Below are 112118 nucleotides of genomic sequence, written 5' to 3' on the forward strand. Positions count from 1 at the left end.
GATCCAGTCCATTTCGCGCCGACCCTGTTCGAGCTGGGTACGGCTGCGCTTGATCCGCGCTTCCCAGATGAGTTCGGCGTAGAACGACAGCTTACGCACCTTGAAGGTCTCGGCATCGACCTGCCCGATAAGGTCGAAATCGACGAAGCTGTCGTTGAGCGGCGTGACCAGCGTATCGGCTTCCGTCGCCGAGTGCCGCGCAAGGGGATCGTCGCGACCCGGGGTATCGAACACCACGAAGTCGCACCCCTCGCCGATGGTCGCGGTCAACGCTTCGAGCTCCTCGGTCGATCCGCCTTCGAATACCTCGAACTGCGCGGTCGGCAAATCGATGCCGCGACGGGCAGCTGTCTCCGCGCGGTTCTCGAGGTAACGGAACAGCGTACGTTGACGATGATCGAGGTCGATCGCCGCCACCTTTGCACCGCGATAGGCGAGCGCGACCGCGACGTGCACCGCGGTGGTCGACTTGCCGGTTCCGCCCTTCTCGTTGGCGAAGACGATACGGTGAGGTCTGGTCACGCGTGCAATCCCGTTTGGCCCCGTCTAGGGCGTTGGTCCTGGGCCGAGAATAGCGGAGGGATCGCACGCCGTGCAAACCGCCACCACACTGGAAGTGTTGAGAAGCGCCGTGGACCTGCTGCGGGGCAAGGGCAAGCGCCTGGCGCTGGTCCCGACCATGGGCGCGCTGCACGAGGGGCATCTGACGCTCGTGCGAGAGGCGCGAAAGCACGCCGATGCGGTCGCGGTCTCGATCTTCGTGAACCCCAAGCAGTTCGGTCCGAACGAGGATCTGGATGCCTATCCGCGTCGGATGGCGGCCGATGCCGCACTGCTCGAGGGTGAGGGGGTCGAGTTGCTCTGGGCGCCCGATGTCGGCGCGATGTACCCGGCGGGCTTTGCGACCAATGTGTCGGTCGGCGGAGTCAGCGACGGACTGTGCGGGGCGGCGCGGCCGGGACATTTCGACGGGGTCGCGACGGTGGTGTGCAAGCTCTTCAACCAGGTCCGGCCCGACGTCGCGCTGTTCGGGGAAAAGGACTGGCAGCAGCTCGCCGTGATCCGGCGAATGGCCCGCGATCTCGATCTCGTGTTGCCGCACGTCGCTGCGATCATAGGCGTGCCGACCGTTCGCGAAGCCGATGGACTCGCCCTGTCCAGCCGAAACCAGTATCTTTCGCCCGAAGCGCGCGCGCAGGCGGCGGCCCTGCCAAAGGCGATGCGCCAAGGCATCGAGGCTCTGCTGTCCGGGAGCGCCGTGGCGCCGACGCTGGCCGCGATCGAGGCGCATCTGCTGCAGGCCGGGTTCGAGAGTATCGACTACGTGACCCTGGCCGATGCCGAGAGCCTGATGCCGATCGAGGCAACCGAGCCGCGGCCTGCGCGCCTTCTCGTGGCGGCACGGATCGGCGGCACGCGGCTGATCGACAACATGGCGGTCGAGCCAGCCGAGTAGCAGGGGTGGTCGGGAAATTCGGGGAGCTCGAGTCCCGCGGCGGCTTGGAGCGGGTAAGGGGAATCGAACCCCTCTAGCTAGCTTGGAAGGCTAGTGCATTACCACTATGCTATACCCGCTCGTTCCGGAGGCGCGCTTGCCATGCCCGGGGCGTCGGCGTCAATGCCCCGGAAAGCTCATCAGCGCATCGACTGAAAGTCCGGTCGCTCTCAGACGGTCCGCGCCGCCCAGATCGGGCAGGTCGATCACGAACAGCGCATCCTCGACGATGGCCCCGGCCATGCGCAGCAATTCGGTCGCGGCCAGGGCGGTGCCGCCGGTCGCGACCAGATCGTCGACGATCGCGATGCGTTGTCCCGGACGTATCGCGCCCGGATCGATTTCGAGTCGATCCGTGCCGTATTCCAGTTGGTAATCTACCCCGATCGTCGGCACCGGCAGTTTGCCCGGCTTGCGGACGGGAATGAACCCGACGCCCAGTTCGATCGCGGCCGCCGCGCCGAAGATGAAACCGCGGGCTTCCATCCCGGCGATCGCTTCAACTCCGCGGGCTCGTTCGGCGAGGTGGCCCACAGCGGCGCGAAGTCCGTCGCCGTGCGAGATCAGCGTGGTGATGTCGCGAAAAAGAACGCCCGGTGCCGGGAAGTCCGGCACCGAGCGTACGAGTGCTTTCAGATCGTCAGGGCTCACGCCCTCCGGGTCCCGTCGATGGGTCCGATCAGGCCTTCTTCTTCTTCGGCTTGATCGCCGCCCAGACCTGGTTTTTCGCCATCCATGCAAGGATCGTGGCGAACAGCAGGAAGCCCATGACCGGCCAGCCGACCTGAGTCCGCTTCACCTTCTTGGGTTCCGCCGTCCAGGTCAGGAACGCGGCGATATCCTTGGACATCTGGTCGACCGTCGGGGCCGGCTGGCCCTCGGCGTAAGTCACCTGGCCATCGACCATCAGCGGCGCTGCCATCGCGATGTTGAGGTTCGCGAAATACGGATTGAAGTGCGTGTTCGGCGGGGTCGCGAACTCCGGGAACACCTGCTTCACAGTCTTGCCGTCCACCGTGAAGGTGTTGACGTCGCGATATCCGGTAAGGAGCGAATAGACGTAGTTCGAACCGTCCTTGCGCGCCTTGGCCATCAGCGAAAGGTCTGGCGGGATGGCATTGTTGTTCGCCGCCGCAGCCGCCACCGCATTGGGATAGGGCGAGGGGAAGTAGTCGGTCGGCAGGCCGGGACGCGTGTTCGCCTCGCCGGTGGTGGGGTCGATGCCCGGCACCTGGAAGCCGGCGGCGATCGCCTTCACTTCCGCTTCGCTGTAGCCCAGCGCCGCGAGATCGCGGAAGGCCACGAACTTAAGGCCGTGGCAGGCGGCGCACACTTCCTTGTAGACCTGCATGCCGCGCTGGAGCTGCGCCAGGTCCCACTTGCCGAACGCACCATCGGACGCGAGGCCCGCATCGCGCGGCTTCAGGTGGAACTCGTACTCCGCGGTCTTTTCCTTGAGCTGACCGTCGGAAATGACGGTGGCTAGGCCGGTGCCGAAGCCCCACACCGCCATCAAGGCGAAGAACAGGCCGGTGAGGATTCCGATGAGACGGATCATTGTCGTGTCGCTTTCCCTAAACCGGTGGTCACACGCCGACCGGCTGTGCGTTCTCGCCCAGCACCGCAGCCTTGTCCTCGCCAAGCACAGCCTCGGTGATCGAGTACGGCAGCGGCTCGGGCTTCTCGATCATCGAGATGATCGGCAGCACCACGAGGAAATGGAGGAAGTAGTATGCGGTCGCGATCTGGCTCAGCATCACGAACGGTTCCTCCGCCGGCGCACCGCCACAGTAGAACAGGACGAGCATCGCCGGGATCAGGCCGAACCAGAAGAACTTGCGGAACAGCGGGCGATAGTGGCCGCTGCGCACCGGACCCTTGTCGAGCCAAGGCAGGAAGAACCACAGCAGGATCGCCGCGAACATCGCCAGCACGCCCAGCAGCTTGGCCTCGATGATCACGATGGCCGTGAACGGGATGTGCAGGTCCACCGTGAAGGCGCGCAGGATCGCGTAGAACGGCCAGAAGTACCATTCGGGCACGATATGCGCCGGGGTCGAGAGCGGATTCGCTTCGATGTAGTTGTCCGGGTGACCGAGCAGGTTCGGGCCGAAGAACAGCAGCGCGCAGTAGATCAGCAGGAAGATGCCCAGTCCGTAGCCGTCCTTCGCCGTGTAGTACGGATGGAACGGGATCGTGTCGCTTTCCTGCTTCACCTCGACGCCGGTCGGGTTCGAGGAACCCGTGAGGTGCAGCGCCCAGATGTGCAGGATGACGGCGCCCGCGATCACGAACGGCAGCAGGTAGTGCAGGCTGAAGAAGCGGTTGAGCGCCGCGTTGTCGGGTGCGTAACCGCCCAGCAGCCAGACCTGGATCGGCTCGCCGACCAGGGGAATGGCGCCGAACAGGCCGGTGATGACCTTGGCACCCCAGAAGCTCATCTGCCCCCAGGGAAGGACGTAGCCCATGAAGCCGGTTGCCATCATCAGCAGGAAGATGACCACGCCCAGCAGCCAGACCATCTCGCGAGGGGCCTTGTAGCTGGAATAGAAGAACCCGCGGAAAATGTGGAGATAGATCACCGCGAAGAACATGCTCGCGCCGTTGGCGTGCGCGTAGCGCAGCATCCAGCCCCAGTTGACATCGCGCATGATGTGTTCGGTCGAAGCGAATGCCACCTGTGCGTTCGAGGCGTAATGCATCGCCAGCACGACGCCCGTGACGATCTGAAGCACGAGGCAGAACCCGGCGAGGACGCCGAAATTCCACATGTAGTTCAGGTTGCGCGGCACCGGATAGCCGCCACCGATCGCGTTGTAGACAAGACGCGGCAGCGGCAGCTTCTCGTCCATGAAACGCGTGAAGGCGTTGGTGGGTTGATACTGTTGGGCCCAGGGGAAGCTCATGGTTGCTCTCTCTCGCCTCAGCCGACCCTGACGACGGTGTCGCTGATGAATTCGTACTCCGGCACCTCGAGGTTCGTCGGGGCCGGGCCTTTGCGGATGCGCGCCGCGGTGTCGTAGTGCGATCCGTGGCAGGGGCAGAAGTACCCGCCGAACTCGCCCTTGACCTCGCCCTCGGCGGCGCCGAGCGGGACGCAGCCCAGGTGGGTGCAAACGCCCATCGTGATCAGGACGTCGCGGTGACCTTCCTTGGTCCGATCGTCGAGCGTCTGCTGATCGCGAAGCGAGCCGACCGGTACGGCATTCGCTGCATCGATCTCCGCCGGGGTCAGGCGGCGCACGAACAGCGGCTGCTTGCGGAAGATCGCCTTGATCGCCTGGCCGGGCTGGATCGCCGACACATCGACCTCGGTGCTGCTCTCGGCGAGCACGTCGGCCGAGGGAGCCATCTGGCTGATCAGCGGGAACAGGACCGAAATCCCGCCGACGCCTGCGGCGGCGACGGCTGCAATATTGATGAAATCGCGCCGCCGAACCCCGTCGTCGTCGACCGTAACGGTCCCCGGGATCGCGTCGCCAGTCGTATCAGCCATCAGCCGTACCTTGCCTTCGCTTGCTTGCGCCGACCCGGATGGGAAGGACGCCGAATTCGAGCCTACCGGCAGTTGCGAGAAGAAGCGACGGCCCCTGTTTCGCGGTTCGCCGAAGGACGCCCGAAGGGCGCTCTACGGTGCCGGTTTGCGGCGCGCATAGACGGCAAATGCCATGTTGCCAACCGCCATTGTGGCGCTTTTCGGACGCGTCTTCAGGACGTGGTCAGGCCCGCAGCCCGATGAGTGACAACAACCGCCCGTAGGTCGGCTCTCCAAGGTGCGTCGACCGACGGAACGAGAAGAACGTGTCGGGCTCGGCATAGGTGTCGCGATGCAGCGCCTCGATACGTTGCAGGCCCGCCTCGGTCAGGCGGTGCAGCACGTACCCCGGCAGGTCGAATTGCCAGTGCCCTTGTTCGCCGGCCATGAAGAAGCGTGCGTCGCCATCCGTGAACTGCGCCCGGAAATCGGGTCCGACCTCATACGATTCCTGCGCGATGCAGGGTCCGACCGCGGCGCCGATCCTGTCGCGCGATGCCCCCAGCATTTCCATCGCGGCCACGGTGTTGCCGATCACTCCGCCATGCGCCCCCCGCCAACCGGCATGAGCGGCCCCGATCACTCCCGCTTCCGGGTCGGCGAGCAGGATCGGCGCACAATCGGCGGTCAGGATGCCGAGCAACACGCCGGGCCGGTCGGTCACGAGGGCATCGGCCTTCGGCTTGCCGGTTTCGTCCCACGGATCGCCGACGGTGGCCACGTCGGCCGAGTGGACCTGATGCACGCCGACAAGGGTTGCCCCGGGCAGCACCGCCCCTGCCGCGATCCGGCGGTTCTCCGCTACCGCTGCGCGATCGTCATCGGCGCCGAAGCCGCAGTTGAGGCTTGCCACCGGGCCGGTCGAGACTCCGCCCCGGCGGGTCATGAACCCGTGCGCGACCCCTTCCAGAACCTGCGAGCGAAGCGACTCAGTCAAGGCTGCGCGTCACCTGCTCGAACGTGTCGCGCGACAGGCCCTGGGCTCCGGCGATCCGTTCCAGCTCCGCACGCATGATGGAGGCCCGGCCGGGCTCGACCCTCCGCCACCGCCCCATCGGCGGCACGAAGCGGGCGGCGGTCTGCGCATTCAGCGGGTCGAGCGCGAGGATAAGGTCCGCCACCATGCGATATCCCTCCCCGCTTGCGGCATGGAACGCGTGCGGATTGCCCGCGAACGCCATGTACAGGCTGCGCACCCGGTTCGGATTCTTGAGCGTGAAATCGGGATGGCCCGCGAGCGCCTTGACGTGCTCGATGGTGTTGGGGTGCAGCGATGCCGCCTGAAGGCTGAACCACTTATCGATCACCAGCGGGTTGCCGCGATACCGGTTGTAGAAGTCGATCAGCTTGTGGGTCCGCTCGGGGCCGGTCAGCCCGCACAGGACCATCAGTGCGCCCTGCCGGTCGGTCATGGTTTCGGCCGAATCGTACTGGGCTGCCGCAATGCGTTCGCCCAGCGCCGGGTTGCCCGCCGCCAGGAACACAAGCGCCTGCGTCTTGACCTTGCGGGCCCCGCGCGCGGCCTGGTCGATGCCCGACGATGCGCCGCTCGCCCGCTCGTGCATCGCGACCAGTTCGGCTTCGAGCGTTCGGCCCAGCCACGCCTTCAGCGCCTCGCGCTCCTCGTGCACACGGCCCGGGTCGGCGACGAGGAGTTGCTCGGAAATGTAGGTCTGACTCGGCAGCATCAGCAGTTCGCCGCGCATCGAATCGTCGAGCTTCGGATCGGTGATCACGGCGCGCAGGGCCCCGCCGATCGCATTGCGAGCAGAATCACGCGCCGCTTCGGAAAGCCCGCCGCCGACGAGCTCGACCAGATGGCCGACGATCAGTTCCTGCATCGCTTCGTAGCGCGCGAACGGATCGTCGTCGTGCGCGGCGAGGAATACCAGGTCCTCGACGGACGCCTCGCGTTCGATCGAGACGGGGGCGGAAAATCCGCGATTGATCGAGAGCACGGGCTTTTCGGCGAAGCCGGCATATTCGAAGGTTGTCTGCTCGCCGACGAGAACGGCAAGCTCTTCGCCCCGGTGACGACCGGTCGCCCGGTCGAATAGGGCCAGCTTGAGCGGGATCACCATCGGCAACTTGTCAGGCTGTCCGGGAGTCGGCGGGACAGTCTGCCTGAGGGTCAGCCTGGCCGTCTCGCCGTCGTGGGTCAGTTCGACCTCGACCTTAGGTGTGCCTGCCTGAGAATACCAGCGGCGGAACTGACCGAGATCGACCCCGGCACCGTCCTCCATCGCCTTGACGAAATCCTCGCAGGTCGCCGCCTCGCCGTCGTGGCGCTCGAAATAGAGGTCGGTTCCCTTGCGGAAGGATTCGGCGCCCATCATCGTGCGCATCATGCGGATAACTTCGGCGCCCTTGTTGTAGATCGTCGAGGTGTAGAAGTTCGATATCTCGCGGAACGAATCGGGCCGGATCGGATGGGCCAGCGGACCCGAGTCTTCTGGAAACTGGACGCTGCGCAGCAGGCGCACATCCTCGATCCGCTTGACCGCCTCGCCCTGCATGTCCTGGCTGAACATCTGGTCGCGCAGGACGGTGAAACCTTCCTTGAGGCTAAGCTGGAACCAGTCGCGGCAGGTGACCCGGTTGCCCGACCAGTTGTGGAAGTATTCGTGCGCGATCACGCCCTCGATACCGTCGTAATCGCCGTCGGTCGCGGTTTCCGGATCGGCGAGCACATATTTGGTGTTGAAGACGTTGAGGCCCTTGTTCTCCATCGCCCCCATGTTGAAATCGCCGACCGCGACGATGTTGAACACGTCGAGATCGTATTCGCGGCCGAATACCTCTTCGTCCCACTTCATCGATTTCTTGAGCGATTCCATCGCATGGCTCGTGCGGGGCAAATCTTCCGCGCGAACCCAGATCGCGAGTTCGACCTCGCGTCCGCTCATTGTCGTGAAGCTGTCCTTGCGCGAGACGAGATCGCCGGCGACAAGCGCGAACAGATAGCTCGGCTTCGGCCACGGATCGTGCCACTCGGCCCAGTGCCAGGCGTCTCCGGCACCATGCTCGTCGCCCTCGTCCACCTTGTTGCCGTTCGACAGCAGCACGGGAAACAGTTCCTTCGGCCCCTCCATCCGGACGGTGTAGGTGCTGAGCACATCGGGTCGGTCCGGGAAGAACGCGATGCGGCGGAACCCCTCCGCCTCGCACTGGGTGCAGAGCATTCCGTTCGAAGCGTACAGGCCCATCAACTGGCTGTTCGCCGCCGGATCGATCTCGGTCACGATGCGGACTTCGTGCGGGCCGGGGCTGAGCGCGATGACGAGATCGCCATCGTCCATGCGCCAGTCGTTGGCGCCCTGTCCGTCCACTTCGACCGAGCGCGGCTCCAAACCGTCGCCCGACAGGCGCAGTTCCTGCGAAGGCGCGCTGTCGGGATTGGGTGCCACGACGAGGGTGGCGGTCACGCGCGTCGTCTCGATACCCAACGCGAACTCGAGCCGGGTCTCTGGCACGCGCCACGGAAAAGGCGTGTAATCCTCGCGGCGGATCAGCGGCGGCTGCTTGGGCGCGGGAGGCGCGTCGGCCATTTCGGGGTTGCCGTCGGGCGTCGAGGGTGTGCGGGCAATATCCATGTGGCGTTCGTTCCAACCTTATCGCGGGCGTGTCGAGGCGCTAAATGCACGATATGGGACATATGTTCATTTTCGGCCTCGGATATTCGTCGAAAGCCATCGCAAGTCTGCTCGGCGGCTGGAGGATCGAGGCGACGGGACGCAACGGGACGCATTCGTTCGACGACGAGGACGGGGTGCGCGCGGCGCTGACGCGGGCGAGCCACGTCCTGTCGTCCGTACCCCCGACGGAAGGCGGCGATCCGGTATTAGCGCGCTATGGTGATGCGCTGAGCCACAGTTGGCTGGGCTACCTATCGTCCACCGGGGTCTATGGCGACACCGCCGGCGCCTGGGTGGACGAAACCTCGCCGGTAGGAACGGGCCGCCGTTCGGCTCGGGCCGAGGCTGATCTGGCATGGCTGGCGAAGGGTGCGCGTATCTTTCGGCTGCCGGGTATCTATGGCCCGGGCCGCTCGCCGCTCGACCGCGTACGCGAGGGCAAGGCGCATCGGATCGACCTTCCGGGGCAGGTCTTCAGCCGGGTTCATGTCGACGATATCGCCAACGGGGTCGTCGCCGCGCTCGACGCGCCGCCCGGCGCCTACAACCTGGCCGACAACCTGCCCGCAAGTGCCGCCACGGTGACCGAAGAAGCGTGCCGCCTGCTGGGCCTCGACCCGCCGCCGCTGCAATCGCTGGACGAAGCGGGGCTTTCTCCGATGGCGCGCGGATTTTATGCCGAGAACCGGCGGGTGGCGAATGGGAAGGCACGGCGCGTGCTCGGTTGGGACCCGACCTTTCCGACCTACCGCGAAGGTTTGGCTGCTATTCTTGCGGGGGAACGGGCACCTGCCGCGCCCTGAGCGCGACGATCATGCCCAGGGTTGCAAGCAGCGCGCCCGCGATCGCCAGCGCCGACCAGCGATATCCTTCGAGCACGGTCGAGATCGCCATGGCGATGACCACGACCAGGACTCCGTTGTACGCCGCGCGGCCCGCTCCCAGTTCGCGGACGAGCTGGTAGTAGAGCGGGAAGGTCACGACCGTGCCCGCTATCGCGAGCCACACCGTCCCCAACCAATAAGCGGGCTCGGTCGGCACCACCGGCGGTCCTGCGACCAGCCAGGCCGCCGCGACATCGATCCCGGTTCCGTAGAGGATTGCCCAGGCCAGCAGGCTGACCAGCGGAACGTCGCGGCCCGCCGGTCCCGCCTGGACGACATTGGCGATCGAGGCGGACAGCATTCCCCCCAGTGCCAGCGCGGTCCCCAGCGCGACGTTGCCGCCCAGTGGCGCAACGCGGGCTTCGTTCACCAGCAGCACGCCGATCCCGGCAAGGGCTATCATGCTCCCGAACAGGAACCGCGCGGTAACCGCTTGCCCCAACAAGGCGCGGGCGAGGAGCGCGTTCGGCACGAACATCATCCCGACCAGCAGCGCGACCACGCCGGAAGTCAGGTGGGCTTCGGACGCATAGACGAAGGTATAATTGCCGCAGAACTGGAACAGGCCCATCGCCAGCGCCAGTCCGTGCGCCCGTCCCGGCATGGCGAGGGGCTTCTTCATCAGCAGCGCGAGCGCGAACATTGCCGGAGCGGCGATCGCGAACCGGTATGCGATCGACCACTGGGCCGGCACGCCGTCGATCTGTCCCCGGATGACGTACCAGGTCGATCCCCAGATGATCGCCGTGAGCACGAATGGCACCGCGATGCCCGGGCGCAGGAGCGCGTGCGGCGGGGATTGGGTCACAGGGCTGCGATCGCGTCGGCCAGCGTGCGCGCGTCTTCCTCACGCGTGTTCCACGCGGTCACGAACCGCGCGGCATCCTCGCCCCAGTCGTAGAAGCCGAACCCCTTGCCGCGCAGTGCATCGCGCTCGGCGGCGGTGAGGCGCACGAAAAGTTCGTTCGCTTCGACCGGATGCATCAGCCGTTCGCCGCACGCGTCCGCGATCTCGGCGGCGGCGGCGTTGGCGGCGCGTGCATTGTCGAGCCACAGTTCCCCGTCGAGCATGGCGAGAAGCTGCGCGGCGAGGAAGCGGCCCTTCGACTGCAGGTGGCCCGCCCGCTTGCGGCGGTACCGGGCGAGCGCGGCGGCGGCAGGATCGAGGAACACGATCGCCTCTGCGCTCATCCCGCCGTTCTTGACGCAGCCGAAGCTCAGCGCGTCGCACGGCCCTGCGGCCTGCGCGGGGGGGCATCCGAGGAACGCGACGGCGTTGGCGAAGCGGGCGCCGTCGATATGGAAGCCCAGTCCGCGCGACTTGGCGAGCGCACCCAGCGCGTTCAGTTCTTCAGGCCGGTAGCTGCGACCGTACTCGCTGGCCTGGGTGACCGAAAGCGCATGCGGCTGTACCTGGTGCACATCGTCGCGGATGGGATCGATGGCGGCGCGCACGTCGTCCGGTGTCAGTTTCGCGCCTGCGCCGTCTGCCAGTATCAGCTTGGCGCCGTGGAGGTAGAACCCGGGCGCGCCGGCCTCGTCGACCTCGATGTGCGCCTCGCGGTGACAGACGACGCCGCCGTGGGGCGGACACAGGGTCGCGAGCGCGAGGCAGTTCGCGGCGGTGCCGGTGGCCACCCACAACACGGTCACCTCACGCTCGAACAGCGCGCCGAACGCCTCGTCGAGGCGGCGCGACAGGGCATCGTTGTCGTAGGGTGCGTCGGCTTCGTCCGCGGCGCGCATCGCGTCCCACACGCGGGGGTGGACGGCGGCGGCATTGTCGGAAAGGAACTGGCGCATCGGAACGCCCCTAGCTTCGCTGGCGTTGAGCGCAAGAAGGAGACACCCCATGGCGATTGAAGGGCTCGAGATTACGCACGAAGGCAACGCGGCGCACGGAGAGTACCGGGCCACCGTGCCTGGCAGCGATGCCGTCGGGCGGCTCACCTGGAAAGCACGGGGCGAAGCGCGGATCGCCGATCACACGCTCGTACCCCCCGAGATCGGCGGACAGGGCGTAGCGGCGGCGCTGGTCGATGCCCTGGTTCGCGATGCCCGTGAAGACGGCTTCAAGATCGTGCCGCAGTGTTCGTACGTGGAGGCGCAGTTCCGTCGCCATCCCGAATGGGCAGACCTGCTGGCTCCTACCCCGAGTTGAGCCGCGAAAAGTCGACCCCGGTGATACTGTCCAGCACGGCCGCGCGGATGCGGCGCGCATCGCTCAGCGGAACCGCTTCGAACGACAGCGTTCCTCCGGCGAGGCCCAGTCGCAGTGTGGCGTAATTCCCTCGCCGCGCCAAAGGTCCCTGCGCGATCTCGACCGATTGCAGCTTGACCCGGTTCGCGATGTCGATGCTGGGGGCGAGCCAGCCCTGTCTCGCGTAGATCTGCCTCGCGTCGATGGCGTGCCGTGCGCGGCGCCAGCGGAAATACTGGCCCAACGCGATCACCGGCAGGGCGAGCAGCGGCAGCGCGGCGGCCAGCGGAGCAGGGGAGAACAGCAGGCCGACTGCAATGACGATCGGCACCAGCGATCCGACTACCGCACCATCGACGAAAGCGCGGGTTGCGGGGCGGCGCCATTCGATGCCGTCGCCGGGCAGCGCGAATCCTGCGGCACTGGCAATGGGGGCGATCTCGTCCAGCCTGGCGAACGGGGCGACGACGTGGCTGCCCGAGCCGGCATCCTGGGCAAGGCTGACGAACTTCAGTCCGTGCCAACCGAACAACCTTCGTAGCAGGCGCGTGCGGATCGCGATCGCCTGCACGCGGTGAGCCGGCATGACGACGTCCGTCTTCGTGAAGAGCCCGCGCTGGCGGCGAAAACCTTTGGCGGTCCGCGTCAGCATGAAGCCCCAGTCGCGGGTGAATGTTCGTGCAAGGCCGGTCGCAAAGCCGATGACCATGAGCGAGCCTATCGCCGCCGCGATCGCGGCCGCTTGCGCCAGGGGCCCAAGCGCAGCGACCCGGTCGGCATTGGCGCCCAGCAGCTCGCGCCACGTGTCGCCGTCCCAGATGTCGATGGGCAGGAATTCGTCGAACTGCTGCGCCGCGCCTGCTGCGACCGCGAACGCGGCGAGCGAGAACTCGAACAGCCCGAAGGTCGCCAGTCGGCGCGGCGGCATGGCGAACAGGACCTCGCCCGCGGCTGCCTCCGCTGCCGGGACCAGCGCCGCGTCTTCGGCTATATCGTCGTCCTTGCGCTCACGCACGAGCTCGCGAAGGCGCTCTCCCTCGGCGAGCGGAAGATAGGCCAGTGCAATCTCGTCGCCGCCGCCGGCGCCCGTTTCGAATCGGACCTGCGCAAGGCCGAGTGCGCGGGCGAGGAGAGGCTGCTCCAGGCTGACGTCCTGGATCCGCTCGTAAGGCACCGCGCGCGCCGTGCGGCTGAGCACGCCGGCTTCCAGCCGGATGTCCTCCGCGCCGACGGTGTAGGTCGTGCGTAGCCACCGCACGACGGCGACCGCGATGCCGATGGCGACGGCGAGCACCGCCACCCCGGCGATCATGCCGAGGCCGGAGAATTGATCGCGCAGTCCGTATGCGCCTGCAATCGCGGGGATAACCGACTTGCGGATGTCGCCCAGCGCGCCGACCACGATGCCGAGGGGCGCGGTGCGGCGCGGTCCGTCGGCGGTCGCCTCCGGCTGCGCACCTTCCGGCACGTCGCTCACAGCGTCTCGCGTTTGATGTGGGCGCGGATCGATTCGCGCATCGAAGCCGCGTCGGCCTGCGCTAGGCCCGGCAGCGCGACGCTGGCATTGTGGGTACCCGCCGTGTGGACGACCAGCGTCGCCAGCCCGAACATGCGTTCGAGGGGACCCTGCGTCACGTCGATGTGCTGGACCCGGCCGAAGGGGACGACGGTATCCGACCGGAACAGCAGGCCGCGGACCACCCGCAGCCGGTCTGCGCCCAGATCGTATCCGCGCGCCGCATGCCGTCGCAACGGAACGCGTGCGATCAGCCAGGCAGCCGCGAGAACGAACGGCACGAAGAACGCGCCCATCGGCAGCAGATTTGCCGATTCGAGCACCAGCGACCCGATCGCGAACGGTACCGCGGCGATCGCGGCCTGCAATCGCAACATCTTGATATGCGCAGGATCGAGCGGGGTCAGCGCCCGCTCTTCGGTGATGATGCCCTGCCCCGTATCGCCCATGGTGCCTTATCTGGCTAACACGGCTGGCGGTAGCAAGGGAAATCGATGGTGCTGCTGGAGAGGATTGAACTCTCGGCCTCACCCTTACCAAGGGTGTGCTCTACCACTGAGCTACAGCAGCTTGAACCATCGAGCTGTCCCGGCGCGGTTTAGGGCCGGCGGCGGGAGCGGGCGCGCCTTACAGTGCAGCCCGCCCTTGTCAAGCATTGCAGGGCGTAGCAAGCGTATCGTCGATGACCGGCTCGACCGATGGAACGACGCGCGAGGAACGCCTTGCCATGAAGCTGCGCGAGAACCTGCGCCGCCGCAAGGCGCAGTCGCGCGAGATCGCGGCACGCGCCGGCGATACGGAAAAGCCGTTGCCCGACAATGCCGGCCTTCCCAAAGACGGGGACCGAGGCTAGGGGCGGGTGCTCCCGCGACCATGGAGCCGAGCGCTTGTCCACGCTGATCCTCATTCGCCACGGCCAGAGCCAGTGGAACCTGGAAAACCGCTTCACCGGCTGGTGGGACATCGATCTGACCGACAAAGGCGTGGAAGAAGCCCTCGCGGCCGGGGCGCTGCTTGCCGAGAAAGGCGTCCTGCCGACCGTCGCCTTCACGTCAATGCAGACCCGCGCGATCAAGACGCTGCATCTCGTGCTCGAAGCGTGCGGGCGCCTGTGGATTCCCGAAACCAAGGACTGGCGGCTCAACGAGCGGCACTACGGCGGCCTGACCGGGCTCGACAAGGCCGAGACGGCTGCTCGCCACGGCGACGAACAGGTTCACGTCTGGCGCCGCAGCTTCGACGTGCCGCCGCCCGACATCGAGGCGGGAAGCCCCTTCGACCTGTCCGCCGACCCGCGTTATGCCGGGATCGCGGTGCCGCGCGCAGAAAGCCTGAAGCTGACCATCGACCGCGTGCTGCCCTACTGGGAAAGCGCGATCGCGCCCCGGCTTGCCGCGGGCGAGACGGTGATCGTCGCGGCGCACGGCAATTCGCTGCGGGCGCTGGTCAAGCACCTGTCGGGCATTTCCGACGAGGACATCGCCGGTCTCGAGATTCCCACCGGCCAGCCGATCTTCTACCATTTCGATGCCGCGATGACGCCCGGCGAGCGGCGCTACCTCAAGGACACCTGACGCCATGACGAAATCGGGGGCGGACGTCGCTATCGTGATGGGCAGCCAGTCGGACTGGCAGACGATGCGCTGCGCCGCCGAAGTGCTCGACGAACTCGGCGTCAGCCACGAGGCGCGGATCGTTTCGGCGCACCGTACCCCCGATCGGCTCCATGCATTCGGCAAGGGCGCGGCAAACGAAGGCTTCAAGGTCGTGATCGCGGGCGCGGGCGGGGCGGCGCACCTGCCCGGCATGATCGCCGCTCTTACCCACCTGCCGGTGCTCGGCGTGCCAGTGAAATCGAAGGCCCTCAAGGGCCTCGATAGCCTGCTTTCGATCGTACAGATGCCCGCCGGAGTGCCCACGGGGACGCTCGCGATCGGCGAGGCGGGGGCGACCAACGCGGGGCTGCTCGCAGCCGCAATCCTCGCCCTGTCGGACGAGGCGCTGTCGCAGCGTCTGCAGGACTGGCGCGCCGCGCGCACGGCTGCGGTGGGCGAGGTGCCGGAGGACTGATGCCGCCGAGCCGCACGGTAGAGGTCGGGGGCACGATCGGCATCCTCGGCGGCGGCCAGCTCGGCCGCATGCTCGCGCTTGCCGCGGCCCCCCTGGGCTATCGCTGCCACATCTACACGCCCGAGCGCGACAGCGTGGCTGCCGAGGTGGCGGCCGAAGTCACCGTCGCTCCCTTCACCGATCCTCTCGCGCTGGGACGGTTCGCCGAGGCGTGCGATGCGATCACCTTCGAGTGGGAAAACGTCCCCACCGCGCCGCTGCAGTTCCTGGCCGACCGGATCGCGCCCGGCCTCCGTGCCCTGGAAACAGCGCAGGACCGCGTGAAGGAAAAGCGCTTCGTCGAGAATCTCGGCGGGCGCCCCGCGCCCTATGCGCCGGTCGATTCGGCCGACGATCTTGCCCGTGCGATCGAGCGGATCGGCACGCCGGGAGTCCTCAAGACAGCACGCGACGGATACGACGGGAAAGGCCAGTGGCGCATCGCGTCGGTGCGCGATGCCCAGGCGGTGCGCCTGCCCCAGGCAGCCTGCGTGTACGAAGGCTGGGTCCAGTTCGCTGCCGAGTTCTCGGTTATCCTGGTGCGGTCGGCGACGGGCGAGGTGCGGTTCTGGGATTCGACCGAGAACCGTCACGACGGCGGTATCCTGTCGCTCACGCGCTGGCCGCCCTCGCCGGTGGTCGCTGCACAGGTCGATGAGGCACGCGGACTTTCGCTCCGGATAGCCGATGCGCTCGGCTATGTCGGAGTAATGACCGCCGAATTTTTCGCCACCGACAACGGTCCCGTGTTCAACGAGATGGCCCCGCGGGTCCACAACTCGGGCCACTGGACGATCGAGGGTGCGGCGACGAGCCAGTTCGAAAATCACATCCGCGCGGTCGCCGGATTGCCGCTGGGCGACACCTCCACGATCGTGACGCGCGCCGAGATGGACAATCTCATCGGCGATGTCTCGGCTGCCCATTCGGTGCTCTCGGATCCTGCGGCGCATCTGCACCTCTACGGCAAGTCCGAGGCGCGCGAAGGGCGCAAGATGGGCCACGTCACCCGCACCTGGATCAAGTGATGGCACGCGAAGTCGTCGCCATCCTGGCGCGGGCGAAAGGGGGGGTGATCGGGCGCGACGGCGCGCTGCCCTGGCGCCTTCCGGCGGACCTCAAGCGTTTCAAGGCGCTGACGATGGGCACGCCGATGATAATGGGCCGCAAGACCTTCGAAAGCCTTCCCGGCCTGCTCCCGGGACGTCGCCACATCGTTCTTACCCGCGGTCCGAAGTGGCGCGCCGATGGGGCCGAAGTCGCCCACTCGGCTGACGCGGCACTGGCGCTTGCGGGGGAGGGTCGCGTGTCGATCGTGGGCGGAGCGGAGGTCTATCGCCTGATGCTCCCGCACACCACGCGCATCGAACTGACCGAGGTTCATGCCGAGGTGGACGGCGATGCTCGCGTCCCGCCCTTCGGTCCCGAATGGCGGGAGAGCGCTCGCGAGGATCACGCCGCTGATGGCGAAACCCCGGCATTCAGCTTCGTGACGCTGGAGCGCGCAGCATGAGGTGGCTCGACCACCGCGACCCGATGCCCGACTCGCTGCGCGGCGCGGTCATCGCGCTCGGCAATTTCGACGGGTTCCACCTGGGCCACCAGGCGGTTGCGGGCGAGGCGATCCGCTGGGCGCGCGAGCAGGGCCGGCCGAGCATCGTTGCCACCTTCGACCCGCACCCGGTGCGCCACTTCAAGCCCGATGCCGCGCCGTTCCGGTTGACCACGCTTGAACAGCGGCAGGAACTCTACCTCGCCGCCGGGGCGACAGCGATGATGGTGTTTCACTTCGACTCTGCGTTGGCGGGCACCTCGGCGGAGGACTTCGTGCGCGTCCTGCTGCACGAGCGGATGGGCGCCGCGGGCGTGGTGACGGGCGAGGATTTCACGTTCGGCAGGGGGCGCGGGGGCAATCTGTTCGTCCTGCGCGCACTGGGAGCGGAGGTCGGGATCGAGGCGCGCACCGTGGCGCCGGTGATGGACGGGGGTGAGCCGGTCTCGTCCTCGCGCATCCGCCACGCTCTGCAGGAGGGCGACTGCGCCACCGCCACCCGGCTGCTGACCCGCCCGTTCGCGATCCGCGGGGTGGTGCAGCACGGCGACAAGCTGGGCCGCACGATCGGCTATCCCACCGCCAACCTGCCGATCGAGGGATATCTCCGCCCGCGTTACGGCATCTACGCGGTGACGGGCAGGGTGCTCGGCACCGGGCTGGAACTGAAGGGCGCGGCCAACATCGGCATCCGCCCGACATTCGATCCGCCCAAGGAACTGCTGGAGCCCTATTTCTTCGATTTCGACGGCGATCTCTACGGGCAGGAAATCGAGGTCGCATTCCATCACTTCCTCCGGCCCGAGGCGAAGTTCGATTCGCTCGAGGAGCTTCAGGCGCAGATGGCGCAGGACTGCGACGAGTCGCGGCGGTTGCTCGGCTAAACCAAAACCTTCCCTATGGCGCCGCCTTCCGCTAGCGGCCCTTTCGCCATGAGCGACGCCGATACCAAGCCCCAGCGCGATTACCGCGACACCGTCTTCCTGCCGAAGACCGACTTTCCGATGAAGGCCGGCCTGCCGCAGAAGGAGCCGGGGATTGCGGCGAAGTGGGAGGCGGACAAGCTCTACGAGCAGTTGCGCGATGCGCGGCGGGGCCGCGAGACCTTCATGTACCATGACGGCCCGCCCTACGCGAACGGCGACATGCACATCGGCCACGCGCTGAACCACACGATCAAGGACATGGTCTGCCGCACGCAGAACCTGCTCGGCAAGAACGCGCCCTACGTGCCGGGGTGGGACTGCCACGGGTTGCCGATCGAGTGGAAGGTCGAGGAACAGTACCGCAAGGCCAAGCGCGACAAGGACGACGTGCCCCTGCTCGAATTCCGCGCCGAGTGCCGCGCCTATGCGCAGCACTGGGTCGACGTGCAGCGCGAGCAGCTGAAGCGCCTTGGCGTGATGGCCGACTGGGACAATCCCTACCTGACCATGCAGCCCGAGAGCGAGGCGACGATCGTCGCCGAACTGCTCAAGTTCGCGACCAGCGGCCAGCTATACCGCGGAGCCAAGCCGGTGATGTGGTCCCCGGTCGAAAAGACCGCGCTGGCCGAGGCCGAGGTCGAGTACGAGGATATCGTCTCGACCCAGATCGACGTGGCGTTCGAGATCGTCGGGAGCCCGATCCCCGAACTGGTCGGTGCGCACGCGGTGATCTGGACGACCACGCCGTGGACGATCCCGGTGAACCAGGCGATCGCCTATGGGCCCGAGGTCGAGTATGTTTTGGCCAAGGTCTGGATCGGTGAATCGACCGTAGGCGATGCAGACCTATCTGACTCATTAGGAAGCCATCCCTTTCAGTCATGGGAAGGCAAAAACCTGCTTATCGCGAAGGAATTGCTCAAGAGCGTCCAAGAACGCCTCGATACCAAATTTGCCGATCTCAAAGATGGCAAACGTCCTAGAGTGCATCTGCGGGAGGTCGCGACAATCCAAGGATCCGCAGTTTCAGGCACCATCGCCCGCCACCCGATGCACCACCTCGGCGGTTTCTTCGCTGAACCCCGCCCGTTCCTGCCGGGCGAGTTCGTCACCACCGACACCGGCACCGGGCTGGTCCACATGGCACCCGATCACGGCGAGGACGACTTCGAGCTGTGCAAGGCCAACGGCCTGAACCCCAAGTTCGCGGTCGAGGGCGACGGCAAGTATCGCGAGGACTGGGACTGGCTCGGCGGGCAGGGCTCGGTGATCAATCCCAAGTTCAACGCGCCCGAAGGGCCGATCTGTTCGGACTTGCGCGAAGCGGGCGCGCTGCTCGCGGCGAGCGCGGACTACAGGCACTCCTACCCGCACTCGTGGCGCTCGAAGGCCAAGGTCATCTTCCGCTGCACCCCGCAGTGGTTCGTGCCGATGGACAAGCCGCTCACCCACATCTCGCCCAAGACGCGCGACGAAAAGCGGTGGGAAGGCGAAGGCGGCGCGATCGACCCGGCGGACGAGACCCTGTGCGCCGCGCCGACCTTGCGCGAAATCGCCCTCGCCGAGATCGAGCGGGTGCAGTTCACCCCCGACAAGGGCCGCAACCGCATCGGTTCGATGGTCGCGGGCCGCCCCGACTGGGTGCTCAGCCGGCAGCGCGCCTGGGGCGTGCCGATCACGCTGTTCGTCAACCGCAAGACCGGCGACTACCTGGTGGACGAGGCGGTGAACACCCGCATCGTCGCAGCGGTGCGCGAACAGGGCATCGATGCGTGGACGCCCGATACGGCGCTCGGCTTCCTCGGCGATGGTTACGACCCCGACGAATGGGAACCGGTCACCGACATTCTCGACGTTTGGTTCGATTCCGGCACCAGCCACGCCTATGTGCTCGAAGACCGCGAGCGCTGGCCCGACCTGTCGTGGCCTGCCGACATATATGTCGAAGGGTCAGACCAGCATCGCGGCTGGTTCCAGTCGAGCTTGCTCGAATCGTGCGCCACCCGCGGCCGCGCGCCCTATGACCGCATCCTCACCCACGGCTTCACGATGGACGCCAAGGGCATGAAGATGTCGAAGTCGCTCGGCAACACGGTCGACCCCAACAAGGTCATGGAAACCTACGGCGCGGACATCATCCGGCTGTGGGCGCTCTCGGTCGATTTCACCGAGGATCACCGCATCGGCGACGAGATCCTGAAGGGCGTCGCCGACCAGTACCGCAAGCTGCGCAACACTTTCCGCTACCTGCTGGGCGCGCTCGACGGGTTCGACGAGGCCGAGCGGCTGCCGGTGGGCGAGATGCCCGAACTGGAGCAATACGTCCTCGCGCTTCTGGGCGAGGTGGACGCCTCGCTGCGGCAGGCGGCCGAGACGTACGACTTCAACACCTACGTCCGCACGTTGATCGACTTCTGCAACGAGGACCTGTCGGCCTTCTACTTCGATATCCGCAAGGACTCGCTCTACTGCGATGCGCCCGAGAGCACGAAGCGCCGCGCGGTGCGCACGGTGTTCGACACGCTGTTCCACGCGCTCGTCCGCTATGCCGCGCCGGTGCTGGTGTTCACCTCGGAAGAGGTCTGGGGCACGCGCTTCCCGGATGCGGGCAGCGTGCATTTGCTGGAGTGGCCGGAGCTTGCCAGCATCTCGTTTGATCGGGAGATGCGCTTCAAGTGGGTCGCACTTCGTGAGCTTCGAGAGAAGGTAACTGAAGCGATTGAGCCATTGCGACGAGATAAGATCATTCGATCGGGCTTGGAGGCCGAAGTGACGGTCCCCGATATCGACGCTGTTCTGAACGACTATTCCGACACGGACCTCGCCGAACTGTTCATCACCGCGACAGTGCGTCGGGGCGATGGGGACGGCGTGACCGTCACCCGCACATCCGACCACAAGTGCGGCCGCTGCTGGCGGCTGCTGCCCGAAGTCGTCGAGGACGGGGCGCTCTGCGCGCGTTGCGATGACGTCGTGGGCGAAGAGGTGGCATCGTGAGCGTGCTGACCCGCTATCGCCTGATCGGTCTGGCCATCGCACTGGTTCTGTTCATCGCCGACCAGGCGACCAAGACCTACATCCTCGACGGGCTCCAGCTCCAGCTCGGCCAGTCGCATTACATCATGCCGATCTTCCAGTTCACTCTGACGCACAATTACGGCGTGTCGCTGGGCATGTTCACCGCGACCAGCCAGGAAATGCGCTGGGCGCTGGTGGCGCTGACTTCCGTGATCGCGGTGGTGGTGACGGTGTGGATGGTGCGCGAGAAAAAGCTCGCCGACATCGTCCCGCTGGCGTTCATCCTCGGCGGTGCGCTCGGCAACATCAAGGATCGCTACGAATATGGGTACGTGGTCGATTTCCTCGACCTGCATTTCGGCGATTTCCGCCCGTTCCTGATCTTCAACATCGCCGATGCGGCAATCACCATCGGCGTCGTTATCATCCTTGCCCGATCGCTTTTCGTAAGCGAAAAGGCCCCCGAAGAACCGGTCGATACGGCCCCTGACACCGCAGAATCGAGCTAACCCATGCGCAGAAACGTCCTCGTCCCCCTGACCGTTCTGGCCACCACCGTTCTTGCCGGGTGCGGCAACGGCGGCATCCTCAACCGCGAGCGGCCCGACGAATTCGCCGTGCAGCGCCAGGCGCCGCTGGTGGTTCCGCCCGATTTCTCGCTTACCCCGCCCGCTCCCGGCGCGCCGCGCCCGACCGAAGGCACCGCTTCTGAGCAGGCGCTCGACGTGCTGTTCGGCGGTCCCGCCGCCCGCAGCCAGGTGGAAACCAGTGCCCTCGACCGCGCCGGCGTGGCCGATCCGGGCATCCGCACCGCGGTCGGCGATCCGCAGACCAACACGGTCGCCAAGGGCCGCGTGACCCGCGACATCATCGCCGCGCCCGAAGGCGACGGACAGGGCGCTTCGGCGGTCATTCCTGGCTGAAGCCAGGTAGCTGCCTCACTTTCCTTTTTTCCGAACCCGCCTCCGCGCGTCCGGTCCTCGGCGCTGATCGGTTTACTTCGTTTCGCGGCACCTGCGGGCGCGCGTTCGCGCTTGCGGTCGGCTGGTCGCCGACCGTGCTCTAGCGACGTCAATCTCGCGAGAGAACGGGCTACGATCAGTAGCCCGCAAGGCCGACCGGCCGCCCGCAGCGGCTCCGAAGCGTAGCGGAGGAAACAGCCGCGAGGATGACCCCGCGGAGGCGGGGTCACAAACGTGAAGCGATTAGCTTGTCGATCTTGCGCCCGTCCATGTCGACGACCTCGATCCGCCAGCCTTGGTCGATGAAGCTCTCGCCCTCGACCGGCAGCTTCTTGAGGTGCCACAGGACATAGCCCGCGGCCGTGGCGAACTCGTGGTCCTCGGGCAGGTCGATGCACAGCCGCTCGGCCATGTCGTCGACCGGCAGCGCGCCGGAAATCAGCAGCGTACCGTCGTCGCGCTCGACGATCGCGGGCGCCTCGCCCAGGTCGCTGTCGGAGGCGAAGTTGCCGACGATTGCGGTGAGCAGGTCGACCGGGGTGACGATGCCTTCGAGGTGGCCGTACTCGTCGTGGACCATCGCCATCGCGACTTCGGCCTGCTGCAGGGTGCGCAGCGCGTCCATGGCGTCGAGCTGGTCGGGAATGACCTCGGGCTTCTTCATCAGACTGGCGAGGTCCACCGGCCGCCCGGCGAGCAATACCACGAGCACCTCGCGCACCTTTACCACACCGACGATCCTGTCGGGCGACCCGTCGGCGACCGGCAGCAGCGAATGCGGGCTCGCGTCGATCCGCGCGCGCAGGTCGATTTCCGGCGCATGGAGGTCGAGCCAGTCGAGTTCGGTCCGCGGAGTCATAAGCGCGCGAACCGGGCGGTCGGCGAGGCGAACCACACCCGCCAGGATCTCGCTTTGCCCCGCTTCGATCACGCCCGAATGTGTGGCTTCGGTGAAGATCATGTGCAGTTCTTCGGCGGTCACGCTCGATTGGCCCGCCGGACGCACGCCCATCAGCCGGATCAGGAGCGCGGAGGAATTGTCGAGCAGCCACACGATCGGCAGCGCGATCCGGGCGAGCAGCGCCATCGGGCGCGCGGCGATCAGCGCGATCGGCACGGCGGCGCGCAACGCGATCTGTTTGGGCACAAGCTCGCCCACCACGACGCTGGCGTAAGTTGTCAGCGCGATGACCAGCGCGAAACCGGCCTCGGGCGCGTATTCCGCAGGGATGCCCAGCGCCTCGAGCCGCTCTCCTACGGGTCCGCCGAGGCTCGACCCTGAATAGGCGCCCGCGACGATCCCGACGAGCGTGATGCCGATCTGCACGGTGGACAGGAACTTGCCGGGGTCGGCCGCAAGCGACAGCGCCACGCGGGCCGCGTTGCTCCCCCGATCGGCGGCAGCCTTGAGGCGCGAAGGCTTGGCCGAAACGATTGCCAGTTCGCTCATCGCGAATACGCCGTTCAGCAACAGCAGAGCGGCAATGATCAGCAGATCGGAATAGGGAAAAGGTGTCACCGGGCGTCCGCTAGCACATTTGCCGCAGCGTGCCAGCGGGAACGGCCACCGCGATAAGGCGTTACAGCGATCGAGGCGCGGGTTGGGCGCGCTCGCCTTCCGGCGCCGATCGACAAGGTCGGCGGCGCTGAACGAACCAGAATAAAGGGGAATTTCCATGCAGATTTCGCGCAAGATTACTGCCGGTTTCGCCGTGCTTTCGATGCTGACCGTCTCGGCGTGCGTCACCGATCCCAACACCGGCGAGCAGAAGGTTTCGCGCGCCGCGATCGGCGGCCTCGGCGGCGCAGCTGCCGGTGCGCTTCTCGGCGGCCTGATCGGCGGCAAGACCGGTCGTATCGTCGGCGCAGTTGGCGGCGGCGCGATCGGCGGCGTGGTCGGCTACCGGATGGACCAACAGATCCGCGAGCTTCGCGACCAGACCGCAGGGTCGGGCGTCGACGTGAGCGAAGTCGACGGTGCCATCCTCGTCAACCTGCCCGACGGCGTTACCTTCGCCACTGGCAGCTATTCGGTAAGCCCCGGCTTCCAGTCGCTGCTCGACCGCGTCGCGACGAGCCTGCAGCAGTATCCGAACAGCCTGGTCGACGTTTACGGCCACACCGACACCGTCGGTTCGTCCGCATCGAACCAGCGCCTGTCGGAACAACGTGCGCAGGCGGTGTCGAACTACCTGATCAGCCGCGGCGTCAGCTCGTCGCGCATCCGCTGGATGGGCTTCGGTGAAACCCAGCTCAAGATCCCGACCGGAGACAACGTCAACGAGCCGATGAATCGCCGGGTCGAGATCAAGATCGTTCCGCTTACGCAGGCCGAAATCGACGCCGCACGGAACTAAGGCGTTACACCTAGTGGTCGCACACGAAAGGCCGGTCTCCGCAAGGGGGCCGGCCTTTTAGGTGCTGCGGGAGCAAGGTTGTTTGCGCGTCGTGGCCGTCCTGGATTGCGGATTCGCGATGAGGGAAATCCTTCTCGTCCGGCACGGCGAAGCCTAATGGAATGCCGAAGGGCGTTACCAAGGGCGGCTCGATTCGCCTTTGACGGACAGGGGGATCGCGCAGGCCACGGCGATCGGCGAGCACCTGGCGTCAATGAACATCCGGCCCGCTAGCCGGGAAAATCCCTACCCCGCGATCGCCTTCGCGCGGTCGGCCAGACGATCCACCGCGTGTCCGTGGATGCCCGGTGCGCTGATCAGCAGGCCGAAGGCGCGGGGATCGCGCTTGTTATAGGCCAGCGGGCGTCCGAAGGCATCGGTGGTGGCGGCACCCGCCTCGCGCGCGATCAGCGCGGCGGCTCCGATGTCCCATTCCCAGCCCCAGCGCAGCGTCGCCAGCAGGTCCGCTTCGTTCGCGGCGACCATGGCTGCGCGCAGCGCGATAGAGTTGGGCTTGTCGACGATGGCGAGGTCCCGGTCCTCCTTGGGCAGCGCATCGGTCGGTACCCGCGCTCCGGGGAAGTCCTGCCGCGCTGAGGCGACGAGCCGTTCGCCGTTGCGCCATGACCCCCGCCCGGCGATCGCGTGCCAGAACTCGCCGCGCGCGGGCGCGGCCAGCGAGCCGATCAGCGGCCGGCCGCCGCTTATGAGCGCGACCGACACCGCCCACCCGCTGCGTCCGCGAATGAAATCGCGCGTACCGTCGATGGGGTCGACCAGCCAGATGAGATGCTTGCCGAGGCGCGTGAAATCGTCCGCGGTCTCTTCGCTCAGCCACCCAGCCGCCGGCAGCAATGCGCCGAGTTCGCGCTTGAGGAAGGCGTCCACCGCAAGGTCGGCGGCGCAGACCGGGTTGTTCGGCCCTTTTTCCCAGGTATCGAGCGCGTGACCGGCACCCGGCCACATGTCGTGCGCGATCCTGCCCGCTTCGCGGACGATCGCGTCGAGACGCGCGGCATCGATCATCGGGCACCGGCCATCGCAGGCCCTTGGCCCGCGCCCGCGCCCTTTTCAAGCGCGCCGATCCATGCTTAGGCGCCCTTCGAATCCCCATCAGCCACGGAAAGCTGCGCCCCGCGATGAACATCCACGAATACCAGGCCAAGGAACTCCTCGCCAAGCACGGCGTCCCCGTCCCCGCAGGACACGCGGCGCTGACCGTCGAAGAGGCGGTCGCCGCCGCCGGCAAGCTTCCCGGGCCGCTCTATGTCGTCAAGGCGCAGATCCACGCTGGCGGTCGCGGCAAGGGCAAGTTTTCCGAGCTCGGCCCGGATGCCAAGGGCGGCGTCCGGCTGGCGAAATCGCTGGACGAGGTCGAAGCCAACGCGCGCGAGATGCTTGGCAACACGCTGGTGACGATCCAGACCGGCGATGCGGGCAAGCAGGTGAACCGGCTTTACGTCACCGACGGCGTAGATATCGCGAAGGAGTTCTACCTGTCGCTGCTGGTCGACCGCGCCACGGGCCGTGTCGCTTTCGTCGTCTCGACCGAAGGCGGAATGGATATCGAGGCGGTCGCTCACGATACGCCGGAGCTGATCACCACCTTCACCGTCGATCCGGCGCAGGGCTTCCAGCCGCACCACGGTCGCGCGGTCGCGTTCGCGCTCAAGCTGACCGGCGACCTCAACAAGCAGGCGCAGAAGCTGGCCCGCCACCTTTACGACGCCTTCATGGCGACCGATTGCTCGATGCTCGAGATCAACCCGCTGGTGGTGACCGAGGACGACCGGCTGCTGGTGCTCGACGCGAAGATGAGCTTCGATTCGAACGCGCTCTACCGCCACCCCGACATCCTGGCGCTTCGCGACGAGACCGAGGAAGACCCGGCCGAAGTCGAAGCCAGCGAGTACGACCTTGCCTACATCAAGCTCGACGGCACGATCGGCTGCATGGTCAACGGCGCGGGCCTGGCCATGGCGACGATGGACATCATCAAGCTCAACGGCGCCTTCCCGGCGAACTTCCTCGACGTGGGCGGCGGCGCGAGCCGCGAGAAGGTGACCGCGGCGTTCAAGATCATCCTCAAGGACCCGGCGGTCGAGGGCATCCTCGTCAACATCTTCGGCGGGATCATGAAGTGCGACGTGATCGCCGACGGCATCGTAGCGGCGGCGAAGGACGTGAACCTCTCGGTTCCCCTAGTGGTTCGACTGGAAGGGACCAATGTCGAGCAGGGCCAGGCGATCCTCGCCAATTCGGGCCTCCCGATCGTGGCGGCCGACGACCTGGGCGATGCGGCCCGCAAGATCGTGGCCCAGGTCAAGCAGGCGGCGTGAGGTTGACGCTTACGTAAGGGGCATCTAGAGTCCCACCTACGAACGAAGGAGCGCGAAGCACATGAAGATCCTCGTCCCCGTCAAGCGGGTGATCGACTACAACGTGAAGCCGCGGGTCAAGGCAGACGGCAGCGGCGTCGATCTTGCGAACGTCAAGATGAGCATGAACCCGTTCGACGAGATCGCGGTCGAGGAAGCGCTGCGCCTGAAGGAAAAGGGTGCCGCGACCGAGGTCATCGTGGTCTCGATCGGCCCGGCCAAGGCGACCGAGACGCTGCGCACCGGCCTGGCGATGGGCGCCGACCGCGCGATCCACGTCGCGGTCGACGACGGCGTGGAGGTCGAGCCGCTGGCGGTCGCCAAGATCCTCAAGGGCATCGCAGACGCGGAAAGCCCCGGCCTGGTGATCCTGGGCAAGCAGGCGATCGACGACGATTCGAACCAGACCGGCCAGATGCTCGCCGCCCTGATGGGCCGGCCGCAGGGCACGTTCGCCAACACCGTTGCGGTCGAGGGCGATCACGTCGTGGTCAAGCGCGAGATCGACGGCGGCCTCGAGACGGTCAAGCTGGCGATGCCCGCGATCGTGACGACCGACCTGCGCCTGAACGAACCGCGCTATGCCTCGCTGCCGAACATCATGAAGGCGAAGTCGAAGCCGCTCGACAGCAAGACGCCTGCCGATTTCGGCGTCGACATCGCGCCGCGCCTCAAGACCCTCAAGGTCGCCGAACCGCCGGTTCGCCAGGCGGGCGTGAAAGTCGCCGACGTCGACGAACTCGTCGCCAAGATGAAGGCGCTCGGCATCGCGTGAGCGGGCCTGGACGATAAGGGATAGATTGCCATGAAGACTCTCGTTCTCGTCGAACACGACAACGCTTCGGTAAAGGATGCCACGCTCGCCGTGGTCACCGCCGCCGGCAAGCTCGGCGAAGTGCACCTGCTGGTCGCAGGCAAGGGCTGCGCGGGCGTGGCCGATGCCGCCGCGAAGATCGCGGGCGTGGGCAAGGTCCACCTCGCCGACGATGCCGCGTACGAGCACCAGCTGCCCGAAAACGTCGCGCCGCTGGTGGCCGAGCTTATGGGCCACCACGATGCGTTTCTCGCGCCGGCGACCACCACGGGCAAGAACATCGCGCCCCGCGTCGCTGCGCTGCTCGACGTGATGCAGATCTCCGAGATCATCGGGATCGAGGGCGACAAGACCTTCACCCGCCCGATCTATGCCGGCAACGCGATCGCCACGGTCGAATCGAGCGATCCCAAGCTCGTCATCACCGTGCGCGGCACCGCCTTCGACAAGGCATCGAGCGAGGGCGGTTCGGGCACGGTCGAGGCTGTGGCGGCAACCGGCGATTCGGGCTTGTCGAGCTTCGTGGGTAGCGAGCTTGCCAAGAGCGAGCGCCCCGAACTGACCAGCGCCAAGGTGATCGTCTCGGGCGGCCGTGCGCTCAAGGACGCCGACACCTTCAAGGAAGTCATCCTGCCGCTCGCCGACAAGCTGAACGCCGGCGTCGGCGCCAGCCGCGCGGCGGTGGACGCGGGCTACGTGCCCAACGACTATCAGGTCGGTCAGACCGGCAAGATCGTCGCCCCGGAAGTCTATATCGCGGTCGGCATCTCGGGCGCGATCCAGCACCTTGCGGGCATGAAGGATTCCAAGACGATCATCGCGATCAACAAGGACGAGGACGCCCCGATCTTCCAGGTCGCGGACATCGGCCTCGTCGGCGACCTGTTCAAGATCGTGCCGGAGCTGACGGGCAAGCTGTAGGCAAGGTTTGTGATTGCGGCGTCGAGAGGCGCCGCAATATTGCCCGTGCTCCACCGGCGGTTCGACTTGCGCCCGATCGGCATTTAATTATGCTGACAGGCATTAGGGGGTCGCACCATGTATCGTCGATTGATCATGCTCTCGGCGGCATTCGCATCGGCGCAAGTCGCCGCGGCGGAGCCGCCCGTATTGGAACCCAGTTCGAAGTGGGTACTCGATTACGCTGACGGATACTGCAGGATCGTGCGTCAGTTCGGCGGACCCGGGCGAGAGACGATTTTCTATCTCGAACAATACGAACCCGGTGACACGTACACCGTCCAGATTGCGGGCCCAGACTTCGCGACGGAAAAATTACGCCAGCCGTCTTTCCGCTTCGGACCCGGTGGTGCATCGGTCCCGACCGATCTCCTCATCGGCGCACCGTTGGGTGAATTCGGGTCGGGCGCGATGGCGAATTCGGTAGCGCTGCTGCCGAAGCCCGAGCGCGATCGGAATACCCTGTCGGACAAGGACCGTGGCAAGGTGGAGCCTCCCATGGACCCCGCTGCCGCCAAGCCTATCGCCTGGTTCGAGATGCTTGAAAAAGAGCGCGTGATCGGCCGACTTGCGCTCGGATCGATGCATGACCCGGTGAAGGCGCTCAATGCCTGCACCGAGGATCTCCTCACCCACTGGGGCATTGACGTCGCGGCGCACAAGGGCCGCAGCAGGGGCGTGGCTGTCAAAGGCAATGCCCAAAACTGGATTGGACCGAGCGACTATCCGGCCGAATTGATGCGGGCAAGGACGCAGGGCCTGGTGAACTTCCGGCTCGACGTGGACGAGCGAGGGCGTGTCACCCAGTGCTCGATTCAACAGTCCACTCGCCCTGCGGAGTTCGACAGGGTGGTGTGCAGCAAGATCTCGCGCAATGCCCGCTTCGAACCCGCACTCGATTCGGCCGGCCAGCCGATGAAGTCTTTCTGGCGCTCGTCGGTCCGTTTCGAACTGCCCAACTAGCGACTGAACAATTCGACCTCCGCTCCGTCGGGCAGCTTCGCCAGCCGTGTCGGCGCAAAACCCAGCCTGCCCGCCAGCGCGAACGAGGGCGCGTTGCCCGGCTCGATCATGCAGACCACTTCGCGCGGGCCGTGCATTCTGTCGAACCATGTCAACGCCGCCTCCATCGCCTCGCGGGCGATGCCCTTGCCGACATGGTCCGCGGCCACGATCCATCCCGCTTCGGGCTTGTCGTCGAAATCCTCGCCCAGGCCACGATACGAGTGAAACACGCCGCAGTTGGCGACCAGGTCCTGCGACCCCTTCAGGCGCACCATGAAGCTGCCGTAGCCGTGGAGGAACCAGCTTCCCCCGCCGCGCTGGAAGCGGGTGAAGTGGTCCGCGCGGTTCGCCATGCCGCCCAGGTAACGGTGGGTGTCGGGGTTAGAGACGATCGCGAACATTTGCGGTTCGTCGGCCATCGTCGGCTGCCACAGCTCGAGCCGTTCGGTCGTGAGCAGCGGCGCGCTCAGAAAGCAGCCTCTGCCGCATGAATCGTCACGCCGACGAGCCCGCCCACGAGGGTGCCGTTCATCCGGATGAACTGGAGGTCGCGCCCCACGGCGCTTTCGATCCGGTCGGTCACGGTCCGGGCGTCCCACCGGCGCACGGTCTCGGAAACCAGGCGGACGATTTGCCCGCCATAGCGGGTCGCCACGCCCACCGCGGTGCGCCGCGCGAAGCGGTTGATCTGGACCTGCAGGCGCGGGTCGTCGCGCAGCACCTTGCCGAGTTCGGCCATGCTTTCCGCAAAACCCGCGGACAGCCCGCCGCCGCCCGGTTCGCGCGCGGTCTTGATGAGCCCGCCACGTAAGCGCTCCCACACGCTGAGCCACCATTTGCCGACGACCGGGTTGTCGAGCAGCTCGTTCTTCATCCGCTCGATCTTCGCCTGCGTCTCCGGATTGTGCAGCAGGTCGTGCGCGAACTGGGCGAGGCCTTCGTCGAGTCGATCGCGCAGCGGGTGATTCGGATCGACGAGCACCTCCGCCAGCAGCTTGTAGAGCCCGTCGAGAACCGAATTGGCGAGCTTTTCGTCAAGCCCCGTCCACCGCACGAGGCCGTTGGCCTTTTCGTGGATCATGTTGCGGATAAGGGTCTCGTTCGCCTCGATCGTCAGCCCGGCCCAGCGGATCGCCGAATCGATCAGCGGGATGTGCCGGCGATCGGCCACTGCCGCCGTCAAAAGCTGGCCGAGAAGCGGTGCGACTTCGACCCGCGCAGCCAGCGACTTCAGGCCGCCGCGCACCTGGGTGCCGAGCCGATCGGGATCGAGCGATTCGAGAAATTCGGCGACGAGCTCGCCAGCGCCTGCGCGGATCCGGGCGCCGGTGTCTCCGCTCGCCGGGGCGGTCAGATATTCGCCCGCGGCCTTGGCCAGGTTCATGTCCTGCATCCGCCGCGCGACGACCGCGGGGGTGAGGAAATTGTCCTGCAGGAACGATGCCATCGTGTCGGCGATGCGGTCCTTGTTCTCCGGAATGATCGCGGTGTGCGGGATCGGCAACCCGAGCGGGCGGCGGAACAGGGCGGTCACCGCGAACCAGTCGGCCAGGCCGCCCACCATCGCCGCTTCGGCGAAAGCGCGGACGTAGCCGATCGCCGGATGGATGCCGAGATACTGCCCCGCCAGCACGTAGAGCCCCGCCATCGCGACCAAGAGGCCGGTGGCGCTGCGGCGCATCGTCTTCGCGCGGTCGGGTAATGTTCGTGTGCCCCCCATGCGCTGCCAACGCGGGAAGCGCACGCGGGTTTCGCCGGCTAGCGGACTAGCGGGCGCCGGATCGGCTGACACTCGGCCTTTTGTCACTCGGCCGGCAGTGGTGCCGCGGGCCGATCCTCTTCACCCGGCTCCCATGTCAGGAACTTGCGGCGCAGCCACGGACCGGCACGCTTCTCGAGGCTGTCGGCCAGGCTGAAGCCCGCCGGCACGATCAGCAGAGTCAGGACGGTGGACAGGATCAGGCCGCCGATCACGACGGTGCCCATCGGGGCGCGCCATGCCCCGTCGCCCGAAAGCGACAGCGCGGTGGGGATCATGCCCGCGGTCATCGCCACGGTGGTCATCACGATCGGCTGGGCGCGCTTGTGCCCGGCGTCCATGATCGCCTCGAACTTGCGCTGGCCGTCCTCCATCGCCTCGATCGCGAAGTCGATCAGCAGGATCGAGTTCTTCGACACGATGCCCAGCAGCAGCAGGATGCCGATGAGGACCGGGAACGAGAGCGGCTGGCCGAAGATGTAGACCAGGAACGCCCCGCCCAATGGTGCCAGCAGCAGCGAGCCCATGTTGACCAGCGGGCTCATCAACCGCTTGTAGAGGAGCACCAGCGTCGCGAAGACGAGCAGGATGCCCGAGACTAGCGCGATCTGGAAGTTGGTCAGCAGTTCGGCCTGCAATTCGTCCTGGCCCACCACGTCGCGGATCACGCCCTGCGGCAGGTCGCGTAGCGTCGGCAGCGCATTGACTTGTTCCATCGCGTTGCCACGCAGCACGCCTTCGGCAAGATCGGCGCCAACGAACACGCGCCGGTTCTGGTTGTAGCGCTGGATGCTGGTGGGGCCCGACCCGAACGAAATGTCCGCGATCCGGCCGAGCGGCACCGAGGCGCCGCTGGCCGTCTGCACCGGCAGGTTGGCGATCGTGTCGATATCCTGGCGCGAGGACTTGGGCAGCTTGACCCGGATCGGAACCTGGCGATCGGACAGCGAGAACTTCGCTGCGTTCTGCTCGATCTCGCCCATCGTCGCGACACGGATGGCCTGGCTGAGGGCCACGGTCGTCACGCCGAGGTCGGCGGCCAGGTTCGCGCGCGGACGGATGATGATTTCCGGACGCGGGATGTCGGCGGTGATGCGCGGCGCGACGATCGACGGAACGCGCTTCATTTCCTCGACCAGCTTGCCCGCAGTCTCGGTCAGCAGTTCGGGGTTGGAGCCGGCGAGCATGATCGTCAGGTCGCGTCCGCTGTCGGGTCCGCCGGGGCCGCCCTGCGACTGGAAGCGGACGCGGGCGTCGGCGATTTGCGACAGTTCGGGCGCGAGCTCACGCTCCAGCTCGAACGATTTGCGCTCGCGGTCGGGCTTCAGGTTCACGTAGAGCGTGGCGGCGCCTTCGCGCACGCGTTGCAGCGCGCGGTCCACCTCGGGCTGGCGCTCCATCAGCGCGGCCACTTCGTTGGAAACGCGCTCGGTGGTCTCGAGCGTGGTTCCCGGCACCATCTCGATCTCGACCCGCGTGTTGTCCTGATCGGTCTCGGGCTCGAACTGGAAAGGCGTGTTCGTAAGCAGGAGCACGGTCAGCAGGAACGAGAAATAGCCCAGCACGATCATCCACACGCGGTGATCGAGGAAGCGCGCGGCAAGGTAGCGCCAGTTGTCGCGCATCCGCGCGCCGAAGCGCCGGATTACGAAGCCGATAAGCTGGAACAGAAGATAGGCCGCGATGAAGCCGGCCGCACATGCAAGCATGAGCTGGAGGAATGCGATCGGGCGGTCGACCGCGGTGAACAGGGCCGAGTTCCGGTCCGACGTGACGAGGTTCGCGACGGTCTCCGGAAGCTGGAGCGCCGAGATCAGGCCATAGCTTTGCATGACGCCGAACGCCGATACGCCCAGCAGCATGATCATGAGGATCAGCAGGCCGGGGATGTAGAGGAAGCGGCGGCGTGGACCGGCCAGCCCGGCGCGGGCGGCGAGCATCTTGCTGCGGTCGAGCGACCATTCCAGGACCCGCATATAGCGGTCCATCCACGGGCCCTCGCCGTGTTCGGCATGGCCCTTGGCTTCGAGGAAATAGGCCGCGAGCATAGGCGTGATCATGCGGGCGACGGCAAGGCTCATGAGCACCGCCGCGACGACCGTCAGGCCGAAGTTCTGGAAGAACTGCCCGGTCACGCCCGGCATCAGGCCGACCGGCAGGAAGACCGCGACGATGCAGAAGCTGGTCGCGACGACCGCAAGGCCGATCTCGTCCGCCGCGTCGATCGATGCCTGATAGGCCGACTTGCCCATCCGCATGTGTCTGACGATATTCTCGATCTCGACGATCGCGTCGTCGACGAGGACGCCCGCGACGAGGCCGAGCGCGAGCAGCGACATCTGGTTCAGGTTGAAGCCCAGAAGGTCCATGAACCAGAAGGTCGGGATGGCGGACAGCGGAATTGCGATCGCGCTGATCACCGTGGCGCGCCAGTCGCGCAGGAAGAAGAACACCACGACCACGGCGAGGATCGCGCCCTCGATCATCGCGGCCATCGAGCTTTCGTACTGATCCTCGGTGTACTTCACCGTGTTGAACAGCTGGATGAAGCGGATGCCGGGGTTCTCCGCCTCGATCTTGGCGATGACTTCCTTGGCGTCGTTGAACACGGTCACGTCGGACGCGCCGCGTGCGCGCGACATGCCGAAATTGACGACTTCCTTGCCGCCGACCTTGCTGATCGAGGTGCGTTCCGAATACCCGTCCCGCACGGTCGCGACGTCGGCCAGCTTGACGGTGCCGCCGGTGGTCGCGCGGATCTGGCGCTGCGACAGCTCGTAGGCGGTGTCGCTGCTGCCCAGCACGCGGACCGATTGCCGGGTGCCGCCGACCTCGGCCATGCCGCCTGCCGCATCGAGGTTGGACTGGCGGAGCAGCCCGTTGATCTGGCCTGCGGTGACGCCGAGCGACTGCATCCGGGCCGGATCGAGGATGACCTCGATCTCGCGGTTGACGCCGGCGAAGCGGTTCACTTCGGCCATGCCTTCGATCGAGAGCAGTTGCTTGGCGACGGTATCGTCGATGAACCAGCTGAGCTGTTCGATCGTCATGTCGTCGGCTTCGACCGCGAAGATGCCCAGGAAGCCGCCGGCGATCTGCGCCTTGTTGATGCGCGGCTCGAGGATTCCGTCGGGCAGGCTGCCGCGGGTCGCGTCGATCGCGTTCTTGACCTCGGACACCGCCGCGTTGACGTCGGTCCCGACCTCGAACTCGACGAACGTGCTCGAATTGCCCTCGCTCGCGGTCGAGGAGATGTTCCGCACGCCCTGGATCGAACGAATCGACGATTCGACCCGCTGGGTGATCTGGTTCTCGATCTCGGTCGGGGCGGCACCGGGCTGCGAGATGTTGACCTGTACGCCCGGGAATTCGATGTCCGGGTTATTGACCACGTCCATCCGCGCGAAGCTGAGCAGCCCCGCGAACAGCAGCGCGGTGAACAGGACCAGCGGAATCACCGGGTTCCGGATCGACCACGCCGAGATGTTGCGGAAGTTCATGGTGCGAAGCCCGTCAATTCTTCTGCAGGCGCGGTGAAACCGTCTCGCCCTCGGTGAGGAAGCCGCCGGCGCGCAGCACGATCTTTTCGTTGCCGGTCAGCCCGCCGGTGATGGCGATCCCCTGGTCGGTAACCGTCCCGGTCTGGACCGAGCGGCGGACCGCCTTGTTGTCCGCGCCGACGACGTAGACATACGAACCGTTGGCGTCGGACAGCACGGCGCTTTCCGGCAGGAGCGGCGCGACGATCGTGCCGCTGTTGATGGTGGCGCTGGCAAAGCCGCCGGGGCGCAATTCGGGCGCGTAGCTCAGCGCCACGCGCGCCGTGCCCTGCCGGGTCTGCGGATCGATCGTCGGCGACACCTGCCAGATCTGGCCGGTGAACTTGCGATCGCTGCCCACCGGCGTCACTTCGGCGGCATTGCCGGCGGAAAGACGCGACAGCTGCGCTTCGTCGACCAGTGCGAGCAACTCCATCTCACCGCCCTGCGCGATTTCGAACAGGGGGGTCGCGCCGCCGCCGACCGTCTGGCCAGGCTCTACGTTGCGCGTCAGCACGAGGCCGGAGGCGGGCGCGTAGATATTGAGCCGTGCCGTGCGCGCCTGAAGCTCGCCCAGCGTCGCGCGCGCCACGTTGACTCGTGCCCGCGCGGCATCGCGGGTCGCGGTCAGCCGATCGACGTCTGCCTTGGAGATGAACCCGCGATCGACGAGCTTGAGCGCGCGGTCGAGGTTGGCCTGCGCCAGGTTGAGATCCGCCTGGGCGACCCCGATCTGGGCGCGGGAGCCTTCGATCTGCTGATTCTGGACCGACCGGTCGATCGTCACGAGCACCTGGCCCTGGCGAACCCAGTCGCCCTGGTCGACCGATACCGACACCACGCGGCCGCCTTCGCCGACCGAGCCCACCGGCAACGTGCGCCGCGCGGCGAGCGAGCCGCTGGCAGTGATCGTGCCGGGAATGGTGGCGCGGCCCGGAGTGATCACCGTGACCACGGGAACCTGGCTTTCATCCTCGCCCGTCGGCGCGTCTGCCCCGCTCTTGGCATAGATGTACAGCGCGACGACAAGGCCGACCATGGCGACGATGGCCAAGATAGCCCACTTCTTCTTGCGGCTCGGCTGCACGCCCACGATCCCATCCGTGCCTTCAAGCGATTGCGCGGCGTCTTCGTGGCCCATGACGGTCGTTTCGTAATTCATAAATCCTGCCCTGCAGACCCCGGAAGTGTGTTACACACATAGGGCACCCCGCGCAAGCGCGCGTTCCGGTTCGGCCATAGACCCGGCGCCGGGCGAGGGCAATCGCGGGGTCGACGGGCGACGCCCCTTGACCGACGAGCGCAGACGCCAATGTTCAGTCGCGGATTCGCCAGATGTTGAGCTGCCCGTCTCCGGGGACCGACACCGGTTCGAGCCACGCAGGGGCGCGACCGTCGAGCAGATGCGCCATGAAGCCGGTGGGCGCTGCGGCGCGATATCGCGTCGGCTCGTTGAGGCTGGGGCACACCGCCACATACCGCGTGCCGCGCGCCTTCAGCGCCTCGTGTGCGGCATCGGGGGTGCCGAGGAATGCGGCGATCGTCATCCGCATGGCATCCGCCCCCCGGTGATGGCTCGTAGCCACGACGGTGTGGTCCGTTTCGAGGAGCAATTCGGGTCCGATATCGAACGGTGCGAAAATCTCGCCGCGCGGAAGTTCGTTCAGCAAATCCGCCGAAGTCCCGATCCGGCAGGATGATGCCAGGATCGGCGATTCGCCACTGGAGGCCTGGGCCGGGCGAGCCATCGACAACAGCGTCAACGGCATCGCGGGCAGGAGGGCAAGGGCGATGCCGGCCATGACGAGCACGCGCCGGCCGGGTCGGCGCAAGTTGCGCGCGGAGCGCAGCCACTCGCGAATCCGCCAGCCGAGCGGGACGGCTGCCAGCGCGCCGGCAACGGCGCCTGCGCGCGCAACGAACAGAGAGACGACGAACGCGGCGAACAGGATGATCGCGTAATCCAGCCACCATCGGCGCAGCCACGCGCCGTTCCGGGCGGCAAGCTGCAGGCACGCCACCAGGGCGACGAGCGGCGGGATAGCGATCTGCAGCGCCACGCCGGGAGACTGGTGCCAGATCGGCAGCCCCTCGCTCACGCCGTTGTACCAGAAGGTCCTGACGAGGGGATCGAGGCTGGCGAAGGCATCGCCGGCGCATCCCGGTGCAATGCCCTGCAGGGTCGCGAAGGTAACCCCCGCGACGATCGCAAACCCCGAAATCTGCGCGAAGCGGGGCAGGGGCTCGACCCGTGCCATGATCGTGGCGCCGCACGCGCCGACCGCAAAGGCGGCGATGTGGGCAGGGCTGATAGCGTCGCAGTACTGGGAAAGGTTAGCCATGCCGCGAGTCAGTGCGAACAGCACCGCCGAACCGGCTGCAAGCCCCTGAAGGGTGCCGACGAACCAGGCGCTGTCATGCCGGTCGCGCAGCCAGCGCAGCGCCGTTACGCCGCAGACGGCTGCGGCCAGCGGCAATCCCTCGATCGAGATCGACAGCCAGACCGCCATCACGACGCCCGCGACCCACCCGCCGACGATCGGCCGCCGCGCCATGAGCGCATTCATCACCGCGAGGGCGCAGACGATCTGCCATCCGTGGTGGTCGATCCGCATGGGGCGAAGCTGCTCGATGACCGGGACCGACAGCGCCATTGCAAGGCAGGCGAAGCCGGTGGCCTCGTCGCCGACGAGCCGCCAGGCGATGCGGCCGGCGAGGAGCAGCGCGATGCCGAATGTCAGGATCGGTATCCCGATCAGTGCGACCATCTCCGCCGGACCCTGTCCAATGAGCCAGCCAAGCGACAGGATCACGATGGCGACCGGAAGGTCGACCAGGCGGGACCAGTGCATCGGGACTCCGCCGCCAGGCGCATCGACCCGGTGCTGTGCGAGGTCGAACCAAGCCTGGCCGCCCAGCAAGTCGCGCACCTGCACCAGGCGGAGGGCGTCGTCCGGATCCGGAAAACGGTATGCGATGATGGAGGCGAGGTTCGTGACGATCAGCAAGGCCGCGATCATGACCCAGGCAAGCAGGACCCGAAGCAGGAAATCGGGCGAAAGCGCCGGGCGCCGCCTTTCGACGAAAAGGCTCATGTCGGCCGATCCGTCCGGCGGAAAACCACCTTGTTGCGCAGCATCCACGTGACCGTGAAGCTGACGGCGATCGCGACCATCTTTGCGATCAGGGGGTCGACGCCGGAATAGTCGCCGACGCCGACGATCGCTGTCGTGATGCCGAGGCCGGCTGCTGCCGAGGCGACGAACAAGGCCTTCTGCCTGTTGCGTCCGTGGCCGCGCTCCGCAACCGAATCGGTAAACACGGCTCGGCTCGACAGGAGCCAGTGCGCGGCGATGCCAAGCGCGTAGCCGACGGCAGAGGCAATCGCCGCCGGGATCGTCAGTGCGAGCAGGGCAAGAAAGCTGCCCAGGTCCACCGCCAGCGCGCCGACGCTCGCCAGGCCATAGCGGACCAGGCGCATATCGACGATCTTGATAAACCTGGAAGTCACCGGGCTCGGGCCTCAAGCGCGCACGGCAGGTGCGATCCGCCGCGGAAGTTATCCGCGATTTCGGTTAAGGATTGCCCAAGGTCGCTCATCGCGGGTCCGACCGTTCCTTGTCCGGCCTGCCTTCAGGCGGCCTTGGTTCCGGGTGCGATGCGCCGAGGGACGTCGCGGACCGATGCCAGCGCGGCGGCCTGATCGGGCGAGAGCGTCTCGGTTTCCCTCAGCGGCAGTGCCTTCTCGGCCCCCTCGTTGCCCGCCTCGTGGTATTCGGCATCCTCGTTGACGCACCAGGTGTCGAACACGCGGCGGCCGGCGATGATGTTCTCGACCGTCAGCATGGCGGTCATCATCGCGTGGTCCTGGTTGTTATAGCGATGCATGCCGTTGCGCCCGACGAGGTGAAGCGAGGGGTGCTTGTCCTCCAGCTCGAAACGCATTGCCGCGACGTTGGCGGCATAAGTCTCGTCGTAGACCGGATAGGCCTTTTCCTGGCGCACCACCGCGCCGCACTTGACCTTGGCGGGGTCCAGCAGGCCGAGAATCTGCATTTCGCGCGTCGAAAGCGCGACAAGGTCTTCGTCGGCCATCGACCACAGTCCGTCGCCTTCGAAGCAGAAGTATTCGAGGCCGACGCAGGCCATGCTTTTGTCGGGCACCATTTCGGGCGACCACGAGCGGAAGTTCTGGACCCGGCCGACTTTCACCTTGCTGTCGTGAATGTAGATCCAGTTGTCGGGGAACAGGTCTTCGCCCTCGACCATCAGCGCGACCGTAAGGAAGTCGCGGTACCTGAGGTTCGCGGCGTTCAGCGTCGTGTCGGGCAGCGGATGGAGCCGCGCGGCAAGTTCGCGCATCGGCGCGCTGCTGATCGCATGGGCGGCCTTCACCACGACCTTGTCGCCGTTGGCGGCGCTGGCGGTCATGCGCCAGCCACCCTGCCCGTCGGCGGCGAGTTGTTCGAGTCCGTGACCCATGATCACGGTGCCGTTCCCGCTCGCGACGATCCTGTCGCGCGCCGCGTCCCACATCATGCCGGGGCCCTGGCGGGGATAGCGGAAGGTTTCGAGCAGGGTCTTGACCGCCTGCCCGTCGTTCGGCCGCCTGTTTAGGCCGAGGCTGCGCTTCAGCCCGTCGGTAACCGCGCCCCAGAGCGACAATCCCTTGATGCGCTGGGCCGCCCAATCGGCGCTCATTTCGTTGCACGGCATCCCCCACACCTTCTCGGTGTAGGTCTTGAAGAAGATCGAATAGAGCCGCTTGCCGAACTGGTTGCTGGTCCAGTCCTCGAAGCTCCTGACTTCGCGCACCGGAAAAACCTTCGACCAGGCATAGCTGGCCATGCAGGCGACCGAACGCCAGATGCCGAGGTTCCGCAGCGCCTCGAACGCGCGCAGGGGATAGCTGTAGAATTTGCCCTCGTAATAGATGCGGCTCATCCGCGGGCGCTGGATGAAATCGTCCGGAAGGATCTCGTTCCATAGATCGACCACGGCTTGCGACTTGGAAAAGAAGCGGTGCCCGCCGATGTCGAACCGGTAGCCTTCGTGCTGGACGGTGCGGCTGATGCCGCCGACGTAGGTTTCGTCCTTCTCGATGATCGCGACCGTCTTGCCCGCCTTGGTCAGCAGGTATCCGGCAGTAAGGCCGGCGGGACCCGCGCCGATGATGGCGACGTCCACGCTCAGCTCGCTTGAATTGTCGATCATCCTGCCCCCCGGTTCAGTCGATCCGGGAATGAACGAAAGTGGTTACCGAGTAGTAAACGTGCCGTGTGCCTGCTGGATGGCGAGCCGAGCCTCTCAGCGCCTGCCAAACTCAGAGCGACCCGGCACGGCAAGCAGCGCGGGATCCTGCGCTCCGGCGGCAAATGCGGCGAGCTGGCCGAGGCCGAAGGTGTCGTCGAACGCCAGGCCGTAGGCGTCGTCCTTGCGCCAACGCACTTTCGCGCGGATTTCCGGAAGGAGGCCGGACACGATCCGCAAGGGCTGCTGGATGGCCAGCCGCTCGGCGCAGGTTATTCCGGCCCCTTGCTGGGAGATGTTCCGCACTTCGGCGGCCGTTTTCCGGCCCAGGAAGGCAAGCTCGACGCCGAACGTTAGGTTCAACCGTAGCTGGCGCTTCGGAAAGCGACCGGCTTCCGCGACGAGGCGGACGATATCGACGGTCTCGGCAAATCGATAGCCGGCCTCGTGGCCACGGCTCCACACGGGCTCGACCCGGTGCTGCTCGCCGGTCCGCAATTCGAGCGTCAGCGGCTGGCCCACCGGCAGCGTGTGAAAGCCGCGCAGGCTAATGCCGCTTTCCGAGACGTCGCGGATGACCGCGATGAACTCTCCGGTTGGCGCGATCAGCTTGGCTGCACGAATCAGCAGGGTGAAGCGCGGCGCGCTTCGATCCTCGGTAAGGCCGGTTGCCGCTTCGTGCGGCATTTCGATACGCCCGTGCTCCATCTGCGAACCCCAATGGCCGCGGCTCTTTCTGCCGCGCAGCTGGTACTGCCCAAAAACGGTCTCGACCTTGCTGCTACCCGGGTAGGTGTGATTGCGGGGTTAGGGGCGAAGGTTAATTTAACGGGGGCAGCGCGCGCCAGGAGGAGCGCCGAAGCGATGGTGCGGGTGGTGGGAATCGAACCCACACGTCCAAGGGACAGGGGATTTTAAGTCCCCGGCGTCTACCGTTCCGCCACACCCGCACGCACCGCGGCCCTAGCGCCGCGCGGCAGTGCGGGCAAATCCGCTGCGATAATCGGATCGGTCGGTCGGCTCACACGTCGTTGAGCGTGCGGCGCATTTCCTTGCCGGGCTTGAAATAGGGCACCTTCTTCGCCGGCACGTCGACCGCCTCGCCCGTGCGCGGATTGCGACCCTTGCGCGCTTCGCGCTCACGGGTCGAAAAAGCCCCGAAGCCCCGCAATTCCACGCGTCCACCTTCGGCCAGTCGCTTCCCGATTTCATCGAAGAAGATGTCGACCACCTGTTCGACTTCTTCCGCGCGCAGTTCGGGGTTTTCCTTGGCGATGGCTTGCAGGAGTTCCGATCTTATCACTGTGGTGCCCTCCGACGATCGCGCCCTGTTCCCGGCGCGACCAGCCGGGTGTTCCCAGATAGATTGCCAGAGCACGGTCGCGAGCGCAATCTCCGTTATGGAGCAATGCTTTCGTGCCGCGGCCCGATCCGGGACGTTGCCCCTCAGGCCCGTTCGAGCAGGTGAGCCGGATCGATCCCCAGCCGGTTCATCCGCGCGGCGATCTCGGGCCATTCCTCTTCGATGAAGCGGGTGCGCTCGCTGCTGCGAAGCCGCTCCGCCGCGCCGGAGACGACGTACATCCCGACACCGCGCTGCACCTCGACCAGGCCCTCGCTCTGGAACAACTGATAGGCCTTGGCGACCGTGAGCGGATTGGCGCCCTGTTCGGCGGCGAACGCGCGGACAGATGGCAGCATGTCGCCTTCTCCATACCGCCCCTCGATGATCGCCGCGGCGATCATGTCGCGCAGGCGCAGGTACACGGGTTGGCTGGGCTGGCTCATCGGACTCCTCGCGGGCGCGTGCATCCGCGCCGAGGTGCGTCAGTGCCATAATACAGCGCGGCGCGTCAAGTTCACGGCAACACAGCCGCGAGGCGGTTTCGGCTGAAACAATAGCTTCACATGCGCGCATCTGGCGCTAGGGTGCGCGCCGTCTAGCAGCGCATCCCGGCGTAAGACCGGCTGCGCCAGGGTTGTTCAGAGGGCGTTCCATACACATGGCGACACAGCAGTTACCGCACGGCGATTCCGCCGGCACTTTCCTGGGGCACCCGAAAGGGTTGTTCATGCTCTTCTTCGCCGAGATGTGGGAGCGGTTCTCCTACTACGGCATGCGGGCGCTGCTGATATTCTACCTGACCAAGCACTGGCTGTACTCGGACAGCGAGGCAGGCCTCATCTACGGTGCATACACCGCGCTGGTCTACATCACCCCCGTCGTGGGCGGCTACCTGGCCGATCGGTACCTGGGGCAGCGCAAGGCGGTCCTCTTTGGCGCCGTCCTGCTGACGCTGGGCCACTTCTTCATGGCGTTCGAGGGAGAGCCGGCCGCCGGCAGCACCGACAACCCGGTGATCTACGTGTTCTGGCTGGCGCTGGCGCTGATCATCGTGGGTTCGGGCTTCCTGAAGGCGAACATCTCGGTGATCGTCGGTCAGCTCTATCCGCGCACCGACGTGCGCCGCGACGGCGCCTACACCATCTTCTACATGGGGATTAACCTCGGCGCGGCGATCGGCTCGCTGCTGTGCGGCTATATCGGCGAAACCTATGGCTGGTCCTACGGCTTCGGCCTTGCCGGCATCGGCATGCTGATGGGCCTGGTGGTGTTCGTCTGGGGCAAGCCGCTGCTGCTTGGCCGGGGCGAGCCGCCCAAGCCTCTCGCCAAGGGGACCGAATGGTCGATGTACGGCGCCGGCCTCGTGTTGGTCGGCCTGTGCTGGCTGGCGATCCAGTACCAGAGCATGGTCGGCTGGTTGCTGCTCGTTTTCGGCGGCGCGCTGGTGGCCTACGTGCTGTTTACCGCGGTCTTCAAGTTGGCGGCGGAAGAGCGTGACCGTATCCTTGCGGCGCTGTTCCTGATCATCACCTCGATCGTGTTTTGGGCACTGTTCGAACAGGCCGGGTCGAGCCTCAACCTGTTCACCGACCGGCACGTCGATCGCGGGGGAGTTCCCGCATCGGTATTCCAGTCGATCAACGCGATCTACATCATCCTGCTCGCGCCGATCTTCGCCACGATGTGGACGGTGATGGGGCGCAAGGGCATCGAGCCGTCGACGCCGTTTAAGTTCGGCCTGGCGGTGGTCCAGGTGGGCCTCGGCTTCCTCGTGCTGGTGTGGGGCGCAAGCTCCGTCGGCATCGACGTGCCGACCCCGGTGATCTTCATCTTCCTGATCTATCTGCTGCACACGACTGGCGAGCTCTGCCTCAGCCCGGTGGGCCTGTCGGCGATGGCGCGTCTGGCGCCGGCGCACATGGCGTCGCTGATCATGGGCGTGTGGTTCTTCGCGTCGGCCACCGGCAACTTCGCCGCCGGCCTGATCGCGGCGGCGACCGGGGCGGAAGGCGTGGGCGAGGAAGCCGGCAAGCAGGTCGTGCTCGACGTCTATTCGACCGTCGGCTGGTTCGCGATCGGCGTGGGTGTCGTGGTCCTGGTGATCAGCCCGCTGATCAAGAAGCTGATGCACATCGACACGCTGCAGGACGACACTGTCGGCGACGACCTTGCCGGCCAGGCCGAAGGGCCGGGCGAGCCGCAGGGCGCCGGAATCCATCCGGCCCCGCGGCCGAACTGACAACGCAATGGTGAAATCGGGGCGCGGGCAGAACCTGCGCCCCGCAATGTCTTCGGGGGCGCAATGAATACGTTTCGACTGATGCTGACCGCGAGCTGCGCACTGGCACTCGCGGCCTGTTCCACCACCGAGGGGACCAACGATACCGCCAGCACGCGCGCGGCGACGGCGATCAACAAGGATCCTTATCCTTCCACCTACCGTCCGTACCCCGGCGCGCCGACCGCGCTCGTCGGCGCGACCGTGTTCGACGGCGCCGGCGGGCGGATCGAGGGCGGAACGGTGCTGTTCGACGGCGGCAAGGTGGTCGCAATCGGCGGCGCCGACCTCGCCATCCCGACGGGCTACACGCGGGTCGACGGCAGCGGCAAGTTCGTGACGCCGGGGATCATCGACATCCACTCGCACCTCGGCGACTATCCCTCGCCCGGCGTGTCCGCGCATTCGGACGGCAACGAGGCGACCGACCCGACCACACCCGAAGTCTGGGCCGAACATTCGGTCTGGCCGCAGGACCCGGGCTTCAGCCGCGCGCTGGCGAACGGGGGCATCACCTCGCTGCAGATCCTGCCCGGCTCGGCCAACCTCATGGGCGGGCGTTCGGTCACGCTCAAGAACGTCGCCTCGCGCACGATCCAGGGGATGAAGTTCCCTGGCGCGCCCTATGGCATGAAGATGGCCTGCGGCGAGAATCCCAAGCGCGTCTATGGCGGCAAGGGGCGGATGCCTTCGACCCGGATGGGCAACTTGGCGGTCAATCGCCAGACCTGGCTCGATGCGAAGGCCGACGACGGCAAGAAGCGCAACCTCGCCACCGAAACGCTCAAAGGCGTGCTCGCGGGCGAGATCCTGATCCAGAACCATTGCTACCGCGCCGACGAGATGGCGCTCGTCCTCGATATGGCGAAGGAGATGGGCTACAAGGTTGCCGCCTTCCACCACGCGGTCGAAAGCTACAAGATCGCGGATCTGCTCAAGGCGAACGACGTGTGCAGCGCCATCTGGGCCGACTGGTACGGCTTCAAGATGGAAAGCTACGACGGCATTCCCGAAAACGCGGCCTACCTGCAGAACGCGGGCGCCTGCGTCGTTATCCACTCGGACGACGCGAACGGCATCCAGCGGCTGAACCAGGAAGCGGCCAAGGCGCAGGCCGCCGGGCGCCGCGTCGGGATCGAGATTCCCGACGAGACGGTGATCCGCTGGCTCACGCTCAACGCCGCCAAGGCGATGGGTATCGCCGATCTGACCGGCAGCCTGGAACCGGGCAAGATGGCCGACGTGGTGCTGTGGAACGGCGATCCGCTGTCGGTCTATTCCCGCCCCGAGAAAGTCTGGATAGACGGCGCGCTGATGTACGATGCGAACGATCCCAAACGCAGGCCGGTGAGCGACTTCGAGCTTGGCCAGCCCGGCGAAGGAGACGTGAAATGAGCGCCCGCCTGCTGATCGGGACGGCGCTGCTCGCGCTGTCGACGCCGCTCGCGGCTCAGGATTTCGCCATCACCAACGCCACCGTCGCCACCGGTGACGGCAGCGATCCGGTGGTCGGCGGGACCGTCGTCGTGCGCGGCGGCAAGGTCGTCGCCGCAGGATCCGGCGTCGCCGTGCCCGCCGGGGTGCAGGCGATCGACGGGACGGGCAAATGGGTCACCCCCGGCGTGTTCGCCGCGGTGAGCGACCTCGGCCTCGCCGATTCCGAAGGCGTGTCCGAATCGAACGATACTTCGGCGCGCGGATCGCCGTTCGGGGCCGCGCTCGACGTGTCGCCCGCGCTCAACCCGGCTTCGCAGCACGTGGCGGTGGCACGCGAGGCGGGGATTACCCGGGCCAGCGTCTATTCGTCGCCCACCGGCTCGATCTTCGGCGGCCAGGGGGCGATCGTCGATCTCGGCGCGGACGGCAACATGGTGGTGCGTCCGCGCGCGTTCCAGATCGTGACGCTGGGTGAGGCCGGCGCGCGGATCGCGGGCGGCAGCCGGGTCAGCGCCCATGCCCTGCTGCGCAACGCGCTGCGCGAATCGCGCCAGTACGGCAGCGATTCGCGGATCGTCGGCGGCGGGCGCAACGCGCCGCTCGAGACCGGGGACGACATTCCGGTCGATCCGCGGCTGGTCGACAATAGTGCCGAGCGCGACGACGTGCTGCTCACGCGGTTCGACGCGGCGGCGCTGGTGCCCGTAGTGAACGGCAGCCAGCCGCTCTACGTCGTGGTCGAACGCGCGTCCGACATTCGTTCGGTGCTGGCGCTGCGCGGCGAGTTTCCGCGCCTGAAGCTGGTGCTGCTCGGCGCGAGCGAGGGCTGGATGGTGGCGAGCGACATCGCCGCCGCCGACGTGCCGGTGATCGCCGACCCGGTCGACGATCTCCCGTCGAGCTTCGAACAGCTGGCCGCGACCCAGAGCAACGTGGGCCGGATGGTCCGCGCCGGGGTCAAGGTCGCGCTCGGGCGCCTGATCGGCACTACCGGTGAGCAGCCCAAGAACCTGATGCAGTTCGCCGGCAACCTCGTCTCGCTCACCAGGGTGCCGGGCGCGACCGGGCTGTCGTGGGGTGAGGCGTTCGCCGCGATCTCGTCGATCCCGGCCGAGATCGCCGGGTTCGGTGATCGCTTCGGCGTGCTGAAGGCCGGTGCCGCGGGCGATCTCGTCGTCTGGGACGGCGATCCGCTCGAGGTATCGAGCGCGGCCGAGCGCGTGTTTATCGACGGGGTCGAACAGCCGCGCGGAAGTCACCAGAAGCGCCTGGGCGACCGCTACCGCGATCTCGACGAAAGCGACCTTCCCAAGGCCTACGACTGGTGATCGGAGCGAACCGATGAAACTGCGCCTTGCGGGAGAGAGCGGTGCCACGCTGGCGCTGGGGCTGGCGTTGATCGCCGGAGCGGCGGCGGTCGCGCAAGGGCCGGCCGACAGCCCGCCCGATCGCAGCCAGGACATGGCGTGGGTCAGCGCGCAACAGGCCGCGCTCGCCGAGCGGGCTGCGCAGCCCGGCTGGCAGATGCTGGAAGACGGCGTCCTGTTCCGCCGCGTGGCGGGGGACGGAAGCGGGCCGCGTCCGCTGGTCGATGACGTGGTGACGGTCCACTACACCGGGACTTTCGTCGACGGCACTGCGTTCGACAGTTCGGAAGGGGGAGAACCGGCTACTTTCCCGCTAGGCCGCCTGATCCCGGCATGGAAGATCGCCATTCCGCAGATGGGTGTGGGCGACACGATCGAGATCGCCGCGCCCGCGCCGGCGGCGTACGGAATGAAGGGCAAGGGGCCCATTCCCGGCGGCGCGACCTTGCTGTTCACCGTGCGCCTGCTCGACATCGGGGAAACCCCGAACTAGCGCGCGCTTGCAATCGGGTTGCGATCTGATACCTATGTTGACGCTGTTCACATAGGAGGCCTGCCGTGGACCCGATCGCCGAACTCGCCGCCGCTTCGCTCGCCTTCGTCGGCACGCACTTCGCCCTGTCGCACCCGCTGCGTGCGCCGCTGGTGGCGCGTTTGGGCGAGAAGGGCTTCCTGCCGGTCTATTCGCTGGTCGCCTTCGCCACACTGGGGTGGATGATCCTGGCTTTCCGAGGCGCCCCGACGGCGGACCTGCCGGGTTCGGGCGAGATCGGCTGGATAGCCTCGACCCTGCTTACGGTCCCCGCGCTGCTGCTGTTCCTCGGCTCCCTGCGGAACAACCCGGCGCTTCCCGCCCCCGGCGCGATGGCCGCCGCCGCCCGAGAGCCGACGGGCGTCTTCGCGGTCACCCGCCACCCGATGATGTGGGGCTTCGCGCTGTGGGCGCTGTCGCACATCGTGCTGTGGTGGAGCGTGCGGACGCTGATCGTGGCCGGCACGGTGCTGTTCCTCGCCCTCGTCGGCGCCCACATGCAGGATCGCAAGAAGGAAGCGCTGCTGGGTGCCGGCTGGACGGCATGGGAAGCCAGGACGAGCTACTGGCCGCGCTGGGGCAAGCTCCCCGGCGCGGGACTCGTCCTTTGGGCGATCACGCTCGCGCTATGGTTCGTCGTCACCTGGTCCCACATCCACGCCGCCGGAGTTCCGGCGGGCGTGTGGCGCTGGGTAGGCTAGGTCAGGCCCGCGCCTCTTCCACCCGCTGGTCGGTACCCGCGCTGTTGTGGCGCAGCGCCTTCAGCACGCAATCGACGATCTGCGGGGCGTTAAGGCCGGCCTCGTCGTATTGTTTCGCCGGATCGTCGTGGTCCTGGAACAGGTCGGGCAGGCGCATGGTGCGGATCTTGAGGCCTGCATCAAGCAGGCCCGCATCGCTGGCATGGGTCAGCACGTGCGCGCCGAGGCCGCCAATCGCGGCTTCCTCCACCGTCACGACCACTTCGTGGGTGCGCATCAGCCGGTCGATGAGGTCGGTATCGAGCGGCTTGGCAAAGCGCAGGTCGGCCACCGTCGTCGAAAGCCCCTTGGCCTCGAGCGCGTCGGCCGCCTTCATCGCTTCGGCGAGGCGGGTGCCGAGCGACAGGATCGCCACCTTGCTGCCTTCACGCACCACGCGGCCCTTGCCGATTTCAAGCAGCTGCGGCGTTTCGGGCAGGTCGACCCCGGTGCCGTTGCCGCGCGGATAGCGGAACGCGATCGGACCCGCGTCGTACTGCGCGGCGGTGTAGGTCATGTGGACGAGTTCGGCCTCGTCTGCGGCGGCCATCACCACCATGTTCGGCAGCGTGGCAAGATAGGTGACGTCGAACGACCCTGCGTGCGTGCAGCCGTCCGCGCCGACGAGCCCGGCACGGTCGATCGCGAAGCGCACCGGCAGGTTCTGGATCGCGACGTCGTGCACGACTTGGTCGAACGCGCGCTGCAGGAACGTGGAATAGATCGCGCAGAACGGGCGCATACCCTCGGCGGCGAGACCGGCGGCAAAGGTCACCGCGTGCTGTTCCGCGATGCCCACGTCGAAGGCTTTTGCGGGGTGCGCCTTGGCGAAGCGGTCGACCCCTGTGCCGCTGGGCATCGCGGCGGTTATCGCGCAGATCCGCGGGTCGGTGTCGGCCAGCTTGGTGAGCGTGTCGCCGAATACGTTCTGATAGGCGGGCGGGCCCCCGGCGCTCTTCTTCTGTTCGCCGGTGATGACGTCGAACTTCTGTACGCCGTGGTATTTGTCGGCGGAGTTTTCGGCGGGCGCGTATCCTTTGCCCTTCTTGGTAACGACATGGACCAGGATCGGGCCCTGTTCGCTGTCGCGCACGTTCTCCAGCACGGGGACCAGGTGGTCCAGGTTGTGCCCGTCGATCGGGCCGACGTAGTAGAAGCCCAGCTCCTCGAACAGCGTGCCGCCGGTCACCATGCCGCGGGTGTATTCCTCGGCCTTTTCGAGGCCGTGGTGGACCCGGCGGCTGAGTTTCTTGGCAAGCTTGGAGGCCAGGCTGCGCAGACCGAGGTACTCGCTCGAGGAGACCATCCGCGCGAGGTAGGCGCTGAGGCCGCCGACCGGCGGCGCGATCGACATGTCGTTGTCGTTGAGGATCACGACCAGGCGGTTGCCGGCCTGTTCGGCGTTGTTCATCGCCTCGTAGGCCATGCCGGCGCTCATCGCGCCGTCGCCGATCACCGCGATGCCCCGGGCGGGACGGTCCTGCAGCTTGTTGGCCATCGCAAAGCCGAGCGCGGCGGAGATCGAAGTGCTGGAGTGCGCCGCACCGAACGGGTCGTATTCGCTTTCCGAACGCTTGGTGAAGCCGGACAGGCCGCCGCCCTGGCGCAGGGTGCGGATGCGGTCGCGGCGACCGGTGATGATCTTGTGCGGATAGGCCTGGTGGCCCACGTCCCACACCAGCTTGTCGGTCGGCGTGTCGAACACATAGTGGATCGCGACGGTCAGTTCGACCACGCCCAACCCCGATCCGAGGTGACCGCCGGTGGTGCCCACGGCACTGATCATTTCGGTCCGCAGCTCGTCGGCCAGCTGGCGGAGCTGGCCCGGTTCGAGCTTGCGGAGGTCTGCGGGTATGTCGACGGTGTCGAGCAGCGGCGTCTCGGGATGCGAATTCATGACGTTCGCTCTACACACGCCCGACGGGGCTGTCGATGAATGGTCACCATTGAAACCATGAGCAATCGATGAAATCGCGACCTAGCGGCACTCGGCGCAGAGGCCGCGGATCTCGATCACCGGGCGCTCGGTCTTGAAATCGGCCGCCTCGGCAAGCGCGCGCACGGTCTTCGATACGGCGTCGTTGTCGATATGCGTCGCCTCGCCGCATTCGTCGCAGACCAGGAAGATGCAGTCGTGAAGGCAACCCGGGTGGCTGTTCGCGAGGTAGGCGTTGGACGATTCGACCCGCATGGCGAGGTTGTTGGTCACGAACAGGTCGAGGATGCGGTAGATCGAGTTGGGCGCGATGCGCTTGCCGCGCTTGGCCGACACCTCGTCCGCGATGTCGTAAGCGCTGGCGGGCGTGGCATGGGTCGACAGGGCGTCGAAAACGTCGGCGCGCAAGTCGGTCCACTGCTCGCCGGCCTCGATCAACGCGGTTTCCGCGGCGCGGGCAAGGTCGTGCCCCGAATGTTCGTGATGATGATGCTGGGTGGCCATGGCAGGTATGTAATGCCTGCCGCGCGCCAGCGCCAGACGCCGGGGGACTTCGCCCCTCAGTTCGGCGTGAAGCTGGCCTTGTATAGCGACGGGTACATGGACTTGAGCGCGCGGACCTTGGGCGCGTCCCAACGCACGATGTACGAATGGCGGGGATTCTTCTGCGCGAAATCCTGATGGTACGTCTCGGCGGGGTAGAACGCCTGTGCACGTTCGATCCCGGTCACGATGGGTCGCTTCCATTTGCCCGACGCGGCCATTTGCTTGAGGTACGCACTGGCAACGGTGCGCTGTTCATCGTTCAGCGGGACCAGCGCGGCGCGGTAATGCGCGCCCACGTCGGGCCCCTGCCGGTTCTTGAGCGTGGGATCGGCGACGACCGAAAAGAACACCTGCAACAACTGGTCGTAGCGGACGACGCGGGGATCGTAGGTAACCCGAACCGCCTCCGCATGGTCCGTGACGCCGGACGAAACGAGATCGTAGGTCGCCGAACGGGCCGTGCCGCCGTGGTAGCCGCTGACGGCGCTCGTGACGCCCTTCATGTGACTGAACACCGCTTCCACGCCCCAGAAGCATCCGCCCGCGAATACAGCGGTCCGGAGTCCGGGCTTCTCGGCGGCGATGCGCTTCGGCGCGGGGGCGGCGACGACCGCCTCTCCGGCCACGGCGGGCTGCTGGCAAGCGGTAAGCGCGAACCCTGCTACGGCGAGGATCAGCGCAGCGCGGTTCACTTTGCCCGCGCGTCTGCGGGTGCCGAAACCGGTGCGGCCTGCGCCTGGGGGATGAGTTCCGCATTCATGCTCGGGGCAATCTGCCACACGACGAGGCCCGCGCCCAGCGCGAAACCGATGGCGAAATTGCGATAGAGATCGGGTTTGAACAGGCCCATGGCGTGGTCTTCTTTCGTCTGATTGCCGGACATGGTTAGACGGGCCGCTATTGCAACCGCCTTAATGCGCGGGTTGCGCACTGTTCAGGAAGGGGCGGGATGCTCGACGCGGTGGTTATCGGTGCGGGTCACAACGGGCTCGTGTGTGCGTACTACCTCGCCCGCGCCGGGCTGAAGGTCCGGTTGTACGAGGCACGCGACGTGGTCGGCGGGGCGGCGGTGACCGAGGAATTCGCGCCGGGCTTTCGCAATTCGACCGCCAGCTACACCGTCAGCCTGCTCCAGCCCAAGGTCATCGCCGACATGGAGTTGGAGCGGCGCGGCTACCGCGTGATCGAGCGCCCGGTGTCGAACTTCCTGCCGCTGGATGACGGCCACCTCGTGCTGGGCGGCGGCCTCGAAGCGACGCAGGCCGAGTTCGCCCGCTTCTCGCGCAAGGACGCCGACGCGCTGCCCGGTTACTACGCCATGCTGGAAGGGGTGGCCGAGGTCCTGCGCGATCTCGCCTTGCGGATACCGCCCGATGCCGCCGGCGGCCCGCGGGCCCTGCTCGATGCGGTCATGCAGTCGCGCAAGGTCGCGCGACTGCCTCTGGCGGCCAAGGGCGACGTGCTCGCCCTGTTCACGCGGTCCGCGCGCGAGGTCCTCGATACGTGGTTCGAGAGCGAACCGGTCAAGGCCGCGTTCGGCTTCGACGCGTGCGTCGGCAACTATGCCTCGCCGGACGCCGCGGGTAGCGCATACGTGCTGCTGCACCACGTGTTCGGCGAGGTGAACGGCAAGAAAGGGGGGTGGGGACACGTGCCCGGCGGGATGGGGACGATCACCCGCCTGATGGCCGAGGCCGTGCGCGAGGCGGGCGGCGAGATCGTGACGGGCGCGCCGGTCGACCGGGTCCTGATCGATGGCGGGAAAGCGGTCGGTCTGCGGCTGGCGAGCGGCGAGGAGGTGCGGGCCAGGCGGGTGATCGCCAACCTCGGGCCCAAGCCGCTGTTCGATCGGCTCGTGCCGCGCGCCGCGCTGCCGGACGATTTCGCGCGGGCGATGCAGATGTATGCCGGCGGATCGGGGTCGCTGCGGATGAACCTTGCGCTGTCGGGATTGCCGCGGTTCCGTCATGCTCCGGCGGGCGACGATTACCTCAAGGCCGGAATCGTGATCGCGCCCAGCCTCGATTACATGGACCGCGCCTGGCACGACGCGCGCGAGCAGGGCTTCAGCAAGGCGCCGATCGTCGAGATGCTGATCCCCAGCCTCGTCGATGACAGCCTGGTCGATCGGAACCTCGCCCCTCCGGGCAGCCATGTGGCCAGCCTGTTCTGCCAGCACGTCGATCCCGACCTGCCCGAAGGGCGCGAAGACGCGGCGGTCGACGCGGTGCTCGACACGGTCGAACGCCACGCGCCGGGCTTCCGCGACCTGATCCTGCACCGGCAGGTCCACACGCCCCGCGCGCTGGAGGCGAAGTTCGGCCTGTGGCGCGGCGACATCTTCCATGGCCGGATGAGCCTCGACCAGCTCTGGGCCGCACGCCCGGCGCTGGGCGCGGGCAGCTACCGGATGCCGGTGCCGGGACTGTGGCTGTGCGGATCGGGCGCACACCCCGGCGGCGGGGTCACCGGCGCACCCGGCCACAATTGCGCCCACGCCATTCTGCGAGAAGGGAAATGGCTGCGTCGGGGCTGAGCCGACACGCCTGCACGATTCGGCGAAATGTCCCAAAGGTCGCAGTGGCCATGGCGGCCGGCCCGGCCGCGTCCCGTCTGCTGTCCGCACGTGTCAAAGAACGGCGAGACACATCGCAGGGCGCGGCCGTGTAGGAAAACGAAAGTCCCCCTCAGGGCGAACCGGAATGGATGGAAACCGCTCTAGTGGCGGAAGTGGCGCATCCCGGTGAATACCATCGCGAGCCCGGCTTCGTCGGCGGCCTTGATGACTTCGTCGTCGCGGATCGACCCGCCCGGCTGGATCACCGCGGTCGCGCCCGCTTCGGCTGCTGCCAGCAAACCGTCGGCGAAAGGGAAGAACGCATCCGATGCGACGGCACTCCCCACCGTCCGGGGCGTGTCCCAGCCGAATTTCGTCGCCGCTTCCGCTGATTTCATCGCTGCGATGCGCGACGAATCTCGTCGATTCATCTGTCCCGCGCCGATCCCGGCGGTCACCCCGTCCCGGGCATAGACGATCGCATTGGATTTCACGTGGCGCGCCACGGTCCAGGCGAACAGGCAGTCCTTGAGTTCCTGTTCGGTCGGCGTGCGCTGCGTAACAACCTTCAATTCGGCTTCCAAAATGGCGCCGTTGTCGCGGGTCTGCACAAGCAGTCCGCCGGTAATCGGCTTGATCGCCAGCCCGCCGCGACGCGGATCGGGCAGGTCGCCGGTCAACAGCAGGCGCAGGTTCTTTTTTCGGGCAAAAGCTTCGCGCGCCGCCGCGTCGGCATCGGGGGCAACGACGACCTCGGTGAAGATCTCGCAGATTGCCTCGGCGGTCGGTCTGTCGAGCGGCACGTTCACCGCCACGATCCCGCCAAAGGCCGAAACGTCGTCGCAGGCAAGTGCCTCGCGCCAGGCCTCGAGCAGGGTCGGCCGCTGGGCGACGCCGCAGGGGTTGGCGTGCTTGACGATCACCACCGCGGGCTCCTGTCCCGCAAACTCGGCGACGAGTTCGAGCGCCGCGTCGGCATCGGCGTAGTTGTTGTAGGACAGCTCCTTGCCCTGCAGCTGCTCTGCCTGCGCGATGCCTTTGCCGTGCGGGCCGACCGGCGTGTAGAGCGCGGCCTTCTGATTCGGGTTCTCGCCATAGCGCAGCTCGCTCACACGGCGACCGTTGACGCAGAGCAGGTCGGGGAACAGTTGCTGCTGGTCGGCGAAGGCGAACCACTGGCTGATCATGCTGTCGTAGGCTGCGGTCGCGCTGAACGCCTTGGCGGCCATGCGCTTGCGGAAGGCGAGGGTCGTCGCACCGTCGTGCGCGCCCAGTTCGGCCAGCAGGTCGCCGTAATCGGCCGGATCGGTCACGATGGTCACGTAGGCGTGGTTCTTCGCGGCCGAGCGGACCATGCTCGGGCCGCCTATATCGATGTTCTCGATGATCTCGTCGCGTGTCGCGCCCCGCGCGACGGTTTCCTCGAACGGGTAGAGGTTGACCACGACCAGGTCGATCGCACCGATCTCGTGCGCTTCCATCGCGGCGGCGTGATCGGGATTGTCGCGCACCGCCAGCAGCCCACCGTGGACCATCGGGTGCAAGGTCTTCACCCGGCCGTCCATCATTTCGGGGAAACCTGTGAGTTCCGACACGTCGCGCACCGTCAGCCCGGCGTCGCGCAGAGCCTTGGCCGTGCCCCCGGTCGACACGAGTTCGACGCCCGCATCGGCAAGGGTAGAGCCGAGCGAAACAAGTCCTTCCTTGTCGGACACCGAAAGCAGCGCCCGCCTGATCGTCACGTCAGTCACGGTTGGTCTATCCCATTTTCTTGAGGAGCCAGGCGAAGCTACCGCCGCTCCTCGGGGTCATCCCCTGAATCACGATCTGCTCTATCGGATGCGGGCGGCCCTGGCCATCGACCCACAGGCTTTCTTCGACGGACAGTTCCACGCCCTCGCCGGCCTGACCCAGGCGGAACTGCCAGTAACTGCCGTCGGGCAGGGCCAAGCCGGCTCCCAGCCTGTCTTCGGAAAGCCCCAGATCGATTCCCGGGCCGATATGAAAGCGTAGCGCGAAGCCGATCTTGCCGCGTTTGGCGGTCTTGCCCGCCGGAACGAGCAGGTCTTCGCCGCGCAGTTCGCTGCCGTCGTCGCGCAGGATCAGGATACGGCGATGGACCAGGCCGTGGCGGCTTGCGTATCCGTCGTGGCTCGCTTCGAGCCGCGTTGCGCCGCCGGTATCTAGGCGCATGACCCGGCGGTCGATCTCGACCTCGCCTACCCCCGCGCCGAGCTTCCCATGGAGCAGTACCGCCGTGGAATTGGCGTCGGCGAGCGACAGCGTGGAATGCGCCGCGGTTCCCCGCAGACCCTGCTCGATCCGTACCGGAACCTGCCCACCTGCAAACGCCGCGCCGCCGCAGTTTACGATCAATCGCTGCGGTCCGTGGCTGAATTCGAAGGCCAGGGTCGACGCGCAGCCCGACCGCGCGTGCCGAGCCAGGGGAGGCGGGGCTGCATCGAACTGCAGCACCGCCTTGCCTCCACTGGCGCGCTGATAGCCCCACTGGCGCGCTTCCTTGAGCGGGCGCGTCCGCACGCCGCTCGCCGAAACGAGCGCGGCGATTCGCTCTGCCGTGACCGCGCCGGCGCCTTGCCACGATCCCAGCCCACCGTCGCCATGAGTGAGGCCGAGGAGCGGAGGGACGAGCATCGCCAGCATGGCCTCGATCGCCGCTGGCGGATCGCGCCGCACCGCGCGGTAGCAGGCCTTGAGCTCTACCAGCAGCACGATGGCGTCGATCTGCGCGAGCGGACTGCGCGAAAGCACACCACCATCGTCGGCCACGAGTTCGCCCAGTGCGCGGATCAGACCCGCTTCGCCGTAGAGCCGACGGGGCTTGCCGTCCGGCAGAAGCAGACCGGCCGCGACGATCGCGGTCCAGCCGGCGACCTCGCCCAAGCGATCGGGGGCTTTGCTCACGTTGCGGTCGAGCCAGCGCGCTGTCTCGTTGATCGCGGTCAATGTCCGGCTGCGCAGCTTGGCATCGCCCGACAGGATCAGCGGGGCGTGGACCAGCCAGCCGAGCAGTCGCTGGCCCGCATTCTCGACCTGCCACGCCGCGCCCTTGCCGGGCTTGCGGTTGGCGGCGAGCCAAGCCGACAGAACCCGTTCCGCGGTTCCCGTGCACTGCTCGCGCGGGGCGCAGGCGGCCAGGTCGCGCAGCCAGGTGAAGCCGTGGATCGTGCGGGCGAACGGCGGCGTGAGCGTGGCGACGGGCGAGAAATCCATCTGCGCGATGGGTGCCTTCACGCCATGCACGAAGAAATGCCCTGCACGCAGCGCCACGCCTGCCGATCGCTCGCCCACGACAGGGCTGTCGACGGTGCCGAGCAGTCGGGGCTTGGCCGCCTTGCCGAAGGGGCGGACCAGCGTGGTGCCGGACACGCCGAGCCGATAGGCCAGACGGATCAGCGCTTCGCCGGCACCGAGCGAAGGCGGCGCGAAGTCGGCGATCGCGAGTGCCCGGCCCGGCTCGATGACTTCGCCGGGCGCATCTTCCGTCGATGGCAGGGCCTGCAGCTCTTCCGCGCGGCCGAGCGGTATCGCGCGTGCCTCCTTGGCCGGGGCGCGCTCGCGGATCGTGCCGAGCGCCGCGTCGGCCATCAGGCGCGGACCTCTTCTTGCCCCTTCAACGCCGCGATGTTCGCTGCGTAGCGGTCCGGACCGCCCTTGAAAGTGGCCGAACCGGCGACCAGCACGTCGGCCCCGGCGTCAACGCACTGGCGAGCGGTGACCGGATCGACCCCGCCATCTACCTCGAGGTGAATCGCGCGGCCCGTCTTGTCGATCATCTTGCGCACCGCTTCGATCTTGCGAAGCTGGCTGGAGATGAAGCTCTGACCGCCGAAGCCGGGGTTTACGCTCATCACCAGGACGAGGTCGATCTCGTCGATCAGGTAATCGAGCATCTTGGCGGGCGTTGCCGGATTCAGGCTGATTCCCGCCTTCTTGCCCAGCGCCTTGATCGCCTGCACCGTACGGTGGACGTGCGGCCCGGCTTCGGGATGCACCGTGATGATGTCCGCGCCGGCCTCCGCGAAAGCCTCGAGCCAGTTGTCGACCGGGCTTACCATCAGGTGGACGTCGAACGGTTTGGCGGTATGCGGGCGCAACGCCTTCACCACGCCCGGGCCGATGGTGAGGTTCGGCACGTAATGGCCGTCCATCACGTCGACGTGGATCCAGTCGGCGCCGGCGACGTCGATCGCGCGCACCTCTTCGCCCAGCCGCGAAAAGTCGGCTGACAGGATGGATGGGCTGATCAACGGGCGGGCCATGGCGGACGCGGGCTCCTGATGCCTTTCCCCGGCTTAACCACCGCGTTGGAGAGCGCACAAGCGAGTGACACCCCTTTTCCACACCGCCCCCGATGGAAATGCACGGAATCGCGGGACGGGAATGCTTGCACATTCCCAATTCAGCACAAATTCAGCCCGAGAAGGCCATTTACGCGTCCGAACAGAGGGGCAACTCGGCGAACGCGGCTTGAGCAGCGCGCCCTCCCCGCCATATGGACACTTCCATGAAGACCACCAGATTTCGCTTTTCCGCCGTCCTGCTTGCCTCCGGCGCGCTGATCGTCGGAGCCGGTGCGCCCGCCAGCGCGCAATACAACCAGAAGATCGGCAACGACATGAGCCAGTGCCGTAACGGTGCCGGCCCTGCCGTTCTCGTGACGGTCGATGGCGTGAAGAGCGCGCAAGGGCGCGTACGGGTGCAGACCTATCGCGCGACTTCGGGCGACTGGCTCCAGAAGGGGCGCTGGCTGAGCCGCATCGAAACGGGGGCAAGGGCCGGAACGATGACATTCTGCGTTCCGGTACCTTCGGCCGGTTCCTATGGCATCGCGGTCCGCCACGATCTCAACGGCAACGGCAAGACCGATCTTTCGAGCGACGGCGGCGGAATGTCGAACAATCCGTCCATCAACATCTTCAATCTGGGCAAGCCAAGCTACACGAAGACCGCGTTCCCCGTCGGCAGCGGCGTGAAGTCGATCAGCATCCAGATGCGATATATGTGATCTAGCGCGGGTCGGCGTGCCGGGCGCGCCAGACCCGCCACAACACACCCGGCGCGGCGAGCAGCGGGTGTTTTTCACGCCACGGCGTGACCACGATCGCCACCCCGGTGTGCCGTTCTATCTTCCACGCGGCATAGGTGGCTGCGCCCTCGAACGTCGTGCTTGCCTTCGCCAGTCGCAGCAGGTTGAGCGGTTTGCCGAACCTTTCGCGGATGCGCCACCATTCAAAGATGCGGCGCCGCTCGGCGTCGCTGAGCCGGGGAGTGAGGATTTCACCCTCGCGATCGAAGGAGATGCCGCTAGCCTGCCACGCAAGCGGCAGGAGGCCGGCGAAGTGTGCGGCGTTGACCGATAGAATATCGTTCTCGCGCCCGGCTTTCTCTACCCGGAACTCGGCGCGATAGGTGGCCCGGAACAGCGCGCGCCAGAATGTGGAAGCCGTCCCCCGCGCAGGCCCAAGCGCCGCGGCGAGCCGCGCGGCTGTCTGCGCTGCAGCGGCCACCGCACCGGCTACCGATCTGCGAGCGGCTTCGTCCTTCGCCCAGGCCAGTCCGGCGGGCTGGACGAACCGTGCCCAGATCGTCGTGTCGCGCGATTCGCCGCGAGCGGCCCGCTCGAACGTGTCCAGCGCCATCGTCGCGATCTTGGCGCGCAGGGTCAGTCTGCCACGCGGCCATTCGCGATACGAAACCAACGGCCAGATCTTCTCACGCTGGGGACCCGGAAGCAGGACGTAGAAATCGAGCACGCCGTCAAGCGATCCGGTGCGCAGATTCGAACCATAGAACAGCACTGCGAGCGCGCCGGCCTCGCGCCCCAGTTCAGCGGCGATGTCTGCTACCTCGGGTGCAACGGGAGCGTCGAGCGCCGTCGCGACGCGCTCCTCGAGCGTACCCGTCACGGGACGACGAACGACAGCTCGGGCCCGGGGACGATCGCATAGCGGCCCTCGGGAAAGGCCTCGCCGTCGAGGATGAAGCGTCCACCCAGGTCGATCTCGATCCGATCGGTCGCGCAGCGGTGCACACCGTTCTTGCGCAGCCAATCGCCGTCCCAGCCACCCGCGATCGCCGGGATCGCGGCCATCACGCGCCGGCGCGGGTGGTCGAGCACCGCCATCTTCATCCCCTCGAGCTCGCCGAACGGCTTTGCGCCCATCGGAAAGCGCTCGAGCGTGGCGGCCAGCATCAGCATCCGCCGATCCGGCTCGCCCCAGCGAGTGCGCGGTAACTCGTCGCGTCCCGGACCGGTGCGGATCGTCATCGGTACGCCCCGACGCCAGCGATTGCGATCGCTCCCCAGCAGTCCCTGAACGATACCCCAGACGGCGGTCGCACCCACGGCTAGACTGTCGAACGCGCCAAGGCGGTGCGCGTCCTGTCCCGCCGCGATCGCGGTGGTGAACACGCCCGCGCCGAATACGAACCCGGCCAGTTCTCCGCCGCCCTCGAGATCGCGAACGATCAGGGGCCGGCGCGTGACCCGGTTGCCGCGGCGCAGCGCGCCGATGACCCCGGCGACGTCCCAGTCCTTGGGCGCACCGAGATCGACGTTGAGCGCGTTGGTCTTACCCGCGGGTATTACCGCAAGCGCGGGCCAGTTGTCGCCGAACAGCGACAGGCCGGCGGTCAGCACGTCGCGCACGGTGCCGTCGCCGCCGCTGATCGCGATGCATTCCACACCCTTTGCCAGGAAGTCCTCCAGCGTCGGGCGGAGGTCCGCCCTGCTGGACGGCGTGGCGATGTGCACGCCGGGCAGCGCCGCGATCGCATCGCGCACCTTGGCGTTGCGATGGCTGCGCGGGTTGAACAGCACGCCCACGCCTGCTGCGGGAGCCGGTTCGCAAGAGGCGAGGGTAAGGGCCATATCGTCGCTCGGCCTTTAGATGGGCAGCCGGGGGCCATGCCACAAGTTTTTGCCACTTGCGCCGATCCCGGGTTACCCTGCCACCATGCTGCACCCCGACCTGCTCGATTCGGCGCGCGCGATCTCCGATCGGATCGTGACCCTGCGCCGTGCCATCCATGCCGAGCCCGAGCTTGGCCTCCACACGCCGCTGACGCTGGCCAAGGTTCGCGCCGCGCTGGCGCACCTGCCGCTGGAATGGCGCGAGGGCGGGGCGACCACCGGGGCGGTCGCGACCCTCAAGGGCGCCAGTAAGGGCCGCCGCGTGCTGCTGCGCGGCGACATGGATGCCTTGCCGATGCCCGAGGAAACGGGCCTCGACTTCGCCTCGACCATTCCGGGCCGGATGCATGCATGCGGCCATGATACCCACACCGCGATGCTGGCCGGCGCGGCCGAATTGCTTTGCGCGCGTCGCGATGAGATCGCGGGCGAGGTCCAGTTCATGTTTCAGCCGGGCGAGGAGGGCTATCATGGCGCGCGTCACATGCTCGACGACGGCCTGATCGATCCGTTGCCCGATGCGGCATTCGCGCTCCACATCATGCCCAATGCTCGTCACGGCGCGGTAGCCGGGCGGGCGGGCGCGCTGATGGCAGCCGCGGACCAATTCGATATCGTAATCCAGGGCCGCGGGGGCCACGCCTCGATGCCGCACGATACGCTCGACCCGGTGCCTGCCGCCTGCGCGGTGGTGTCCGCGATCCAGGCTATGGTGACGCGCCGGTTCAACGCCGCCGACGCGGTGGTGGTGACGGTGACGATGATCGAGGCGGGCACGGCACACAACGTGATCGCCGACCGGGTCAACCTGCGCGGCACGATCCGCACGCTTTCGCCGCGCAACCGCGATACGGTCCATCGCCTTGTGGAGGAGACCGCCAGCGGCGTAGCTGCGGGATACGGCGTTCGCGCCGACGTGACGATCACGCACGGTTTCCCGGTGACGATCTGCGACGAGCGTGCGGTGTCGCTGGGCTGCACGGTGACGGGCGAACTGTTCGGAGAGGCAGCGTGGACCCCGATGCCCGCGCCGATCATGGGCGCGGAGGATTTCTCCTACGTGCTCGAAAAGGTGCCCGGGGCGATGTTCTTCCTGGGCGTCGCACACGAAGGGGACGACTGGCGGTCGTGCTGCTCCATTCATTCGACCCGCATGGTAGTCGACGAAAGCGTCCTGCCGCGCGGTTCGGCACTGCTCGCCGGGTGCGCGCTGCGCTTCCTGGAGTCCGGGTTCGACTAAGCCGCTTGCGGTAATCGGTTCGCTGCAGCAACCTGTTCCCGCGGAGATTCGCCAGCACGGCGGACCCGCGGGAGAGGCCGATGCAATTCGAAGACAAATCGCGCACCCTGGGCGAGGCTTTGGCCGATTGGGCGAAGGCGATGCCGGACGAGACCGCGCTGCGCCATGGCGACTTGACGATCGACTGGAAGACCTACGACCGGCACGTCACGCAGATTGCCAACGGGCTGGCCGCGATGGGCCTCAAGAAGGGCGACCGGGTCGCCTACCTCGGCAAGAATGGCGCGCGCGCATGCGAACTGGCGATGGGCTGTGCGCGTGCGGGAATGATCGTCGTTCCGGTGATCTGGCGCCTCGCTCCGGCGGAGATCGAATACATCCTCAAGGACTGCGATGCCTCTGCGCTGTTCGTGGAACCGCTGTTCGAAGGCCAGCCCTTCGATGGTCCGCGCACGATCATGGACGAACGGTTCGACGCCTGGCGCGATGCGCAGCCGGACGCGGCGGTAACGACTCCGGTCGACCGTGGCGACGTGTTCCTGATGCTCTATACCTCGGGCACCACGGGCATGCCGAAGGGCGTCATGCTGACCCATCGCAACGCGACGGTGCTGCGCCCGATCGTGCAGGAAACCGGGCTCGGCTGGTTCAACTCCGAACCGGGCGATGCGCTGATCCACGCAATGCCGTTCGGCCACATCGCCGGGATCGGATCGATGACGAGCGCGGTCAATTCCGGACAACACCTGATCGTGCATACCGAGTTCGATCCCGCGCTGATCATCCGCGACATCCAGCGTTATAACGCCAAGCAGGCGTTCCTCGTCCCAGCCGCGCTCGCGATGATGTTCGACCACCCGGACGCGAAGGATGCCGATTTTTCCAACCTGCAGGGCATGGGCTACGGCGCCAGCCCTATCCCGCTCGACCTGCTCAAGCGGGGGGTCGAGCGCCTGCAGTGCGACTTCGCGCAGATGTACGGGATGACCGAAACCTATGGCACCGTGGTCTGCCTCGGCCCCGAAGATCATGGTCCGGGCAAGGAGCACGTCATGCGTGCGGCGGGCAAGGCGCTGCCGTCCGTCGGGCTGCGCATCCTCGACGAGAACGGTAACGACGTGCCGTCGGGCCAGATCGGCGAGGTGGCGATCAACAGCCCGACCAACATGGCCGGTTACTGGAACAAGCCGGAGGAGACCGCCCGCGTATTGAGCGCTGACAACTGGCTGCGCACCGGCGATGCCGGCATCCTCGACGAGAACGGCTACCTGTTCATCCAGGACCGGATCAAGGACATGATCATAACCGGCGGCGAGAACGTCTACCCGGCTGAAGTCGAGAGCGCGCTCTACGGCCATCCCGACGTTGCCGATGTGGCGGTGATCGGCGTGCCTGACGATCGCTGGGGCGAGGCGGTCAAGGCGGTCGTCGTGCGCCGACCCGGGGCCGACCTCGAGGCCGACAGCGTCATCGCCTGGGCGCGCGAGAAGATCGCCGGGTTCAAGTGTCCCAAGACGGTCGATTTCATAGACGCGCTGCCGCGCAATCCGTCGGGCAAGATCCTGCGCCGCAGCTTGCGCGCGCCCTATTGGGAAGGGCGCGACCGGCAAGTCAACTGATCGGCCACTCTGGTGCTTGATTGCAGGTGAAACCGGGTGCAGGGGCGCGCCATGCCCAGCGCCCCTGCGATCGACCGCCACGCCCTTCGCCTCGCCTACCGGATGGAGGAGGAGGCCTGCGTCGCCGAACGCATCCGAATGGCCGCGCCGGCGCAGGCCGTGCATGGCGAGGCCGCCCGGATCGCGGGCGGGCTGATCGAGGGCGCGCGGGCGCGCAAGGCCAGCGGGCTCGACGCGTTCCTGCAGACCTACGGCCTCGATACCGAGGAAGGCATCGCGCTGATGTGCCTGGCCGAGGCGCTGCTGCGGGTGCCCGACGCGGCCACCGCCGACGCGCTGATCAAGGACAAGATCGGCGCGATCGACTGGAGCGAGCACCTCGGCGAATCGAGCTCGACCTTCGTCAACGCGGCGACCTTTTCGCTGATGCTGACCGGCGAAGTGCTCGATCCGCCCGAAGCGCACCAGCGCGGTGCGGGTGCCGCGCTCAAGCGCGCAGTGGGCCGCATGGGCGAGCCGGTGATCCGCAAGGCGACGCTCCAGGCCATGAAGATTCTCGGCGGCCAGTTCGTGTTCGGGCGGACGATCGACGAAGCGCTCAAGCGTGCCGCACCGGAACGCGCGAAGGGACTGACGCACAGCTTCGACATGCTGGGCGAGGCAGCGATGACGTTCGCCGATGCCGAGCGCTACCGGGCGAGCTACGAGGCCGCAATCGCGCGGCTTAGCCGGGAAACGAATGCGGGGTGGGAGCGATCGCCGGGCATCTCGGTCAAGCTCTCGGCGCTCTATCCGCGATACGATTTCCTCCATGCCGAAGCGGCCAGGGCGGCCCTGGTGCCCATGCTCAAGGACCTCGCCGCCAAGGCGCGCGACGGCGGGATGCACTTCACCATCGACGCCGAAGAAGCCGAACGGCTCGAACTGTCCATGGACATCATCGAAGCGCTGGTCGCCGACGATGAACTGTTCGCTCGGGCCGACGGCACGAGCTGGACCGGTTTCGGCCTTGCGCTGCAGGCCTATCAAAAGCGCGCCGTTCACATGTGCGACTGGGTCGCCAAGCTGGCGCGGCGGCACGGGCGGCGTGTTTTCGTGAGACTGGTCAAGGGCGCCTATTGGGACAGTGAGATCAAGCTGAGCCAGGTGGGCGGGTATGCGGATTATCCGGTGTTCACCCGCAAGGTCGCGACCGACGTCTCCTACCTCGCTTGCGCTTCCAAGTTGCTCGAGGCCGAGGACGCGATCCATCCCGCATTCGCGACGCATAACGCCTACACGATCGGGGCGATCAAGGCGCTCGCCAAGGGCCGCAAGTTCGAGTTCCAGCGCCTGCACGGAATGGGCGAGGACGTGTACGAGGAACTCGCCAAGACCGAAGGCAATGACCGCACGCCGGTGCGCATCTATGCGCCGGTCGGCGGGCACAAGGACCTGCTCGCCTACCTCGTGCGGCGCCTGTTGGAAAACGGCGCAAACTCGTCGTTCGTCAATCGCATGGCCGATGCCGGCGTGCCGGTGTCCGAGCTGACCGTCGATCCGGTAGCAGAACTGGCCGCGCTGCAGCCCAGGCGCAATCCCTCGATTCCTCTGCCTCCCGAAATCTTCGCCAACCGTGCCAACAGTGGGGGCGTAGACCTTGCCGATCCGCTCGTGCTCGCGCCGCTTCTCTCCGAGCTGGAGAAGCTGGCGGATCGCCGCTGGGAAGCTGCACCGACGTTTGTGGCATCGCAGCCGGGTGAAATTGCCCCGATCACGTCGCCGCAGGACATGATCCGCGAAGTCGGCACCAGGCGCGATGCCACCGCGATCGAGGTCGCCGATGCGATCACCCGCGCCGAAGCGATCCAGCCCGGCTGGAACGCACTCGGCGGCGAAAGGCGCGCACTGCTATTGGAAGCGGCTGCCGACGCGTTCGAGGCGCATACGGCGGAATTCATCTCGCTGTGCCAGCGCGAGGCGGGCAAGACTTTGATCGACGGCGTGCTCGAAGTGCGCGAGGCGGTGGACTTCCTGCGGTTCTACGCGGGCGAAGCGCGGCGGCTGTTCTCGGCGCCGATCCCCTTGCCCGGTCCGACTGGCGAGGAGAACCGCTTGAGCCTCGCGGGGCGCGGCGTGTTCGCCACCATCAGTCCGTGGAACTTCCCCCTGGCGATCTTCATCGGGCCTGCGGCCGCTGCGCTCGCGGCGGGCAACACTGTGGTCGCCAAGCCAGCCGAACAGACCCCGCTGATCGCCGCGCTCGCGGTGCGGCTGTGCCACGAGGCGGGAATTCCGGAGGAGGTCTTCCAGCTTCTCCCCGGCGCGGGCGAGGTGGGCCAGCTCATCACGGCGGACCCACGCATCGCCGGGGTTGCCTTCACCGGCTCGACCCAGACCGCGCAGGCGATCAACCGCAGCCTGGCCGCGCGCGAAGGACCGATTGCCACTCTGGTAGCAGAGACCGGCGGCCAGAACGCGATGATCGTCGACAGCTCGGCGCTGCCCGAGCAGGTGACCCGCGACGTGGTCGCCAGCGCGTTCCAGAGCGCGGGGCAGCGGTGCAGCGCGTTGCGCGTGCTCTATCTGCAGGATGACGTCGCCGACGCTATGCTCGAGATGATCAAGGGCGCATTCGAAGCGCTCGAAATCGGCGATCCGGCCGATCTTGCCACCGATGTCGGCCCGGTCATCGACGAGGATGCGCGTAGCCAGCTCGAGCGTCATGTCGCGCGGCGGACGACCGAAGGACTGCCCGTATGGCGGCGCGAGTTACCCGCAGGCGTCGCAGCCGGCTGCTTCGTCGCCCCGACGATCATCGAGATCGGCTCGATCCGCGACCTCAAGCGGGAGAACTTCGGGCCTATCCTGCACGTCGCCCGGTTTGGCGCGGGTGAGCTCGAAAGCGTGATCGCCGATATCAACGCTGTCGGCTTCGGTCTGACGCTGGGCCTGCACAGCCGCATCGCCGACACGCGGCGGACGGTCGAGCGACTGGCGAAAGTCGGCAACCTGTACGTCAATCGCAACCAGATCGGCGCGGTGGTCGAAAGCCAGCCGTTCGGCGGCGAAGGACTGTCGGGCACCGGGCCCAAGGCCGGCGGGCCGCACTATGTCCTGCGTTTTGCGACCGAGCGCGTGGTGTGCATCGATACGACCGCTGCGGGAGGGAACGCGAGCTTGCTGGCGAGCTGAGCGGCGCGCTCGGCCGGGCTGGGTCAGGGCACCCTGTCGAGGAACGACAGCAGCGCGTCCCTGCTTGCGGACTCGCTCAGTGTGGGCGCATGGCCGACGCCAGGCACCTCGACCAAGGTGACGTTCGTACGCCCGGCAGCCATGCGCTCTGCCGTCTTCCCGCTGAGGATGTCGGAGGTTTCCCCCCTGATCACCAGGGCCGACCGCGACCTCACCAGGCTGCGATACAGTATCCACGCGAGAAACGCGGGGGCCTTCGCCTTGCCGGCGTTCAGCGGCGCGGCGATGGCGGGATCGTAACGGGGCGTGGGTGCGCCAGTGCCGCGCGTGTAGGTCCGCGCGGTCATCCGCTCCCAGTCGTCGTCATCGAAATGCGGCAACGAGCTTTCGTTGAGCGTGCGGACATAGGACACCGCATCCGCCCAGCTGGCCAGGTTTACCGGGCGTCCGACATAAGACTGGATGCGGGCCAATCCTTCGGGTGAGACTTCGGGGCCTACGTCGTTGAGAACAGCGGCCGCGATGCGTCCGCGATTGCGCAGCGCAAGGAACATCATGATCACGCCGCCCATCGACGTTCCCACGAACACGGCCCGACCGATGCCGAGCGCATCGAGAAGTTCGACGACGTCGTGCGCGTAAGTGCGGGGCGCGTAGTTCGCGGAATTGACGTCCCACTGCGATTCGCCGCGCCCCCGTACATCGGGAACGATCACCCGCCGTCCCGTTGCCGCGATAAGCGGGGCGATATCCTCGAAATCACTGCTGTTACGGGTCAAGCCGTGGAGGCAGACGACCGGCAGGCGCGCCGCGCCCCCGGCACCGGAATAGTCGCGGCAATAGAGCGACAGGCCGTCGCTCGATGTCCAGCGGCGCTCGACAAAGCCGGCTTCCGGCTCGTTCTTCCCGCCGATCATCCGTGCATATCTTTCAAGTCCCAGACCGATGAGGCGGCGCGATCCCGTTGCGCAGCAGCCGCTCGATCACCGCCGCGATTTCCGCAGGGTTGCGGCTGTCGTCCCACGCGCCAAATCGCATGCCGAGGAACACGTTCATGCCCATCAGCGCCCAGGCGCGCACTTCGTTGTCGCCGGGAGCGATGTCTCCATCGTGCGCCGCCTGGTCCAAGCGCGCCGCGATGCGCCCGGCCGCATTCTCGTAGTGCGCACGGTAATTGGCGGGGTCGACGAATTCCGCCTCGTCGATGATGCGATAGATTTCCTTGTGCTCGCGGGCGAAGCTCAGGAACGCGGACGTAACGTCGCGCTCGCGTTCGATCCCTGAAATGCCGTCAGGCATGGCGGCTGCGGCCGCTTCGGCGACTGCCCGGCTCATGTCGCGCACCAGGGCGGAGAAGATCGCCTCCTTGCTGTCGAAATAGGTGTAGAAACTTCCCAGCGCAGTACCGGCGCGCCGCGTGATCCCGCTGATCGATGCGGCGTGGAATCCGTGCTCACCGAATTCCTTCGCCGCGGCATCGAGCAACTTGCGCATCGTCGCGCGACCCCGCGCGGTCCGCGGTTTCTTGCTGATGCTTGCGGCACTCTCCCCGGACTGTGCTCTTGTGGCCATTGCGCAACGGATATGCGCTGCGGCACGAACAGGCAACGAAAAAAGTTGAAAGGTGGTTCAGGTTTCAATAATGGAGGGGCAAGAGTGCCGGCAAGGCTCGGCACCATGTCAGGGAGAGACGAACCGATGATCCGCATGCCCGTCCGCGCAAGCCGCATTGCCCTTGCCAGTTCGCTGGCTTTCGGTGCTTTCGCCATGCCTGCCACTGCGCAGGATACTGCTGGCGAGCCGGAAGTCGCAGCGAGCGAAGCTGACGGTGCCATCATCGTTACCGCGCGTCGCCGCGAGGAAAATCTCCTCGACGTGCCGATCGCGGTCACGGCCTACAGCGCCGAAGCGCTCGAGGAGAGCGGCTCTCTAGACATCACCGACATCGGTGACACGACCCCCAATGTCACCGTCGAGAACAGCCGTGCCACCAACTCGACGTTGTCGGCATTCATCCGCGGCGTCGGCCAGCAGGACCCGGTCGGCGGGTTCGAGGCCGGCGTAGGAATCTACCTTGATGATGTGTACCTCAACCGTCCGCAGGCCGCGGTGCTCGACATATACGACGTCGAGCGGATCGAAGTGCTGCGCGGTCCACAGGGCACGCTCTATGGCCGCAATACGATCGGCGGCGCGATCAAGTATGTCACCCGCCGGCTTCCCGACGATCCCGAGTTCAAGCTGCGCGCGACATACGGCAGCTACGACCAGGCCGACGCCGTGGTCAGCGTCAGCGTTCCGCTGGGCGACATGTTCAAGTTCGGCGCATCGGGCGCGCGCCTGAGCCGCGGTGGATTCGGCGACAACCTCAACCTCGGCATCGAGAACTACAACAAGGACGTGTGGGCGGGGCGCGCCTCGGTCGAATTCGAATCCCCGGACAATCGCCTCTTCGTGCGCATTTCGGGCGACTACACGAAGGATGAATCGAATCCGCGCAACGGCCACCGCCTGATCCCCGGTTTCTTCTCGGGCGCGCCAGTCCTCGACAACGTTTACGACACACGCGCTGGGCTTTCGACGCCGACCCAAGACGTCGAAGCCTACGGCCTGCTGATGAATGTCACGGCCGAGCTGAGCGACAACTTTACGCTGCGCAGCATCAGCGCGTGGCGCGAAGACAAGACCTTCGGGCCGATCGATTTCGATTCGCTCCCGACGATCGACGTCGACGTGCCGGGCATCTACTTCAACGACCAGATCAGCCAGGAAGTGCAGTTTCTGTACAACAGCAGCAGACTTAACGGCTTGGTCGGGTTCTATTACCTGGAAGCCAACGCGCTGACCCAGTTCGACGTGATCCTGGCGACGACCGGCCCCTTGATCGGCATCCCGCAGGCGAGCAACTTCGGCCAGTTCACCAGCGGTGACGTCAACACCGAGACCTGGTCGGTGTTCGGCGACTTCACCTTCGACTTCACCGATTGGCTGAGCGTGTCGGGCGGCATCCGCTATACCCGGGACAACCGCCGTTCGGTGATCTACAAGGCCAACCGGCTGTTCCTGCCCTCGCCGTCGTTCGGCGGCAACGGGGTCGATCTCGGCGCGCCGATCACCAATTTCACTGGGAAGGCCCGCTTCGACAAGTGGACCCCGCGCATCTCGGTCTCGGTCAAGCCGACGGAAGACTTGATGGTCTATGCGTCGTATTCGCAAGGCTTCAAGGGTGGCGGCTTCGACCCGCGCGGCAGCGCCAACATCACGCCCAATACCGATGGCGTCGCCGGACCGCCGAGCTACGCGGAAATCTACGACTTCTTCCTGTTCGAGCCCGAAACGGTCGACAGCTACGAAGTCGGCATCAAGGGTTCGCTCTTCGACCGCGCCTTCACTTACGCACTGACCGGCTTCTATGCCGATTACACCAACGTCCAGATCCCGGGATCGGTCGGCGTCGACGCCAACGGTGACGGGATCTTCGAAGGCTTTGCGGGTGTCACCACCAACGCAGGCAAGGCGCGCTTCAAGGGGATCGAGGCCGAAGTGTCGGCCCGCCTCGCCCGCGACTTCGCGGGTCCGGGGTCGGGTATCACTCTTGGCGGCACCGCCGGTTACATCGACGCGGAATACCAGGAATACTTCGCGATCATCGCCGGGGTCGAAACCAACCTTGCGCCGTTCCGCGGCATCCAGAATACGCCCAAGTTCACCGCATCGGCCACGCTCGGCACAAACCTGCCGGTCGCGGGAGGCGACTTGTCGGCCAACCTGACGCTCTCGCACCGCTCGCGCACCCAGCAGTTCGAGATTGCCAATCCCTATCTCGACCAGCCAGGCTACGAACTGCTCGATGCGGGCGTGACCTACCGGTTCACCGGCGACCGGTTCACCCTCGGCGTTTACGGCAAGAACCTGACCAACGAGCGCTACATCACCTCGGGCTATCCGTTTATCGCGACCAATGCGACGACCGGTGTGCCCGTCCTGAGTGGCGGCAACCCTGTTCCCGCGCTTGGTCGCGAAGGTGTCCTGACAGCGTTTTACGGCAACCCGCGCCAGATCTTCGTGACCGGTTCGGTGAAGTTCTAAGCCGAGGAAGTCCAAGCGGCTGAAATCGCGGGGGGTTCATTCACGCGGCGGGGAATGATAGGGCGCGGCGTAATGCGTCGCACCCTTTTCCTTCGCCTCTGGGCCACCATCGTCGCCGCCGCCGTCCTGGCTTGGTCGCCGGCCGCGACGGCCAAGGTGACGATGAGCTTTCACAGCTTCAACGGCTCGGTCCTGTTCGGCCGTTACCCGCACACTTTCATCGTCCTTGAAGGAACCGAAGAAGCCACCGGTCGACGCGTCAGCGAGAATTACGGTTTCTCGGCGAAAAGCGCCGGGCCTGCGGTCCTCAATGGGCCGGTCGAGCACATCGTGATGACCGAGAAGCCAAAGTACATCAAAACCACCAATCGGCATTTCACGGTCGAACTGACCGACGCCGAATACCGCCGCGTCGTGCAGGAAGTGGCCCGCTGGCGCGACGCGCCGGGCAGGTATTACGACCTCGATACCCGCAACTGCATCCATTTCGTCGGCAAGATGGCCGAGATCGCGGGCTTGCGGGTCGAATTTCCCAAGTCGATGCTGCGCAAGCCGAAGGCCTGGCTCAACCACGTCACCGGACTCAATCCGGGCCTGCGCGCCAAGCCGATTTAGCGGATAAGCAATCCGGCTCGCTTGCTACCGGCCCCGGCGTGGGGAAAGACGGGTGCATGGCGATTCTTTCCGACACATGGATCCGTGAGGCGGCGACGACGCGCGGAATGATCGAACCTTTCGTGGAGGCGCAGCGGCGCGAAGGCTGCATCAGCTACGGCCTGTCCAGCTATGGCTACGATGCCCGGGTGGCCGACGAGTTCAAGATTTTCACCAACGTAGATTCGGCGGTGGTCGATCCCAAGGATTTCGCCGCAAACAGCTTCGTCGATCGCAAGACCGATGTCTGCGTCATCCCGCCCAATTCCTTCGCGCTGGCAAGGACGGTGGAATACTTCCGCGTGCCGCGAGACGTGCTGGTCATCTGCCTCGGCAAGAGCACCTACGCGCGTTGCGGCATCATCGTGAACGTCACCCCGCTCGAACCGGAGTGGGAAGGGCACGTGACGCTCGAGTTTTCCAACACCACTCCGTTGCCTGCGAAAATCTACGCCAACGAAGGCGCGTGCCAGTTCCTGTTCCTCAAGGGTGAGCAGCCTTGCGAGACGAGCTATGCCGACCGCGCGGGCAAATACATGGGCCAGCGCGGCGTGACACTGCCCCGACTCTAGCAACGTAGTTTCCAGCCGCGACGTAGCGGCTTTGACTCAGGTCTCGTCGCGGCGCATCCCTGCGCCAAAGGAGAGTCCGATGGCCGATACCCCCCGCGAGTTCGATATCGTCGTCTATGGCGCCACCGGGTACACCGGGCGGCTCGTCGCCGAGCATTTCGTGCGCGAATACGGTGGTAAGCCCGACGCCCCCAAATGGGCGATGGCGGGGCGATCGAAGGAGAAGCTCGCCGAAGTGCGCGACCTGATCGGCGCGCCGGCCGACACGCCGCTCGTCATCGCCGATGCGAGCGACCCCGGTACGCTCGACGCGATGTGCCACCGCACGCGCGTGGTCCTGACCACGGTCGGGCCCTACCAGCTATACGGCGACGAACTGGTGGCGACCTGCGTGCGCAGCGGCACCGACTATGCCGACCTGTGCGGCGAGCCGGTGTGGATGCGCCAGAAGATCGACCAGCACGAGGACGCCGCCAAGGCGAGCGGGGCGCGCATCTGCTTTTCGAGCGGGTTCGATTCGATCCCCTTCGACCTGGGTGTGTTGATGGCCCAGAAAGAAGCGAAGGCGCGGTTTGGCGCACCTGCGCCGCGGGTGAAGGGGCGGGTACGCGGGATGGCCGGCGGCGCTTCGGGCGGGACCGTTGCCAGCCTCACCGAAACGATGAAGGCGGTCGCGAAGAACCCCAAGCTGATCGGCGTCCTGCGCTCGAGCTTCGGTCTGACCCCTGGGTTCGAGGGTCCCGACCAGCCCAGCGGGATGATCCCGCACTACGAGGAGAGCCTCGGCAAGTGGGCCGCCCCGTTCGTGATGGCGCCGATCAACACCAAGAACGTCCATCGGACCAATTTCCTGCTGGGCCACCCATGGGGCCAGGACTTCCGCTATGATGAGATGGTCCTCACCAGCCCGGGAGACGCCGGCAAGGCGGCGGCCAATGCGCTCGCCTCGATGATGAAAAACCCGTTCGGCGCCAAGCCGCCCAAGCCGGGTGAGGGGCCGACCAAGGAAGAGCGCGAGAACGGCTTTTATGACGTGCTTTTCGTGGCCGAGATGCCTGACGGTCGCGCGCTGCATTACGCGGTAAAGGGCAAATACGATCCGGGATACGGGTCGACCAGCCGGATGTTGGCTGAGACCGGCATGGCACTACTCGAGAGCAAGTCACCAGGCGGAATTGGCACGCCGGGGTCGTTCCTGGGTGAAGCGCTCGTCGAGCGTCTGCGGGCGCATGCGGAGATTACGTTCGAAGCGGAAAATTGACCGATCTTGGCCATTTCCCGCGATGGTGCGTTACCTAGGGGAAACTGGGGATAGGAGCTTTCGTCATGCCCGCCATTGCCGCGTTTTTCGGTCGCCTGATGCTTGCCGCACTGTTCGTGCTGGCGGGCATTCCGAAGATCATCGATCCATCGAGCGCAGCCACGATGCTTCAGGGAGCGAACCTGCCTGCAACTCTCGCTCTGCCGGCCGGCGTGTTCGAGGTTGTCGCCGGCCTGCTGCTCGCGCTCGGCTTCATGACGCGCTTCGTGTCGATCCTGCTTGCGGGCTTCACTCTGCTGGCGACCTTCTTCTTCCACAACCAGATCGGCGATCCGCTGCAGGCGGCGATGGCGATGAAGAACATCGCGATCGCTGGCGGCCTGCTGGTCGTCTTTGCATACGGCCAGATGCGCTGGAGCTACGATCACATGCGTACCACCCGCAAGGGCGAGATCGCGACCCGCAAGGCCGAAGAGCGTGCCCACGAGGCCGAGCTGGCCGCGGCGCGGGCCGAAGGCCGCGCCTCGGTGCTCGACCGCGATGGCGACGGTCGGATCGGCTAGAAGCTCGCGCGCAGGCTCAGCTTGAAGTTGCGGCCCGCCAGCGGCACGAAGTCCTTCGTGAAGCTGGCGTGTCGGCGAACTTCGGAGTCGAACACGTTGTCGACCTGAGCCAGCAGGGTCAGATTGCTGCTCCCGGCCAGTGGCTTCCATGCGATCGACGCGTTCACGTGGGTGAAACCGTCGGTCGGCGTCTCGAACGGCGCGACCCGGTCCTGGGCGGAGAACCACTGCACTTCGCCGCGAACGTCGAAGGGTCCGGTCCCGGCTTCGAGAGCGCCCAGCAGGCGAAGCGGCGGGATGCGGGGCAGCGGCGTGCCGTCCGACAGCGATGCGCGGACGTAGTCGCCGCGCAGGTCGGCGCGCAGCGTGAACCCGTCCGATTGCACCAGCGGATAGCTGATCTCGCCCTCGACGCCGAAATAGCGGGCGTCGCCCTGCCGGTACGCGAACACCGGCAGGCCGTCTTCTTCACCGCCCGTTTCAGCCAAGTAGATGTAGTCGTCGAACCAGCTGTTGAAGACGGCAAGGCTGACCGTGCCAGCGCCCAGCGCGCCGCGCGCGTAGCCCTCCAGACCCCAAGCCGTTTCGACCGTCAGGTCGGGGTCACCGATCTCGAACGCCTGCGTGGCGATGTGCGGTCCGTTGGACAGCAGCTCTTCCGCGCTCGGCGCGCGGGCCGCGCGGCTGCCGCTGACGCCGAAGCGCAGGCCCCCAGCGGTTTCGTAGGCAAGGCCGAGTGCGCCCGAGAAGGTATCGAATGATCGATTGAAGCCGACGACCTGCGATTCGACGTCGGTCGTCTCATATCGGCCGGCGACTTCGAGATGGACCGGGCCTACGTCGAACTCCTGCAGGCTGAAGATCGCGAGCTGTTCGGTATCGTTCTTGGGGACGTAGGCTTCCGCCCCGAAGGCGTCGAAATCTCGGAAATAGTACTGCACGCCGGTCGAACCGCCCCAGCCGCCGCGGCGGTTCTGTTCCAGCACGGCGCGGGCCTCGATGCCCTTCGTTTCGAATACGGTGCCGACTTCGTCGCCCTCGAACTCGGTGTGGGTATAGTCGCTGAAGCCGACCCGCGTGTTGAGCGCCGAGAACGCGCCATCGCCCAGCGCGAGGCGGCCGCGCATGTCCGCGCGGTACTGGCGCAGGCCGATCGAGACGGTCTCTGCGCCCTCTTCCTCGCCGCCCTCTTCCTCCTCGCCTTCCTCGCCGTGCGCGTGGCCGGCGCCGGGGCGCGTCGGCACGCCATAGGCGGTATCGTAGATGCCGAACGATGCGCCCAGATTGCTGTCGCCTTCGAAAAAGGCAAACCCGGCATTGGCGCTCCAGGTTTCGGTCGCGCTGTTGGGCAGCACGCCGCGCGTGTCCGCTAGTTCACGCAATTCCGCCGCTTCATCGAGGTGACCTTCAGCCTCTTCCTCGGCCGCATCGGCGAGAACGTCTGCCCGCAGGTCGCGCGAAAGAACGAAGCCGGGAATCTCGACGTCGTCGGTCCGGCTGTAGGCGCCGTCGACATGGAACACGAAGCGCTCACCGACCGGCACGTCGAGCGAAGCACCGCCCTGGCGCAGCTCCGAGGCGGTATCGAGTGCGCCGATCACGTCGAGGTGGAGGTGCTCGTCGAGGCGGCGCTGCGGGATGCGCTTGTCGATCACGTTGACCGCGCCGCCGATTGCCTGGCTGCCGTACAGCAGTACTGCCGGACCGCGCAGGACTTCGATCCGTTCTGCAGTCAGCGGGTCGATCGTGGTGGCATGGTCGGCCGAGGTGTTCGAGACGTCGATCGTGCCGATCCCGTCGACCAGTACGCGAACGCGCTCGCCGGAAAAGCCGCGCAGGACCGGGCGCGAAGCGCCGGGGGAAAAGCTTGTCGAGGATACGCCCGGCAGCGACGTCAGCACGTCGCCGATCTGGCCCGCGAGATTGCGCTGAAGTTCGTCGCCCTCCATCACCGACACGCCGGCCAGCACGTCGAGCTGTTCGAGGCCCGCCGCCGCCGTGACGACGATTTCGCCGGTCGTCGCGACACGCCGGTCGTGGAAGTCGTCGGGCACCGGACGCGGCGCCGGTGTGGGCGCGGGGGCCGTCTGGGCATAGGCCGGAGCGGCGGCTGCGCAGAGGACGGTTGCGATGGACAGGGCGAGGGGGCGATTAGCGATTGAACGATACAACATATCGCGCGCTCATAGCCATGCGATCGGTGCTGTCCACACCAAAAACGACGAAATGCCTACGCTCGAAGACGGACGGATTCATCGTCTTTACCAGTCGAATGCGACATCGGTCCCCTGAGGGACGCGTTTGCACGACAATGTCGGGAAATGGAGCGGGCGAAGGGATTCGAACCCTCGACCCCAACCTTGGCAAGGTTGTGCTCTACCCCTGAGCTACGCCCGCTCACTGGCGTTTGGCCGGGGCAGTTGCCCGGGCCGGGGAGGCGCGCGATTAGCAACAGGTCACCGGTGCCGCAAGCGCTAAATCGAGCCGATCGTTTCCGCTTCACAAATGGCTGCGAACGCCCACATTGGTTTCTCGCACAACGGTGCACCGCAGTGCACAGACATATCGCAAGGGGACCTGAACGTGGCCAGCATGGGGCTGAACCTCGACGAGCAGAAGGCGGTCGACCGCTTCCGCAAGGATGTCGTCGAACCGTCGATGAGCAAACTCGTCGTGCTCGATTTCTGGGCCGAGTGGTGCGGGCCGTGCAAGGCGCTTACGCCGGTGCTGGAAAAGGTCTGCGGCGAATATGCCGACAGGGGCGTGGTCCTGGCCAAGATCAACGTCGACGAGGAACAGTTCATCGCCGCGCAGTTCCAGGTGCGTTCGATCCCCACCGTCTATGCGATGTTCCAGGGGCAGCCGGTTGCCGACCTGACGAATGCGCGGGGCGAATCGCAATTGAAGGCGATGCTCGACCAGCTGCTCGAGCAATTGCCGATCGGCGGCGAGGCGGAAGCCGGACCCGACGTCAGCGAATTCGTGGCGATGGGCGAGCAGGTCCTGGCCGATGGCAACGGCGAGCGGGCCGCAGGCATTTTCACACAGGTCGCCGAAATGGCCCCCGACAATGCCGCCGCGCACGCCGGGCTGATCCGCGCGCTCGTGGCCGCTGGGCGGACCGAGGAGGCTCAGGCCCACGCCGCCGGGCTGGACGAAAAGCTGGCCGGTGATCCCGCGGTCAAGGCGGCGCTCGCCGCGCTGGAACTGGCGGGCGAGAAGGTCGACGATACCGAACTGCAGAACCTGCGCGCCGCCGCTGCCGAGCGTCCCGCCGACATGGACGCGCAGATGGCCTTCGCCGAGGCCGCCTTCGCCGCCGGGGAGCGCGATGCCGCCGCCGATACCTTGCTCGGCATGATCCGCACCGATCGGGAGTGGAACGAGGGCGCCGCCCGCGCGCGACTGGTCAGGATGTTCGAGGCGGTCGGACTTGAGGATCCGTGGGCGGTGGCGACGCGCCGCAAGCTTTCGACGATCCTGTTCGGATAACCGTGGCGACCCGCCTGTCCATCTTCCCGCTGCCCGGCGCGATCCTGTTTCCCGGATTGCACCTTCCGCTGCACATCTTCGAACCGCGCTACCGGGCGCTCGTGGGCGATGCGCTCGCCAGGGACCGGCGGATCGCGATGATCCAGCCGCAATCGATGGCCGAGGGCGCGCCGCTCTTTTCGATCGGCTGCGTCGGCAAGATCGACGAGGTCGAGGCGCTGGACGACGGACGCTACAACATCGTGCTGGCCGGCGAAGCGCGGTTCCGCGTGCGCCGCGAGCTCGACGTCACGACCCCGTTCCGCCAGGTCGAGGGCGACCTGCTGCTGGAGGACGAGGGGGCCGCCCTCGCCAGTGTCGAGCGGGCCGGGTTCGAGCAGGAGGCGCGCGCCTTTGCCGAAGCGCAAGGCTACATCGTGGACTGGGATTCGGTGGCGCGGCTCGACGACAGGACGCTGATCGACGGAGTCAGCCAGATCGCCCCGTTCGATCCCGCTGCCAAGCAGGCGCTTCTGGAAGCCGACACGCTGTCCGAGCGGTGCGAACTGTTGATCCAGCTTATGCAGTTCTTCGGACGCTCCGATCCCGACGAGGCCCGCGTAACGCTGCAGTGATCCTCCCCGTGCCGGGGAGGAACTAGAGCCCGAAGCTGCCTTTCAGCCCGTCGATCACGTATTGCGCGGCGAGCGCGGCCAGCAGCACGCCGAGAAGGCGGGTGATGACGGCCTCGACCCGCGCGCCGAACAGCCGCATCAGCGGGCTCGCGGCGATCAGCGCCAGCAGCGTGAGAAGCAGCACCGTCCCCAGCGCGCTCAGCACGACGAGGGTGTTCTCCAGCCCCTGCGCCTTGGAGGTGAGCAACATAACGCTGGCGATCGCGCCGGGTCCGGCGAGCATCGGCATCGCCATCGGAAACACGGACACGTCGTCGACCTCGGGCTTGCCGGCATGGTCGGCCACGACCTTTTCCGCGCGCTGCTCGCGGCGCTGGGTGCGCTTTTCGAACACCATGTCGAGCGCGATCACGAACAGCATGATGCCGCCGGCGATGCGAAAGCTGTCGAGCTCGATGTGCAGCGCGTTCAGCAGGTCTTCGCCGAACAGCGCGAAGATTACCAGGATCACGCCCGCGATCAGGCAGGCGCGGATCGCCATGCTGCGCTGCTGCGCGGCGCTCGCTCCCTTGGTCAGCCCGGCATAGATCGGCGCGCAGCCGGGCGGGTCGATGACCACGAACAGGGTGATGAAGGCAGAGAGAAACAGTTCGAGCACGATAGCCTCAGCAGCTGGGCGCGGGAGCGCCCGAGGCGACCGGCGGGACGGAAGAGGTGCGGCGGAAGACCTCGCGCATCGACCCTTGCGACAGCGCGGTCACGATCAGCGTGCGGCGGCAGTCTGGGGCGAGAGCGGTGGTCCAGGACAGGGTCGCGTCGTCCGAGCTGGCGGATTGCCACGCCTCGCCGCGCCGGGCGCGCGGTATCTTGCGCAGTCGGTTGGCCTGACCCTTCTGGCATTCGGCCTTGCGCCCGCTGATCATTTCGCGCGCCGCGTAACCGTCTTCGAGGTCGAAGCCCTGGTCGATCACCCAGCGATATTCGCCGTCGTTCTGGCGCTGCCAGATCGTCGCGAAGCGGCTCTTGCGTCCGTCGGGATAGGTGGCCGGACCGGTCGAGAAGCCGAAGCTGCCGTCGCAGCTGGTCCACACGAGGTCAGGGCCCCAGACGATCGGCTGCGCCGGGTCGGCCTGTCCCTGGAGCGAGGATTGCACGTTGACCCAGCCCGGCGACGGCCAGACCGCGTCGTTGGTCGCGTATTCGCGAAACGCGGTCCACGTGCCTTTTTCCCGCGCGGCGCGGGCGAAGGCGAGTTCGGCGGCAATCACCGTGCTCGGCTCGCCGCGCGGAGCCAGCGTGCGCGCGGCGGGATCGCGCGGCATCGTATTGGTCGCGCAGGCGGAGAGCGACAGGGCGACGAGCGCGGCAGCGGCGAGGGACCGGATCATCCGCCCTGTCTAGGCCGCCGGACGACCGCTGCCAACACGCGGGCCTTCAAGGCAGATCGGTCGGCGGTGCCAGACCCTCGCGCCGATGCGCCGCGACCACCGCGTTGCGCAGCAGAACGGCGATCGTCATCGGGCCGACTCCGCCCGGCACCGGGGTAATCGCCCCGGCAACCGCGGCGGCTCCGTCGAACGCCACGTCGCCGACCAGCCTGCCCTTCGCCGCGCCGGGTTCGGGCGCGAGGCGGTTGATGCCGACGTCGATCACCGTGGCTCCGGGGGCGATCCAGTCGCCGCGGATCATCTCGGGCCGGCCGACTGCGGCCACGACGATCTCGGCGGCGCGGACCACCGCGGGCAGGTCGCGCGTCCGGCTGTGGGCGATGGTGACGGTGGCGTTGGCGTTGACCAGGAGCTGCGCCATCGGCCGCCCGACGAGCTGCGAACGCCCCACGACGACCGCGGTCTTGCCCGACAGGTCGCCCAGCCGATCCTCAAGCAGCATCATGCAGCCCATCGGCGTGCAGGGAAACAGCCCGGCCTGCTGGTTGGCGAGGCGTGCGATATTGGTGTCGGTCAGTCCGTCGACGTCCTTGTCGGGATCGATCAGCGCGATGACCGCCTTGTCGTCGAGGTGGCCCGGCAGCGGCAGCTGCACGAGGATGCCGTCGACCGCCGGATCGGCGTTCAGCCGCCGGACGAGCGCCTCGAGTTCGTCCTGGGCGGCATCGCCGGGCAGCTTGTGTTCGAAGCTGGCCATGCCCGCCGCGATCGTGGCCTTGCCCTTGGACGCGACGTAGACGTGGCTCGCCGGATCGTCGCCCACCAGCACGACCGCGAGCCCCGCCTTGCGTCCCGCCGCCTCCTCGAACGCGCGGGCCGCGTGGCCGACCTTGTCGCGCAGCGCGGCGGCGAACGCCTTTCCGTCGATCACCTCCGCCGGCATCAGATCGGCCTCAGGCTCTCGAGCACGATGATGAGGGCGTAGATCAGCAGCAGCAGGACCATCGGCGAAAAGTCGATCGCGCCGGTATCGGGCAGGACCCGGCGGATCGGGCGCAGCACCGGCTCGAACAGCCGTGCGATCGCATCGTGGACCGCGACGAAGAACTGGTTGTCCCGCCCGATCACGTTGAAGCTGAACAGCAGTCCGACGATGAACCAGATGATGACGAGCATGTTCGCGGTGTTCGCGAGCATGATGAAAATCTGGATCAGCGCGTCCATCGAAGGTCCTTTTCGGGTTGCAAGCCTGCCTCTAGCCGAGGGCCGGGCGGTGTATCAACAGGGTAATACGGGTTAGCGCCATTCGAGACGCTCGATGTGCCAGCGAAGCTGGTCCGCGGTTGCGCCCGGCACGTCGTTGACCCGCCGCACGGTGATCGTCCCGTCGCGCCGCGCAGGGCCGTCGAGCCGCCGGGCGGTCAGGGTGACGGGCACCGCGTAGAACAGCGACCCGGCGGCGCCCTCGACCTCGCCGTCCCCCAGCGCGATAGTGATGCCTTCGTAGGCCGCATAGCTGGCGGCGTATTCCTCGGCCGATTGGCCGCTCTTGCCGCCGCCATCGCCGAACAGCAGGCGGGCGCTGTCGAACGCCCCTTTCTCCATCGCCGCGGCCCAGCTGAGCAGAACGTTGCGCGCGCCCTTCTCGCCGCGTTCGGCCTCGGGCGTCAGCTCGGGCGGGGCGAAGCGCGGATCGATAGATTCGGTCGCGGCTTCGTTCGCCTGGGGCGCGGCGGGTTCGGAAGCGGATGTCGTCGCCGCAGCGCTCGGCGCAGGTTCGGCGTCAGGCTCTGCAGCGGGCTGGCAAGCGGTGAGCGCCAGTGCGGGCAAGAGAACAAAGCGTACCGTCATGGGCGGATCAGCCCTGCCCGTCGGCATCGGCGCGGATCAGCGTTCCGGCGCCGCGCGCGGTGAAGAATTCCAGCAGCATCGCGTGGGGCACGCGCCCGTCGAGCACCACCGCCGCTTCGCACCCGGCCTCGACCGCGTGGACGCAGGTCTCGAGCTTGGGGATCATGCCGCCGCTGATAGTGCCGTCGCGCTGAAGCTCGGCAATGGCGGACGGGGTCAGGTCGGTCAGCAATTCGCCCTGCTTGTCGAGCACCCCGGCCACGTCGGTCAGCAGGAACAGCCGCGCCGCGCCGAGCGCCGCCGCTACCGCGCCCGCCATCGTATCGGCATTGATGTTGTAGGTGTGACCGTCCACGCCTGCACCGATCGGGGCGATCACCGGGATCATCCCGGCCGCGACCGCGGTGTCGATCAGCGTGGTATCGACCACCGACGGCTCGCCCACGAAGCCCAGGTCGATCGCCTGCTCGATGTGGCTGTCCGGATCCTTGCGCGTGCGTTCGACCTTGGTCGCGGTCACCATGCCGCCGTCCTTGCCCGATACGCCCAGCGCCTTGCCGCCGGCCTTTGCGATCCAGCCGACGAGTTCCTTGTTGATCGCGCCGGACAGGACCATCTCGGCAACCTCGGCGGTCGCCTTGTCGGTGACGCGCAAGCCGTCGACGAACGTGCTCTCCACGCCAAGCTTTTTCAGCATGGCGCCGATCTGCGGGCCGCCGCCGTGCACCACGACCGGATTGATGCCGACCGCCTTCAGCAGCACGATGTCCTCGGCAAAATCGCGTGCGGCGCCCGGATCGCCCATCGCGTGGCCGCCGTACTTCACCACGAAGGTCCGCCCGGCGTAGCGCTGGAGATAGGGCAGCGCCTCGATCAGCACTTCGGCCTTGGCGAGCATCGCCTGGGTGTCGCCGGTCATCCTTGCATCCTTCGCTCGTCACGCCCCCTGCTTACAATGGGCGCGTTCGATGGGCGTGGCGGGCGCTTAGCGGCAACTCGCCCGCGAGGAAAGCGTGGGTTCGGGCCGCCTTCCTGTGGCTGTCGTGCAACGGGTAACGGGATGCGCCGTGGAGCGGCTCGGCATAAACTCTTGAAGTGCGGCCTTTAATGCCACCCATCGATTTGCACGGCGACCGCCGTTGCGATCCGCTCGCAACGAATGGTAAGGTCGGACCACCGAAAAAAACAAAACGGGTTGCAAGTGACAGATAATTTCCGGCAGCGCCTGGCCGCTGCCTACGAGGTGTGGGGCGCGAGCGCCGGCACCACGCCCGCGCGCTTTTTCGAGCTGATGGACGAGGCGATCGAGTTTCACTCGGTCCTGGAGCGCGAGTTTCCGCGCGATCCCCTGAGCGGCCCGTTCAACGGGCGAACGGCGGTGATCGGGTACTGGTCCGCCATCGCGGAAAGCTGGGAACTGCTGTCCAGCAAGACCGATGCCCTCGTCGGCGACGAGGACCGGGTGGTCTGGGTCGGCCGGGTTCGCTGGCGCCACCGGCGCACCCTGCGCGAGTTCCAGTCCACCAAGGTCGACGTGTGGTCGGTGTGGCAGGACCGCGCGATCCGCTATTTCGAGATGTTCGACAGCGCCGGGTACGCCCGCGCGACCGGCCAGCTCGAGCCGGCGATCTCGCAGTAAAGCGAACGGGCGGCGCACCCGTTAAGGTACGCCGCCCGCTGCGTTATCGGTCAGGCCGCGATCAGTTGATCGCGTGCTTGAGCTGGCTCATCTGGTCGTGGCCGGCGCGGACCGAGGTGTAGGCTTCCTCGACCGCGGCGCGGGCCTCGACCGGCAGGTCCTTGTGCTTCAGCGCGGCCTCGAATTTCTCCTTGAGGTAGTCCTCGCCGCTCTCGACCGAGTTCACGATCGCTTCGTCGTCGCGGCCGACGACCGCTTCCTTGAGGTTGATCCACCCGCGGTGGATCGCACCGGCGGTCGTGCCGTCGTCTTCGGGGTTGCCGCCCAGGCGGGCGACCACGGCCTGAAGCTTGGTCACCGCGGTCTGGCGTTCCTGCGCGCGGGCATTGAACAGCTCGGCGAAGCGGGCGTTCTCGGTGTCGGCGGCAGCCTTCTGGTAGCCGTTCACCGAATCGATCAGCGTCGCGATCAGGGTGTTGAGGGTGGCGGTGTCGCCGGTCGTCGCATGGGTCGTGGCGGCATCGTTGCGGACATAGGCATCGGTAGTCATGTTTCTGATTCCCTTGTGGAATGGATTGAACATGACTCAAGCGCACGGGGCCTGCGGACGTTCCGGCATTTCGTCGCAGCCACCGCGCGGCTCGTGCGATCGCCTCAGTCGAAGATCTCCTCGATCCACGACTTGCGCTTCTTGTAGGGCTTGCCGTAGCTGCCGTGGCCGAAGCCGCCGTGCTGCGCGCCGCCATGCTGGGCATAGCTGGGCGCGGGGCGCTGGGCGGGCGCTGCAGGGGCGCTGCGCTCGATGATCTTGTCGAGCTCTCCCCGGTCGAGCCACACGCCGCGGCACTGCGGGCAATAGTCGATCTCGATGCCTTGCCGGTCGCTCATCGCCAGCGGGACGCGGCAGACGGGGCATTGCATGGCGGCGACTTCGGCTTCGGTGCGCATCGGGGCTGGGTCCTCTCGAGTGATTGTCGTGCCACCGAAATGGGGAGGAGGCAGAGGCCGATCAAGCACCGCGCCTTGCCGCGCCCGCCCCGGACTGCCAGACCGCGTGTCATGACCATTGCCCCGCGCGCCGCGCTCCTCGCCCTCGTTTCCGCCCTTGCTCTTGCCGGATGCGCCACCGTGCCGGCCCCGGCATCTTCGCCGCAAGACGCGTTCTGGCAGGCCCTGAGCAGCCATTGCGGCAAGGCGTACGCCGGCGGCCTCGTCAGCACGCAGGAGGCGGACGCCGACATGCGCGGCAAGGCGATGGCGATGCACGTCCGCACCTGCTCGGCCGACCGGATCGAGGTGCCGTTCCACGTCCAGCAGGCCGACGGCACGTGGGACCGCAGCCGCACCTGGGTGTTCACCCGGACCCCTGACGGACTGCGCCTCAAGCACGATCACCGCCACGCGGACGGATCGCACGACGCGGTCACCATGTACGGCGGCGATACTGCCGGCGAAGGCACCGCGCGGGCGCAGGACTTCCCGGTCGACGCGGAAAGCATCGCGCTGTTCGAGCGCGAGGGGCTCAACGTGTCGGTCACCAACGTCTGGCGGGTAGAGGTCGACCCGGCCGGGGCTCGCCAGGGCAAGTTCGCCTACCAGCTCACCCGCCGCCCACCGAGCGACCGCCTGTTCCGCGTCGAGTTCGATTTCGCCCGCCCGATCGCCCCGCCGCTCGCGCCCTGGGGCCACTGAGCCACGGCGACGGCGACGGTTCCGTGGGTAAGTCCCTGCGCTTTCGTCGCAAGCCGCGCTGGCGCCGCTCCGCGCCCAGGCCGGCGCGCTTCCGCACGAAGGCGCGCCCGAAGTCGTGGGGCCAGGCGCTGTCCGAAGTGCGGCCGATCCTCCTGTTCATCGCGCTGGCCACGCTGGCCGTGCTGCACCAGACCCCCGGCTTCTACGAGCCGCCCGCATTCCTGCAGAGCGATCCGCGAGAGGTTTCGGGCCAGTTCACCCGTTGCGGTCCGGGACGAGGCACCTTCTGCGTGGTGGACGGCGATACCTTCAAGCTGGGCGACGACAGCTTTCGCGTAAGCGGGATCGACACTGCCGAGATCGACGCCCGCTGCCCGGCAGAGGCCGCGCAGGCCGAAGCCTCCGCCGCCGCGCTGCAGCGCTGGCTCAACCGCGGGCCGTTCCGCATCGCCACCCGGCTGGACGAGCCGACCGACCGATATGGCCGCACGCTGGCCATCGTGAAGCGCGCGGGCGCGGACGGCGGCGAGGACCGGCTGGCGGAATTCATGCGCGATGAGGGCGGCGCGCGCTGGTACGACGGGGGCCTGCGCGGCGGCTGGTGCTGAGCCATACGAAAATGGCCGCCGCTTCCGGTTAGGGAAGCGGCGGCCGTCTCGCGAGGTCGACTGCGAGATTCCCTTAAAGGTTATTCCTGCCCGAAGTCGGGATCGTCCTGGCTCCGGTCGCGCCGGTTTTCGGACTGCTCGGCCTGCCGGGCGTGCTCGCTGTCGGGGGAATAGCGGTCGTCCTGCTCGTCGCGCGGCTCGCCGGGCGCGCGGTTGCGGCCCTTCTCGCCCTGCTCGAACTGCGTGTCGCCGACGCGGCCGCTCTGGCTTCCCGGCGCGCCATAGTCGTCGCGGTCGCTGCCGGGCTGCATGCCCTGCTGCCGCTCACCGGGAGCCTGCTCGCGGCCCGACTGGTTCTGGGACTGCTGGTTGTCACGCTGCCCCTGCGACTGGCGATTCCCGCCGTTGTCGTTCTGCTGGTTCATCGGATCATCCTCTCGTGTCGTTGGATACCCGCACCCGGCGGGCACACGAGAGGAAGTTACGTGCGGCGCGATTGGTTTCCGCCGATGCGCCGGACCGGGAGTCGCTTGCGCCAAGCGGCTGGAATGGCGCGGGAATGTTGATGGATGTTAGGGAAAGGTCCCGATTATCCTACAAGCCATATCCCGATCTAAGATCTTTCCATGACTAGATGGAACAAGACTTCCAAATGGAAGCGCTCGATGATCGCGCGGCTGCTCAAGCGGGACGGCGAGGATTGGTGGCTATGTGGCCGTGCGATGCCTGATCCGCCCAGGCACCCGAACAAGCGACGAACGATCGAACACCTCAACCCGAGAAGCCTCGGCGGCGGCGACGAGGAGTCCAACCTCGTCGTCTGCCACCAACACTGCAACATGCACCTGCGCGACCGCCCGCCGGACCGGAAATTGAAGATGCGGGCGAAGTGGAGGCGATTTCTGAAGAAGGGCCCACCCCCAACCCCTCCCGCAGGCGGGAGGGGGACCAAGTAGCGCAACCTACTCCCCTCCCGCTTGCGGGAGGGGCCGGGGGTGGGCAAGATCGCTAAATGCCCGTCCCGCAATGGAAACCCCGCAACACCGTCCGCGCGCAGGCGCTGCGGCGGCAGGCTACCCCTGCCGAGCGCGAACTGTGGCGCCACATCTCGCGCAGCCAGCTAGGCGTGCGGTTCAGCTGCCAGATGCCGGTCGGCCCGTTCTTCGCCGACTTCCTCTGTCGCGAGCTCAAACTGGTGATCGAACTCGACGGCTTAAGCCACGACCTGGAACCGGAGCGTGACGCCAGCCGCAACCGCTGGATGGCGCGCGAGGGCTACACCGTCCTGCGCTTCGCCAATGCCGATGTGTTTGCGAACATGGAGGGCGTCGTCACCGCGATCCGGCTGGCGGTGGAGCGGCAGCGGGCATCACGACTGGCCCACCCCTAACCCCTCCCGCAAGCGGGAGGGGGATCAATAACGCTACCAACTCCCCTCCCGCTTGCGGGAGGGGCCGGGGGTGGGTAAATTCTAGTTCGGGGAATGAGAAGTATCGTTAGAACTTAGTCGATCTGAATGTTTAGAAGTAACCGGACGAGCACGAAAGCTAAATAGCCAAGCGTGATTAGACCTGTTGCCATTAGCAAAGCGACGGAAGCATTGATCCAGCGTGGAAAGAGGCGTTGGTGGACAACTGGGACGGCCTTGGCCGGTCCTTCTTTTGCGCGGACGGAAGCGATTTGCGGGCCATTCAAGACCTGCAACGTTACGTTCTCACCAGGCCCAAGAAATCCAACCTCTAAAATCCACTCTCCTCGAGCACCAATGCGGGTCGAGTGATCGATCGTAGGTACGATGCTATAACCCCAAGGAAGAACTCCCGGTTCGGCGACGAATTGTATCTCAGTGGCGCTCTTGCGTCCGTTATTTTGAACTATGATCTGCCCAGCCCTAATGTTCATTGGGGGCCTACCCTCCTCTGGAGGATCAAGTTGAAAGGCAGTCGAATTTGGACTTAAGACAATCAAGCGTGGCTTTCCCGCAAGCCAGTAAGCAAACCATGAGGCCGCAAAGGCAATCATGGCCGACCAAAATACCGTCCAGAATTCGGGCAATACCCTACTCCGCCGCCTGCACCCCAGCCTCGTCCCCGAACAGGCCCGGCTCGCTAGTGTCCGCCACGTCGTTCGCGCCGTCGCCGGCCTTGGCCTTGCGGCGGCTGTCGAAGCTCGACCACACGTCGTTCCAGTTGCCGCGGGTGGCGGCCTTCGAATACTCGGTGGCGCGGGTTTCGAAGAAGTTGGCGTGCTCCACGCCGTTCAGCAGCGGGGCGAGCCAGGGGAGCGGGTGGTCCTCGACCATGTAGATCGGCTGGAAGCCGAGCTGGCCCAGGCGCCAGTCGGCGATGTAGCGGATGTAGCGCTTGATCTCCTTGGCGCTCATGCCCGGGACCGGACCCTGCTCGAACGCCAGGTCGATGAAGGCATCCTCCAGCCGCACCGTCTTCTGGCAGGCGTCGATGATGTCTTCCTTGACCGCCTTGGTCAGGCAGTTCCGCTCGGCGCAGAAAGCGTGGAACAGGCGGGTGATGCCTTCGCAGTGCAGGCTTTCGTCGCGCACCGACCAGCTGACGATCTGGCCCATGCCCTTCATCTTGTTGAAGCGCGGGAAGTTCATCAGCATCGCGAAGCTGGCGAACAGCTGCAGCCCTTCGGTGAAGCCGCCGAACATGGCGAGCGTGCGGGCGATATCCTCGTCGGTGTCGACGCCGAATTCCTGCAGGTAGTCGTGCTTGGCCTTCATCTCCTCGTACTCGAGGAACATGCCGTATTCGCTTTCGGGCATCCCGATCGTGTCGAGCAGGTGGCTGTAGGCGGCGATGTGCACCGTCTCCATGTTGGAGAAGGCGGTCAGCATCATCTTGATCTCGGTCGGCTTGAACACGCGGCCGTACTTGTCGTGGTAGCAGTCCTGCACCTCGACGTCGGCCTGCGTGAAGAAGCGGAAGATCTGCGTGAGCAGGTTGCGCTCGTGGTCCGAGAGCTTCTGCGCCCAGTCGCGGCAATCCTCGCCCAGCGGCACTTCCTCGGGCAGCCAGTGGACCTGCTGCTGGCGCTTCCAGAACTCGTAGGCCCACGGGTATTCGAAGGGCTTGTAGGTCTTGCGGGCTTCGAGGAGCGACATGGCGTGGTCCTTTGCGGGTCTAGCGGGCGGCGGGCGTGGAACCCGCGGGGCCTTCGTGAATTGGGTGGTTAACGACCGCGAGGAATGCAATTTCCTGCGGCCGCATGAGGGAAAAGCGCGGACGGTGTTCCGAATTTTCCCCTTTTCGCGGGGCACCGTCCCGCACCCTCGCGCCCCTCTGTTTCGACAGGGGGGCGCTCTGGTATTCGGGCCGGCTCACTGACAGGCCAGGCACTCGTCGTAGTCCGTCGTGGGCAGTTCGTACTTGGCGGCCTCGGGCGTGTTGTCCGCCTCCACCCCGCCGGCGAAACCGGCGCGCTGCACGCTCTTGGAGCGGAGGTAGTACAGGCTCTTGATGCCCTTCTCCCACGCCTGGAAGTGGAGCATGGCGAGGTCCCACTTGTCGACGTCTGCGGGGATGAAGAGGTTGAGGCTCTGCGCCTGGTCGATGAACGGCGTGCGGTCGGCCGCGAATTCGAGCAGCCAGCGCTGGTCGATCTCGAACGAGGTCTTGTAGACCGCCTTTTCCTCGGGCGTGAGGAAGTCGAAGTGCTGGACCGAGCCGCCCTTCTCCAGGATCGAGTTCCACACGTTGGTGGAATTCTTCGACTTCTTCTCGAGCAGCTTTTCGAGGTACGGGTTCTTCACGATGAAGCTGCCCGACAGCGTCTTGTGGGTATAGATGTTCGCCGGGATCGGCTCGATGCAGGCCGAAGTGCCGCCGCAGATGATGCTGATCGACGCGGTCGGCGCAATCGCCATCTTGCAGCTGAACCGCTCCATCGCGCCCGCGTCGGCGGCGTCGGGGCAGGGCCCGCGCTCCTCGGCCAGCACCATGCTCGCTTCCTCGGCCTTGGCGGCGATGTGCTTGAACATTTTCAGGTTCCAGACTTTCGCCATCGGGCTTTCGAAGCCGATGCCCTTCATCTGGAGGAAGCTGTGGAAGCCCATCACGCCCATGCCGACGCTGCGCTCGCGCATCGCCGAATAGCGGGCGCGCGACATTTCCTCGGGCGCGCGGTCGATATAGTCCTGCAGCACGTTGTCGAGGAAGCGCATCACGTCTTCGATGAAGGTCTTGTCGCCTTCCCACTGCTCCCAGGTTTCGAGGTTCAGCGACGACAGGCAGCAGACCGCGGTGCGATCGTTGCCCAGGTGGTCGATGCCGGTCGGCAGGGTGATTTCCGAGCACAGGTTCGAAGTCGATACCTTGAGGCCCAGTTCGCGGTGATGCTTGGGCATCATGCGGTTCACCGTGTCGGAGAACACGATGTAGGGTTCACCCGTGGCGAGACGCGTCTCGACCAGCTTCTGGAACAGGCTGCGCGCATCGACGGTGGCGCGCACCTCGCCCGTCTTGGGGCTGGTGAGCTGCCATTCGTCGCCGGCGCGGACCGCTTCCATGAAGGCGTCGCTGATCAGCACGCCGTGGTGCAGGTTCAGCGCCTTGCGGTTGAAGTCGCCCGAAGGCTTGCGGATCTCGAGGAACTCCTCGATCTCGGGGTGCGAGATATCGAGGTAGCACGCGGCCGAGCCGCGGCGCAGCGAGCCCTGGCTGATCGCCAGCGTCAGCGAATCCATCACGCGGACGAACGGAATGATGCCGCTGGTCTTGCCGTTGAGGCCGACCGGCTCGCCGATCCCGCGCACGTTGCCCCAGTAGGTGCCGATGCCGCCGCCCTTGCTGGCAAGCCAGACGTTCTCGTTCCAGGTGTTGACGATCCCGTCGAGGCTGTCGGAGACCGAGTTGAGGTAGCAACTGATCGGCAGCCCGCGATTGGTGCCGCCGTTCGACAACACCGGCGTCGCCGGCATGAACCACAGCTTCGAGATGTAATCATAAAGCCGCTGGGCGTGGTCCTGGTCGTCGGCATAGGCATCGGCGACGCGAGCGAACAGGTCCTGGTAGTTTTCGCCCGGCAGCAGGTAGCGGTCGGTCAGCGTGTCCTTGCCGAAATCGGTCAGCAGCGCATCGCGCGATTCGTCCGTGACGACGCTGAAGCGCCGGTCGGCGATCTTCTTGCTGTCTTCGGCAGGCTTCGCCGCGGCCTTCACCGCGCCGGACATCGCCTCGGCAACCTTCTCGGCGACCAGCGCCTCGCTGCCCTTGTCTGATCGATCCATCTTCACCGCCGCGTTCTTGGAAGCAGCCGGCTCGGGCGAGGTCGCGTGGTCCGCAGTCGTCTCGTCGAGCCCCATGGCTGCCTCGTTTCCAGTCCTGAATTCCATCGTTGCCCCGTCCGTTCTTTCTGCCTTCGGATCACCCGGCTTTCCCCGTCCGGTGTTCCGCATTCGTTCGATTCGGGGCCCAAGCCCCCGTGCTACCATTTCCCGGGTCCGGGCGGGGATAAACTTTTCCCCAGATCGGTCCCCGATGTCGGTGCGAAGGGCCTTGCGCGACGCAGTTTCGTGGGCCCGGCTGATATGGGGATCGCCGCGCTGTGAAACTAGGTCTTGTGGGTCCCCCTCAGTCACCAACCTAGCAATAGTGATTCAATCGGGACTCGGGCGCAATAGGGTCAACTATCGATTAACCGCGATTCGAGCGTCAGGGGCCGGGTGTATTACCTTTGTGCAACGCCGCGACGCGCCGGATTTCCAAGGCCCGCGAGCAGTGCAAGTGGCAATCGCGATTGTGCGAAATTTTTTTTGTCCCCGAAGCTTCGCGGTCCGGTTTGAATCCGGGCCAGCAATTTGCGAATCCGGCGGCGCAATTGGTGTGCCGATCAGGTGGCCAGACAATCCCCCCGGCCGTCCGCGGCCTTGCGTGCCGAATCGTTCTGGCCCGGTCCCGGAGCGACCTTCGCCACGATGCAGGGCGCGCTCCCGAGCTTTACCGCGAGCAGGTACGACGTCTCGGGCGCGGGATAGGGCTCTTCCGCCACGTTGTAGCGCACGATCAGCGAATCGGGGGTGAACCGCTCCTGTTCGTCGCCGCGCCATTCCGCGGTGGGACCGAACGAACTGAACGCGCCGCCGCTTATCCGGCTGGTCGGGAGGGTATGCGCGCCGTACGGTCCCTCAAGGGTCATCGACTGGCGAGCATCCGAGTCGGAAATTCGCACCGCCCATCCGCCGGGGCCAGGGCACAGGGTTTCGGTGTAGGGCATTTCCTCCACCTCCTGACGCACGACCCGGCATTCCTCGAGCGAGGTGAAGCGAAACGCGCGGCCTGGCACGGTCGTCAGTGCAGGTTCGGCGGGGGGAGGCGCTGCCGCGGCGCCAGCGCTGGACGAAGGGGCCGAATCCGGCACGGCCGATTCCGGCTCCTGCGAGCAGGCGGCGGCGAGGAGGGCAAGCACGCTGGCGCCGAATACACGGATCATGGGCAACCAACCCGCCCGCGCCGGAAAAGCTCCGTCAGGCGGCGGCCGGCTGGGCCCTGTCGGTCCGGGTCTTTTCCGCTTCCTGGGCCGCTTTGGCGTGCCGAGCGATCGCATCGGCGATCTCGTCGACCAGTTCGGTCGGCAGGTCGTGACCCATGCCCGGCACGGTCTTGAGCGTCGCGCCGGTGATATGGCGCGCGGTGTCCTCGCCGCCGGAAAGCGGGACGAGCGGGTCGGCCTCTCCATGAATCACCAGCGTCGGCGCCTTGACGCTGCGCAGCCGCTCGCGCCGGTCGCCATCGGCGATGATCGCGGCAAGCTGGCGGGGGAAGCCGGCGGGATAGAAGCTGCGCTGGATCAGTGCACGGCTGCGTTCGCGCAGGGCCTCTATGTCGGGGCGATAGGCTGGGCTGCCGATCGCATGGGCCACCTTGACGCCGTGCGCGACAAGCGTTTCCTCGTCCATCGAGGCGGGCCGCTTGGTCAGGACCGAGATCGCCTCGCGCTTGGCGGGGGGCAGCTTGCGATTGCCGGTGGTCGACATGACCGAGGTCAGGCTGATCACGCGGTCCGGGTGGGAAAAGGCCATGTGCTGCGCGATCATCCCGCCCATGCTGGCGCCGACCACGTGCGCGCGATCGATGCCGAGCGCGTCGAGCAGCCCGATCCCGTCGTCGGCCATGTCGGCCAGGGTATAGGGAACCCGCGGCTTCAGCCCGAAGCGCGCGGACAGCATCAGGCGCACGATCCCGGGTGCCTTGGCGCCTTCGAACTTGTGGCTGAGGCCGATGTCGCGGTTGTCGTAGCGGATCACCCGAAAGCCGTGCTCGACCAGCGCATCGACCAGCTCCATCGGCCACAGCGTCATTTGCGCGCCCAGACCCATGACCAGCAGGATCGGCGGCGCGGCGGGATCGCCGAAATCGTCGTATTCGAGTTTGATCCCGTTCGCTTCGATCTGCGCCAAGCCGTCGTCCCCTTATAGGTTGCGGGACGAGACTAGATGTCGTGGGAGCGCTGTCAATCGGTCGGAGGAGCGTCGCGCGTCGCCGGCAACTGTCCGCCGCCCTGGTGGATCACGAGGCCGGACACCTTTCCGTCGGCCTGCTCGAACACGACTCTTGCATCGACGCCTACCGCGGCAAATTCCCGCTCGCCGGTCGCGCGCAGCGGAACCGGCGGCTGCCCGCCGAGCTTCAGGGTGAGCACGGCGTCATCGCGCACGGCGACGACGATCGGCGCGAACGCGGAAGTGTAGTTGCCCGCATAGGTATCGAGCACGTCGCGCGGCACGGCGAAGCTCGCTGTCGCAGCCGCGGGAACCGGGCCGGTCCGCACCGCCCGCTCCGCCTTGTCCGCGCCGTTCTGGTGCATCATCATGGCGTAGGTGCCGGAAGGCTCGCGCACCAGTTCGAACCAGTTGAGGCTGTCGGGGCCATAGAAGAACCGGTTGTCGCCGGCGTGATAGACGCGGCTTTCGCTCGCCCCGCTACGCTGGGTGTAGAGCTGGCCTTCGCGCAGGAAGAAGGAGCGGGTCGTGTCGCCCCCGTCGATCCGGTAGAGGCCCAGCGCCGGCTCCAGCGTCGCGGCTTCGAACGGCGTTTCGGTGAACACCGGATACGGCTTGCCGATCGCTTCGGCGGCCAGCCTGTTCATCGTCAGCCCGGCCGATGCGATGCCCGAATCGGCATTGGTGAACACCGCGACGAACAGGTCCTTTTCCGGCAGGTAGATGCTGTCGGTCGAGAAGCCGAATATGCCGCCGCCATGCCCGATCGCCTTGACCCCGCGCACGTCGCCCTGACCAATGCCGTAGCCATACGGTTCGCTCTTGCCGTCGGGAAGCGCGGTCGGTGCGATCATCTCGGCATAGAGCGGCGCGGGGACAACCTTCCCGGCGTGCAGCGCCTGTGTCCACCGCGCCAGATCGCCCACGGTGCCGATCAGCGCGCCTGCCGCGTGGGGCACGCTCATATGAATCTTCTGCGCCGGCGTGAACTTGGCCCCTTCGCCGCCCGTGTAGCCGACCGCGAAACCGGGTGTCCGGGATTCCTCTCCGCCATAGCGGATCGTCGCAAGGCCGAGCGGCGATGCGAGCCGTTCGCGGACGACCTCGTGCCACGGCTTGTCGGCGACCGCCTCGATCACCGCGCCGACGAGGACGTATCCGGAATTGTTGTAGTCCCACTTCTCGCCCGGCTGGAACGCGGCCGGCTGGTCGCGGAACTCGGCGATCAGCTCGGCGGTGGTGTAGGGCCGGTTGGTCTTGGCCTCCACCATCCACCCCGGAATGCCGGTATAGGACTGGATGCCCGACGTGTGGTTGAGAAGCTGGCGCACCGTCGCGCTCGCGCCCGGTTCGGGATAGCCGGGCACGAACTGCGACACCTTGTCATCCAGCGACAGCTTGCCTTCGGCGACGAGCTGCAGGAGCGCGGCGGCGGCGAACTGCTTGGTGATGGAGCCCAGGCGAAAGACCGTTTCGGGTGTGATGTCGGTACCGGCGGCAATGTCGGCCTTGCCCGACCCGCCGGCGAATACGACCTTGCCGCCTTCGGTCACGATCACCGCAGCTCCCGGTCCGGTGTCGGGATAGGCCTTGTCGATCAGCGCCTGTGCGCGGGCGGCGAAGCCTTCGTCGACAGCGAAGGCCGGTGCGGACAGGGCGAGCGCACTGGCGGCGGCGACTTTCAAAAGGCGTGCGGAAACCACGATATCGACCTCCCCAAGGTGTAATGCTCGCCTAATACACCAAGGGTGGGGCCGGTCAAGGTCGCGTGCCGCACGCGGCAACACCGCCGTCGCCGTATCCGCAGTACGGCGGCGGCGGTGCCTACCCGCCTGTCAGGAACAGGACGGGTTACCGGCGCGTGGAATTGAACGCGAGAACCCGGCGCTCGGCGGTCGATCGGGCGAGCCGCTCGGTTTCCCATCCCGCAAGCTTGCGCGATAGATGACGCATGTGCGCCTCGTCGTTGGCGAGCAGGATGTTGACGATAACCTCGTTCGTCGCGGCATGGGCTGCGGGCAGGGGCGGCAGGTCGCGCAACCTCGAAACGGCCCGTCTCGCGGATGATTTGACTGCGCTGGACGCGGCGCTGCGATAGACCTCGATGTCGCGCGGACTCCCGTCGACCCCGCGGCTGAAGCGCAACTGGACGATGCCGGTATGCGCCTCGCCCGGGCGCATCATGCGCTCCTGGTAGGCGAGTTGGTCGTCGAGCTTCTGCCCGACATTGTCGGTCCAGTTGCGAACTTCGGGGACGCCGGACACGACGAACCCTTCGTCCGGCGCCTGCTGAGCAAGGGCGCCTGACGGCAGGACAAGCAAGGCTGTGGAGAGTGCGGCTGCAAGATACGCGTTCATTTTGATCATCCTCTCATGACGAATGGATGATCGGCCAAAAAGGCCAAATCGCACGAATGCACGACCGTTTGTTATTTAATGAGCTAGCGAATTGGGTCCAGTGGTCGATCAGGATCGCGGATGACTGCGGACCACGCGCTTTCCAATGCGGAGATAAAGCGCAGTTTTTAACAAAAGTCAAGAATAATTTCAAAACCGAGGCGAATCATGCAATTATATTGCGGTATCCGCAAATGATAACATTCTGTTGCTTATTACCTCGGACCCTTAGCCAAACGATCGGCTAGCGTACGAAACATACCGCCTCATGTAACGACTCGGCATCGGCTCACGGGATCAGCACGGTGTCCCGCGCGACAGGATCGGTCTCGGGGTAATCGAGGATATAGTGCAAGCCGCGGCTTTCATGGCGTTTCAGCGCGCTCTTCACGATCAGGTCCGCGCACTGGTGCAGGTTGCGCAGTTCGATGAGGTCGGTGGTGACGCGGAAGCTGCCGTAATAGTCCTCGATCTCCTGCGCGAGCAGGTCGATCCGGTGCGCCGCGCGTTCCAGCCGCTTGGTGGTGCGGACGATCCCGACGTAGTTCCACATCATCCGCCGGATCTCGGTCCAGTTCTGCTTGATGACCACTTCCTCGTCGGAATCGGTGACGCGGCTTTCGTCCCATTCGCGGATCGCCGGCGGATCGTCCATCTCGTCCCACGCGGCCAGGATGTCGCTCGCCGCAGCCTCGCCGAACACGAAGCATTCGAGCAAGCTGTTGGACGCCAGGCGGTTAGCGCCATGCAGTCCGCTTTCGGTGCATTCGCCGGCGGCCCACAGCCCCGGCAGGTCGGTCCGCGCGTCGAGTCCGATCAGTACGCCGCCACAGGTGTAGTGCTGCGCGGGGACGACCGGGATCGGCTCCTTCGTCATGTCGATGCCGAGGCTGGTCAGCTTCTCGTCGATGTTGGGGAAGTGCGCCTTCACGAACTCCGCGGGCTGGTGGCTGATATCGAGGTGGACGTAATCGAGGCCGAAGCGCTTGATCTGGTCGTCGTTCGCGCGCGCCACGATGTCGCGCGGGGCAAGCTCCATCCGTTCCGGATCGTACTTCGCCATGTAACGCTCGCCGGTCGAGGGATTGATCAGGTGACCCCCTTCGCCCCGTACCGCCTCGGTGATGAGGAAGTTCTTCGTCTCGAGGTTGTAGAGGCAGGTCGGGTGGAACTGCATCATCTCCATGTTCGAGACGCGGCAGCCCGCGCGCCATGCCATCGCGATGCCGTCTCCGGTCGCGCCTCGCGGGGCGGTGGAGAACTGGTACACCCGGCCCGCGCCGCCGGTCGCCAGCACGGTCGCCCGCGCGACGTGCGCCTCGACCTTGCCGGTCGCCTCGTCGAGCGCATAGACTCCCCACACCCGCCCGGATCCCGAATACTTTGCCGCGTTGCGTCCGGTGATGAGGTCGATGCACGCGCGGCCCGGCAGCATCGTCACGTTGGGATTGGCCTCGGCCGCCCGCAGCAGCGCTTCCTGCACCGCCCACCCGGTCGCATCGTCGACGTGGACGATGCGGCGGTGGCTGTGGCCGCCCTCGCGGGTCAGGTGCAGCGTGTCGCGGTCCATGTTGAACGGCACACCCAGATCGATCAGCCGCGCGATCGAGGCAGGGGCGTTCTCGATCACGAATTCGACGGTCTCGAGCCGGTTGAGGCCCGCGCCGGCGATCATCGTGTCGCGGATATGGTCCTCGAACGTGTCGCCCGCGTCGAGCACTGCGGCGATCCCGCCCTGCGCCCAGGCGGTCGATCCCCCGGTCAGCGAACCCTTGGCGAGCACGAGCACGCGCCGCGTCTCGGCCAGCGCCAGCGCTGCGGTGAGCCCGGCGGCGCCCGAGCCGATCACGATCACGTCATATGAAGCGGTCATCGACGCGTCATGACGGGCCGCACGCGCCCCCGCAAGCGCGTTGGCGATCGGGCTGCCACTGAGATCGAATGGCGCCTATCGCGGCGGCAACCGGCGATAATCGAATTCTAGGGATGCCGGCGAGCCATCGGGCTTGTTGTCCATGGCGACCAACACTTTCAGACGGTCGGGACCGACTTGGGTGAACGTGGCCGGCCCGAACACCCATTTGCCGGGTTCGCGCGCGCGCAACTGGAAATGCAGCGCGGCGTCGCCTTCCCTCGCTTCCCAGCCGGTCAGGTCGGCGTGGAAGTGCTTGAGCCGCATGACCAGGCTCTCGCCTTCGGGTTCGATGGTGATCAGTTCGTAGAAACGGACCCCGCCAGTTCCGTCGAGCTGCCAGAAATGGCCGACCATCCGGTCGCTGCCGACGCGTGAAAAACTTTCGCCTGCCGGATGGCCATCGATCCCGGTGCCCGCCCAGTCGCCCATCAACCAGTCGAGGTCCGCGACGGTGGCGGGCGGACGCGGAACCGAAGTCGACTGGACTCCCGGCGGAGGGGCAGCCCCTGCACAAGCCGCAAGCGACGACAACGCCAGGACAAGCGGTACGACAATCGGACGCATTTCGGTTCCCCCCAGTCAATCGGAAGGGCACGCCCATCCCGCCCTCTCAATGTACGGCGGCATTAGCACGTTTCGGCGATTCCGACATTGCCACGCCGAGGCAATTCGTTAGCCCTGACGAGGCAGGGGATTCGGGGTCGTGAGGGTCGTTACAGATATGAAAATCGCTCACCTGGCGTGCGCGTTCGGTCGGCATAGCGTCGACATGAGCGCGGTGCGGCGCATCCACGGCGGGTCGGTCAGCCGCTGCCGGCACTGTGCCACGCCGATGGAGGAAAGCATGCCACACCACTGGACGGTCCAGTACGTGCGCGATGCGGGGCTGGCGGACCGCATCCTCCGCTGAATGCGATTGCCCTTGCGGTAGCGGGCCGGTGGGCTAGCGGCAGGCGATGCAGCTTGCCGCGCTCATCGTCGTTATCCTGTTCGCATTCTGGATCGGCGGGGCGGGCGCCTATGCGCTGGCTCGTCCAGAAAAGGCACGCGCCGCCATCGGACAATTCGCGAGCAGCCACAGGGTCAACCTGATCGAACAGGCGCTGCGGGGACTGGCTGGCGCCGCGCTCGTCGTGCGCGCGCCCGAAGCGATCACACCTGCCGTGTTTCACTGGGCCGGGTGGATCATCGTGGTAACAGCAGTGCTTCTCGCAAGCCTGCCGCTGCGCTGGCACGCGGGCTATGCGCAGTGGTGGTCGCGCAACCTGCCGCTGTTGCTGGTGAAGGTGGGCGGGGTTTTCGCGCTCGCGCTCGCCGGGGTCCTGGCTCGGGCTGCCTTGGGTTGAGAGCGGTTCAGGAGCCCCGCGACACGACGAGGCAATAGCCTGCGTCGATACTGTCCTGTCCAAGCAGGTGGCCGTAGCGCGCGTTCCACGCCCCGCTCTCGAGATCGGCGGCGAGGCGTGCGAAGCCGTCCTCTGCACCTTCGATCTTCCAGAACGACGATATCGCTTTGCGCACTGCCGGGTCGAGGTAGGCGCGCGGTCGGCGCCAGTATGCGTACAGGAACCCGTCGGTGCAATCGTGGGGGATCGGGACCGGGATGACCTCCACCTCGCCCAGCACTTCGCCATAAAGCGACAGCTTGGGCATCGTTGCGTCATCGAGCTCGGCGAGCTGGGGCCAGTAGTCGAGAATCCATGCGACCCGACTGTCCGGGTCGAAGGTCAGCAGGACTACCGGCCCCCGCGAAACCCGGCGCATTTCTTTCAGGCCTTTGGCGGGATCGGACCAGTGATGGACGGTCAGCACGCCCATTGCCGCATCGAAGCTGTCGGCTTCGAACGGCAGGTCTTCCGCGACGCCTTGCACCGCCGGCGCGGCGTGCGCGGGTCGCTGGGCGATCATTTTCGCCGACGGCTCAAGGGCGATCACCTCGCGGTCCAGCGGCTCGTAGCTGCCGGCGCCTGCACCCACGTTGAGGACCCGCCGCGCATCGCCGAGCGCGTGGTCGATCATGGCCGCAATGCGCGGGTCCGGCCGCCGCAGGTTGGCGTAATCGATCCCGATCGTATCGTAGAGCGCTGCCACTCAGGCCCCGGTCAGCTGGACGAACACGTCCTCCAGGTCCGCCTCGCGCGTGGTCACGTCCTCGATCACCAGCCCCATGTCCTGCACGAGGCCAAGCACCTGTCCGGCGGTGATCGCTTCCTTGTCGTAGGTGATCTCGACCGTGCGATCGCCTTTCTTGACGCTCTTCTTGAATGCGGCGTGCGCGGGCGGGGCGGCGAGGTCGCGATCGACGGTAATCTCGACGACCTTTTCGCCCATCATGCCGACGAGTTCGCGGGTCGGTTTGTTGGCGATCAGTTCGCCGTGGTTGATGATCGCGATCCGGTCGCAGAGCTGCTCGGCTTCCTCGAGGTAGTGGGTGGTGAGCACCACGGTGACGCCTTCGCGGTTGAGGCGGGTCACCAGCTCCCACAACTGCCGTCGCAGTTCTACGTCGACCCCGGCGGTCGGCTCGTCGAGCACAAGTATCGGCGGCGCGTGGACCATCGCCTTGGCGACCAGCAGGCGGCGCTTCATGCCGCCCGACAGCGTGCGGGCATAGGCATCGCGCTTGTCCGACAGGTGCACCGCCTCGAGCAGTTCGGCCGAGCGTCGCTGCGCCTTGGGCACGCCGTAGAATCCGGCCTGGTTCTCCAGCACCTCGAACGGGGTGAAGAACGGGTCGAAGACGATTTCCTGCGGCACGATGCCGATCGACCGCTTGGCGTTGCGCGGGCTTGCGTCGATGTCGAAGCCCCAGATATCGGCGCTGCCGCTGGTCTTCATCACGAGACCGGCAAGGATGTTGATCAGGGTCGACTTGCCCGCGCCGTTGGGGCCGAGCAGGCCGAAGATCTCGCCCTGCGGCACGTCGAAGCTGACGCCCTTGAGCGCCAGCTTGCCTTCCTCTCCCTTCGCTCCGGCATAGCGCTTCACCAGATTGTCGATGCGGATCGCGGGGGGTGTGGTCATGCGGCGCGATTAGGCCCGTTGCGCGCCGCTCGCAACAGCGGTATCCGCGCCGGCCATGAGCATCCCGCCTCCCGAAGTCAGCCTGGTCACGACCCACCGCGTCTGGTGCGATGGCGCCAACGACATCCGCAGCGGCAAGAACTACCGTCCCGCCGCGCTGGGTCACCCCAAGGTCTGGCTGGAGATCGACGAGCACGGCTATGTCGACTGCGGCTATTGCGACCGTCGCTTCGTGCTGCAAGGCGGCCCGGCCGACGGCGCCGACCAGGCTTCTCTCAGGGACATTGCATCCGGCGCAAGCTAGATTTCGGCGGCGGCAGGGCCCATATCCGGGTCCATGACCGCTGATCCGCACGCATTGCTCTACGCTTCCGGCCAGCTTTCGCCCGACGAGGCGAAGGCGCTGGCCGCCGAGACCCTGTCCCGCTGCGAGGACGGGGAGCTCTATCTCCAGTTCATCGCGACCGAGAGCTTCGTGTTCGACGACGGGCGCCTGAAGACCTGCGATTATTCGCGCGATTCGGGCTTCGGCCTGCGCGGCGTTTCGGGCGAGATGACCGGCTTCGCTCACGCCAGCGAGATCAGCGCCGCGGCCATCCGCCGCGCGGGCGAGACGCTGCGGTTGCTCGATCCAGCCCGCAGCCCGATGGCCGCGCCACCGCCGCGTTCGAACCGCCATCTCTATACCGACGCCAGCCCGCTCGACGCCATTCCGCTCGAGCGCAAGATTGCCCTGCTCGAGAGCATCGACGCCGCCGCCCGCGCGCGCGATCCGCGGATCGTACAGGCGACCGCGAGCCTTTCAGGCAGCTGGAGCGCGATCGAGATCGTCCGCCCGGACGGCTTCGTCGCGCGCGACGTGCGCCCCCTCGTCCGCCTCAACGTGTCGGTGGTCGCGGAAAGCAACGGCCGGCGCGAAGCGGGCAGCTTCGGGTTCGGCGGGCGCTATCTCTACGACGACCTGTTCGACCCGGCGAAGTGGACCCGCGCGGTGGACGAAGCGGTCGCGCAGGCTTTGACCAATCTCGACAGCATCGCCGCGCCGGCGGGCGAGATGACCGTGCTGCTCGGCCCCGGCTGGCCCGGCGTGCTGCTGCACGAAGCGGTAGGCCACGGACTGGAAGGCGATTTCAACCGCAAGGGCACCAGCGCCTTTTCGGGCCGCATCGGGACGCGGGTCGCCGCCAAGGGTGTGACCGTGGTCGACGACGGGTCGATCCTGAACCGCCGCGGCTCGCTGTCGATCGACGACGAAGGCACGCCCACGCAGGAAAACGTGCTGATCGAGGACGGCATCCTGAAAGGCTATATGCAGGACCGGCTCAACGCGCGGCTCATGGGCGTTGCGGCCACCGGCAACGGACGGCGCGAAAGCTATGCCCACGCGCCGATGCCGCGGATGACCAACACCTTCATGCGCGGCGGCAGCGACGATCCGGCGGAGCTACTGTCGCGCGTGAAAAAGGGCATCTTCGCCAAGAGCTTCGGCGGCGGACAGGTCGATATCGTCAGCGGCAAGTTCACCTTCTCGTGCACCGAGGCCTACCTCATCGAGGACGGCAAGCTGGGCGCGCCGATCAAGGGCGCAACGCTGATCGGCGACGGGCCCAGCGTGCTGACGCGGGTCACCGGGATCGGTAACGACATGGCGCTAGACGAGGGCGTGGGGATGTGCGGCAAGGCCGGACAGTCGCTGCCCGCGGGGGTTGGCCAGCCAACGCTGCTGGTCTCGGGTATCACGGTCGGCGGCACGGCCTGACCGGATCGATGTCAGCGCGCGTTCAGCATGGACGTGGTAGCGGTGCCGGGATGAACCGTTTGCTGCTTGGCTTCGCACCCGCGCTGATCGCACTGACCGCTGTCGCAGCGCCGGCTGCCGCCGCTGCGCAGGATCGCGCCGCCAAGGGTGAGGCCGAGCTTGCCGAAATCCTCGAAGGCCGCGTGGCGGGCGAACCGGTCAACTGCATCCGCGATCATTCGAGCCAGGCGATGCAGGTCGTCGACGGCACCGCATTCGTCTTCGGACGCGGGGATACGATATATGTCAATCGCCCGGACGGTGCCGCGATGCTCGACGACTGGGATCTGCCCGTTTTCAAGAAGAGGGGCGGATCGAACCTTTGCCGCCAGGACCGTGTCGAGCTGCGCCAGCGCTCGACGCTGCTTCCCGGGCCGTCGCTTTTCCTGGCCGAGTTCGTGCCCTATACCCGTTCGAACCGTTGAGGAGTTTTGCCATGCGCCTGACCTTCCCTCTCGCCGCAGCAGTCGCCGCCGCCGCGCTGGTGGCCGGTCCGTCCGTCGCCCGCGAGCGTCCGACCGGAGAGGCGCAGCTTGCCAAGATGCTCGAAGGCCGCATCGCGGGCGAACCGCGCAGCTGCATCAGCACATTCTCCAATTCCAATTCGACCGTGATCGACGAGACGGCGGTCGTCTACGGCCGTGGTCGGACGATCTGGGTCAACCGCACCGCCAACCCGCAGGATCTCGACAAGTGGGATGCGTTGCTGATTCGGCAGCACGGTGCGCAGCTTTGCCGGCAGGATATCGTGACCACGTTCGATCCTTCGAACGGGATGTACACCGGCAATGTCTTTCTGACGGAATTCGTCCCGTACACCCGCGTCGATTGACGGTTCGGGTGTGATCGCACGTCGATGACGGCGCGGCGATGACGGCTGCCACCCGCCGCTGGGCGGCCGACCTGCTTCATTTCTGGTTTCACGAACTCGGTCCCGCCGACTGGTGGGGCGGGTCGCCCGCGCTCGACGATCAAGTGCGGCGGCGCTTCGGACACGAGCTCGCCATGCTGGCGCAGCGCCCGGCGTCGGAATTCTTGGGTGATCTGCTGATCGCACAAGCGGCGATCCTGCTATTCGACCAGGTGCCCCGCAATGCCTTTCGCGGTACTCCGGAAGCGTTCGCGACCGATCCACTGGCAACGCGGCTCGCACACGGCTTCATTGCGCGCCGATGGCATCTATTTCTGCCGAAAGACCAGCGCGCGTTTGCGGGAATGCCGCTTATGCACTCCGAGCAAATCGCCGATCAGCGTGCGAGCCTCGCCTACTTTCGCCGGATTCCGAGCAATTTCGCCTTCGCGCGCGATCACTGGCGCATGATCGCGCGCTTCGGTCGCTTTCCCCACCGCAACGCCGTGCTCGGTCGCCGATCATCGGCTGCCGAGCGTGCTGCGGTTGCGGCGGGGAACGCGTGGTAAGCGGCCCAGTCTACTGGTTGTCGCTCAACTGGCCGCGGATCGCGCCGTTGGGATAGGCGGCGTTGTGGACGTTCACGTAGAAATCCGCCGGATTGCCTTGGAGCCGGTTTTGGGTCCACTCGGCGCCGTCCTTGCAGCCCTGCCAGCGACCTTCGTTCGAACGCTCTAGCGTGAACACCGGCGGCCCGTTGGTGCCCGCGCGGCCATAGTGGATGTGGGCGGCAGTGGGCGTGTCGATGCCGGTCACGTCCTTGATCTCCCAGCAGACCTGGCCGAAGCCGTCGCTGACCGAGATTTCCGCGCGCCCGTAACCGTCCGGATCGCCGCCGCCCACTTCATTGGCGCCGGTCAGCACCGTCTTGTAGGTATCCGAAGTGGCGTCGATCGCCTCCTCCTCGATGGTGGCGCAACCGGCCAGTGCGAAGGTGCCCGCCGCGGCCAGCAGGGCGTGGTGAAGTTTGAAGTGCATACGACCTCTCCAATTGTATGTAGAGCGAACTGAAATCCCCGGTTCGCGGGATGACAACCATCGTCAGGGCGCGTCCGTTCCGGGCGCAGTCGCGGGAGAGCACTCATGGTTTCGCAGCAACGACCCATCGGCAGTCCGTTCGGATATCGCTCGACCGCGCGAGATGTGGTCGAAGGGCTGGACCTGTCGGGCAAGCGGGTGTTGGTCACCGGCGGATATTCGGGCATCGGGACGGAAACGGTGCGCGCGCTCGCCGAAGCGGGTGCGAACGTGCTGGTGGGCGCCCGGCGGCCCGCGCAAGCCGAGGACGTCCTGGCCCCGATGGACGGCGCGATCGCCGTGCTGTCGCTCGACCTGTCCGACCCTGCATCGATCGACACGTTCGCGGCCGCAGTCGCCGAGCGCTGGGACGGGGTCGACATCTTGATCAACAACGCCGCGGTAATGGCCTGTCCCCTGACGCGCGATTCGCGCGGCTACGAAAGCCAGTTCGCGACCAACCACCTGGGTCATTTCCAGCTCACCGCGCGGTTGTGGCCGTTGCTGGCGGCGGGCGGCGGCGCGCGGGTTGTGGCGCTGTCGTCGATCGGCCACCGGCTGGGCGCGCCGGACGTGGACGATCCGAACTTCGAGCGGCGCGATTACGACAAGTGGCTCGCTTACGGTCAGGCCAAGAGCGCCAACGCGCTGTTCGCGCTCCACCTCGACAAGCTGGGCGAAGCCCACGGCGTGCGCGCGTTCTCGGTCCATCCCGGCGGCATCATGACCGATCTGCAACGGCACCTGACCGAAGAGGAGCAGCGCGCGATGGGCTGGATCGATGCCGACGGCAACGTCAGCGAACGGTTCAAGACCACCGAGCAGGGCGCCGCCACGAGCGTGTGGGCCGGCGTCTCTCCGCTGCTCGAAGGCGCAGGTGGCGTCTACCTCGAAGACTGCGACGTTGCCGCACCCGCCAGCCCCGACAGCCGGATGAGCGGGGTCCAGCCACACGTCGGCGACCAGGCGCTGGCCGAACGGCTGTGGGCGAAATCCGAGGAGCTGACCGGAGTGGCGTTCCGGCCCTAGAGGCGCGGGGTCCGGTACGCATCGATTTCGATTGCCAAGTCGCCGGGCGGTTCCGCGATCATCCAGCGGGTGATCCGCTCGTAGTGGGTGACGAAGCGGAGCATCTCTGCACCGGTCATCCCGCGCGATCCGGTTAGCGTTTCGAGATCGTCCTCCTGCTGGGCGCGCCATCGGTGGACTACGTCGAAGCATGGCGCGCGCAGGAAGATCGTCAGGTCGAGGCGTGCGAACAGGTCGGCATAATCGCTTGCGAGCCGGTGGTTCACCGAGCGACGCCAGGTGCCCGCCGCATCTTCTTCTCGCTCGAGTCGATTGACCGGGCGTTCCAGTTCCTGCGCGGATTGCGGTCGCGCACCGACGCACCAGCCTTCCAGCAGGACGACGTCCCACTGGCCGTCGATCGGTTCGGTCCCGCGTCGGTTGTCGGTCGCCTTGTCGAACCGTGGAACGGTGGCCGGCTGCCCTTGCAGCATGGCGGTGATCGTATGGTCGAGCAGCGCGATGTCGTGGGTCCCGGGCACCCCGCGCGTGGCGAACAGCGGGTGGACCGATCGCGCCAGCGCCTGCCGCTCGGGGCGCGTCAGGTAGAAATCGTCGAGCGCGAGCACCGCCGTTCGCAGCCCCCGGTCGGCCAGCAGCGGGGGCAGGCGCGCTGCCAGCGTGCTCTTCCCAGACCCTTGCGCGCCGGACAGGCCGGCAAGGATCGGGCGTGCGCGTTCGGACCGGCAGCGGACGATCGCGTCTGCGATCACTCGGTCGGCCGCATCCCAGCCTAGGCGAGCGTCTGGCCGGTCGGGCATAAGGCCAGCGCGGGGCATTCGGGACACTTCGGGTTCTTCGGCGTGCAGATCGTCCGGCCAAGTTCCTTCATTAGCGTATGATGCGCGTCGATCGTGCCCGCACCCCATTCGGGCGGGAGAAGCGGCATCAGGGCGTCATAGGCCTTGGCGGTGTCCGCGCCTTCGCCGATCAGGCCGAGCCGCGCGAGAATGCGCAAGTGGTGGGTGTCGAGAACCAGCGCGGGCCGGTCGAGCGTCGTGGTATTGACGACCTGGGCGGCGATCTTGCGTCCGGTGCCCGGCAGTGCCTCGAGCCATGCGATCGCGGCAGGCGTGTCCATGGCTTCGAGACAGGAGAGATCGACCTTTCCCACCTTGTCGCTGATCGCGCCGAGCACGCCGTGCACCCGCTTGGCCGATTGGTTGGGAAACCGCACGCCCTTCAACGCGGCGGTCAGGGCCTCAATGGGCAGATTCGCAACCGCGTCCCACGACCCGTGCTCGGCGAGAACCCGGTCGGCCACTGCGCTGGAGGCCGCACTCGGCATACGCGATCCGATCAGCCCCTGGACCAGCGCCCATTCGGGTTCGCGGCGGTCCTCCGCAGCGCGGTGCGTGGGCCCGAACCGGCCGACGAGCGCGTCCTGAAGGCGGCGAAGGAAATCGGTCGTGCCCGTCGCAAATCACTCCCACTCGATCGTGCCGGGCGGCTTCGAGGTGTAGTCATAGACAACGCGGTTGACGCCCTTGACCTCGTTGACGATCCGCGTCGCGACGCGGCTGAGGAAAGCGGAATCGAAGGGATAGATGTCGGCGGTCATGCCGTCGACGCTGGTCACTGCCCGGAGCGCGAGCACGTGATCGTAGGTCCGATAATCGCCCATTACGCCGACGGTGCGCACCGGCAGCAGGACCGCGAAGGCCTGCCATATCGCGTCGTAGAGCCCGGCGGCGCGGATTTCCTCGAGGTAGATCGCGTCGGCCTTGCGCAGGATGTCGCAGCGTTCCTTGTCCACCGCGCCGGGAATACGGATCGCGAGGCCGGGACCGGGGAAAGGGTGGCGGCCGACGAACAGGTCGTTGAGGCCCAGTTCGCGGCCCAGTTCGCGGACTTCGTCCTTGAACAGTTCGCGCAAGGGCTCAACGAGCTGCATGTTCATCCGCTCGGGCAGGCCACCGACGTTATGGTGGCTCTTGATCGTCACCGATGGCCCGCCGGTGAACGATACCGATTCGATCACGTCGGGATAGAGCGTGCCCTGGGCGAGGAAGTCGGCCCCGCCGATGCGCCTGGCCTCTTCCTCGAACACGGCGATGAATTCGGCCCCGATGAACTTGCGCTTCGCTTCCGGGTCGGTGACGCCGGCGAGGCCGCGCATGAAGCGTTCCTCGGCATCCACGACAACCAGCGGGATGTTGTAGTGGTCGCGAAACAGCGATTCGACCTGCTCGCGCTCGTTGAGGCGCAGCAGGCCATGATCGACGAAGACGCAGGTAAGCTGGTCGCCGATCGCCTCATGGATAAGGATGGCGGCGACCGAACTGTCGACTCCGCCGGAAAGCCCGCAGATGACCCGGCCCGATCCCACCTGTTCGCGGATCTGGGCGATCTTGGTCTCGCGATAGGCGGCCATCGTCCAGTCGCCGGCCAGCCCGCAGACCCGGTGGACGAAATTGGCGATCAGCTTGCCGCCATCGGGGGTGTGGACGACCTCTGGATGGAACTGGGTGCCGTAGAACCGCCGCGCCTCGTCCGCGATCACCGCGAACGGCGCGCCGTCGCTGGTCGCGACGATCTCGAAGCCGGGGGCGAACCGAGTGACCTTGTCGCCGTGGCTCATCCACACTTGGTGACGTTCGCCGACGTGCCACAGCCCGTCGAACAGCGCGCAGTCCTTCGTGACGGTCAGGAACGCGCGGCCGAATTCGCCCTCCCACTCACCGTCCCGGCCCGCTTCGACTCGGCCGCCGAGCTGGTGCGTCATGACCTGCTGGCCGTAGCAGATACCCAGGATGGGAAGGCCGCTGTCGAACAGGACCTGCGGCGCGCGCGGGCTGCCTTCTTCGGGCACGCCGGCGGGTGAGCCTGACAGGATGATCCCCTTTGGACTCAGGCGATGAAACGCTTCCTCGGCCTGGGTGAACGGCGCGATCTCCGAATAAACCCCCGCTTCGCGCACGCGCCGGGCGATGAGCTGGGTCACCTGGCTGCCGAAATCGACGATGAGAATGGAATCGGTCACGGCGGAATCGGGAAGGGGGGCGCTGTCCATGGGCGCCGATAAACCGCCTGCGCGCGCGCTGTCCAGCAAGCGCGTTGCCGCGTCCACGGTGCGGGCCTAGGACGGGTGCGAACAGGACGGGGCGAACCGGGAGTGCAGCAGCGAGCGAGCGTCTGGTTCGTCTTCACGGTCGTGTTGATCGACATGATCGGTTTCGGCCTCGTGATGCCGGTCCTGCCTGGCCTGATCATGGAACTGGGCCGGATGTCGATCGACCGCGCGGCGATCTGGGCCGGCTGGCTCGCCGCAGGGGAGGCGATCGCGCAGTTTCCCGCGATGCCGCTGGTGGCGGCGGCTTGCTTCGCGGTCGTGGCTGCGGCCCTCGTTCTTGCGGGAATCCACCGGGCGAGGCCGTTGCCGTCAGCCTAGTTGCACCAAACGCAACGACTCTCGACTTTTTCTCATTTGTAGAAAGTCGAACGAAACATTATTTCAGAGGTCGAGCCGGGCGACGCCAGTCCTCTCTCCCAGAAACGGCGTCTTCCGGCACGCGCCTCCGACCACGTCCCCCCACGGGTCCCGAGGCGCCTTCGCCCCCACCGGTTTCGGTGGCCGCGAATGGAAAGCGGGACGGCGGCATCTCCTCTCCCCCTCAGCCGTCGTCCCGTCTTTCCCGATTTTTCTCGAACCTGGCTTTCGTATTCGGCGCTTCTGGAATGGGCCTAGTCGATATGACAGGAGCATGTTGCGTGCGGCGCAACCTGCGTGCCGATTTTGGCATTTGTGAAAAGTCAGACGGAATATTATTACTCTTTTGTGAAACGAGCGGCATGGTGCCGTCTCTATGAAACAGGGGTTTCAATCATGCGTTTTCTCTCGCAAATCTTCGCGCTCGTCTCGGCTTCGGCCATCAGCGCCGTCACGCTCGCAGCAACGATCGCCTGACGTCAGGCGACCGGGTCAAACGCTTCGGCAAGCTTTCGCAAGTCCGTCTTCAAGAGCTTGCCGATATGGCTGCGCGGCATGTCGTCGATGGCATGAAGCGAGGATAGCCGCTGGGTCTTGCCCAGCTTGGCGTTGGTATCGGCCATGATCGCGGGCAAGTCTGCCTCGGTCGATTCGGGAGCCAGCCGTACAAAGCCGACAGGGGTTTCGCCCCATGCGCGGCTCGGCATTCCGATCACTGCCGCTTCTGCCACTCTCGCATCGGCCTCGAGTACCGCTTCGAGGTCGGACGGGTAGATGTTGAACCCGCCAGAGATGATCATGTCCTTGGCGCGGCCGACGAGTTCGACGAAACCCTCGGCATCGATCCGCCCGATGTCGCCCATGCGCTGCCAGGTCTCGCCGGTCGCGGGATCGGTCCAATAGCCTTCGCGGGTCTTGTCCGGCTGGTTCTTGTAGCCACTCATCATCGTCATGCTGCGCCCCACGAGGTTGCCCGGGGTGCCCGGCGCGACCTCGATGTCGTTATCGTCGAGGACCTTGAGCTCGCTTCCGGGGGCGGGCCGGCCGACGGTGTGGAGCTTGTCGGGAAATTCGTGCGCCGGCAGCAGGCACACGACCCCGCCCTCGGTCATCGAATAGATTTCGATCAAGGCTCCGGGCATTCGGGCCAGCACCTCTCGCTTCAGTTCGGCCGAGAACGGAGCCGAAGTGCAATATTTCAGCCGCATCGCCGACAGGTCGAACGCGTCGAACTCGGCAAAATCCATAAGCCGCTGGTACTGGACCGGGACCAGCATGGTCATGCCGGTGCGATCGGCCTGCGCGTGCGCGAGCCACTTTCCGCAATCGAACTTGCCCATCACTCGCACGGTTCCGCCGGCGAGCAGCGGCGGGAGGAAGGCGACCATCGTGGTGTTCGAATAGAGCGGCGTCGAGGCGAGACTCACGATCTCGCCGCCGTTGGCAAGCAGGCTCGACGCAGTGGTGGCGAACTGCCGCCAGCGCATCAGGTGCGAATGGACGATCCCCTTGGGGATGCCAGTAGTGCCGCTCGAATAGATGATGTTGAACGGGTCTTTCTCACCCGGCGTGAATGGTGCCGCGCGGGCTCCGGCGGGGGCCATCCAGTCGTCCAGCTCCTCGTCGAGGACGATCTTCGTCAGGCCCGCAAAGCAATCCGGTCCCAGCTCGGTCAGCTTCGCGCGATCGATGAAGATGTGCGCGGCGCCGCTGTCGGCCGCCATTCCGGCGAGCTGGTCGGCGCTGGCACTGGTGGTGAGCGGCGCGGCGACTCCCCCGGCGCGAACGGCGGCGAGGAACACGAGCGCATAGGGAATCGTCGAAGTGCCGAGGATCGCGACCGATTGTCCTTGGCCAAGGCCGTCGGCCTGGAGCCGCACGGCGATCCGTTCGATCCGGTCGTCCAGCTCGCCCCAGGTCAGTTCGTCCGTCTCGTCGCGCAGGGCGGGTTTGCCGGGCTGGACCGCGGCCCAGTCTGCGAGAACCTGCGGGAACGAGCCGAACGGCTCGGCAAGGCGGGCGGCGATATCCTCTCCGGTCATATACGCTAGGCTACCCAAGCGGTTCTCTGCTGCAAGAGGATTTGCGTAAGCGGACGGGCAAGTTAGTGTCGCGGCGATGAAAGCCCTGCTGCTCCTGCCGCTACTCGCCGGCTGCACCACTATGACCGACCCATCGCGATCGGCTCCGGAACCGCCGCCCGCACCGGTGCGCATCCTGGCGGTTTTCGCCCACCCGGACGACGAGACGGTTGCCGGGCCCGCGCTCGCCAATGCGGCGCGGCGCGGGGCACACGTGCGGATCGTCTTTCGCGACGCGCGGCGATGCCTCCGCTCCCGAAACCGATCTCGTGTCCGGACCGGCGATCGCCGCGCGCCGGACCGAAGAGGCGCGCTGTGCCGCCAGTGCGCTTGGGGCTGCCGAGCCGGTCTTCTACGATTTCGGCGACGGTAAGCTCGGCGAAATCGTCCGCCCGCCGTCGGGCACGCTGCGCACACTGAAGCAGGCACTGGCGGCGACCATCGCTGCGGAACGGCCCGATATCATCGTGACCTGGGGCCCGGACGGCGGTTATGGCCACCCCGACCACCGGCTGGTGACGGCGGTGACGAGCGAGATTGTCGCATCGCAGGACGTTCGCCCGTTGCTGCTGTATGCCGCAGCCGCGCGCGGCGAGTTGCCGCAGGTGCCGGTGGTCGAGGCGACGGGCTGGGCGGAGACGGCACCCGACTTGCTGACCGTCCGCGCGCGTTTCGAGCCGCAGGACCTCGCGGCAGCGTCACGCGCCTTCGCGTGTCATGCCAGCCAATACGATGCGGCGAGCCGGGCCGCCCTCGTGCCGCTGTTCGGTAGCGTCACGTGGAAAGACGGCGTGCCCTTCCGACCGGCACTGGATGGAGCGGTGGGGCATGATCTTTTGTCGCTGAGGAGAACGACGCGCTGAAATGATCAGAAAGAGCGACTTCGGTCCTCGTCGTTGCGAGCGATGAAGCTGATCTTGCCGTTCGTTTCCAGCACGCCCCAAGCAACGTCGGCGACGTGGGCGATACCCGCCAGTCGCATCTCGGATTCCAGCTCGGACCGAGTCAGGCGATTGCGTGCCATCGCCCGTTCGAGCAGCGCTCCGTCGCGGACCAGGATCGTGGGTTCCCCATCGAGCAACTTTTCCAGCCGGCGCGAACGAAAGGTCAGCCAGTTGAGCGCAAGCGCCCAGAACGCGAAGGTGCCGATCGCGAGCGCCGCTCCGGTCAGGCTGAAATCGTTGTGCGTCACGCCCTGCTGGATGAGGTCGCCCAGTACCACGAGCAGCACCAGTTCGAACGGCGTCATCTCGGCCAGCTCACGCTTCCCCAACAGCCTGAGCAATCCGTAGAGGATCGCGAACATCACGGTGGCGCGAACGACGATGTCCATCAGGGGAGCACCGTCATTTCGACCGGGACAGCTGCAAGCACACGTTCGTCGTCGCGCAGTTCGATCCGGCCTTGCGTGCCGACGAATAGCGAGGGGTTGATCTGCCCGTCTATCTTGACGGTCAGCACGTCGCCCGCATCCATCGCCTCGTATTCGAGAAGAACCATGCCATCCTCGCTCTTCTCGCTGGTTGCGGCGGGCAGGATCGTGTTGATGGTGATGTCCCGCCAATAGCTTTCGGAAATGGCCAGCAGCGGCTTGGCGATGGGCTGGTTTGCGCGCGCCTGGATCTCGGCCTCGAAAAACATGCCGCTGCGCAGGACGGACGGGGTCTTTATGGCAAGGTCGGCCGCGGGCGTGCGAACGCTGGAGACCGGGCGGCTCCCTCCGCCCAGGAGGCCTGTCGCCGCGAGTACGAGCAGTGCCAGCAGCCCGAAAAGGGCGATCCAGTTGACCGTCCGCCGGACCGGTCGGTCACGTTCGTGGAACGCACCGAGGCCGTCGGGATAGCGGGGCACAGCTTCGCTCACGTTGCTATTACCCGTTAGCCCCCGACGCGTTCCTGCTCGAGGTCCTGGCAATGAGGGCCAAAGACGCAGCAGTGATGCGACGTTGACGCACTCAAGCGATTGGTAATTATGCACTTTGGCCGACCCAAGTTTCGGGCTTTACGGGCCGTTCGCCGTGCCACTCGCCTGTGGATGGAAGGGGGGTAAAAAGGTTCCTAAATGCCCCCTCGATCCCTATATGATGGGCATGAACGACACCTCCGACAATTCTCCGAATCAGAACGAGTACGGCGCCAGCAGCATCAAGGTGCTCAAGGGCCTCGACGCGGTCCGCAAGCGGCCTGGCATGTACATCGGAGACACCGACGACGGTTCGGGCCTGCACCACATGGTGTTCGAGGTGTCCGACAACGCGATCGACGAGGCGCTGGCGGGGCACTGCGACCTCGTTTTGATCGAACTCAACCCGGATGGGTCGGTCAGCGTCGAGGACAACGGGCGCGGCATTCCGGTCGACATGCACGCCGAGGAAGGCGTCTCGGCGGCCGAGGTCATCATGACCCAGCTCCACGCGGGCGGTAAGTTCGAGAACACGTCGGACGACAATGCGTACAAGGTGTCGGGCGGCCTTCACGGGGTCGGCGTCTCGGTGGTCAACGCGCTGTCCGAATGGCTCGAACTGACCATCTGGCGCGACGGCAAGGAGCATTGGATGCGGTTCGAGCACGGCGACGCGGTCGGTCCGCTCGTCGTCAAAGGCCCCGGCCGGGATCGCAACGGCACCCGCGTGACGTTCATGGCGTCGACCGACACGTTCAAGAACGTGACCGAGTACGATTTTGAGAAGCTGGAGCACCGCTACCGCGAGCTCGCGTTCCTCAATTCGGGCGTGCGCATCAAGCTGCGCGACCTGCGCCACGAAGAACCGATCGAGCACGACCTGTTCTACGAGGGCGGGATCGCCGCGTTCGTGAAGTACCTCGATCGCAATAAGGCGCCGCTGGTGCCCGAGCCGATCTCGGTCAGCGCGAACAAGGACGGCATCGGGATCGACGTCGCGCTCGAGTGGAACGATTCGTACTACGAGAACGTGCTCTGCTTCACGAACAACAT

113 protein-coding genes, 4 tRNA genes and 1 pseudogene (2 of these 118 running past the window's edge) are annotated in these 112118 nt (G+C 66.5%); 52 read left to right on the top strand and 66 right to left on the bottom strand.

Annotation, left to right across the window (positions count from 1 at the left end; all coding sequences use genetic code 11):
- A protein-coding gene (locus AR323_RS02255) for a division plane positioning ATPase MipZ (protein WP_057882305.1) crosses the window boundary here: on the bottom strand, positions 1 to 522 show its 5' portion. The gene continues 285 nt to the left of window position 1, outside the view; 522 of the gene's 807 nt are visible here — the first part of the coding sequence; it begins with the start codon at positions 520 to 522; its stop codon lies off the left edge, out of view.
- A gap of 70 nt (positions 523 to 592) precedes the next feature.
- Between AR323_RS02255 and panC the strand changes: the two genes are divergently transcribed.
- Positions 593 to 1456: a pantoate--beta-alanine ligase gene (gene panC / locus AR323_RS02260; RefSeq protein WP_057882306.1), complete on the top strand. Its 864-nt coding sequence runs from the start codon at positions 593 to 595 to the stop codon at positions 1454 to 1456.
- Positions 1457 to 1501: 45 nt separating this feature from the next.
- Here the strand turns inward: panC and AR323_RS02265 are convergent.
- The 7 genes from AR323_RS02265 to pepN form a co-directional block, all read right to left on the bottom strand.
- A tRNA-Gly gene (locus AR323_RS02265) sits at positions 1502 to 1575 on the bottom strand.
- A 40-nt stretch (positions 1576 to 1615) separates the two neighbouring features.
- Positions 1616 to 2146 carry an adenine phosphoribosyltransferase gene (locus tag AR323_RS02270; protein ID WP_057882307.1) on the bottom strand — a complete coding sequence of 177 codons (531 nt, stop codon included), beginning with the start codon at positions 2144 to 2146 and terminating at the stop codon, positions 1616 to 1618.
- A 28-nt stretch (positions 2147 to 2174) separates the two neighbouring features.
- Positions 2175 to 3053, bottom strand: coding sequence for a cytochrome c1 (locus tag AR323_RS02275; protein WP_057882308.1), 879 nt, complete (start codon positions 3051 to 3053; stop codon positions 2175 to 2177).
- Between the two features lie 28 nt (positions 3054 to 3081).
- Complete coding sequence (locus AR323_RS02280) at positions 3082 to 4401, bottom strand: cytochrome b (RefSeq protein WP_057882309.1); 1320 nt, start codon at positions 4399 to 4401, stop codon at positions 3082 to 3084.
- A 17-nt stretch (positions 4402 to 4418) separates the two neighbouring features.
- The gene (gene petA, locus AR323_RS02285) at positions 4419 to 4991 is read right to left on the bottom strand and encodes a ubiquinol-cytochrome c reductase iron-sulfur subunit (RefSeq protein WP_057882310.1); all 573 of its coding nucleotides are present in this window, start codon (positions 4989 to 4991) and stop codon (positions 4419 to 4421) included.
- A 223-nt stretch (positions 4992 to 5214) separates the two neighbouring features.
- Positions 5215 to 5916 carry a peptidoglycan editing factor PgeF gene (gene pgeF, locus AR323_RS02290; protein ID WP_057882581.1) on the bottom strand — a complete coding sequence of 234 codons (702 nt, stop codon included), beginning with the start codon at positions 5914 to 5916 and terminating at the stop codon, positions 5215 to 5217.
- A gap of 43 nt (positions 5917 to 5959) precedes the next feature.
- The gene (gene pepN / locus AR323_RS02295) at positions 5960 to 8623 is read right to left on the bottom strand and encodes an aminopeptidase N (protein WP_057882311.1); all 2664 of its coding nucleotides are present in this window, start codon (positions 8621 to 8623) and stop codon (positions 5960 to 5962) included.
- A gap of 53 nt (positions 8624 to 8676) precedes the next feature.
- Between pepN and AR323_RS02300 the strand changes: the two genes are divergently transcribed.
- On the top strand, positions 8677 to 9468 hold the full coding sequence (locus AR323_RS02300; protein WP_057882312.1) for a Rossmann-fold NAD(P)-binding domain-containing protein: 792 nt from the start codon (positions 8677 to 8679) through the stop codon (positions 9466 to 9468).
- Here the strand turns inward: AR323_RS02300 and AR323_RS02305 are convergent.
- A complete protein-coding gene (locus tag AR323_RS02305; RefSeq protein WP_057882313.1) occupies positions 9431 to 10357 on the bottom strand; it encodes a DMT family transporter in 927 nt (308 codons plus the stop codon). The genes AR323_RS02300 and AR323_RS02305 overlap by 38 nt on opposite strands.
- On the bottom strand, positions 10354 to 11352 hold the full coding sequence (locus tag AR323_RS02310) for a threonine aldolase family protein (protein WP_057882314.1): 999 nt from the start codon (positions 11350 to 11352) through the stop codon (positions 10354 to 10356). The genes AR323_RS02305 and AR323_RS02310 overlap by 4 nt, the downstream gene beginning before the upstream one ends.
- A gap of 49 nt (positions 11353 to 11401) precedes the next feature.
- On the opposite strand from AR323_RS02310, the gene AR323_RS02315 reads away from it, so the two are divergent.
- Positions 11402 to 11710: a GNAT family N-acetyltransferase gene (locus AR323_RS02315; protein WP_057882315.1), complete on the top strand. Its 309-nt coding sequence runs from the start codon at positions 11402 to 11404 to the stop codon at positions 11708 to 11710.
- On the opposite strand, the gene AR323_RS02320 is transcribed toward AR323_RS02315, so the two are convergent.
- From AR323_RS02320 to AR323_RS02330, 3 genes are all read right to left on the bottom strand, one after another.
- Positions 11697 to 13226 (bottom strand): PH domain-containing protein, encoded by a 1530-nt coding sequence (locus tag AR323_RS02320; RefSeq protein ID WP_057882316.1) that lies wholly within the window; start codon positions 13224 to 13226, stop codon positions 11697 to 11699. The genes AR323_RS02315 and AR323_RS02320 overlap by 14 nt on opposite strands.
- Positions 13223 to 13714: a PH domain-containing protein gene (locus AR323_RS02325; protein WP_057882317.1), complete on the bottom strand. Its 492-nt coding sequence runs from the start codon at positions 13712 to 13714 to the stop codon at positions 13223 to 13225. Before AR323_RS02325 ends, AR323_RS02320 begins: the two co-directional genes overlap by 4 nt.
- 46 nt (positions 13715 to 13760) lie before the next feature.
- Positions 13761 to 13835 (bottom strand) — tRNA-Thr (locus tag AR323_RS02330).
- A 112-nt stretch (positions 13836 to 13947) separates the two neighbouring features.
- On the opposite strand from AR323_RS02330, the gene AR323_RS14895 reads away from it, so the two are divergent.
- From AR323_RS14895 to AR323_RS02370, 9 genes are read left to right on the top strand one after another with little or no spacing between them, the layout of a single operon-like run.
- Positions 13948 to 14118, top strand: coding sequence for a hypothetical protein (locus AR323_RS14895; RefSeq protein WP_164461535.1), 171 nt, complete (start codon positions 13948 to 13950; stop codon positions 14116 to 14118).
- Positions 14119 to 14152: 34 nt separating this feature from the next.
- Positions 14153 to 14839, top strand: coding sequence for a 2,3-diphosphoglycerate-dependent phosphoglycerate mutase (gene gpmA, locus AR323_RS02335; RefSeq protein WP_057882318.1), 687 nt, complete (start codon positions 14153 to 14155; stop codon positions 14837 to 14839).
- Positions 14840 to 14843: 4 nt separating this feature from the next.
- Positions 14844 to 15335, top strand: a complete 492-nt coding sequence (purE, locus tag AR323_RS02340; RefSeq protein ID WP_057882319.1) for a 5-(carboxyamino)imidazole ribonucleotide mutase — start codon at positions 14844 to 14846, stop codon at positions 15333 to 15335.
- Positions 15335 to 16402 (top strand): 5-(carboxyamino)imidazole ribonucleotide synthase, encoded by a 1068-nt coding sequence (locus tag AR323_RS02345; protein ID WP_123321868.1) that lies wholly within the window; start codon positions 15335 to 15337, stop codon positions 16400 to 16402. Before purE ends, AR323_RS02345 begins: the two co-directional genes overlap by 1 nt.
- The gene (locus AR323_RS02350) at positions 16402 to 16887 is read left to right on the top strand and encodes a dihydrofolate reductase (protein ID WP_057882321.1); all 486 of its coding nucleotides are present in this window, start codon (positions 16402 to 16404) and stop codon (positions 16885 to 16887) included. Before AR323_RS02345 ends, AR323_RS02350 begins: the two co-directional genes overlap by 1 nt.
- Positions 16884 to 17810: a bifunctional riboflavin kinase/FAD synthetase gene (locus tag AR323_RS02355; protein ID WP_057882322.1), complete on the top strand. Its 927-nt coding sequence runs from the start codon at positions 16884 to 16886 to the stop codon at positions 17808 to 17810. Before AR323_RS02350 ends, AR323_RS02355 begins: the two co-directional genes overlap by 4 nt.
- A gap of 48 nt (positions 17811 to 17858) precedes the next feature.
- On the top strand, positions 17859 to 20849 hold the full coding sequence (gene ileS / locus AR323_RS02360) for an isoleucine--tRNA ligase (RefSeq protein ID WP_057882323.1): 2991 nt from the start codon (positions 17859 to 17861) through the stop codon (positions 20847 to 20849).
- Positions 20846 to 21379, top strand: a complete 534-nt coding sequence (gene lspA, locus AR323_RS02365) for a signal peptidase II (protein WP_057882324.1) — start codon at positions 20846 to 20848, stop codon at positions 21377 to 21379. Before ileS ends, lspA begins: the two co-directional genes overlap by 4 nt.
- A gap of 3 nt (positions 21380 to 21382) precedes the next feature.
- Complete coding sequence (locus tag AR323_RS02370) at positions 21383 to 21793, top strand: DUF3035 domain-containing protein (protein WP_057882325.1); 411 nt, start codon at positions 21383 to 21385, stop codon at positions 21791 to 21793.
- Positions 21794 to 22058: 265 nt separating this feature from the next.
- Here the strand turns inward: AR323_RS02370 and AR323_RS02375 are convergent, their stop codons facing one another.
- Positions 22059 to 23351, bottom strand: a complete 1293-nt coding sequence (locus tag AR323_RS02375) for a hemolysin family protein (protein WP_057882582.1) — start codon at positions 23349 to 23351, stop codon at positions 22059 to 22061.
- Between the two features lie 157 nt (positions 23352 to 23508).
- Here AR323_RS02375 and AR323_RS02380 point away from each other — a divergent pair, with 157 nt between their 5' ends.
- Positions 23509 to 24189, top strand: a complete 681-nt coding sequence (locus AR323_RS02380; RefSeq protein ID WP_057882326.1) for an OmpA family protein — start codon at positions 23509 to 23511, stop codon at positions 24187 to 24189.
- 169 nt (positions 24190 to 24358) lie between these two features.
- Positions 24359 to 24583, top strand: a pseudogene (locus AR323_RS15325) (histidine phosphatase family protein); the annotation flags it as partial.
- Here AR323_RS15325 and AR323_RS02385 read toward each other — a convergent pair.
- Positions 24475 to 25254 (bottom strand): 3'(2'),5'-bisphosphate nucleotidase CysQ, encoded by a 780-nt coding sequence (locus AR323_RS02385; RefSeq protein ID WP_057882327.1) that lies wholly within the window; start codon positions 25252 to 25254, stop codon positions 24475 to 24477. The pseudogene AR323_RS15325 and the gene AR323_RS02385 sit on opposite strands and share 109 nt — an antisense overlap.
- Before the next feature lie 113 nt (positions 25255 to 25367).
- On the opposite strand from AR323_RS02385, the gene sucC reads away from it, so the two are divergent.
- The 4 genes from sucC to AR323_RS02405 all read left to right on the top strand — a co-directional run bounded on the left by sucC (position 25368) and on the right by AR323_RS02405 (position 29343).
- Positions 25368 to 26567, top strand: a complete 1200-nt coding sequence (sucC, locus tag AR323_RS02390) for an ADP-forming succinate--CoA ligase subunit beta (RefSeq protein WP_057882328.1) — start codon at positions 25368 to 25370, stop codon at positions 26565 to 26567.
- A 61-nt stretch (positions 26568 to 26628) separates the two neighbouring features.
- The gene (locus tag AR323_RS02395; protein WP_057882329.1) at positions 26629 to 27381 is read left to right on the top strand and encodes an electron transfer flavoprotein subunit beta/FixA family protein; all 753 of its coding nucleotides are present in this window, start codon (positions 26629 to 26631) and stop codon (positions 27379 to 27381) included.
- Between the two features lie 30 nt (positions 27382 to 27411).
- Entirely contained in the window at positions 27412 to 28341 is a 930-nt protein-coding gene (locus tag AR323_RS02400; protein WP_057882330.1) for an electron transfer flavoprotein subunit alpha/FixB family protein, read from the top strand.
- Between the two features lie 117 nt (positions 28342 to 28458).
- Positions 28459 to 29343 (top strand): TonB family protein, encoded by an 885-nt coding sequence (locus tag AR323_RS02405; protein ID WP_057882331.1) that lies wholly within the window; start codon positions 28459 to 28461, stop codon positions 29341 to 29343.
- On the opposite strand, the gene AR323_RS02410 is transcribed toward AR323_RS02405, so the two are convergent.
- The 11 genes from AR323_RS02410 to AR323_RS02460 all read right to left on the bottom strand — a co-directional run bounded on the left by AR323_RS02410 (position 29340) and on the right by AR323_RS02460 (position 41721).
- The gene (locus AR323_RS02410) at positions 29340 to 29855 is read right to left on the bottom strand and encodes a GNAT family N-acetyltransferase (protein ID WP_057882583.1); all 516 of its coding nucleotides are present in this window, start codon (positions 29853 to 29855) and stop codon (positions 29340 to 29342) included. The two genes, AR323_RS02405 and AR323_RS02410, sit on opposite strands and share 4 nt — an antisense overlap.
- Positions 29852 to 31105 carry a DUF445 domain-containing protein gene (locus tag AR323_RS02415; RefSeq protein ID WP_235510424.1) on the bottom strand — a complete coding sequence of 418 codons (1254 nt, stop codon included), beginning with the start codon at positions 31103 to 31105 and terminating at the stop codon, positions 29852 to 29854. The genes AR323_RS02410 and AR323_RS02415 overlap by 4 nt, the downstream gene beginning before the upstream one ends.
- A gap of 83 nt (positions 31106 to 31188) precedes the next feature.
- Positions 31189 to 34644 carry an efflux RND transporter permease subunit gene (locus tag AR323_RS02420; RefSeq protein WP_057882333.1) on the bottom strand — a complete coding sequence of 1152 codons (3456 nt, stop codon included), beginning with the start codon at positions 34642 to 34644 and terminating at the stop codon, positions 31189 to 31191.
- 13 nt (positions 34645 to 34657) lie between these two features.
- Positions 34658 to 35845 (bottom strand): efflux RND transporter periplasmic adaptor subunit, encoded by a 1188-nt coding sequence (locus tag AR323_RS02425; RefSeq protein ID WP_057882334.1) that lies wholly within the window; start codon positions 35843 to 35845, stop codon positions 34658 to 34660.
- Between the two features lie 154 nt (positions 35846 to 35999).
- A complete protein-coding gene (locus AR323_RS02430) occupies positions 36000 to 37778 on the bottom strand; it encodes a hypothetical protein (protein ID WP_057882335.1) in 1779 nt (592 codons plus the stop codon).
- Entirely contained in the window at positions 37775 to 38194 is a 420-nt protein-coding gene (locus tag AR323_RS02435; RefSeq protein ID WP_321164523.1) for a GtrA family protein, read from the bottom strand. Before AR323_RS02435 ends, AR323_RS02430 begins: the two co-directional genes overlap by 4 nt.
- Positions 38195 to 38316: 122 nt before the next feature.
- Entirely contained in the window at positions 38317 to 39897 is a 1581-nt protein-coding gene (locus tag AR323_RS02440; protein WP_057882336.1) for an NAD(P)/FAD-dependent oxidoreductase, read from the bottom strand.
- 93 nt (positions 39898 to 39990) lie between these two features.
- Positions 39991 to 40641 (bottom strand): PilZ domain-containing protein, encoded by a 651-nt coding sequence (locus AR323_RS02445; RefSeq protein ID WP_057882337.1) that lies wholly within the window; start codon positions 40639 to 40641, stop codon positions 39991 to 39993.
- A 157-nt stretch (positions 40642 to 40798) separates the two neighbouring features.
- Positions 40799 to 40883 (bottom strand) — tRNA-Leu (locus AR323_RS02450).
- Between the two features lie 71 nt (positions 40884 to 40954).
- Positions 40955 to 41449 (bottom strand): integration host factor subunit beta, encoded by a 495-nt coding sequence (locus tag AR323_RS15240; RefSeq protein WP_268810491.1) that lies wholly within the window; start codon positions 41447 to 41449, stop codon positions 40955 to 40957.
- The gene (locus tag AR323_RS02460; RefSeq protein ID WP_057882339.1) at positions 41380 to 41721 is read right to left on the bottom strand and encodes a GntR family transcriptional regulator; all 342 of its coding nucleotides are present in this window, start codon (positions 41719 to 41721) and stop codon (positions 41380 to 41382) included. The genes AR323_RS15240 and AR323_RS02460 overlap by 70 nt, the downstream gene beginning before the upstream one ends.
- Positions 41722 to 41936: 215 nt before the next feature.
- On the opposite strand from AR323_RS02460, the gene AR323_RS02465 reads away from it, so the two are divergent.
- From AR323_RS02465 to AR323_RS02485, 5 genes are all read left to right on the top strand, one after another.
- A complete protein-coding gene (locus AR323_RS02465) occupies positions 41937 to 43517 on the top strand; it encodes a peptide MFS transporter (RefSeq protein WP_083495193.1) in 1581 nt (526 codons plus the stop codon).
- A gap of 63 nt (positions 43518 to 43580) precedes the next feature.
- Complete coding sequence (locus tag AR323_RS02470) at positions 43581 to 44951, top strand: amidohydrolase (protein ID WP_057882341.1); 1371 nt, start codon at positions 43581 to 43583, stop codon at positions 44949 to 44951.
- On the top strand, positions 44948 to 46321 hold the full coding sequence (locus AR323_RS02475) for an amidohydrolase family protein (protein WP_057882342.1): 1374 nt from the start codon (positions 44948 to 44950) through the stop codon (positions 46319 to 46321). Before AR323_RS02470 ends, AR323_RS02475 begins: the two co-directional genes overlap by 4 nt.
- A gap of 13 nt (positions 46322 to 46334) precedes the next feature.
- Positions 46335 to 46853, top strand: a complete 519-nt coding sequence (locus tag AR323_RS02480) for an FKBP-type peptidyl-prolyl cis-trans isomerase (protein ID WP_057882343.1) — start codon at positions 46335 to 46337, stop codon at positions 46851 to 46853.
- Positions 46854 to 46918: 65 nt separating this feature from the next.
- Positions 46919 to 47593 carry an NnrU family protein gene (locus tag AR323_RS02485; RefSeq protein WP_057882344.1) on the top strand — a complete coding sequence of 225 codons (675 nt, stop codon included), beginning with the start codon at positions 46919 to 46921 and terminating at the stop codon, positions 47591 to 47593.
- A 1-nt stretch (position 47594) separates the two neighbouring features.
- Here AR323_RS02485 and dxs read toward each other — a convergent pair whose 3' ends face one another.
- The 4 genes from dxs to AR323_RS14900 all read right to left on the bottom strand — a co-directional run bounded on the left by dxs (position 47595) and on the right by AR323_RS14900 (position 50997).
- Complete coding sequence (dxs, locus tag AR323_RS02490) at positions 47595 to 49529, bottom strand: 1-deoxy-D-xylulose-5-phosphate synthase (protein WP_057882345.1); 1935 nt, start codon at positions 49527 to 49529, stop codon at positions 47595 to 47597.
- Positions 49530 to 49610: 81 nt separating this feature from the next.
- A complete protein-coding gene (locus AR323_RS02495; RefSeq protein ID WP_057882346.1) occupies positions 49611 to 50072 on the bottom strand; it encodes a Fur family transcriptional regulator in 462 nt (153 codons plus the stop codon).
- 56 nt (positions 50073 to 50128) lie between these two features.
- Positions 50129 to 50806, bottom strand: a complete 678-nt coding sequence (gene msrA / locus AR323_RS02500; protein WP_057882347.1) for a peptide-methionine (S)-S-oxide reductase MsrA — start codon at positions 50804 to 50806, stop codon at positions 50129 to 50131.
- Positions 50803 to 50997, bottom strand: coding sequence for a hypothetical protein (locus AR323_RS14900; protein ID WP_057882348.1), 195 nt, complete (start codon positions 50995 to 50997; stop codon positions 50803 to 50805). The genes msrA and AR323_RS14900 overlap by 4 nt, the downstream gene beginning before the upstream one ends.
- A 66-nt stretch (positions 50998 to 51063) precedes the next feature.
- Here AR323_RS14900 and AR323_RS02510 point away from each other — a divergent pair, with 66 nt between their 5' ends.
- Positions 51064 to 52650 (top strand): phytoene desaturase family protein, encoded by a 1587-nt coding sequence (locus AR323_RS02510; protein WP_057882349.1) that lies wholly within the window; start codon positions 51064 to 51066, stop codon positions 52648 to 52650.
- Positions 52651 to 52832: 182 nt separating this feature from the next.
- Here the strand turns inward: AR323_RS02510 and purH are convergent, their stop codons facing one another.
- From purH to rpe, 3 genes are read right to left on the bottom strand one after another with little or no spacing between them, the layout of a single operon-like run.
- The gene (gene purH / locus AR323_RS02515) at positions 52833 to 54422 is read right to left on the bottom strand and encodes a bifunctional phosphoribosylaminoimidazolecarboxamide formyltransferase/IMP cyclohydrolase (RefSeq protein ID WP_057882350.1); all 1590 of its coding nucleotides are present in this window, start codon (positions 54420 to 54422) and stop codon (positions 52833 to 52835) included.
- A 7-nt stretch (positions 54423 to 54429) separates the two neighbouring features.
- A complete protein-coding gene (locus AR323_RS02520; RefSeq protein WP_057882351.1) occupies positions 54430 to 56280 on the bottom strand; it encodes a heparinase II/III family protein in 1851 nt (616 codons plus the stop codon).
- Complete coding sequence (gene rpe, locus AR323_RS02525) at positions 56280 to 56954, bottom strand: ribulose-phosphate 3-epimerase (RefSeq protein WP_057882352.1); 675 nt, start codon at positions 56952 to 56954, stop codon at positions 56280 to 56282. The genes AR323_RS02520 and rpe overlap by 1 nt, the downstream gene beginning before the upstream one ends.
- Positions 56955 to 57199: 245 nt before the next feature.
- Here rpe and AR323_RS02530 point away from each other — a divergent pair, with 245 nt between their 5' ends.
- The gene (locus tag AR323_RS02530) at positions 57200 to 57700 is read left to right on the top strand and encodes a DUF2141 domain-containing protein (protein WP_057882353.1); all 501 of its coding nucleotides are present in this window, start codon (positions 57200 to 57202) and stop codon (positions 57698 to 57700) included.
- Between the two features lies 1 nt (position 57701).
- On the opposite strand, the gene AR323_RS02535 is transcribed toward AR323_RS02530, so the two are convergent.
- Both AR323_RS02535 and AR323_RS02540 read right to left on the bottom strand, forming a co-directional pair.
- Positions 57702 to 58601, bottom strand: a complete 900-nt coding sequence (locus tag AR323_RS02535) for a hypothetical protein (protein WP_057882354.1) — start codon at positions 58599 to 58601, stop codon at positions 57702 to 57704.
- Complete coding sequence (locus AR323_RS02540; protein WP_083495194.1) at positions 58598 to 59566, bottom strand: diacylglycerol/lipid kinase family protein; 969 nt, start codon at positions 59564 to 59566, stop codon at positions 58598 to 58600. Before AR323_RS02540 ends, AR323_RS02535 begins: the two co-directional genes overlap by 4 nt.
- 85 nt (positions 59567 to 59651) lie before the next feature.
- Here AR323_RS02540 and AR323_RS02545 point away from each other — a divergent pair, with 85 nt between their 5' ends.
- The 3 genes from AR323_RS02545 to putA all read left to right on the top strand — a co-directional run bounded on the left by AR323_RS02545 (position 59652) and on the right by putA (position 65641).
- Positions 59652 to 60848, top strand: a complete 1197-nt coding sequence (locus tag AR323_RS02545) for a M20 metallopeptidase family protein (RefSeq protein ID WP_057882356.1) — start codon at positions 59652 to 59654, stop codon at positions 60846 to 60848.
- Positions 60849 to 60928: 80 nt separating this feature from the next.
- On the top strand, positions 60929 to 62467 hold the full coding sequence (locus tag AR323_RS02550; RefSeq protein ID WP_057882357.1) for a long-chain-fatty-acid--CoA ligase: 1539 nt from the start codon (positions 60929 to 60931) through the stop codon (positions 62465 to 62467).
- A gap of 51 nt (positions 62468 to 62518) precedes the next feature.
- Positions 62519 to 65641, top strand: a complete 3123-nt coding sequence (gene putA / locus AR323_RS02555) for a bifunctional proline dehydrogenase/L-glutamate gamma-semialdehyde dehydrogenase PutA (protein WP_057882358.1) — start codon at positions 62519 to 62521, stop codon at positions 65639 to 65641.
- Positions 65642 to 65664: 23 nt separating this feature from the next.
- On the opposite strand, the gene AR323_RS02560 is transcribed toward putA, so the two are convergent.
- Together AR323_RS02560 and AR323_RS02565 are read right to left on the bottom strand one after the other, a co-directional pair.
- Positions 65665 to 66558 carry an alpha/beta fold hydrolase gene (locus AR323_RS02560; RefSeq protein ID WP_057882359.1) on the bottom strand — a complete coding sequence of 298 codons (894 nt, stop codon included), beginning with the start codon at positions 66556 to 66558 and terminating at the stop codon, positions 65665 to 65667.
- A gap of 13 nt (positions 66559 to 66571) precedes the next feature.
- Positions 66572 to 67213, bottom strand: a complete 642-nt coding sequence (locus AR323_RS02565; protein ID WP_057882360.1) for a TetR/AcrR family transcriptional regulator — start codon at positions 67211 to 67213, stop codon at positions 66572 to 66574.
- A gap of 135 nt (positions 67214 to 67348) precedes the next feature.
- Between AR323_RS02565 and AR323_RS02570 the strand changes: the two genes are divergently transcribed.
- The 5 genes from AR323_RS02570 to AR323_RS02590 all read left to right on the top strand — a co-directional run bounded on the left by AR323_RS02570 (position 67349) and on the right by AR323_RS02590 (position 72780).
- On the top strand, positions 67349 to 69730 hold the full coding sequence (locus tag AR323_RS02570; protein ID WP_057882585.1) for a TonB-dependent receptor: 2382 nt from the start codon (positions 67349 to 67351) through the stop codon (positions 69728 to 69730).
- A 72-nt stretch (positions 69731 to 69802) separates the two neighbouring features.
- A complete protein-coding gene (locus AR323_RS02575; protein WP_057882361.1) occupies positions 69803 to 70345 on the top strand; it encodes a C97 family peptidase in 543 nt (180 codons plus the stop codon).
- Between the two features lie 56 nt (positions 70346 to 70401).
- Positions 70402 to 70956: a dCTP deaminase gene (dcd, locus tag AR323_RS02580; RefSeq protein WP_057882362.1), complete on the top strand. Its 555-nt coding sequence runs from the start codon at positions 70402 to 70404 to the stop codon at positions 70954 to 70956.
- A gap of 79 nt (positions 70957 to 71035) precedes the next feature.
- Positions 71036 to 72217, top strand: a complete 1182-nt coding sequence (locus AR323_RS02585) for a saccharopine dehydrogenase family protein (RefSeq protein ID WP_057882363.1) — start codon at positions 71036 to 71038, stop codon at positions 72215 to 72217.
- A 65-nt stretch (positions 72218 to 72282) separates the two neighbouring features.
- The gene (locus AR323_RS02590; protein WP_057882364.1) at positions 72283 to 72780 is read left to right on the top strand and encodes a DoxX family protein; all 498 of its coding nucleotides are present in this window, start codon (positions 72283 to 72285) and stop codon (positions 72778 to 72780) included.
- Here the strand turns inward: AR323_RS02590 and AR323_RS02595 are convergent.
- Together AR323_RS02595 and AR323_RS02600 are read right to left on the bottom strand one after the other, a co-directional pair.
- Entirely contained in the window at positions 72777 to 74954 is a 2178-nt protein-coding gene (locus tag AR323_RS02595) for a TonB-dependent receptor (protein WP_057882365.1), read from the bottom strand. The two genes, AR323_RS02590 and AR323_RS02595, sit on opposite strands and share 4 nt — an antisense overlap.
- Before the next feature lie 148 nt (positions 74955 to 75102).
- Positions 75103 to 75177, bottom strand: a tRNA-Gly gene (locus tag AR323_RS02600).
- 195 nt (positions 75178 to 75372) lie between these two features.
- Here AR323_RS02600 and AR323_RS02605 point away from each other — a divergent pair.
- Both AR323_RS02605 and AR323_RS02610 read left to right on the top strand, forming a co-directional pair.
- Positions 75373 to 76272: a tetratricopeptide repeat protein gene (locus AR323_RS02605; protein WP_057882586.1), complete on the top strand. Its 900-nt coding sequence runs from the start codon at positions 75373 to 75375 to the stop codon at positions 76270 to 76272.
- Between the two features lie 2 nt (positions 76273 to 76274).
- Positions 76275 to 76886, top strand: coding sequence for an LON peptidase substrate-binding domain-containing protein (locus AR323_RS02610; protein ID WP_057882366.1), 612 nt, complete (start codon positions 76275 to 76277; stop codon positions 76884 to 76886).
- 22 nt (positions 76887 to 76908) lie between these two features.
- Here the strand turns inward: AR323_RS02610 and AR323_RS02615 are convergent, their stop codons facing one another.
- The 6 genes from AR323_RS02615 to argB all read right to left on the bottom strand — a co-directional run bounded on the left by AR323_RS02615 (position 76909) and on the right by argB (position 81044).
- Positions 76909 to 77544, bottom strand: coding sequence for a MarC family protein (locus tag AR323_RS02615; protein WP_057882367.1), 636 nt, complete (start codon positions 77542 to 77544; stop codon positions 76909 to 76911).
- Positions 77545 to 77551: 7 nt separating this feature from the next.
- Complete coding sequence (locus AR323_RS02620) at positions 77552 to 78274, bottom strand: hypothetical protein (protein ID WP_057882368.1); 723 nt, start codon at positions 78272 to 78274, stop codon at positions 77552 to 77554.
- Positions 78275 to 78320: 46 nt separating this feature from the next.
- Positions 78321 to 79217, bottom strand: coding sequence for a bifunctional methylenetetrahydrofolate dehydrogenase/methenyltetrahydrofolate cyclohydrolase FolD (gene folD / locus AR323_RS02625; RefSeq protein ID WP_057882369.1), 897 nt, complete (start codon positions 79215 to 79217; stop codon positions 78321 to 78323).
- Entirely contained in the window at positions 79217 to 79498 is a 282-nt protein-coding gene (locus AR323_RS02630; RefSeq protein ID WP_057882370.1) for a YggT family protein, read from the bottom strand. Before AR323_RS02630 ends, folD begins: the two co-directional genes overlap by 1 nt.
- A gap of 72 nt (positions 79499 to 79570) precedes the next feature.
- Positions 79571 to 80125: a hypothetical protein gene (locus AR323_RS02635; protein ID WP_152980284.1), complete on the bottom strand. Its 555-nt coding sequence runs from the start codon at positions 80123 to 80125 to the stop codon at positions 79571 to 79573.
- 7 nt (positions 80126 to 80132) lie between these two features.
- Complete coding sequence (gene argB, locus AR323_RS02640) at positions 80133 to 81044, bottom strand: acetylglutamate kinase (protein ID WP_057882372.1); 912 nt, start codon at positions 81042 to 81044, stop codon at positions 80133 to 80135.
- 282 nt (positions 81045 to 81326) lie between these two features.
- On the opposite strand from argB, the gene AR323_RS02645 reads away from it, so the two are divergent.
- Positions 81327 to 81764 (top strand): nuclear transport factor 2 family protein, encoded by a 438-nt coding sequence (locus AR323_RS02645; protein ID WP_057882373.1) that lies wholly within the window; start codon positions 81327 to 81329, stop codon positions 81762 to 81764.
- A gap of 61 nt (positions 81765 to 81825) precedes the next feature.
- Here the strand turns inward: AR323_RS02645 and AR323_RS02650 are convergent, their stop codons facing one another.
- Positions 81826 to 82314 carry a PA2169 family four-helix-bundle protein gene (locus AR323_RS02650; protein ID WP_057882587.1) on the bottom strand — a complete coding sequence of 163 codons (489 nt, stop codon included), beginning with the start codon at positions 82312 to 82314 and terminating at the stop codon, positions 81826 to 81828.
- Between the two features lie 104 nt (positions 82315 to 82418).
- A complete protein-coding gene (locus tag AR323_RS02655) occupies positions 82419 to 82712 on the bottom strand; it encodes a TFIIB-type zinc ribbon-containing protein (protein ID WP_057882374.1) in 294 nt (97 codons plus the stop codon).
- Between the two features lie 111 nt (positions 82713 to 82823).
- On the opposite strand from AR323_RS02655, the gene AR323_RS02660 reads away from it, so the two are divergent.
- Entirely contained in the window at positions 82824 to 83456 is a 633-nt protein-coding gene (locus tag AR323_RS02660; RefSeq protein ID WP_057882375.1) for a hypothetical protein, read from the top strand.
- A gap of 23 nt (positions 83457 to 83479) precedes the next feature.
- Entirely contained in the window at positions 83480 to 84064 is a 585-nt protein-coding gene (locus AR323_RS02665; protein ID WP_057882376.1) for a thermonuclease family protein, read from the top strand.
- 80 nt (positions 84065 to 84144) lie between these two features.
- On the opposite strand, the gene AR323_RS02670 is transcribed toward AR323_RS02665, so the two are convergent.
- A complete protein-coding gene (locus AR323_RS02670; protein ID WP_057882377.1) occupies positions 84145 to 84489 on the bottom strand; it encodes a hypothetical protein in 345 nt (114 codons plus the stop codon).
- Between the two features lie 297 nt (positions 84490 to 84786).
- On the opposite strand from AR323_RS02670, the gene AR323_RS15330 reads away from it, so the two are divergent.
- Together AR323_RS15330 and AR323_RS02680 are read left to right on the top strand one after the other, a co-directional pair.
- Positions 84787 to 85020: an HNH endonuclease gene (locus tag AR323_RS15330; protein WP_407701068.1), complete on the top strand. Its 234-nt coding sequence runs from the start codon at positions 84787 to 84789 to the stop codon at positions 85018 to 85020.
- 56 nt (positions 85021 to 85076) lie between these two features.
- Complete coding sequence (locus AR323_RS02680) at positions 85077 to 85454, top strand: endonuclease domain-containing protein (protein WP_057882379.1); 378 nt, start codon at positions 85077 to 85079, stop codon at positions 85452 to 85454.
- 113 nt (positions 85455 to 85567) lie between these two features.
- Here the strand turns inward: AR323_RS02680 and AR323_RS02685 are convergent, their stop codons facing one another.
- The 9 genes from AR323_RS02685 to AR323_RS02725 form a co-directional block, all read right to left on the bottom strand.
- Positions 85568 to 85966, bottom strand: a complete 399-nt coding sequence (locus tag AR323_RS02685; protein WP_057882380.1) for a hypothetical protein — start codon at positions 85964 to 85966, stop codon at positions 85568 to 85570.
- 157 nt (positions 85967 to 86123) lie between these two features.
- Positions 86124 to 87188, bottom strand: a complete 1065-nt coding sequence (locus AR323_RS02690) for a ribonucleotide-diphosphate reductase subunit beta (protein ID WP_057882381.1) — start codon at positions 87186 to 87188, stop codon at positions 86124 to 86126.
- Between the two features lie 216 nt (positions 87189 to 87404).
- Positions 87405 to 89417, bottom strand: coding sequence for a ribonucleoside-diphosphate reductase subunit alpha (locus tag AR323_RS02695; RefSeq protein ID WP_057882382.1), 2013 nt, complete (start codon positions 89415 to 89417; stop codon positions 87405 to 87407).
- A gap of 497 nt (positions 89418 to 89914) precedes the next feature.
- Positions 89915 to 90514: a hypothetical protein gene (locus AR323_RS02700; RefSeq protein ID WP_057882383.1), complete on the bottom strand. Its 600-nt coding sequence runs from the start codon at positions 90512 to 90514 to the stop codon at positions 89915 to 89917.
- A 34-nt stretch (positions 90515 to 90548) separates the two neighbouring features.
- A complete protein-coding gene (locus tag AR323_RS02705; RefSeq protein ID WP_057882384.1) occupies positions 90549 to 91481 on the bottom strand; it encodes an alpha/beta fold hydrolase in 933 nt (310 codons plus the stop codon).
- Between the two features lie 53 nt (positions 91482 to 91534).
- Positions 91535 to 93226: a serine hydrolase domain-containing protein gene (locus tag AR323_RS02710; protein ID WP_161808706.1), complete on the bottom strand. Its 1692-nt coding sequence runs from the start codon at positions 93224 to 93226 to the stop codon at positions 91535 to 91537.
- A gap of 148 nt (positions 93227 to 93374) precedes the next feature.
- A complete protein-coding gene (locus AR323_RS02715) occupies positions 93375 to 93881 on the bottom strand; it encodes a hypothetical protein (RefSeq protein WP_152980285.1) in 507 nt (168 codons plus the stop codon).
- Between the two features lie 328 nt (positions 93882 to 94209).
- Complete coding sequence (nadB, locus tag AR323_RS02720; protein WP_057882387.1) at positions 94210 to 95793, bottom strand: L-aspartate oxidase; 1584 nt, start codon at positions 95791 to 95793, stop codon at positions 94210 to 94212.
- A gap of 75 nt (positions 95794 to 95868) precedes the next feature.
- Positions 95869 to 96399, bottom strand: a complete 531-nt coding sequence (locus AR323_RS02725; protein WP_057882388.1) for a DUF6265 family protein — start codon at positions 96397 to 96399, stop codon at positions 95869 to 95871.
- Positions 96400 to 96556: 157 nt separating this feature from the next.
- Between AR323_RS02725 and AR323_RS02730 the strand changes: the two genes are divergently transcribed.
- Entirely contained in the window at positions 96557 to 96745 is a 189-nt protein-coding gene (locus AR323_RS02730; protein ID WP_152980286.1) for a hypothetical protein, read from the top strand.
- Between the two features lie 46 nt (positions 96746 to 96791).
- Positions 96792 to 97181 (top strand): hypothetical protein, encoded by a 390-nt coding sequence (locus tag AR323_RS02735; protein WP_057882390.1) that lies wholly within the window; start codon positions 96792 to 96794, stop codon positions 97179 to 97181.
- Positions 97182 to 97188: 7 nt separating this feature from the next.
- Here the strand turns inward: AR323_RS02735 and AR323_RS02740 are convergent, their stop codons facing one another.
- On the bottom strand, positions 97189 to 97926 hold the full coding sequence (locus tag AR323_RS02740; RefSeq protein ID WP_057882391.1) for a class I SAM-dependent methyltransferase: 738 nt from the start codon (positions 97924 to 97926) through the stop codon (positions 97189 to 97191).
- Positions 97927 to 98859: an ABC transporter ATP-binding protein gene (locus AR323_RS02745; protein WP_057882392.1), complete on the bottom strand. Its 933-nt coding sequence runs from the start codon at positions 98857 to 98859 to the stop codon at positions 97927 to 97929.
- Between the two features lie 55 nt (positions 98860 to 98914).
- Here AR323_RS02745 and AR323_RS02750 point away from each other — a divergent pair, with 55 nt between their 5' ends.
- From AR323_RS02750 to AR323_RS02770, 5 genes are read left to right on the top strand one after another with little or no spacing between them, the layout of a single operon-like run.
- Positions 98915 to 99163, top strand: coding sequence for a zinc-finger domain-containing protein (locus AR323_RS02750; RefSeq protein ID WP_057882393.1), 249 nt, complete (start codon positions 98915 to 98917; stop codon positions 99161 to 99163).
- Positions 99164 to 99196: 33 nt separating this feature from the next.
- Positions 99197 to 100618, top strand: a complete 1422-nt coding sequence (gene tldD / locus AR323_RS02755) for a metalloprotease TldD (RefSeq protein ID WP_057882394.1) — start codon at positions 99197 to 99199, stop codon at positions 100616 to 100618.
- A 50-nt stretch (positions 100619 to 100668) separates the two neighbouring features.
- The gene (locus tag AR323_RS02760) at positions 100669 to 101082 is read left to right on the top strand and encodes a hypothetical protein (protein ID WP_057882395.1); all 414 of its coding nucleotides are present in this window, start codon (positions 100669 to 100671) and stop codon (positions 101080 to 101082) included.
- A gap of 11 nt (positions 101083 to 101093) precedes the next feature.
- Positions 101094 to 101489 (top strand): hypothetical protein, encoded by a 396-nt coding sequence (locus AR323_RS02765; RefSeq protein ID WP_057882396.1) that lies wholly within the window; start codon positions 101094 to 101096, stop codon positions 101487 to 101489.
- A 38-nt stretch (positions 101490 to 101527) separates the two neighbouring features.
- Positions 101528 to 102076, top strand: a complete 549-nt coding sequence (locus tag AR323_RS02770) for a DUF924 family protein (protein ID WP_057882397.1) — start codon at positions 101528 to 101530, stop codon at positions 102074 to 102076.
- A gap of 10 nt (positions 102077 to 102086) precedes the next feature.
- Here the strand turns inward: AR323_RS02770 and AR323_RS02775 are convergent, their stop codons facing one another.
- A complete protein-coding gene (locus AR323_RS02775) occupies positions 102087 to 102545 on the bottom strand; it encodes a CHRD domain-containing protein (RefSeq protein ID WP_057882398.1) in 459 nt (152 codons plus the stop codon).
- 105 nt (positions 102546 to 102650) lie between these two features.
- Between AR323_RS02775 and AR323_RS02780 the strand changes: the two genes are divergently transcribed.
- Positions 102651 to 103613, top strand: coding sequence for an oxidoreductase (locus tag AR323_RS02780; protein WP_057882399.1), 963 nt, complete (start codon positions 102651 to 102653; stop codon positions 103611 to 103613).
- Here AR323_RS02780 and AR323_RS02785 read toward each other — a convergent pair.
- From AR323_RS02785 to guaA, 3 genes are all read right to left on the bottom strand, one after another.
- Positions 103610 to 104413: a hypothetical protein gene (locus AR323_RS02785; RefSeq protein ID WP_057882400.1), complete on the bottom strand. Its 804-nt coding sequence runs from the start codon at positions 104411 to 104413 to the stop codon at positions 103610 to 103612. The genes AR323_RS02780 and AR323_RS02785 overlap by 4 nt on opposite strands.
- A complete protein-coding gene (locus AR323_RS02790) occupies positions 104386 to 104916 on the bottom strand; it encodes an endonuclease III domain-containing protein (RefSeq protein ID WP_200956664.1) in 531 nt (176 codons plus the stop codon). The genes AR323_RS02785 and AR323_RS02790 overlap by 28 nt, the downstream gene beginning before the upstream one ends.
- Positions 104917 to 105075: 159 nt before the next feature.
- Positions 105076 to 106665, bottom strand: a complete 1590-nt coding sequence (gene guaA, locus AR323_RS02795) for a glutamine-hydrolyzing GMP synthase (protein WP_057882401.1) — start codon at positions 106663 to 106665, stop codon at positions 105076 to 105078.
- A 102-nt stretch (positions 106666 to 106767) separates the two neighbouring features.
- Between guaA and AR323_RS02800 the strand changes: the two genes are divergently transcribed.
- Together AR323_RS02800 and AR323_RS14615 are read left to right on the top strand one after the other, a co-directional pair.
- Positions 106768 to 107043 (top strand): hypothetical protein, encoded by a 276-nt coding sequence (locus AR323_RS02800; protein ID WP_057882402.1) that lies wholly within the window; start codon positions 106768 to 106770, stop codon positions 107041 to 107043.
- Positions 107044 to 107379: 336 nt separating this feature from the next.
- Positions 107380 to 107559, top strand: coding sequence for a hypothetical protein (locus AR323_RS14615; protein ID WP_152980287.1), 180 nt, complete (start codon positions 107380 to 107382; stop codon positions 107557 to 107559).
- Between the two features lie 2 nt (positions 107560 to 107561).
- Here the strand turns inward: AR323_RS14615 and AR323_RS02805 are convergent, their stop codons facing one another.
- Positions 107562 to 109124: a class I adenylate-forming enzyme family protein gene (locus tag AR323_RS02805; protein ID WP_057882403.1), complete on the bottom strand. Its 1563-nt coding sequence runs from the start codon at positions 109122 to 109124 to the stop codon at positions 107562 to 107564.
- 230 nt (positions 109125 to 109354) lie between these two features.
- On the opposite strand from AR323_RS02805, the gene AR323_RS02810 reads away from it, so the two are divergent.
- Positions 109355 to 110026 (top strand): PIG-L family deacetylase, encoded by a 672-nt coding sequence (locus AR323_RS02810; protein WP_057882404.1) that lies wholly within the window; start codon positions 109355 to 109357, stop codon positions 110024 to 110026.
- A 5-nt stretch (positions 110027 to 110031) separates the two neighbouring features.
- Here AR323_RS02810 and AR323_RS02815 read toward each other — a convergent pair whose 3' ends face one another.
- Together AR323_RS02815 and AR323_RS02820 are read right to left on the bottom strand one after the other, a co-directional pair.
- Complete coding sequence (locus AR323_RS02815) at positions 110032 to 110496, bottom strand: DUF421 domain-containing protein (RefSeq protein WP_057882405.1); 465 nt, start codon at positions 110494 to 110496, stop codon at positions 110032 to 110034.
- Positions 110496 to 111026 (bottom strand): hypothetical protein, encoded by a 531-nt coding sequence (locus AR323_RS02820; protein WP_057882406.1) that lies wholly within the window; start codon positions 111024 to 111026, stop codon positions 110496 to 110498. Before AR323_RS02820 ends, AR323_RS02815 begins: the two co-directional genes overlap by 1 nt.
- 226 nt (positions 111027 to 111252) lie before the next feature.
- Between AR323_RS02820 and gyrB the strand changes: the two genes are divergently transcribed.
- Positions 111253 to 112118 carry the 5' portion of a DNA topoisomerase (ATP-hydrolyzing) subunit B gene (gyrB, locus tag AR323_RS02825; RefSeq protein ID WP_057882588.1) on the top strand. It continues 1654 nt past the right edge of the window, so the window shows 866 of its 2520 coding nt (coding positions 1-866); its start codon is at positions 111253 to 111255; the stop codon falls past the right edge of the window.

It is taken from the genome of Tsuneonella troitsensis (assembly GCF_001441535.1).
Classification (GTDB): Bacteria; Pseudomonadota; Alphaproteobacteria; order Sphingomonadales; family Sphingomonadaceae; genus Tsuneonella; species Tsuneonella troitsensis.

Bases quoted from the DNA above. Each gene is read 5' to 3' on its own strand.
- AR323_RS02275 (WP_057882308.1), bottom strand. From the start codon at position 3,053: ATGATCCGTCTCATCGGAATCCTCACCGGCCTGTTCTTCGCCTTGATG.
- AR323_RS02280 (WP_057882309.1), bottom strand. From the start codon at position 4,401: ATGAGCTTCCCCTGGGCCCAACAGTATCAACCCACCAACGCCTTCACG.
- petA (WP_057882310.1), bottom strand. From the start codon at position 4,991: ATGGCTGATACGACTGGCGACGCGATCCCGGGGACCGTTACGGTCGAC.
- pgeF (WP_057882581.1), bottom strand. From the start codon at position 5,916: ATGACCCGCCGGGGCGGAGTCTCGACCGGCCCGGTGGCAAGCCTCAAC.
- pepN (WP_057882311.1), bottom strand. From the start codon at position 8,623: ATGGATATTGCCCGCACACCCTCGACGCCCGACGGCAACCCCGAAATG.
- AR323_RS02300 (WP_057882312.1), top strand. From the start codon at position 8,677: ATGGGACATATGTTCATTTTCGGCCTCGGATATTCGTCGAAAGCCATC.
- AR323_RS02310 (WP_057882314.1), bottom strand. From the start codon at position 11,352: ATGCGCCAGTTCCTTTCCGACAATGCCGCCGCCGTCCACCCCCGCGTG.
- AR323_RS02315 (WP_057882315.1), top strand. From the start codon at position 11,402: ATGGCGATTGAAGGGCTCGAGATTACGCACGAAGGCAACGCGGCGCAC.
- AR323_RS02325 (WP_057882317.1), bottom strand. From the start codon at position 13,714: ATGGGCGATACGGGGCAGGGCATCATCACCGAAGAGCGGGCGCTGACC.
- AR323_RS14895 (WP_164461535.1), top strand. From the start codon at position 13,948: ATGACCGGCTCGACCGATGGAACGACGCGCGAGGAACGCCTTGCCATG.
- purE (WP_057882319.1), top strand. From the start codon at position 14,844: ATGACGAAATCGGGGGCGGACGTCGCTATCGTGATGGGCAGCCAGTCG.
- AR323_RS02345 (WP_123321868.1), top strand. From the start codon at position 15,335: ATGCCGCCGAGCCGCACGGTAGAGGTCGGGGGCACGATCGGCATCCTC.
- AR323_RS02350 (WP_057882321.1), top strand. From the start codon at position 16,402: ATGGCACGCGAAGTCGTCGCCATCCTGGCGCGGGCGAAAGGGGGGGTG.
- AR323_RS02355 (WP_057882322.1), top strand. From the start codon at position 16,884: ATGAGGTGGCTCGACCACCGCGACCCGATGCCCGACTCGCTGCGCGGC.
- ileS (WP_057882323.1), top strand. From the start codon at position 17,859: ATGAGCGACGCCGATACCAAGCCCCAGCGCGATTACCGCGACACCGTC.
- AR323_RS02370 (WP_057882325.1), top strand. From the start codon at position 21,383: ATGCGCAGAAACGTCCTCGTCCCCCTGACCGTTCTGGCCACCACCGTT.
- AR323_RS02380 (WP_057882326.1), top strand. From the start codon at position 23,509: ATGCAGATTTCGCGCAAGATTACTGCCGGTTTCGCCGTGCTTTCGATG.
- AR323_RS02385 (WP_057882327.1), bottom strand. From the start codon at position 25,254: ATGATCGATGCCGCGCGTCTCGACGCGATCGTCCGCGAAGCGGGCAGG.
- sucC (WP_057882328.1), top strand. From the start codon at position 25,368: ATGAACATCCACGAATACCAGGCCAAGGAACTCCTCGCCAAGCACGGC.
- AR323_RS02395 (WP_057882329.1), top strand. From the start codon at position 26,629: ATGAAGATCCTCGTCCCCGTCAAGCGGGTGATCGACTACAACGTGAAG.
- AR323_RS02400 (WP_057882330.1), top strand. From the start codon at position 27,412: ATGAAGACTCTCGTTCTCGTCGAACACGACAACGCTTCGGTAAAGGAT.
- AR323_RS02405 (WP_057882331.1), top strand. From the start codon at position 28,459: ATGTATCGTCGATTGATCATGCTCTCGGCGGCATTCGCATCGGCGCAA.
- AR323_RS02415 (WP_235510424.1), bottom strand. From the start codon at position 31,105: ATGGGGGGCACACGAACATTACCCGACCGCGCGAAGACGATGCGCCGC.
- AR323_RS02420 (WP_057882333.1), bottom strand. From the start codon at position 34,644: ATGAACTTCCGCAACATCTCGGCGTGGTCGATCCGGAACCCGGTGATT.
- AR323_RS02425 (WP_057882334.1), bottom strand. From the start codon at position 35,845: ATGAATTACGAAACGACCGTCATGGGCCACGAAGACGCCGCGCAATCG.
- AR323_RS02430 (WP_057882335.1), bottom strand. From the start codon at position 37,778: ATGAGCCTTTTCGTCGAAAGGCGGCGCCCGGCGCTTTCGCCCGATTTC.
- AR323_RS02440 (WP_057882336.1), bottom strand. From the start codon at position 39,897: ATGATCGACAATTCAAGCGAGCTGAGCGTGGACGTCGCCATCATCGGC.
- AR323_RS02445 (WP_057882337.1), bottom strand. From the start codon at position 40,641: ATGGAGCACGGGCGTATCGAAATGCCGCACGAAGCGGCAACCGGCCTT.
- AR323_RS15240 (WP_268810491.1), bottom strand. From the start codon at position 41,449: ATGGCCCGAGATCGCCGCGCGGATGAACCGGCTGGGGATCGATCCGGC.
- AR323_RS02460 (WP_057882339.1), bottom strand. From the start codon at position 41,721: ATGAGCCAGCCCAGCCAACCCGTGTACCTGCGCCTGCGCGACATGATC.
- AR323_RS02465 (WP_083495193.1), top strand. From the start codon at position 41,937: ATGGCGACACAGCAGTTACCGCACGGCGATTCCGCCGGCACTTTCCTG.
- AR323_RS02470 (WP_057882341.1), top strand. From the start codon at position 43,581: ATGAATACGTTTCGACTGATGCTGACCGCGAGCTGCGCACTGGCACTC.
- AR323_RS02475 (WP_057882342.1), top strand. From the start codon at position 44,948: ATGAGCGCCCGCCTGCTGATCGGGACGGCGCTGCTCGCGCTGTCGACG.
- AR323_RS02480 (WP_057882343.1), top strand. From the start codon at position 46,335: ATGAAACTGCGCCTTGCGGGAGAGAGCGGTGCCACGCTGGCGCTGGGG.
- dxs (WP_057882345.1), bottom strand. From the start codon at position 49,529: ATGAATTCGCATCCCGAGACGCCGCTGCTCGACACCGTCGACATACCC.
- AR323_RS02495 (WP_057882346.1), bottom strand. From the start codon at position 50,072: ATGGCCACCCAGCATCATCATCACGAACATTCGGGGCACGACCTTGCC.
- AR323_RS14900 (WP_057882348.1), bottom strand. From the start codon at position 50,997: ATGTCCGGCAATCAGACGAAAGAAGACCACGCCATGGGCCTGTTCAAA.
- AR323_RS02510 (WP_057882349.1), top strand. From the start codon at position 51,064: ATGCTCGACGCGGTGGTTATCGGTGCGGGTCACAACGGGCTCGTGTGT.
- AR323_RS02520 (WP_057882351.1), bottom strand. From the start codon at position 56,280: ATGGCCGACGCGGCGCTCGGCACGATCCGCGAGCGCGCCCCGGCCAAG.
- rpe (WP_057882352.1), bottom strand. From the start codon at position 56,954: ATGGCCCGCCCGTTGATCAGCCCATCCATCCTGTCAGCCGACTTTTCG.
- AR323_RS02530 (WP_057882353.1), top strand. From the start codon at position 57,200: ATGAAGACCACCAGATTTCGCTTTTCCGCCGTCCTGCTTGCCTCCGGC.
- AR323_RS02540 (WP_083495194.1), bottom strand. From the start codon at position 59,566: ATGGCCCTTACCCTCGCCTCTTGCGAACCGGCTCCCGCAGCAGGCGTG.
- AR323_RS02545 (WP_057882356.1), top strand. From the start codon at position 59,652: ATGCTGCACCCCGACCTGCTCGATTCGGCGCGCGCGATCTCCGATCGG.
- AR323_RS02550 (WP_057882357.1), top strand. From the start codon at position 60,929: ATGCAATTCGAAGACAAATCGCGCACCCTGGGCGAGGCTTTGGCCGAT.
- putA (WP_057882358.1), top strand. From the start codon at position 62,519: ATGCCCAGCGCCCCTGCGATCGACCGCCACGCCCTTCGCCTCGCCTAC.
- AR323_RS02560 (WP_057882359.1), bottom strand. From the start codon at position 66,558: ATGATCGGCGGGAAGAACGAGCCGGAAGCCGGCTTTGTCGAGCGCCGC.
- AR323_RS02565 (WP_057882360.1), bottom strand. From the start codon at position 67,213: ATGGCCACAAGAGCACAGTCCGGGGAGAGTGCCGCAAGCATCAGCAAG.
- AR323_RS02570 (WP_057882585.1), top strand. From the start codon at position 67,349: ATGCCCGTCCGCGCAAGCCGCATTGCCCTTGCCAGTTCGCTGGCTTTC.
- AR323_RS02575 (WP_057882361.1), top strand. From the start codon at position 69,803: ATGCGTCGCACCCTTTTCCTTCGCCTCTGGGCCACCATCGTCGCCGCC.
- dcd (WP_057882362.1), top strand. From the start codon at position 70,402: ATGGCGATTCTTTCCGACACATGGATCCGTGAGGCGGCGACGACGCGC.
- AR323_RS02585 (WP_057882363.1), top strand. From the start codon at position 71,036: ATGGCCGATACCCCCCGCGAGTTCGATATCGTCGTCTATGGCGCCACC.
- AR323_RS02590 (WP_057882364.1), top strand. From the start codon at position 72,283: ATGCCCGCCATTGCCGCGTTTTTCGGTCGCCTGATGCTTGCCGCACTG.
- AR323_RS02595 (WP_057882365.1), bottom strand. From the start codon at position 74,954: ATGTTGTATCGTTCAATCGCTAATCGCCCCCTCGCCCTGTCCATCGCA.
- AR323_RS02605 (WP_057882586.1), top strand. From the start codon at position 75,373: ATGGGGCTGAACCTCGACGAGCAGAAGGCGGTCGACCGCTTCCGCAAG.
- AR323_RS02620 (WP_057882368.1), bottom strand. From the start codon at position 78,274: ATGATCCGGTCCCTCGCCGCTGCCGCGCTCGTCGCCCTGTCGCTCTCC.
- folD (WP_057882369.1), bottom strand. From the start codon at position 79,217: ATGCCGGCGGAGGTGATCGACGGAAAGGCGTTCGCCGCCGCGCTGCGC.
- AR323_RS02630 (WP_057882370.1), bottom strand. From the start codon at position 79,498: ATGGACGCGCTGATCCAGATTTTCATCATGCTCGCGAACACCGCGAAC.
- AR323_RS02635 (WP_152980284.1), bottom strand. From the start codon at position 80,125: ATGACGGTACGCTTTGTTCTCTTGCCCGCACTGGCGCTCACCGCTTGC.
- argB (WP_057882372.1), bottom strand. From the start codon at position 81,044: ATGACCGGCGACACCCAGGCGATGCTCGCCAAGGCCGAAGTGCTGATC.
- AR323_RS02650 (WP_057882587.1), bottom strand. From the start codon at position 82,314: ATGACTACCGATGCCTATGTCCGCAACGATGCCGCCACGACCCATGCG.
- AR323_RS02655 (WP_057882374.1), bottom strand. From the start codon at position 82,712: ATGCGCACCGAAGCCGAAGTCGCCGCCATGCAATGCCCCGTCTGCCGC.
- AR323_RS02660 (WP_057882375.1), top strand. From the start codon at position 82,824: ATGACCATTGCCCCGCGCGCCGCGCTCCTCGCCCTCGTTTCCGCCCTT.
- AR323_RS02670 (WP_057882377.1), bottom strand. From the start codon at position 84,489: ATGAACCAGCAGAACGACAACGGCGGGAATCGCCAGTCGCAGGGGCAG.
- AR323_RS15330 (WP_407701068.1), top strand. From the start codon at position 84,787: ATGCCTGATCCGCCCAGGCACCCGAACAAGCGACGAACGATCGAACAC.
- AR323_RS02680 (WP_057882379.1), top strand. From the start codon at position 85,077: ATGCCCGTCCCGCAATGGAAACCCCGCAACACCGTCCGCGCGCAGGCG.
- AR323_RS02685 (WP_057882380.1), bottom strand. From the start codon at position 85,966: ATGAACATTAGGGCTGGGCAGATCATAGTTCAAAATAACGGACGCAAG.
- AR323_RS02690 (WP_057882381.1), bottom strand. From the start codon at position 87,188: ATGTCGCTCCTCGAAGCCCGCAAGACCTACAAGCCCTTCGAATACCCG.
- AR323_RS02695 (WP_057882382.1), bottom strand. From the start codon at position 89,417: ATGGAATTCAGGACTGGAAACGAGGCAGCCATGGGGCTCGACGAGACG.
- AR323_RS02700 (WP_057882383.1), bottom strand. From the start codon at position 90,514: ATGATCCGTGTATTCGGCGCCAGCGTGCTTGCCCTCCTCGCCGCCGCC.
- AR323_RS02715 (WP_152980285.1), bottom strand. From the start codon at position 93,881: ATGAACGCGTATCTTGCAGCCGCACTCTCCACAGCCTTGCTTGTCCTG.
- nadB (WP_057882387.1), bottom strand. From the start codon at position 95,793: ATGACCGCTTCATATGACGTGATCGTGATCGGCTCGGGCGCCGCCGGG.
- AR323_RS02725 (WP_057882388.1), bottom strand. From the start codon at position 96,399: ATGCGTCCGATTGTCGTACCGCTTGTCCTGGCGTTGTCGTCGCTTGCG.
- AR323_RS02730 (WP_152980286.1), top strand. From the start codon at position 96,557: ATGAAAATCGCTCACCTGGCGTGCGCGTTCGGTCGGCATAGCGTCGAC.
- AR323_RS02735 (WP_057882390.1), top strand. From the start codon at position 96,792: ATGCAGCTTGCCGCGCTCATCGTCGTTATCCTGTTCGCATTCTGGATC.
- AR323_RS02745 (WP_057882392.1), bottom strand. From the start codon at position 98,859: ATGACCACACCCCCCGCGATCCGCATCGACAATCTGGTGAAGCGCTAT.
- AR323_RS02750 (WP_057882393.1), top strand. From the start codon at position 98,915: ATGAGCATCCCGCCTCCCGAAGTCAGCCTGGTCACGACCCACCGCGTC.
- tldD (WP_057882394.1), top strand. From the start codon at position 99,197: ATGACCGCTGATCCGCACGCATTGCTCTACGCTTCCGGCCAGCTTTCG.
- AR323_RS02760 (WP_057882395.1), top strand. From the start codon at position 100,669: ATGAACCGTTTGCTGCTTGGCTTCGCACCCGCGCTGATCGCACTGACC.
- AR323_RS02765 (WP_057882396.1), top strand. From the start codon at position 101,094: ATGCGCCTGACCTTCCCTCTCGCCGCAGCAGTCGCCGCCGCCGCGCTG.
- AR323_RS02770 (WP_057882397.1), top strand. From the start codon at position 101,528: ATGACGGCTGCCACCCGCCGCTGGGCGGCCGACCTGCTTCATTTCTGG.
- AR323_RS02775 (WP_057882398.1), bottom strand. From the start codon at position 102,545: ATGCACTTCAAACTTCACCACGCCCTGCTGGCCGCGGCGGGCACCTTC.
- AR323_RS02780 (WP_057882399.1), top strand. From the start codon at position 102,651: ATGGTTTCGCAGCAACGACCCATCGGCAGTCCGTTCGGATATCGCTCG.
- AR323_RS02785 (WP_057882400.1), bottom strand. From the start codon at position 104,413: ATGCCCGACCGGCCAGACGCTCGCCTAGGCTGGGATGCGGCCGACCGA.
- guaA (WP_057882401.1), bottom strand. From the start codon at position 106,665: ATGGACAGCGCCCCCCTTCCCGATTCCGCCGTGACCGATTCCATTCTC.
- AR323_RS02805 (WP_057882403.1), bottom strand. From the start codon at position 109,124: ATGACCGGAGAGGATATCGCCGCCCGCCTTGCCGAGCCGTTCGGCTCG.
- AR323_RS02810 (WP_057882404.1), top strand. From the start codon at position 109,355: ATGCGGCGCGGCGCGGGGCACACGTGCGGATCGTCTTTCGCGACGCGC.
- AR323_RS02815 (WP_057882405.1), bottom strand. From the start codon at position 110,496: ATGGACATCGTCGTTCGCGCCACCGTGATGTTCGCGATCCTCTACGGA.